Origin of the sequence: Sphingobacterium sp. GVS05A (assembly GCF_019969845.1) — a bacterium.
In the GTDB taxonomy this organism is placed as follows: domain Bacteria; phylum Bacteroidota; class Bacteroidia; order Sphingobacteriales; family Sphingobacteriaceae; genus Sphingobacterium.
The window spans coordinates 461,374-576,716 of record NZ_JAHXYR010000003.1 but is presented as its reverse complement, the minus strand read 5'-3'; the positions used below and the strand labels follow the sequence as shown (position 1 = coordinate 576,716).

General features: G+C 40.0%; 82 protein-coding genes and 5 tRNA genes (2 of these 87 only partly in view). 33 read left to right on the top strand and 54 right to left on the bottom strand.

Translation table 11 applies throughout. The annotated features are described in order from the left end of the window. The 18 genes from LC454_RS10000 to LC454_RS09915 all read right to left on the bottom strand — a co-directional run. Window positions 1–741 carry the beginning of a peptidase domain-containing ABC transporter gene (locus tag LC454_RS10000; protein ID WP_223581969.1) on the bottom strand. 1,446 nt of this gene lie to the left of the window's left edge, so the window shows 741 of its 2,187 coding nt (coding positions 1–741); the start codon lies at window positions 739–741; its stop codon lies off the left edge, out of view. 340 nt (window positions 742–1,081) lie between these two features. Beyond that, window positions 1,082–2,077, bottom strand: a complete 996-nt coding sequence (locus LC454_RS09995; protein ID WP_223581967.1) for an energy transducer TonB — start codon at window positions 2,075–2,077, stop codon at window positions 1,082–1,084. Window positions 2,078–2,229: 152 nt separating this feature from the next. Beyond that, entirely contained in the window at window positions 2,230–2,661 is a 432-nt protein-coding gene (locus tag LC454_RS09990) for a nuclear transport factor 2 family protein (RefSeq protein ID WP_223581965.1), read from the bottom strand. Between the two features lie 780 nt (window positions 2,662–3,441). Continuing rightward, window positions 3,442–3,882 carry a PH domain-containing protein gene (locus LC454_RS09985; RefSeq protein WP_223581963.1) on the bottom strand — a complete coding sequence of 147 codons (441 nt, stop codon included), beginning with the start codon at window positions 3,880–3,882 and terminating at the stop codon, window positions 3,442–3,444. 18 nt (window positions 3,883–3,900) lie between these two features. Continuing rightward, entirely contained in the window at window positions 3,901–4,770 is an 870-nt protein-coding gene (locus LC454_RS09980) for a hypothetical protein (RefSeq protein ID WP_223581961.1), read from the bottom strand. Window positions 4,771–4,923: 153 nt separating this feature from the next. After that, window positions 4,924–6,252, bottom strand: coding sequence for a DUF4302 domain-containing protein (locus tag LC454_RS09975; RefSeq protein WP_223581959.1), 1,329 nt, complete (start codon window positions 6,250–6,252; stop codon window positions 4,924–4,926). A gap of 3 nt (window positions 6,253–6,255) precedes the next feature. After that, window positions 6,256–7,626, bottom strand: coding sequence for a substrate import-associated zinc metallohydrolase lipoprotein (locus tag LC454_RS09970; protein ID WP_223581957.1), 1,371 nt, complete (start codon window positions 7,624–7,626; stop codon window positions 6,256–6,258). Window positions 7,627–7,630: 4 nt separating this feature from the next. Beyond that, entirely contained in the window at window positions 7,631–9,103 is a 1,473-nt protein-coding gene (locus LC454_RS09965; protein ID WP_223581955.1) for a RagB/SusD family nutrient uptake outer membrane protein, read from the bottom strand. Window positions 9,104–9,114: 11 nt separating this feature from the next. Then, complete coding sequence (locus tag LC454_RS09960; protein ID WP_223581953.1) at window positions 9,115–12,741, bottom strand: SusC/RagA family TonB-linked outer membrane protein; 3,627 nt, start codon at window positions 12,739–12,741, stop codon at window positions 9,115–9,117. A 253-nt stretch (window positions 12,742–12,994) separates the two neighbouring features. Next, window positions 12,995–14,152, bottom strand: coding sequence for a FecR family protein (locus LC454_RS09955; protein WP_223581951.1), 1,158 nt, complete (start codon window positions 14,150–14,152; stop codon window positions 12,995–12,997). Window positions 14,153–14,198: 46 nt separating this feature from the next. Then, window positions 14,199–14,726: an RNA polymerase sigma factor gene (locus LC454_RS09950; protein WP_223581949.1), complete on the bottom strand. Its 528-nt coding sequence runs from the start codon at window positions 14,724–14,726 to the stop codon at window positions 14,199–14,201. Between the two features lie 919 nt (window positions 14,727–15,645). Next, entirely contained in the window at window positions 15,646–15,804 is a 159-nt protein-coding gene (locus tag LC454_RS09945) for a hypothetical protein (RefSeq protein WP_223581947.1), read from the bottom strand. A gap of 1,083 nt (window positions 15,805–16,887) precedes the next feature. Next, entirely contained in the window at window positions 16,888–18,177 is a 1,290-nt protein-coding gene (locus tag LC454_RS09940; RefSeq protein ID WP_223581945.1) for a DUF4302 domain-containing protein, read from the bottom strand. 8 nt (window positions 18,178–18,185) lie between these two features. Then, window positions 18,186–19,082: a putative zinc-binding metallopeptidase gene (locus LC454_RS09935; protein WP_223581943.1), complete on the bottom strand. Its 897-nt coding sequence runs from the start codon at window positions 19,080–19,082 to the stop codon at window positions 18,186–18,188. Between the two features lie 2 nt (window positions 19,083–19,084). After that, complete coding sequence (locus LC454_RS09930) at window positions 19,085–20,680, bottom strand: RagB/SusD family nutrient uptake outer membrane protein (protein ID WP_223581941.1); 1,596 nt, start codon at window positions 20,678–20,680, stop codon at window positions 19,085–19,087. 24 nt (window positions 20,681–20,704) lie between these two features. After that, entirely contained in the window at window positions 20,705–24,310 is a 3,606-nt protein-coding gene (locus LC454_RS09925) for a SusC/RagA family TonB-linked outer membrane protein (protein ID WP_223581940.1), read from the bottom strand. A gap of 233 nt (window positions 24,311–24,543) precedes the next feature. Next, on the bottom strand, window positions 24,544–25,695 hold the full coding sequence (locus tag LC454_RS09920; protein ID WP_223581938.1) for a FecR family protein: 1,152 nt from the start codon (window positions 25,693–25,695) through the stop codon (window positions 24,544–24,546). A gap of 52 nt (window positions 25,696–25,747) precedes the next feature. Beyond that, window positions 25,748–26,269, bottom strand: a complete 522-nt coding sequence (locus LC454_RS09915; protein WP_223581936.1) for an RNA polymerase sigma-70 factor — start codon at window positions 26,267–26,269, stop codon at window positions 25,748–25,750. 429 nt (window positions 26,270–26,698) lie between these two features. On the opposite strand from LC454_RS09915, the gene LC454_RS09910 reads away from it, so the two are divergent. The 7 genes from LC454_RS09910 to mnhG all read left to right on the top strand — a co-directional run bounded on the left by LC454_RS09910 (window position 26,699) and on the right by mnhG (window position 32,502). Beyond that, window positions 26,699–29,008: a putative monovalent cation/H+ antiporter subunit A gene (locus tag LC454_RS09910; protein ID WP_223581934.1), complete on the top strand. Its 2,310-nt coding sequence runs from the start codon at window positions 26,699–26,701 to the stop codon at window positions 29,006–29,008. Window positions 29,009–29,128: 120 nt separating this feature from the next. Continuing rightward, window positions 29,129–29,548 carry a Na+/H+ antiporter subunit B gene (locus LC454_RS09905; RefSeq protein ID WP_223581932.1) on the top strand — a complete coding sequence of 140 codons (420 nt, stop codon included), beginning with the start codon at window positions 29,129–29,131 and terminating at the stop codon, window positions 29,546–29,548. Further along, complete coding sequence (locus tag LC454_RS09900; protein ID WP_077438800.1) at window positions 29,548–29,904, top strand: Na+/H+ antiporter subunit C; 357 nt, start codon at window positions 29,548–29,550, stop codon at window positions 29,902–29,904. The genes LC454_RS09905 and LC454_RS09900 overlap by 1 nt, the downstream gene beginning before the upstream one ends. Then, window positions 29,901–31,409, top strand: a complete 1,509-nt coding sequence (locus tag LC454_RS09895) for a proton-conducting transporter membrane subunit (RefSeq protein WP_120260161.1) — start codon at window positions 29,901–29,903, stop codon at window positions 31,407–31,409. Before LC454_RS09900 ends, LC454_RS09895 begins: the two co-directional genes overlap by 4 nt. 19 nt (window positions 31,410–31,428) lie before the next feature. Then, on the top strand, window positions 31,429–31,887 hold the full coding sequence (locus tag LC454_RS09890) for a Na+/H+ antiporter subunit E (protein WP_223581930.1): 459 nt from the start codon (window positions 31,429–31,431) through the stop codon (window positions 31,885–31,887). Then, the gene (locus LC454_RS09885; RefSeq protein WP_120260163.1) at window positions 31,884–32,159 is read left to right on the top strand and encodes a monovalent cation/H+ antiporter complex subunit F; all 276 of its coding nucleotides are present in this window, start codon (window positions 31,884–31,886) and stop codon (window positions 32,157–32,159) included. The genes LC454_RS09890 and LC454_RS09885 overlap by 4 nt, the downstream gene beginning before the upstream one ends. Beyond that, window positions 32,149–32,502, top strand: coding sequence for a monovalent cation/H(+) antiporter subunit G (gene mnhG / locus LC454_RS09880; protein ID WP_223581928.1), 354 nt, complete (start codon window positions 32,149–32,151; stop codon window positions 32,500–32,502). The genes LC454_RS09885 and mnhG overlap by 11 nt, the downstream gene beginning before the upstream one ends. A gap of 141 nt (window positions 32,503–32,643) precedes the next feature. On the opposite strand, the gene LC454_RS09875 is transcribed toward mnhG, so the two are convergent. Then, entirely contained in the window at window positions 32,644–33,735 is a 1,092-nt protein-coding gene (locus tag LC454_RS09875) for a lactonase family protein (protein ID WP_223581925.1), read from the bottom strand. 412 nt (window positions 33,736–34,147) lie between these two features. On the opposite strand from LC454_RS09875, the gene LC454_RS09870 reads away from it, so the two are divergent. After that, entirely contained in the window at window positions 34,148–35,497 is a 1,350-nt protein-coding gene (locus LC454_RS09870) for a peptidylprolyl isomerase (RefSeq protein WP_223581923.1), read from the top strand. 82 nt (window positions 35,498–35,579) lie between these two features. Here LC454_RS09870 and LC454_RS09865 read toward each other — a convergent pair whose 3' ends face one another. The 12 genes from LC454_RS09865 to LC454_RS09810 form a co-directional block, all read right to left on the bottom strand. Then, on the bottom strand, window positions 35,580–36,464 hold the full coding sequence (locus LC454_RS09865; RefSeq protein ID WP_120260166.1) for a DUF4440 domain-containing protein: 885 nt from the start codon (window positions 36,462–36,464) through the stop codon (window positions 35,580–35,582). 172 nt (window positions 36,465–36,636) lie between these two features. Further along, entirely contained in the window at window positions 36,637–38,103 is a 1,467-nt protein-coding gene (gene cysS / locus LC454_RS09860) for a cysteine--tRNA ligase (protein WP_223581921.1), read from the bottom strand. A 21-nt stretch (window positions 38,104–38,124) separates the two neighbouring features. After that, window positions 38,125–39,426 carry a ribosome biogenesis GTPase Der gene (gene der, locus LC454_RS09855; protein WP_120260532.1) on the bottom strand — a complete coding sequence of 434 codons (1,302 nt, stop codon included), beginning with the start codon at window positions 39,424–39,426 and terminating at the stop codon, window positions 38,125–38,127. 169 nt (window positions 39,427–39,595) lie between these two features. After that, entirely contained in the window at window positions 39,596–41,317 is a 1,722-nt protein-coding gene (locus LC454_RS09850) for a RagB/SusD family nutrient uptake outer membrane protein (RefSeq protein WP_223581919.1), read from the bottom strand. 23 nt (window positions 41,318–41,340) lie between these two features. Further along, entirely contained in the window at window positions 41,341–44,430 is a 3,090-nt protein-coding gene (locus LC454_RS09845; RefSeq protein ID WP_223581917.1) for a SusC/RagA family TonB-linked outer membrane protein, read from the bottom strand. Between the two features lie 442 nt (window positions 44,431–44,872). Next, a complete protein-coding gene (locus LC454_RS09840) occupies window positions 44,873–46,510 on the bottom strand; it encodes a RagB/SusD family nutrient uptake outer membrane protein (RefSeq protein ID WP_223581915.1) in 1,638 nt (545 codons plus the stop codon). Between the two features lie 19 nt (window positions 46,511–46,529). Then, window positions 46,530–49,694 carry a SusC/RagA family TonB-linked outer membrane protein gene (locus LC454_RS09835; protein WP_223581913.1) on the bottom strand — a complete coding sequence of 1,055 codons (3,165 nt, stop codon included), beginning with the start codon at window positions 49,692–49,694 and terminating at the stop codon, window positions 46,530–46,532. A gap of 320 nt (window positions 49,695–50,014) precedes the next feature. Then, a tRNA-Met gene (locus tag LC454_RS09830) sits at window positions 50,015–50,087 on the bottom strand. A gap of 58 nt (window positions 50,088–50,145) precedes the next feature. Further along, window positions 50,146–50,218, bottom strand: a tRNA-Met gene (locus LC454_RS09825). A 57-nt stretch (window positions 50,219–50,275) separates the two neighbouring features. Continuing rightward, a tRNA-Met gene (locus tag LC454_RS09820) sits at window positions 50,276–50,348 on the bottom strand. 58 nt (window positions 50,349–50,406) lie between these two features. Next, a tRNA-Met gene (locus LC454_RS09815) sits at window positions 50,407–50,479 on the bottom strand. Between the two features lie 58 nt (window positions 50,480–50,537). Then, window positions 50,538–50,610: transfer RNA gene (locus LC454_RS09810), tRNA-Met, on the bottom strand. 115 nt (window positions 50,611–50,725) lie between these two features. On the opposite strand from LC454_RS09810, the gene era reads away from it, so the two are divergent. After that, the gene (era, locus tag LC454_RS09805; protein WP_223581911.1) at window positions 50,726–51,604 is read left to right on the top strand and encodes a GTPase Era; all 879 of its coding nucleotides are present in this window, start codon (window positions 50,726–50,728) and stop codon (window positions 51,602–51,604) included. Between the two features lie 43 nt (window positions 51,605–51,647). On the opposite strand, the gene uvrC is transcribed toward era, so the two are convergent. The 4 genes from uvrC to LC454_RS09785 form a co-directional block, all read right to left on the bottom strand. Further along, window positions 51,648–53,459, bottom strand: coding sequence for an excinuclease ABC subunit UvrC (gene uvrC / locus LC454_RS09800; protein ID WP_223581909.1), 1,812 nt, complete (start codon window positions 53,457–53,459; stop codon window positions 51,648–51,650). Between the two features lie 199 nt (window positions 53,460–53,658). Then, complete coding sequence (locus LC454_RS09795; RefSeq protein WP_223581908.1) at window positions 53,659–55,929, bottom strand: transglycosylase domain-containing protein; 2,271 nt, start codon at window positions 55,927–55,929, stop codon at window positions 53,659–53,661. Window positions 55,930–56,215: 286 nt separating this feature from the next. Then, entirely contained in the window at window positions 56,216–56,695 is a 480-nt protein-coding gene (ispF, locus tag LC454_RS09790; RefSeq protein ID WP_223581907.1) for a 2-C-methyl-D-erythritol 2,4-cyclodiphosphate synthase, read from the bottom strand. Between the two features lie 451 nt (window positions 56,696–57,146). Next, on the bottom strand, window positions 57,147–57,965 hold the full coding sequence (locus LC454_RS09785; RefSeq protein ID WP_120260175.1) for a glycogen/starch synthase: 819 nt from the start codon (window positions 57,963–57,965) through the stop codon (window positions 57,147–57,149). Between the two features lie 148 nt (window positions 57,966–58,113). Between LC454_RS09785 and panC the strand changes: the two genes are divergently transcribed. The 7 genes from panC (at window position 58,114) to LC454_RS09750 (ending at window position 64,418) form a co-directional block, all read left to right on the top strand. Then, window positions 58,114–58,962, top strand: a complete 849-nt coding sequence (panC, locus tag LC454_RS09780; protein ID WP_223581906.1) for a pantoate--beta-alanine ligase — start codon at window positions 58,114–58,116, stop codon at window positions 58,960–58,962. Between the two features lie 24 nt (window positions 58,963–58,986). After that, window positions 58,987–59,337 (top strand): aspartate 1-decarboxylase, encoded by a 351-nt coding sequence (gene panD, locus LC454_RS09775; RefSeq protein ID WP_104383850.1) that lies wholly within the window; start codon window positions 58,987–58,989, stop codon window positions 59,335–59,337. A gap of 109 nt (window positions 59,338–59,446) precedes the next feature. Continuing rightward, window positions 59,447–59,809: a hypothetical protein gene (locus tag LC454_RS09770; protein WP_223581905.1), complete on the top strand. Its 363-nt coding sequence runs from the start codon at window positions 59,447–59,449 to the stop codon at window positions 59,807–59,809. A gap of 361 nt (window positions 59,810–60,170) precedes the next feature. After that, window positions 60,171–62,507: a TonB-dependent receptor plug domain-containing protein gene (locus LC454_RS09765; RefSeq protein ID WP_223581904.1), complete on the top strand. Its 2,337-nt coding sequence runs from the start codon at window positions 60,171–60,173 to the stop codon at window positions 62,505–62,507. Window positions 62,508–62,551: 44 nt separating this feature from the next. Then, window positions 62,552–63,019, top strand: a complete 468-nt coding sequence (locus tag LC454_RS09760) for a thioredoxin family protein (RefSeq protein ID WP_223581903.1) — start codon at window positions 62,552–62,554, stop codon at window positions 63,017–63,019. 75 nt (window positions 63,020–63,094) lie between these two features. Then, window positions 63,095–63,745, top strand: coding sequence for an FKBP-type peptidyl-prolyl cis-trans isomerase (locus LC454_RS09755; protein ID WP_223581902.1), 651 nt, complete (start codon window positions 63,095–63,097; stop codon window positions 63,743–63,745). A gap of 73 nt (window positions 63,746–63,818) precedes the next feature. Next, window positions 63,819–64,418 (top strand): FKBP-type peptidyl-prolyl cis-trans isomerase, encoded by a 600-nt coding sequence (locus tag LC454_RS09750; protein WP_223581900.1) that lies wholly within the window; start codon window positions 63,819–63,821, stop codon window positions 64,416–64,418. Window positions 64,419–64,545: 127 nt separating this feature from the next. On the opposite strand, the gene LC454_RS09745 is transcribed toward LC454_RS09750, so the two are convergent. The 3 genes from LC454_RS09745 to LC454_RS09735 all read right to left on the bottom strand — a co-directional run bounded on the left by LC454_RS09745 (window position 64,546) and on the right by LC454_RS09735 (window position 68,361). Then, window positions 64,546–65,211 (bottom strand): hypothetical protein, encoded by a 666-nt coding sequence (locus LC454_RS09745; RefSeq protein WP_223581898.1) that lies wholly within the window; start codon window positions 65,209–65,211, stop codon window positions 64,546–64,548. Window positions 65,212–65,250: 39 nt separating this feature from the next. Beyond that, entirely contained in the window at window positions 65,251–67,596 is a 2,346-nt protein-coding gene (locus LC454_RS09740) for an outer membrane beta-barrel family protein (protein WP_223581896.1), read from the bottom strand. Between the two features lie 63 nt (window positions 67,597–67,659). Next, complete coding sequence (locus LC454_RS09735) at window positions 67,660–68,361, bottom strand: hypothetical protein (protein WP_223581894.1); 702 nt, start codon at window positions 68,359–68,361, stop codon at window positions 67,660–67,662. Between the two features lie 397 nt (window positions 68,362–68,758). Between LC454_RS09735 and LC454_RS09730 the strand changes: the two genes are divergently transcribed. From LC454_RS09730 to LC454_RS09720, 3 genes are all read left to right on the top strand, one after another. Then, entirely contained in the window at window positions 68,759–68,914 is a 156-nt protein-coding gene (locus LC454_RS09730) for an FKBP-type peptidyl-prolyl cis-trans isomerase (RefSeq protein ID WP_223581892.1), read from the top strand. An 836-nt stretch (window positions 68,915–69,750) separates the two neighbouring features. After that, a complete protein-coding gene (locus LC454_RS09725; protein WP_223581891.1) occupies window positions 69,751–71,394 on the top strand; it encodes an NAD+ synthase in 1,644 nt (547 codons plus the stop codon). 261 nt (window positions 71,395–71,655) lie between these two features. Further along, on the top strand, window positions 71,656–72,228 hold the full coding sequence (locus LC454_RS09720) for a DUF4136 domain-containing protein (protein WP_120260184.1): 573 nt from the start codon (window positions 71,656–71,658) through the stop codon (window positions 72,226–72,228). A gap of 79 nt (window positions 72,229–72,307) precedes the next feature. Here LC454_RS09720 and LC454_RS09715 read toward each other — a convergent pair whose 3' ends face one another. After that, complete coding sequence (locus LC454_RS09715) at window positions 72,308–73,351, bottom strand: GntR family transcriptional regulator (protein WP_317196254.1); 1,044 nt, start codon at window positions 73,349–73,351, stop codon at window positions 72,308–72,310. A 270-nt stretch (window positions 73,352–73,621) separates the two neighbouring features. Here LC454_RS09715 and rbsK point away from each other — a divergent pair, with 270 nt between their 5' ends. Genes rbsK through LC454_RS09695 form a run of 4 tightly spaced genes read left to right on the top strand, consistent with a single transcriptional unit; the run spans window position 73,622 to window position 78,797 of the window. Continuing rightward, entirely contained in the window at window positions 73,622–74,539 is a 918-nt protein-coding gene (rbsK, locus tag LC454_RS09710; protein WP_223581889.1) for a ribokinase, read from the top strand. 39 nt (window positions 74,540–74,578) lie between these two features. Next, window positions 74,579–76,438 (top strand): beta-L-arabinofuranosidase domain-containing protein, encoded by a 1,860-nt coding sequence (locus LC454_RS09705; RefSeq protein WP_223581887.1) that lies wholly within the window; start codon window positions 74,579–74,581, stop codon window positions 76,436–76,438. 38 nt (window positions 76,439–76,476) lie between these two features. Continuing rightward, window positions 76,477–77,478: a GRP family sugar transporter gene (locus LC454_RS09700; protein WP_223581885.1), complete on the top strand. Its 1,002-nt coding sequence runs from the start codon at window positions 76,477–76,479 to the stop codon at window positions 77,476–77,478. A gap of 20 nt (window positions 77,479–77,498) precedes the next feature. Further along, window positions 77,499–78,797, top strand: a complete 1,299-nt coding sequence (locus LC454_RS09695; protein ID WP_223581873.1) for an acetylxylan esterase — start codon at window positions 77,499–77,501, stop codon at window positions 78,795–78,797. A gap of 277 nt (window positions 78,798–79,074) precedes the next feature. On the opposite strand, the gene LC454_RS09690 is transcribed toward LC454_RS09695, so the two are convergent. From LC454_RS09690 to rhaT, 15 genes are all read right to left on the bottom strand, one after another. Beyond that, complete coding sequence (locus tag LC454_RS09690) at window positions 79,075–81,192, bottom strand: right-handed parallel beta-helix repeat-containing protein (RefSeq protein ID WP_223581872.1); 2,118 nt, start codon at window positions 81,190–81,192, stop codon at window positions 79,075–79,077. A gap of 50 nt (window positions 81,193–81,242) precedes the next feature. Then, a complete protein-coding gene (locus LC454_RS09685; protein WP_223581871.1) occupies window positions 81,243–82,517 on the bottom strand; it encodes a M28 family metallopeptidase in 1,275 nt (424 codons plus the stop codon). Continuing rightward, window positions 82,507–84,318: a CocE/NonD family hydrolase gene (locus tag LC454_RS09680; RefSeq protein ID WP_223581870.1), complete on the bottom strand. Its 1,812-nt coding sequence runs from the start codon at window positions 84,316–84,318 to the stop codon at window positions 82,507–82,509. Before LC454_RS09680 ends, LC454_RS09685 begins: the two co-directional genes overlap by 11 nt. 47 nt (window positions 84,319–84,365) lie before the next feature. Next, a complete protein-coding gene (locus tag LC454_RS09675; protein ID WP_223581869.1) occupies window positions 84,366–85,856 on the bottom strand; it encodes a glycoside hydrolase family 28 protein in 1,491 nt (496 codons plus the stop codon). Between the two features lie 13 nt (window positions 85,857–85,869). After that, window positions 85,870–86,595 (bottom strand): glycosyl hydrolase family 28 protein, encoded by a 726-nt coding sequence (locus tag LC454_RS09670; protein ID WP_223581868.1) that lies wholly within the window; start codon window positions 86,593–86,595, stop codon window positions 85,870–85,872. 10 nt (window positions 86,596–86,605) lie between these two features. Further along, complete coding sequence (locus tag LC454_RS09665; protein WP_223581867.1) at window positions 86,606–88,090, bottom strand: glycoside hydrolase family 28 protein; 1,485 nt, start codon at window positions 88,088–88,090, stop codon at window positions 86,606–86,608. Between the two features lie 3 nt (window positions 88,091–88,093). Next, complete coding sequence (locus LC454_RS09660) at window positions 88,094–90,958, bottom strand: glycosyl hydrolase (RefSeq protein ID WP_223581866.1); 2,865 nt, start codon at window positions 90,956–90,958, stop codon at window positions 88,094–88,096. A gap of 10 nt (window positions 90,959–90,968) precedes the next feature. Continuing rightward, window positions 90,969–91,799: a sugar phosphate isomerase/epimerase family protein gene (locus tag LC454_RS09655; protein ID WP_223581865.1), complete on the bottom strand. Its 831-nt coding sequence runs from the start codon at window positions 91,797–91,799 to the stop codon at window positions 90,969–90,971. Then, a complete protein-coding gene (locus tag LC454_RS09650; protein WP_223581863.1) occupies window positions 91,793–92,614 on the bottom strand; it encodes a phytanoyl-CoA dioxygenase family protein in 822 nt (273 codons plus the stop codon). Before LC454_RS09650 ends, LC454_RS09655 begins: the two co-directional genes overlap by 7 nt. A gap of 173 nt (window positions 92,615–92,787) precedes the next feature. Further along, entirely contained in the window at window positions 92,788–94,374 is a 1,587-nt protein-coding gene (locus LC454_RS09645) for a RagB/SusD family nutrient uptake outer membrane protein (RefSeq protein WP_223581861.1), read from the bottom strand. Window positions 94,375–94,509: 135 nt separating this feature from the next. Next, window positions 94,510–97,986: a SusC/RagA family TonB-linked outer membrane protein gene (locus LC454_RS09640; protein WP_223581859.1), complete on the bottom strand. Its 3,477-nt coding sequence runs from the start codon at window positions 97,984–97,986 to the stop codon at window positions 94,510–94,512. Window positions 97,987–98,094: 108 nt separating this feature from the next. After that, window positions 98,095–99,459 (bottom strand): FGGY-family carbohydrate kinase, encoded by a 1,365-nt coding sequence (locus tag LC454_RS09635; RefSeq protein ID WP_223581857.1) that lies wholly within the window; start codon window positions 99,457–99,459, stop codon window positions 98,095–98,097. A 12-nt stretch (window positions 99,460–99,471) separates the two neighbouring features. Continuing rightward, the gene (locus LC454_RS09630; RefSeq protein WP_223581855.1) at window positions 99,472–100,746 is read right to left on the bottom strand and encodes a TIM barrel protein; all 1,275 of its coding nucleotides are present in this window, start codon (window positions 100,744–100,746) and stop codon (window positions 99,472–99,474) included. A gap of 80 nt (window positions 100,747–100,826) precedes the next feature. Beyond that, window positions 100,827–102,944, bottom strand: coding sequence for a bifunctional aldolase/short-chain dehydrogenase (locus LC454_RS09625; protein WP_223581853.1), 2,118 nt, complete (start codon window positions 102,942–102,944; stop codon window positions 100,827–100,829). 15 nt (window positions 102,945–102,959) lie between these two features. After that, on the bottom strand, window positions 102,960–104,036 hold the full coding sequence (gene rhaT, locus LC454_RS09620; RefSeq protein WP_223581851.1) for an L-rhamnose/proton symporter RhaT: 1,077 nt from the start codon (window positions 104,034–104,036) through the stop codon (window positions 102,960–102,962). Between the two features lie 151 nt (window positions 104,037–104,187). Here rhaT and LC454_RS09615 point away from each other — a divergent pair, with 151 nt between their 5' ends. From LC454_RS09615 to LC454_RS09570, 10 genes are all read left to right on the top strand, one after another. After that, a complete protein-coding gene (locus LC454_RS09615) occupies window positions 104,188–104,811 on the top strand; it encodes a 3'-5' exonuclease (protein ID WP_223581849.1) in 624 nt (207 codons plus the stop codon). Continuing rightward, window positions 104,808–106,733, top strand: coding sequence for a DUF294 nucleotidyltransferase-like domain-containing protein (locus tag LC454_RS09610; RefSeq protein WP_223581848.1), 1,926 nt, complete (start codon window positions 104,808–104,810; stop codon window positions 106,731–106,733). Before LC454_RS09615 ends, LC454_RS09610 begins: the two co-directional genes overlap by 4 nt. A gap of 189 nt (window positions 106,734–106,922) precedes the next feature. After that, the gene (locus LC454_RS09605) at window positions 106,923–107,573 is read left to right on the top strand and encodes a hypothetical protein (RefSeq protein WP_223581846.1); all 651 of its coding nucleotides are present in this window, start codon (window positions 106,923–106,925) and stop codon (window positions 107,571–107,573) included. Window positions 107,574–107,939: 366 nt separating this feature from the next. Continuing rightward, on the top strand, window positions 107,940–109,442 hold the full coding sequence (gene atpD, locus LC454_RS09600) for a F0F1 ATP synthase subunit beta (protein WP_223581844.1): 1,503 nt from the start codon (window positions 107,940–107,942) through the stop codon (window positions 109,440–109,442). A 109-nt stretch (window positions 109,443–109,551) separates the two neighbouring features. Continuing rightward, window positions 109,552–109,800 carry an ATP synthase F1 subunit epsilon gene (atpC, locus tag LC454_RS09595; RefSeq protein ID WP_028071934.1) on the top strand — a complete coding sequence of 83 codons (249 nt, stop codon included), beginning with the start codon at window positions 109,552–109,554 and terminating at the stop codon, window positions 109,798–109,800. Between the two features lie 396 nt (window positions 109,801–110,196). Continuing rightward, window positions 110,197–111,087 carry a branched-chain amino acid transaminase gene (locus LC454_RS09590; RefSeq protein ID WP_223581842.1) on the top strand — a complete coding sequence of 297 codons (891 nt, stop codon included), beginning with the start codon at window positions 110,197–110,199 and terminating at the stop codon, window positions 111,085–111,087. After that, on the top strand, window positions 111,071–112,771 hold the full coding sequence (gene ilvD, locus LC454_RS09585; protein ID WP_223581841.1) for a dihydroxy-acid dehydratase: 1,701 nt from the start codon (window positions 111,071–111,073) through the stop codon (window positions 112,769–112,771). The genes LC454_RS09590 and ilvD overlap by 17 nt, the downstream gene beginning before the upstream one ends. 101 nt (window positions 112,772–112,872) lie before the next feature. Further along, window positions 112,873–114,615 carry a biosynthetic-type acetolactate synthase large subunit gene (ilvB, locus tag LC454_RS09580; protein ID WP_223581840.1) on the top strand — a complete coding sequence of 581 codons (1,743 nt, stop codon included), beginning with the start codon at window positions 112,873–112,875 and terminating at the stop codon, window positions 114,613–114,615. 8 nt (window positions 114,616–114,623) lie between these two features. Further along, on the top strand, window positions 114,624–115,214 hold the full coding sequence (gene ilvN, locus LC454_RS09575) for an acetolactate synthase small subunit (protein ID WP_077437042.1): 591 nt from the start codon (window positions 114,624–114,626) through the stop codon (window positions 115,212–115,214). 4 nt (window positions 115,215–115,218) lie between these two features. Continuing rightward, window positions 115,219–115,343 carry the start of a DinB family protein gene (locus tag LC454_RS09570; protein WP_223581839.1) on the top strand. 340 nt of this gene lie beyond the right edge of the window, so only the first 125 of its 465 coding nucleotides appear in the window; it begins with the start codon at window positions 115,219–115,221; its stop codon lies beyond the right edge, outside the window.

Here is a 115,343-nt window from a genome sequence, read left to right as displayed (position 1 = left end):
TAGATCCGTCAGAATCGAGATATTTACTCGTGTACTGATATGCAGCAAAATCCAGGATCGAATAAATGATACGGCAGTACTACCGACAAACAGCATTAATTGAGCGATCAGTATCAGGTTGATAAAGCTGATATTTTTGGTATTAATTCCTATATCAACGACAGACTGTGTCAGGAATGGGGTGACCAATTGCAAAATGGTACCTAACACCATACCTAATATCAGTTGGGTAAAAAGACGTTTATACTTATAAAAATATCTAAACATCTTCCCCCATTTTAAGGATAGGTCGGGCTCCTCCTCATCAAGTTGGTAAAACTCAGGACCTGGGCTCAAGACCAATGAAAGACCAGAATGCAGTTCTTTTGCCGAATACCAGTTTTGCACAAATTCCTTACTGTCATAAGTAACAAGTCCAAGTGCAGGATCCGAAATGTAATATTTATCCCGTTTTACTTTATATAGTACAACAAAATGGTTCTGGTTCCAATGCAAAATACAAGGAAGTTCAATTTCCTGAAGCTGTTCTAGTGTCAATCGAACGCCATAGGTTCGAAAACCAAGTTTTTCAGCAGCTTCACTTATTCCCAACAAGTTAACTCCGGTATTTTTTGTTTGACAGAGTTTACGAATTTTATGGATAGATACAGACTGGCCGTAGTATTTAAAGATCATACGAAGGCAAGTGGCACCACAGTCCATCACATCCATTTGTTTATAATTGGGAAATTTAGAAATCACGGTTAAGTTATTATTGATATAAAACAAAACAGCACTTAAGAATTAGCAAAATATATGTTTAGATAAAAACAATATATTGATACTAAAAAGCATCATAAGCACTACGATAAATATAAACTTTTTTTCATAATTATCGTTTAGCAAAATACTTTTTAGGATAAATTGGAAAGAGAACAGAGATATCAATAATTTAAGTGACATATCTACTTTGGCTAGATCCGACAGTAGTCGAAAGTATTATACAGGAGGCTGAAGGCCTGAAAAAATAGTTCTGCGAGAACCTTTAACAAAGAAAGCCTCCCAATGGGAGGCTTTTTAGCTTTAAATGAATTTCTGATTTTTATCTCATTAGATTCAATCGTATTGGCAGCGTATAGGCAATACGCACAGGCTTCCCTCGTCGCATTCCCGGTTTCCATTTCCCTAGTTTTTTTACGACACGTATACCTGCTTCTCCGGTACCAAAACCCAAATCCCGCTTGACCTTAATATCCTCGACCTCGCCAACTTTATTAATGACAAAATCTATCTCCAAAATACCGCTTACACCATTCTTCATGGCCTCCTTTGGGTAGTCAAAATTATTTGCAACAAAAGTCATCATCTTGTATGTTCCTCCCGGATACTCTGGATTGACTTTATATATTGTTGAATCATATTGGATAATAGCGCCATCCTCCTTTGTTAAAGTACCTGATAGTAACCGATCCTGATTATAGTTTTCTACAAAGGACTCTTGCCCGGCCCTTCCTTTCCACTCTCCCTCGCGTAAATTATTAACAATTTCACCTTCTTCATACTCCTCTTTTCCATCTACATTAAAGCGAATACGTCCATTTCCATTTTCCAATGTCTTGTTCTGAAGAGAATCATAATATACAATATAGATCGGTTTTTTAACCTGCAACTTCTTTTTGTAAAGTTCACTAGGATAAAAAACCATCATTTTCAACTTATTATTGGGATATAAGTAAAATGCAGAATCCACGAGCTCTCCTTCATCGGTAAAATTCTCTAAGCTCTTCAGTGTACCATTTTCATAGAATTCATATTTCTTACCTTGAAATTGGAATGGGCTACGTGCATTCTTACTGACACCGTTGAGTTTGACAGAGTCGTTGCGCAGATAATACTCCTCAATTCGATAGATTTTATCTTTGCCCTTGGCATCCACATGGACTGTCCTTAAAAAATAGGCCGAATCTTTTTCTTCTGTTTCATCACCATCTTTTTTATGATATGTGGTAAAGGCGATTTGTGCTGAAAGACTCAATCCACAAAGGTTGAATAGAAGAAAACAAATAAGTTTCACCGGAAAATGTAAATAATACTTCATAATGAGTGTTAATAATCAAGACAAGTATAATAAATCCGAATAGTATATAAATAATATGGGGGCAATATTTTTATATTATTTCAGCAGCAAAAAAATAGCCACATCATCACGACGTGGCCAAAAATAAACATATGAATTTAATTAAACAGTTGCTATTTGTATGAGTTTACTGAACTCGCGACTTTCCAGCTTCCGGCTTCATTTACCAAGGTAACCAGATCGGTTTTCGTAAATGTTTCGAATTTCATAGTAAGCCGTGCCACCATATAATTTTCGGATTCCTCTAGGATCTCCGTATTGGTGCTACAGTTCAGTTTTTCACCTTTTTGTTTTTTCAAAAAAGAAATTACTTCTGAACGTGTATTGGTACGTCCGGTTTCGCCTTGAACCTTTTGACTAAAATCGGAAGCGAATAATTGTTCAACACCCCCCGATACACCTTCCGTCATCACAGATAGATAGCTATCAATAGCCAAGTCTGCGGTGGATAGGTTCAATGTTTTACCAGGATTACCGGCAGCCATGGTACATGTTGATACTGCGATCAAAGCAGCTGCTACAAATGTCTTTACTAAAGTTTTCATCGTTATAATTGTTTTTAGTTGTGATGAAGCTATCAGATTTATTCATTTCTTATTTACTGAATAAATCATGATGGTTTCATAATCGTTTCTACTTTATATTGTTAGTTTTTATTGTCTCTTTCCTAGTAGTCGTAGGGATGTGGATTTTGTTGCAACATTTCCTTCAACTTTCATTCTTTAATTTTTCTCTTATTGGCAACGAAGCTATCATGAACAAGAAATCCGAACTTTTATTTGTAAGTTGGTATAGCTCATGATGGTTTCTGATTCAAAATTAAGACAACTCAGCCTGCGATTTTATTACATTTAGACTAACCTTCGGAAAAAGTCGGTGAATGAGGTGGATGGGGCGGTAAAAATACAATAAGCATTATGGCTGATTATTAAGAAAGCAAATGGCAATGACAAATATTGCAATTTTCCAACCACTATCTTGTAAATAAGTTATGGGCAAATTCACCAATAAGAAAAACTTATTTTCTATCGCTGGCACAAATATATTTATAGCTCGATAACGTTCTGTGCTAGAAAAGCGGTATCCATATCGTTATTAACAACTTGTGGATAACTCAAAACATCTTTTAATCGCTCTCCAATAACCATCTTTTAAACTCGTCGATCTTATCTTTAGTGATTACAAGCTGTTGTTCTATTGGATAGCTCAACTCCAATTTAAAGTTCTTTTTCGGCATTAACATCATACCCTTTATAATACTACGACGTACTAGATCCCATCTCGATATCTGATAATACACTTTGCGAATCTTTATAGAAAACCTACTATTTCCCTTCGATAACATCGATGTTTGGTGCAATTTGTTTTAATTTATCAATGAATTGGGTTGGATTTTCTGGGTCAACGAATATATCATCAATCTCATTATAATGCAGGATCATTCCCCTCCTATAGGGCCTTAAAACTGTGAATCGCATCGATCCAAACCAAAACGCCTTATCAGCTTCCACTTTACGAATAGAGTTGACGTCAACAGACTTTGTTCCCCAAATACTCTTTATAAACAGTTTATTATCTTCAATCCAATAACGTTTAAAGAAGAAGGTGAGATACCAGGTTAATACAAACACGGCAAACAACAATAGTGCACCCGAGTAAAGTCCCTTCTCCATACCACCATAGGATATCATGGCAATAAATATAATCATTCCTGCCCCCCAAATATAACTACCGAAGGGTATGTGGGTATTAAATATTTCTTTCATAACCAATAGTTTGATAGCTCAATTATTTTTTTTCCAACATGCCAAAGCTTGCCTAATGGTGGGTGGGAACAGATGATACACTTCACGATATTCCTTAAAATCTTCTTTAGTATTTGCTTGAATTTGATAGATATCGACAATCACCTCATTCTCTATATTATTTTTCATAAAATCTATTTCTGCCTTTAGCAGCTCTGCCTTAACATTTGTCAACCAGTTTCTTGTTAAAAGTGTCTGCAATCGATCTGCCTCTTGCAATAATTTAAGATCATTATAATGTATTGCTACTTGCTGAAGACTGTCTTTTTGATATCGATTTTTAGCCTTATAACGATCCACCAATGCTAAGTATTCATTATAGATCTTGTTGTTTTTCCCATCGGAAACAACTGCTATTTTAATTGATTCACCACCATCCTTAGCTAACAATAGTTCTTCTAGTTCCGCTTGTTGATAGGTATTGTCCAGTAACAGTTTATAATTATTTGACTCTTTAGTATCCAACCAAAATGTGGTAGACATATAATATCTTGGTGTACCGAGTTCAGGTTGACGAGCAAATCGTTCAATCTCCTGCGGCTTCACAATATCTCTATCCCACGAAACAATAAGTTGATAAATTCCCTTGGGTAATGTTCCGATCTGGTGATTGATATTTTCGGAACAAATTGTATCAGAAAAGGTCTTAATACCCGTATGCATATTATATACATCGATATAAAAAGTATCTTTTAATGGAATATTTCCGCGAAGGTATACTTGATCTGGTGTACCACATCCAACTAAAAAATATAAGATAAAACCTAATAGCAATTTGATTTTATTGTTCTCTAAAATGGAAGTATTTTTCTGCTGTAAATACACATATTCATTGATATAATGGATCATAATACAATAATATAAAACGATTTTTCTCTTAACAGACATCAAAGCAGTAACATATCAGTAAGAAACAATAGGACAATTTAATATAATACCCCACGATACTTTTTATTAAAATACCGCAGGGCTTATTATATTAAAAAAACTGTCATCTTAACTTTAGTAGACGAAAGAAAAATAATAATTAGGATCTTCTACACTTGTAAACTGTATTCCTGACCCAAAATCTTTATCCGTTATAAATGAGAGTTTAAAGTCATGATTTATCATTTTTTTAAAGAATGTAGCATTCATGTAGGGCACCATAATTCCCCCATTGTTTGTTGTGTTCTTAATAGATAGAAAACGTATCGTGCCTTTTTCGAGGTCAATGGAGTAATTCATTAAATAACCACCAATATATCTGGTATTACCCTGATAAATATAGCCATCCATTGTAATGATTTTCTTTGCATCATTAAAATTATAGAAAGAATCTCCAACTGTGAGATTATATCCACTAGTTTTCGATAAGCGCACATACTCATTCCAATCTACCACATAACTTGTGGACCAAGTTTTTAAAGGTAGGGAGCTAGCATAGCTGTAAACACCTGGTTGGAACATATCAGTAATTGCTGTTCCCAATTTATACTGCGGCGGTAATAAATAATCATTCGATTTTTTGATAACAAACGTTTTACCCGATACAGCATGTAGCGTATAAACTCCGCTTTTTTCCGTAATCTTTGAAAACTTCTCACCATCAAAGGTTGAATCACTAAGCAGTGTCATATTTTTATCCAGATTATAAAAATATGGAATCTGTATACTCTCCACTTTGCCATCGATCATTGCCATTAGATTAATTTGTTTTGCAGAAGTATTCAGTGTAAACTCACAGTTTGCTTTATTCAGCATAACAATGTTTATTCCATCTTCAAAATAGGCATTCACATCATTGATACTAGCCAAAAGTTTTTTGTTTAGATAGGCAGTCTGTTCTTCCGCTGTGGCCTTTACCAATACAAGCGGTTTTACAAACTTACGTCCTTGGAAAAACAAAGTATCGCCGTGTGTTTTAACATAATCGTACTCATTATCACTTCCATGCCCCTTCCCGGCCACTCCTCCATAAACACTAGGGTCAGGATCCTGTAACATCGTAATGTAGTTATACGTGTCAAAAGACAAGGTCGCATACATAATCTGACGTATGCGATAAGTAGATTCTTTTGCTTCGGAAGCGGTCGTTTCGTTTAGATCTGCGATCATTTTTAACCGATCATTTTTATCAAACTGAATATAAAAGCCATATCCACCTTTAGATATTTCTGTGGTTGTATAAGCTTTCCAACCGTAAGGAGCGTCTACCAAGGTCTTTTTTACATACAACAGCGTATCGGATATCCGTTCATCGGGATTACCGAATATAAGATCCATTTCTTTTGGTTTGCTACAACCGAAAGCCAATAGGACCAAAAACATTAAATAAAATATCTTTTTCATAATTTAATACTTCCTCAAATTTACTTTGCCCATGAATGTTGCATTCGGATCTTTCGTATCCTTCAAAATCAAAAGTTGCAGATATTCGCTCGGATTAACCGCTAAATCAACTTTTTTCCAGTCGGTGGAAAAACTGGTGCTGCCCAAATAATCAATCAGGGGTTGAGTATCTTCCAATACCCAACCTATGTTTCCGTTATTATAAATCGTTCCGGTCCCCTGTGTAGCGGATTTAGCAATTTTAAATGTATTATCTGGATTCTTTACAACATCAAAGTCATAAGCCGCAGTATAGGTTACACTATTATCACCAAATCCGATGCTTAATGTCGCTTTTGTTGCGGATACAAATTGGAATGTCATGGATTTTGTAGTCCACCCACCAAGCTCGTCCAAAATCGCCATAAATAAAGATCTTTGTTTGCTGGAAATCGTATTTTCCAATCCCCAGGTATTCCGGATATCCCAATCTAAAGAACCAACGTAATCGTTGCTCAGTGCTGTTGTAGCAGAATAACGGGTTGACTTATACTTTTCAGTCATGACACGTTGAAATTCAATTTGTAACTGGGTCACATCGATATTAAAATTTTGCATCATGTAATCTCGTACAATCGCTTCCTTCTGCTTAAACTTGGGATAAGCGTCCTTTCCACTATCATATGCAAAATCATCATAATAAAGTTGACCTGCGACAATTAAGTGAGATAAGACTTCCGCAAAATCTTCCCCGATCGACTTTCTCGAATAAGGAGTGATAAAGCCCAATGATCTAGCCTTTGCTTGATCATTCTCCTGAGCGGTCCAATTTGAATAATAATCTCCCGCACAAACTTTCCCAAACTCAGCAGGGATAAATCTCATTTGGTTAAGGATATGTGTAAATTCGTGATGGATGACCTGAAGATTTCCGCTTATAGCGTTGGGATTTGCCGCATCAAAATTATTGATTCCATACAAAGTAATACGTCGTCCACCATCCGCAGTTCCTCCTTTGACAGAGCCATCCACATCGTAGTCACCGGATCCAAATAAAGCAAACTGTTTAGGCGTATACGTTTTTATAAAAGGCACCCCCCCTATTTTTTTATAAACATCCAAAAATCCATTAATAACCACATCCATTTGTGGAATAACCTTGGATTCGTCTGCTGGTGCTATATTTTTATTGATATCATGCATATTTCGCTGATACCGATAAACTACTTCAATATTATATGGATCGGTCAGATTCTTTGTTATCCATTCGTCAATCGCACCGGGAACAAAGGTGTCATAATTTTCAATTTTTGAATTAAGCTTTTCCTCTTTTACGCAGGAATATAAACTGGCGATCAGACCGACTATTATACATGTTTTTGTTATCGTTTTCATAAAATTACCTTGTATTTTGTTCAACACCTGACAATATTGCTTCTTGTGGGATCTGGAAAACACGTCGTGGATCATCTGGTTTCAATTCGATATAAGATTCACTTTCATCATTGGCAATAACAAGATGTTTTACTGTTATGCCTTTACGAATAATATCGAACCAACGTAATCCCATCGACATGAAACCAACCTGCTTAAATTGCAGCACGGTTTGAATAAGCGCTTCCTTATCGTCTTGAACTCCAAAAAACAGCTTGGACTTTGCAGCTGTTACAGCATGATTTGTAGGGTTATAATTTTCAATTCGGTTGCTCGCCATCAAATTCATATCGGCAATACCAGCTGCATTATTTCCCAGTTCCAAATAAGCCTCAGCTCGATTCATCAGCGCCTCATCTGTAATTAATACCGGGACCATAAGCATAGGATATCCCGTATTTGCAGTTGCATTTGTTACGTACCAAAACTCCTTCCAGATATAAGTAGTATAGTGTGGAGCACCATAGGAGACACCGAAATTATAGAACCTGGCTCCAGCAGCAGTTGTACCATTATAAATATTCTGGAACACATTTATACCCATGGCATAGCGGTTATCCCACCAACGTTGATAACCACTGTAAGTTTCATTGATCAAGAGGCTATAGGGCTGATCTGCTTTGGAAAAGACAGTATGCACCTCTTCGAAGGTCATTTTTTTGAAAGTGGAATTATAGGGGATTAATTTCCCTGCAAAGTTTCCGCCCGCAAAAATTTTGTTGGCATTGTCAACTACTTTTTGCCATTCGCCCGTAAACAAATAGAATCGTGTTGCAAAGGCATGGGCTGCAGCTGGTGTAAAATGGTATTTGGGTACATTCCATTCTGCAGGATTTCCATCCAACAGCGCTAAGCCCTCTTCCAAGTCCTTGCGAATATTATCATAGACAGACTTAACGGTTCCGCGGTCATATTTTTTGATTACCACAGTCTCTGGTTCGGTCACATAAGGAATTCCTGGAGAGGTATTTTCCTCTGGTTTTTTATAATCATAAACTTTCGCAAAGAAATTGACCAGCATAAAATGCGCATATGCCCTTGCCACCAAAGCTTCGCCTTTGAACGCAGCAATCTCTTTTCCGAAATTATTAGTTTCAATCGCTGCCAAAGCATGGTTAGCAGCAGCGATAGCTTCATAACAATTATTCCAGTAACTATTTGGACTATCTGTATCACTGTTGTTGATATCTTGCCAACGGTATAATGAAGGAACTGGCTGATATAGTCCGCCTACACCTTTATCTTCCACATTATCTGAATAGGTTTCGGCCATAGCAAGATAATTACCAAAAGGGTAAGCTGAGGTAATCAGTCTTTTGACTTTATCAACGGTATTAATCTCCGCCCGCATATCCGGTTGCTGATCCAGATACTTGTTACAACTGCTGAGTAGCACGGCAGAAGAAATGAATAGATATTTAAGATTTGTAAGTTTCATAATTTAATCGTTTAGAATCCCAATTTTACAGATAGAGTTACTTGCTTTGGAACTGGTAAGGCTACCCCTCCATTGTTATAGAACTCAGGATCGACTCCATTTAGCTTTTTATCCGCATAAATCAACCAGAGGTTATTTCCCACCAAATTTACTTGGGCAGTCCTAAATTTAATTTTGTTGACGACCGATTTGGGAATATTATATCCGACAGAAATTTGCGATAGACGGAGGTAATCTCCTTTTGCAATACGCTCCGATGAATAGTTGTAGGCATTGTATGAGTAAACCGATGCCGTACGGTTACCGGCTGCATTTATAACGTCAAATTCGGACGTTAATCCATCGAGTGCCGACGGAATTACGGTTAAATACTCGTCGCCTTTATAAATAAAACGATTGATCAATTCCCTCGACACATTATACATATCCAAATAAATCGGTGAATAATTAGGCTGTAAACGGACCATATTGCCCAAACCAAATTTCAGCAAAAAGGAAAGGCTAAAGTTTTTGTATTCCAATCGGTTGTAGTAACCTCCCGCAAGCGTAGGATCCACTGGTCCCTCGTACTTCAAGAATTCCGTTTGAGTGTCCTGAAACCAAAAATAGGTTTCTCCTGGGCTACCATCCGTACCTATATAAGTTGGATAACCTCCATTAGCCGCCAATTTATCAAAATCCAACGAGTACAGACCTCTATGCGGTTTGCCGACCATTGCCCCACCTTCACCAGAAATCAGATCCCAAATATTACGGGTTACATTTAGCTTGGTAATCTTGGTTTTGTTAAAACCAAGCGTAAGTTGTGTCCTCCAGGTAAATCCATTTGGATCTCTAAATGGGAATCCCCCGAGCTGAATATCAACCCCATGGCCTTTCATATCGGCATAATTGGCTAATTTTTCAAATTGCCCACCTATCCCTGAAGTGCGAATTGGCCCAATTAAATCAAATATATTACGCCTATAATAGTCAAAATTCAGATCAATACGATCATTCAAGAAACCTAAATCTGTACCAATATTAAGTTCGTACATCTTTTCCCAGGTCAGCTCTGAGTTTTCCAAACCATCGATATTGATCTTGCCTTCTTTTTCTCCATCATAAGGTCTATAAGTAATAGCATTATAGAAAACGGCCGAAGAATTAGATGCATTTCCCATATTTGCAACTAGGCCATAAGTTCCCCGTAATCTAACACGTGACAAGATTTTATTTTCTCTATTAAAGAAGTTTTCTTGATCGATATCCCATGCTCCGGAAACATTCCAGGTAGGTAGCCACCTCGCCACATTGGTACGCCCCATTTTATTGGATCCATCATAACGGGTGGTGAAGTTAAATGAATACTTATCCTTATAATTGTAAGCACCGCGCAAAGCATAAGCCAATTTACGATCATAAGTATAATCCATTGCAAATGGTGCATCGCCAGATTCAATCTGTTTCTTATAATACCGATATGCTGGTAGCACCAGATTGCCATTGCCATACTCTATTCCCGGCCCATTAAAATCATGACTCTGTTTATCTGCATACTGCAGTTCGTAGGTCCCAAATAAGTTCATGGTATGGTCATTCCACTTTTTGTTGAATTCCAAATTGTGTCGCATATAATAACTGATCATATTGTTATTGGCCACATTAAAGAATCCTCCATTGGGCAAAATCACATATTTATCGGTATTAGGGAAATCTGGATCTGCATACAAAAATCTATTTCCTGCATTTACGGTTTGATCTTGATTTGCACGATAGGCTTTAGAAAGGTTGGCATTCTCCGTGATCATATGTTGCCTTTCGGAATTATAATACCGATACATTCCATTGGCAGAGTAGGTCAAAGAGGGTAAAATTTTATACGTTACACCTGCCTGAACTTTAATATCCATCAATTTAAGTTTGATATAATTATTATCAAGTTCATTGAAGATATTAAATGGAGCATAATCTCTCGTAAAATATTCGCGGTCACCATTTTCATCGTATGGTGTAATAATACGGCTGGTATTTAATGCATAGGAGTAAGGATTGATATCAAAATCCCGGGAATAGCTACCATAAACCGCATCAGAATTTCGATTTAAAGTCCCCGGAGTACGTTGATCGCGGATATTTCCCTGAAAAATAAATTCCGTACTCAACTTATCATTGATTTTATAGTTATTACGAATGTTAGCCGTAAAACGCTTTGCTTGGTTACCGAGCGTATAACCAGGATCATTCATAAAACTCGTTGAAGCGTAGGTCTGAGCCTTTTCTGTTCCTGTGCTCATACTTAACGAATGATCATGCACAAAGCTGTTTTTGAACAATAAATCAAACCAATCTGTATTTACATTCGCATAACGTTGTAAGAAATTATAACGAGAGGGAGCATCATTTCTGAGTTTGAAAGAATCGCTGCTTGGGTCATACTCATACATTAGATTGTACATTTTGGTAAATACCCCCCCTGTTCCAGCTCTCGAAACCTGAGAGTGATTGAGATACCCCTTGTTTTCCATATCAATGACCAACTGCATCTGCTCAGCAGAATTCATGATATCGAATTGATTATAATTGGGTTTAATATAGGTTGTAAAGTTTCCAGAATAATTAAAATGTACCTGTCCTTCTGTATTTTTACCTTTTTTAGTATTCACAACGACTACACCATTCATCGCAGCAGCACCGTACATCGCAGTTGCGGCGGCATCTTTCAAGACAGTGATCGACTCAATATCATCGGGATTTAAACCCGCAACAGAAGATCCTAGTAAGGTATTTGCATCACCTGTTGATAAGGCTTCATTGGAGATATTGACAGCCTCATCCAAGATAACGCCGTCTATTACCCATAATGGTTTATTATCTCCGGTTAGAGAAGTGGCTCCACGAACTCGGATTTTTGGAGCGGCACCAAATGTACCAGACACGTTCTGAACGGAAACACCCGCTGCTTGTCCTTCCAACATCCGAGAAACATCAGGAACTCCGGCGCGTTCGGCTTCTTTCGCATTTATTTTCGTGGAAGCTCCCGTAAAAAACTTACGATCAAGATTTTGGTATCCCGTTGCAACGACATTCACCTCCTCCAGTGTACGATCTGCTGGTTCTAATGTGATATTGATATCTTTTTTTCCTCCAACGGCTACTTCTGTACTCACAAAACCAACATACCGAATCACTAAGGTAGCAGTAGATGAAGCGTTAATTTTAAAATGACCAGCTTCGTCCGCTTGAGTAGAAATTGATGTTCCTTTTACAGTCACTGTAGCTCCACTTAACCCCTTCCCATTCTTATCTTTAATAGTACCTGTGACAGACTGTTGTTGAAGCTCTGTAAAGCTGCTGTTATTAATTTTTGAGTTGCTATTGACAGAAATCGTATTGGCAATGATCTTATATTCAATATTATTATTTTTTAATACTGCATTTAATGCTTCTTCTACAGAAGCATTCTTGACATTGACAGAAATCCGCGCTTTAGCATTTAAGTTCTCACTGTACAGCACACGTAGGTGAGACTGTTTGGAAATAGCAGACAGCGCTTCTTCAATTCGTGCATTTTTCATGTTTAAAGTGACTTTCTGAGCTGTACCTTTCGCGTGTACGCCTGTCACAAATGCAAATAAAAGACATGTACTAATTTTCATAATACGTAGGGGTTTGCAAAATCGCGGATCTTGAGGGATCAAGAACCACTTTTTGCCAAATGGTAAGTTATTCATACATTTACATGTTTGTGGTTAATTGGGGTTTTTAATTGTTACTTCTAATTTAGACCTGGTTATCACATCTTTTCTGAACAGGGATGCGCCAACATTCCTGTTCTCTTTTATTAGGTCATTTGGTTTAGTTATTAATTTATCATAAGCATTTGGTATTGGTGAAAACTCTGTATAATTTTTAGTTTTTTGTTTCGATAGTCAATTTTTTACCATCCACTTCAAACTTTAGGTCACTGACATAGGACAACATCTCCAGGACCTGCGATAGTTTAACATCTCGCTCAATACTTCCGGTATATTCTTTATCCATCTGTACATTTCCTCTAAATTTCACATCCAAATCGTACCATCTTGATAATTGATGTGCAATATTCACAATTGTTTCTTTTCTAAAATAGAACTCATTGTTGTGCCAGGATAGATCTTGCTGTAAATTCGCTTTCCCCTTTATCAGACGCCCCTTAGACACGGCCGCATATTCTCCCGGAGACAGGGCCACGTACTGATTATCTTGCCATACTTCTACCCGCCCCTCCGTTAATGTTGTGCGCACTAGATCCGTATAGGAATTCACATTAAAATGTGTCCCCAATACCTTAATTTCATTTCCTTTAGATTCTACTATAAATGGATGATCAGGATCGTGTGCTACTTCAAAAAAGGCTTCTCCATCTAAAAAAACTCTCCGTTCAGTAGTCGAAAACTGGGAAGGAAACTTCAATTGGGACAACGCATTTACCCATACTTTCGTTCCATCACCTAAAGTCATTTTATAAAAACTAGCCTTTGGCACAATTAGCAAATTGTACTGGGAGGGGATCGGTTTATCAATATCTTTCACAATTAATTCGCTACCGTTACCGATCAAATTATTGTTTTTACTCAAGGTTTTTGTTGAATCTCCATTTAGCGGTACGTTCGTTCCATCCGCCAATACTAAAACCGCTCCACTTGTCGCTGGTGCAATATCTTGTTTTTTATTAATAGCGACGTGTATTCTTTCAGAATGACCTTGCGAAAACATGGCTTTCCATAATAGGAAAGTACCCATTAGAAAAATAATTGATGCAGCTATTCCTAACGACCATTTCCCAAATGGCTTTATGGTTTTGCGATTTTTATTATTCAACTTATCCCATGCCTTATTGGAATCCAATTGCCGAACAATGGATAAATCTTCTTCTATGTTTCTCGCATCACGAAATGATTCCAAAATTTGTCTATTCCGTGCATTAGCATTCAGCCATTCGTCAAGTTCAAGTTGCTCTTCTATAGTCAATTGGTCACTAAGGAACTTTCGGATAATGCTCGCAATATGTCCTGTGTTTTCTTTCATATATTACACTAAAGAAACGCAAGACGAAAAAAGGGGTGACAAGAATTTAAATATTTTTTAACAAAAAAATAACAAGAGGGAGAAACTCAGGGTTTAGGCGCTTTAGCAACATTTTCATGCCGCGTTGTTTTTGTGTTTTTACAGTATTAATGCTAATCTGTAATTCTTTGGTAATCTCCAGATTGGATAAACCTTCGAGATATCCCAATCGAAAAACTTGCTGGCAGGAGGCGGGCATTTGTTCAATGATTTTGTATATCTCTTGAATAACTTCACTATGAATCATGTTTAATTCAAGTGCTGTATTATCTTCTTCGGTAAAACCAACTACATTCCAATACTTTTGTCTTACTTTTTCGTGCCGAATATGATTATAACAAGCAAAACGGACAGAACTATAGAGATAATTCTTTATTGCAATATCGTTGGTGCTAATTTGGTCTGTATTCTTAAAATAAGCAATAAATGAATCCTGTACGAGATCCTCTGCGGTGGTGAGGTCTCCCAATATCTTCCAAGCAAAATGACAAAGCCCGTTATAATGTGTCTTGAATAATATTTCTTCCTTTTGCATAGTTTAGATTGCGTCGATATCCACTGTTCTACCGCATTTCATAAACACGATAGTTTAGGATGTTAGGTACAAGTGATCACAAATTCCTAATAATTGTGTCATAAAAATGATTATTATTTTTTATTATTCACAAAAAATATATTACAAAAGGTGATTTTCATCTATTTTAAGTGCCAATAATTGATTTATACCAGAAATAAAAACAAAAAGAAATCGCATTAAGGTTATTAAAAACAAAATATTTACAAAAAGCCGAGGAATAAATTATTAATGAAAAAATATCAATCATTTGGGATTTGATTGTCACAAAATATTAGCGAGATATGTCACTTGCGCAGTCTCGCTAGTCGTAAGATATCCTATTTTAGGAAATCCGAAATAAATATCTTATCTATAATTTGGCTGCAAAGGTCTATTTTTTCTATTATCGACCAATTCCCCATACTAGCTGTACATAGAAACTTCCTAATCTATCTGAAAGTATATTTGTGGCTTTCGCGCCGATAATCTTCCATTCATTTTTTTTTATGGAGGATTTATAGCCAACTCTACATTCGGGGTAAAATACTGTTCTGTTTTTATTCATTGACTTCAATGTAATATTGAAATCTACAATCGCTGTATTATGCTCCATTTGAGTCTGATTAGATTCGGAAGTTAGGAAGTCAAATGAACCAGACTGGTTGTGTTTTTGAATTGTAAAAGTGGACCATTGGCTCCCAATACCAAGTTGTGGACTTAATATTAGATTACCAGCATGAACAGCATTGGTTGCAACGTATACGATAATATCTCCAGTGTTCAGGGTATTATCTTTTTTACTATTTGTGGATAAACTAAGACTGCCCCCGATTAGCGTTTGTTTGATACGGTAAGCTGCACCAGCATTCCATCCAAATCCTGGAAATTTTCCTGCTCCTTATTGCTTTAAGATTCTATTCAGATTACTTGCGTTGTTAAATTGAATTCCGCCGAAATAGGTCACTTCAACTGGTAAATGCTTGGTTTTATTCTCTTTTTCCTGCGCAACTAGGTTTGCAGCATATAGGGATAATAGTGCACTTACAATATGTTTCATAAAATTTCAAAAAATGTTAATTTAAATTGTCTAGAATGTTCGACAACGTTCATTAACGAAGACAATTCATAGCACTCTTTTATTACATTTTTCGGAAAGAAATTTTATAATTAACAACAAAAGACATACGACAAAGATTAAAAATTGGTCTCTAGGTACATGTCATATTTATAAACTGAAGCTATTTATTTGATTTAGTTTGTCTAATCCTCCCCTCAATAAATGTTAAGGTCAAACCACCAAGGATGATCCATACAAATGCTACCGCGATCCAACCTAAAGTATATTCTCTCACTTCATCTCGAAAATAATGGTCCGTGCATTCCTGACCAATAATGATAACAAGCATTGTTAGACAGTACCATAAAAATAGCTTGTAACGACTTTTCATAATTAACTCCTTCTTAGTTTTAAACACGATGTTTTCATACTCTTTTGAGCTAGCAAAGTCATTGTATCCATGTAAAGAAATTTTCACCAAAACATAACAACAAAACGCTAATCAAATTGCAAAATAAGCTTACAAAAAATATAGGTTGATATTGCCTTTTCACAAAAATTTGGTAAAAAGAGGTCCCAATACAAATCATTATTAAAATTAATATAGGAATTGTAAACAACTCAACAATAACTCCTATGACAGTTTCTATATTTTCAGGTATTGTAGCAATTAAGTAAAAATGAACTATTGAAAGTAACACATAAACCAAGCTACTTATCGAACCTATAAATACTATTTTTAAGTTTGAATCATTCATACTTTAAGAATAAATATAGCTCTTCCATACAACGATGGAAGAGCCATTAAATAAACATAACCCCATTGGAATATCTTTCACAGTCTTTTCTGGATTTTCAAAATATCCATTTGGGTAAGCATTCGAGACTAGAGCGATTTACATCTTATTCTCAACTGTCTAACCAAAAACTGTCCTGATGAACCTTCTGCGACTTTTTTACTAGATACACAATCGGTTCGTTTCTACCCACTGATATGGATAATGTATAATCTGTTCTTGCTATTAGATTACATTTTTTGGGGTTTAAGCCTTCCAAAAATTAGGAAGGCTTATTTACCTTTTTCTAATTGTTTAATGGATCACTAATATCATCCAATGTCAACTTGATTACATTTCTTGGATCAGCCATATCCGTTAAAGTAATAACCGAAGGCTTTGCCGTACCGTCAGAAGTAATCTTGAAAGTATTTCCGTCAAACGGAGCGGAGAGGTAATTTAGTCCACCCTGCCAATGAGCAAGAACAAAGTTACCGACCCCATATCCTTCAAGTTCTATATATACCTGGTCTTCGGTTCCTGCTTTGGGCTGAATTATATGTGTTAATCCACCCACTACGGATCCGCCTTGTAATACCCAAATTATAACTCCGTCTGACCCGTTTTTACCAATATAAAAATTATTCACTACAATACCTCTTTCCTTTAACATAGGCCTACCAGCATTCCAATATAACTTCCCTAGCGCACCCATATTCTTATAAGACACAGACCATAAGTTATTCTTAAACCAGCGATTAAGCGGTGTAGGAACTGGAATTATCTTTAAACTGTTATCTTTATCGGTATAGTAACCAGATGGATATGTAGTTGTTGGCGCAATAAAATCCACGCGAGCTACAGTCTTCCCTGCTATCGTGTACGGCTCATAAAATTCCAAACCACCAGGAACTACTCGAAACGATATATCTTTCGCCGATGGATCATTTGGATTGCTGAATACACGTATTTTAGGATCGTAACCTAACTCGACAACTTTGTTTCCAGCAGTTTCTAATTGGTAAACCTCAAACTCATTAAATTTATTTGCGGCTTCTTGATACGATGCAGACATACTCTCAAACTCAGTCCCTTTTAAAGGCAACATCACGAGGTGGCTCCCACTTTTCTTTCCTTTCAACACCACTGAATCCGCTGTAGCCTTAAGTACGATAAATTCAAAATCACCCTGCATACCACTGTCATCAGGTCCGATCCCCCCATTATCCTTACCAGGTTCCGAAAACCAATGTATACTTTTGTTAAAACCATCAAAGCTAAGTACAGGACCCGATTCAGGGTTGATAGTATATGAACTTGTTTCAATACCCTTAATTGGATCAGATGCTACAGAAACCTTAGCATTCGATATAAATTTGGTAAAGATAGTATACCCGCCAAATTCTTGGTTTTTACTCGGATAATAATTCATCATCCACCCAGCTTTGTTCGCCTGTAAGACAGTATATGCATTTTGCACCGCTTCAGTCATGCGTACTGTTGCATTTGTCTCAAATATTCTATCATCCTCTCGCTTACATGAAGTAATCAACAAAGCTGGAAGTAAGAATAAGACCAATAAATATTTCAATTTCATGATTTCTTCTATTTTAAAGATGTTTGATCAAATTTGGCTAAATCTGCCTGTCTAGCGACAATTTCGTCACGTAGCACATCTATATCTATATTCCAAATATTTTGGAAATATGTTCGTATAATATCAAGCTTGGCGGTAATTAGGGCTATACCTTTATCGTCGCCATTGCTTATACGCTCTTCCCATTGTTCAGGAGACAATGTGATATAATAAGAATAAGTTTCGACGAAGTCTTCATTCGGCTCTTTAGCCGCATAAGGTGATATAAATCCGTCTGAGATAACGGTTTCCAAATCATCATCACTATAAATATTACTCCAAGCATCCGAAACATATTTTGATCCTGTAATCTGTTCAAAAGCGGCTGGATATCCCTTTGTCTGATGTAAGATATGTGCAAATTCATGATGCATGGTATGGAAATAGAAATAATTTAAGAATTCTATATCTTTACCTGTTTGTTCGTTTAATCTGTTCAATAAATAAAGTGTAATCTTAACTCCTCCTTCGGCTGTACCGAGCACAAATGTTCCATTATTGCGATAGGCAGGCGAACCAATATAATTTAACAGTTTTGGAAAGTACTTTCGAATGAAGTCTTTACTTCCAGTCACTTTATTATAGGGATCAATACCCAAGTGATATAACAACTTGGTCATGCGAACGGAGCTTTCATAGCTCGCAGGGCTCAAATTATAGTCCAGATCAGACTCTTTTTCTACAAACTTATACAATATTGATATGTTATAATCTTTTGTATATGTTTTATCGATATAGTTATCTAATTCATTTCGTTCGACCTTTCGATCGACGAATATACTTTCTGAATTTATTTTTTCTTTGGAGCATGAAAATAAAAGTGCCGAAGAAAACAATAGTATGCCAATCTTTTTAAATGCTTTCATAATTATCTAGGATTTGGAGTTAAACCAGCAGCAATAACTTCTGAAGGAATTTGCAATGCCTGTCTTTTATCGCGAGCGACTAATTTTGTAGCTGTCTCTACAGATGCTACTGTAGTTCCAGAACTGATTACACGTCTCTCAATTTCAATACCATAACGCTTGATATCAAACCAACGTAAGCCCATATGGAGTGTCTCAATTCGACGAATATAAAGCAGTGCCTGAAGCATGTTTTCTTGTGTACCAACTTCAAAAGAAATCATCTTGGGATCTAATTTTTTCTTTGTTGTTGGTTCTTTTGCGGAAGAATAGGCTGTATTGTTCGCCCATTGATTAATACTCTCCACTGTAAATGCCGCTGGTGGACGTACTAAGGTATTATCTACCCATCTTTTCAAATCTACAATTGCTTCATTATAGCGCTTTAGATGGATAAGTGCCTCTGCACGAACGAGCATCGTCTCCTCTGTGGTAAACGGCGCATATGCGCCTCTTGAGTAGCCTGTCCCAGCTACAGGATCTTTGACTTCAAACATATAAGATACACGCGGAAATAACACTTTATCTAAATTTGTTCCAGAATATACTGAGACGTCAAGTATATATCCATTTGAGGCTATTTTTCCGTAAGGACCGCTAGCGAGAGATGTTTCGTTATTAGCCAAAAATGCACCATGCGCATATCGAGATCCATAACTATAGGGCCCAAATATTACTCCATGCATTGTTGCTGCGGTAGCCAGCATCAGATTTGCCTTAATATTACTCCTATTAAAAGCAATAGCTCCATTTGGGAACCCTCTAGTTCCAACAGCTGCTGCGGCTATTGTTTCATAATCCCGCAGCAATGTTGTTGGGTTTGAACTTATTGCTGCATTTGCATAGCTGATCGCTTTCTCCCAATCTTGCATATATAGGGCAACTCGCGCTCTCAACGCATTAGCAGCTTGAGAATTCATGTGATATTTTGGTGTCGATCCGTAAGAAGAGTCATCAATTAACGGAATAGCCTCGTCCAGATCACGAATAATATGATTATAAACCTCCTGTACAGTATTGCGATCATACTTAGGGTCAAGCGTAACCTCGGGTTTATCAGCATAGGTAACACCAAGGTCTGTTGATGCATTTGCCTTGGAATAATGCTGGGCAAACAGGTTTACTAATATAAAATGATTATAAGCCCGGACTGCCAAAGCCTCTCCTTTTTGTGGATTCAAGCTTACTGGGCTACCCATATCTTCAATGGCTTTTAATGAAGCATTTGTGCTAGCTATTGCTTTGTAGCAGGCTTCCCAAACATCCTTAGGCCCATCATCCTTATTCTCAGTAATATCCTTCCAATGGAACAATTCTTCGAGATAACGTTCGCTATTTGGATTAGTAGATCCATAATCGTCCACATTGTCTGAAGATATCTCCGCACTGACCAAATACGCGACTTCGGGATATGCTGACACGAGTAATTTATCTATTTTTGCGGCATTATCAAGCTTTGACCTATTATCAGGCATTTCGTCCAAAAACTTATTGCAGGATGACAAACTTGCTCCGCAGATCAAGGCAATTACTATATATATTTTGCTATTTTTTTTCATTTCATTTACGATATAAAGTTTCGATTACAGTCCCAAACGCAATGTTAATGTGTATTGTCTTGCAATAGGCGCTGCGACCCCTCCAGCATTGATAAATTCTGGATCCTGACCATTCAATTTTTTATCCGCGTAAATCAAGAACAGGTTGGTTGCATTAAAGCGTAGTCCCAATGAATTTAGTTTCCATCTGTTTACGAGATCTTTCGGAAATTCATAACTCAATGAAACGTCTTTCATACGGATAAAATCTCCTTTAGCTGTCCGTATCGAAGAATAGTTATAAGCACTATAAGCATATTTCAACCGGTTTTCGTACGCGCGATTTTGTCCTGTCGTTGCAATAATTGGCACATTGGTCAAGTTTTCGTCTCCAGGTACCATCCAACGATCAGCAAATTCCTTCGTCGATGCTGTCAGGTCAGAGTATTTATCTGAAAACACAGGATTCAAACGAACTACATTACCAAATGAGTAGGTTACAAACACATCCAAACCAAAGTTTTTATAATTGAACATATTTCGAAAACTTCCGATATGAAGAGGATCAGTAGGACCCTCGTATTTTAAGAAACCAATATTATCTCGTTCCTGGAAATCGTGCTCCGTAACAGTTTCCTTATTGTCTTCATTTAAAAACACAGGCAATCCTTCATCATTTAAACGGACAAACGGTATGGAGTATAATCCACGCGCTGGCCCCCCCTGAAGAGCAAAGCCGGTCCCCGTGATCAAGTCCATAACCTGACTTCTAGTATCTAAACGTGTCACTTTTGTTTTCACATTTGAATAAATAAAGCTTGATGTCCATTTAAAAGCTTGATCACGTAAAATGTGACCGGTAATACTCAATTCAGCACCATGCGATTTCATATCAGCGACATTACCAAACTTTGAAATTTGACCTCCGAGTCCCTGTGTATTGATTACACCAATCAAATCAAAATTATTCCTTTTATACCAATCAAATTCTACATTGATCCGATTACTTAAAAAGCCTATTGATGTCCCAATATTCAATTCGTGTTTTTTCTCGTAAGTCAATTCATTATTTGCTAAATCAGCTATTTCCAAACCCGATTCCGCATCACCTGCTGTGGGTCTCCATGGCGTGTAGGAACGGTATACAGCATACGAGTTTGTCACATTTGAAGGACCTCTATCGCCTGTCAAGCTGTAAGATGCTTTTAGCGTAAGATGAGAAAAAGTAGGCTTCAGGCTTTCAAAAAAAGCTTCCTCATGCGCATTCCAAGCACCAGCAATATTCCAAGTTGGCATCCAACGGGCAGAGGTTGCTTCACCCAATTTATTAGCCCCTTCGTATCTAAATGTACCGTTTAAGGTATATTTACCTGCATATGAATAGGTCAGGTTCGCAAAGAAAGCAGCTTGTTTATAACGTGTCGTTGTCGGATCATTATCATTATTTCTATTCACGTGGAAATAAGGCGAATTTTCCTCTTGTCCACGTTTAAACACCCTATAGTCAGTAAAAGGACTTTCCCCCAGATCATATTGAATACCCCAGCCTCTGAACCAAGTATTATTTCGATCGGATGCCGTAAGTTCCGACCCAGCAAATACATTAACGATATGATTCAGATTGAAAGTCTTATTGTATTGTGCTGTAAAACGAAAGAGCTGTTCAAACATGGTATAGTCTGTTCGATTATAAATTCCTCCTTCTGGTAGCACTGAAATTGGTCTTGCATACGGATCATCTGGATCCTTGTACAGAAACGGATTATTATCTCGAATTGTGGTGTTGTCGGGTTCAACCAATCCAGCTCGATAAGCCATTGCTTGATTTGAACGATCTTTGATATAGTGATGTTGTGCTGTCGTCTGATAACGTACTGACCCAAAAGCGCCCAACTCCAATTCCGGAATTACTTTCCATTTCAGATCACCTTGAAAGCGTAAATCAGCGACCTCAACATCCATATAGTTGTTTTCTAATTCATGTAGGATATTAAAAGGTGCATAATTCCGGGTGTAAAATGTCCTAGGATCCAAGGTGCGTGAAGTATTCATTGCATAGGCATAGGGATTGATTTCAAAATCACGCTTTACTTCTCCGAATACTACATCTGAAGTCTGGCCTAATGTTCCTGGAGCCTGTTGTTTACGATAAGATCCATTTGTAATAATATTTAACCTAAGTTTATCAGAAATATTATAGTTCGCATTCAGGTTACCTGTATAGCGATTTACTTTACTTCTTTTTGTCCATCCTGGATCAACTAAAGCACTTAAAGAAGAATAATATTGGGATTTTTCGGTTCCCGAGGACATACTTACAGAATGATTATGCTGCAGACTAGGCTGAAATAGTTCGCTAAACCAGTCCGTATTACGGAATTCTGCTTCCCGCAAAAAATTATTCACATTATGTCGGTCTGTAAATAAATCGTTAGGAATTTCTCCTCTTTGAATTCGCTTATACAAATCCCCATATACGCCACTATTACTCGCAACAGGCAAATTCGCAAAGCCGATATAGCCTTTATTGTACATATCGTCGTAAACGGACATCTGCTCCTGGGAGTTCATAATATTAAACTCGGAATATCGCGGTGTTGCCCTAGACGTGTATTCACCTGTATAATTCAATGAGCTACGCCCCGCAGTACCTTTCTTCGTCGTAATTACAATTACACCTGCCATAGCACGAGCACCATAGATAGATGTTGCGGACCCGTCTTTCAGAATCTGAAATGATTCAATATCATGGGCATTCAAACCTGCAACAGCTGAACTGATCAATGTCAGTGCATCACCCGAAGACAGTTGATCTGCATTCACATCAGCAACGTCTTCAATAATAACCCCATCAACTACCCACAGCGGTTTTGAACTACCATAGATAGATGTCGCACCACGCACACGAATCTTAGGTGCCGTACCAAATGTTCCAGTTACGTTTTGAACAGAAACCCCAGCAACTCGCCCTTCTAAACCGCGACTGGGATCAATCTGTCCTCCGATCTGTGCAGTAGCACCAGAAACTTGTGAGGTAGCCCCTGTAAAAAGGCGCTTGTCAAGACGCTGCCCCATACCTGTCACAACGACCTCTTCGATCTGCCTCTCATCCGAAGCCAATGCAATAGAAATGACATTCCTTCCTTTAACGCCTACTTCTACAGCTCCATAGCCGACATAACGGACCACCAGTGTTGCATCTGCTCCAGCATTTATTCTAAAACTTCCATCACTAGCGGTCTGCGTAGTAATAGCAGTTCCTTTGACAGTCACTGTTGCTCCAGCCAACGCATTTCCCTCCTTATCCTTGACTGTACCGGAGACCCCTTGCTGCACAATATTAATTGATCTACTAGCTTCACTTTTTCCATTAATAGAAATCGTGTTGGCAATAATCTTATATTCAATATTATTGTTCTTCAGAACGGCATTTAATGCATCAGCTACAGAAGCATCTTTCAGGTTGACATTAACCCTTGCTTTGGAATCAATATTTTCTCCATAAAATAGCTGCAAATTGGACTGTTTTGAGATCGAATTCAATGCTTCTTCAATCCGTGCATTTTTCATTTTCAACGTAACTTTCTGCGCAACGCCATTGGCTTGGACTCCGGTCACAAAGGCGAAAAGAAGGCAAGTACTAATTTTCATAATACGTAAAGGTTTGCAAAACCGTGGGTCATGAGGTATCAGTCGCCACGTTTTGCCAAATGGTAAGTTATTCATACATTTACTCTTTGTGGTTAATTGGGTTTACTTAATTCGCTTTTTTAAATTTTTTAGCCTTTTTAATCATCTACGGACAGGGATGCTGCAACATTCCTGTTCTATTTTTTTGTCGGCTACTTGGTTAGGTATTGATCGATTACATAAGCACTCCTTTTTTATTTATTTTCTATTGTTAGTTCCTTTCCATTAAGTTCAAACTTCAGATTACATACATAGGTCAACATTTCTAGCACTTCCGAAAGTTTAACATCGCGCTTAAAATTCCCTGTATATACTTTATTTAATGCCACATCTTGCTTAAATTTAACCTGAATATCGTACCATTTGGAGAGTGTGGACGCGATCTCCACAATAGTCTCTTTCTTAAAATAAAACTGGTTATTATGCCAGGATAAATCGTGCTCCAAATCGGCTTTTCCTTTACTAAGTCTCCCACTAACAAAATTGGCATATTCACCGGGTTCCAAAAACAAGCTCTCCCCCGAATGACTTACTTGGACACGTCCAGAAGAAAGGGTGGTACGCACATCGGCGTTATACGCATTGATATTAAAATGTGTGCCCAATACTTTGACTTCATTCCCTTTTGACTCGACATAAAATGGTCGCTTTGTATCATGCGAGACCTCAAAATAAGCCTCGCCATCTAAAATTACACGGCGTTCATTTTTATCAAACTTGACAGGAAATTTGAGTTGTGAATTTGCATTGACCCAAACTTGTGTACCATCTTCCAGAGATAATTTATAGAAATGTCCTTTCGGTACGACTAATGTATTGTATTCGATTGAGGGTTCTGTTGTTAGTGCCTGTGCTGTAGCAACCTCTCCCTTAGTCTCCGCTACTACAATTTTTGGGTCTAATGTATTCACCGAATTCTCCAAAGGCACAACAGAGCCATCAGCCAGCAGTAACAAAGCACCAGACTGTGCAGGCAAAATATCTTTTCTGAGAGTTTTATTATTGGCTGTTTTACTCGATTCGTTTGTTTGCTTATGGCTTAAGTAGAATAACGCCGCACCGAATAGCATCACGAAAACTGCAGCAATACGAAGAAAAGGCCAATAATTTATCTTTCTGTTATATCTAACAGCATCTACTTTTCGCCAAGCTTCTCCCTCGTCGAGATCTGCAAAAAAATTCAGGTCTTGTTCAATATTTTTTGCTTCCCGAAATTCCTCAATCAGATTGTCATTTCTTTTATCAGATCTGCGCCAATGCTCAATTGAATCACGCTCAGCAACAGTTTCCTGTCCACGAAGTAACTTTTGAATTAATTTGGCTATGTAATTGGTGCTAGCTTTCATATCTATAGGTTAGAAACCCTATAGATCAGTATTGGGTGACAAGAATTTAAAATTATTTTAACAAAAAAATAATAATGGGCAAAAATTCAGGATGCAACTTTTCCAATAGCATCTTCATACCACGTTGTTTTTGGGTTTTAACGGTATTAATACTGATCTGAAGCCTATCGGTAATCTCTAAATTGGACAGACCTTCCAAATATCCCAGCGTGAAAATTTGCTGGCAGGAAGCGGGCATCTCTTGAATAATGCGATAAACTTCATTGATAACCTCCGTATGGATCATGGACAGTTCAACAGAGTGTTCATCCTCTTCTGTAAAACCAACTTGTGACCAGTATTTTTCTTTTACCTTCTCGTGTCGGATATATTTTAAACAGGAAAAACGGACAGCAGTATATAAATAATTGCGAACAAAATTCTCCGATTCATCCATGCGCTGCTTTTCCCTAAAAAATGTAATAAAAGCTTCCTGTACCAGATCTTCTGCAACAGACGATTCTCCTACAAATTTCCAGGCAAAGTGGCATAAGCTTTTATAATGCTGTCTAAATAACTTTTCTTCAGGTCCCATAGCGTAAAACGGGTATATAAAACAATGATTAGTCACAATTGGTGGAGTTCAGTAAACTAATCTAGCGTAAAGATAGAATTTTAATCTTATTTTAACAATTATTAACATGTTTATTACATATATTGCAAAAACAACACATAAAACTCTCATTATAAGTAATTTACCACAACCCATTTCCAAATACTATTTTTATCGCCGTCCCACTTTCATCCATAAATAAATCTCCCTTTCAACAAAACAAATCCCAAGTTTTTTGTATTTATACCAAGCAAAACATGCAAAAGCTCCCGTTTTTCGAGTTTTTTTACTATATTGTAGACTTTCAAAAAACCTTAACAGTCAGATATGCGTCTGCAACAACGGTAGTTTGAAGGTTCTTATTGACAAAATAAGACAAACACTCCAATAAAAATTTAAAACAAAGACTAAATGCTATTTACTGTTCTATCAGGATTAATAACATCGAGCCTTATTGTTCCATTTGGTAGATTCCTTAAAACCAAATGGGGTTTTATTCTCGCATTTTTACCGATACTTCTATTTCTGTATTATATAAAACTTGTGATACCCATTAGTCAGGGATCGTATTTTGTACAATCAACAACATGGGTTCCCTCGCTAGGCATTAATCTGGATTTCAAATTAGATGGTCTGTCATTGCTCTTTACATTATTGATTACCGGAATCGGAGCTTGCATCTTTTTCTATGCAAACGCCTATCTTAAGGGACATAAATACATCGACCGATTTTTCGGCTACCTCTGTTTGTTTATGTCAGCCATGTTGGGTCTAGTGCTTTCGGACAACATGCTATTGCTCTTTATATTTTGGGAATTAACATCTATCAGTTCCTTTTTTCTAATTGGATTCAACAACGATAACGCTGATTCCCGCAAGAGTGCGATGACCGCGCTATCCATCACAGGCCTCGGTGGTTTCTTTCTACTTGCTGGTTTTATATTAATGGGCAACATCGCCGGTACCTATAATATCACCGAACTTATGGGCAAGGTTGCTTTGATTCAACAACATCCACTCTTTCCGCTTATTTTTGGATTGGTAGCGCTTGGTGCCATCACAAAATCAGCACAATTTCCTTTCCATTTTTGGTTGCCTGGGGCAATGAAAGCCCCTACACCGGTATCTGCATACTTACACTCTGCCACCATGGTAAAAGCAGGCATATACCTGCTGGCTCGCTTTTCACCGATCTTGGGCGGAAACCCAATCTGGACATATTCGCTTATGATCATCGGTGGTATTACCATGCTATATGCTGCATTTCACTCACTTTTCAGAACGGATCTCAAGGGGGTACTCGCCTATTCTACGATATCCGCATTGGGGATCTTGGTTTTCTTACTCGGTCTTGGATCCAAGGAAGCAGTGATCGCCGCCAGTGTCTTTATCCTTGTGCATGCTTTATATAAAGCAGCGCTATTCCTGATTACGGGTATTATCGACCATGAAACCGGAACACGTGACTTAACTGTCTTGCGCGGATTACGCAAGGTTTTAGCCCCCGTTGCTATTGCTGGGTTTCTAGCAGCATTGTCAAGTGCGGGAATACCCTTGACCTTTGGATTTATCGGGAAGGATCTGATCTACGATGCCACTTTACAAAGTGACTCACAATTATTCTTTTATTTGACAGCAGCTGCAGTCCTCACTAACATATTCCTAGTATCTGCTGGATTTATGGCCGGAATAAAACCCTTTGCAGGCAAATTACCGGAACAGTTTGCCCATGTGCACCTACCCTACAAATCCATGTGGATTCCCCCCTTGCTGCTGGCTGTATTAGGTGTCATATTCGGCTGTATTCCGGGCCTTATTGGCGACTGGATTGCTGGACCAACCGCGAATAGTATCTTAGCTCAACAGGAAGTTTTTCATCTAAAGATATGGCATGGTTTTAATCTGATACTTTTACTAAGTGCCATAACAATTGTTGTCGGAACACTTGTATTTATTTCAAACAAACCAAGTGTGAAGAAATTGGCATGGATTGCTACTTTTGATAAAATTTCCCCAGAGCATATTATCAAGGTCTGTGTGCAGGAGATTGTCCTATTCTCCGCTTTTTTCACAAACAAGATGCACAACGGTTACCTACGTTCATATCTTTTGAAAATCATCTTATTTGCCGAATTATTGATTGGCTATCAATTATATCTAGGTGGGCCACTTCATATCAAATGGGAAACCTTGTCACCTGTCAGCTTTTATGAAGTGACAACAGTCTGTATTCTGATCGGCGCTATCGTATTAACAATCCGAACTTCATCTAGGTTAACTGCAGTCGTAGCAACTAGCGTTGTTGGCTATGCGATATGTCTCATCTTTGTTTTTTATAGTGCCCCAGATTTGGCAATGACTCAATTTACAATCGATACGCTTACAGTTGTTCTGTTTGTATTGGTCTTGTTCAAATTGCCTTCTTTTTTAAACTTGGCAAACCGTCGTACCATCATTCGGGACGCAGTGGTCGCGATTATATTTGGTAGTATGCTGTCTATGGTCGCTTTGCGGGTATTACATGAACCAACAACTACCAATATCAGTAAGTTCTATGGTGATTATGCATATGTACTCGCCAAGGGAAAGAATGTTGTCAACGTACTGCTTGTTGACTTTAGAGGCTTCGATACCATGTTTGAAATTGTGGTACTGAGCATCGCTGCACTCGGTGTGTACAGTTTATTAAAATTACGTCTAAAATCATCTGATAAAGAATAATATTTTATGATAAGTTAGCGAAGTAATGATGATTAGGGACTATGGACGATCTATGAAAATCCATGGGTTTGTATCACCGGAATCTCAATACTCAATACTAATATCTAAATACTAAAATAAATGAATAGTACCATATTACAAACCGCAACGCGGTATCTCCTACCGATACTTTTATTGTTTTCGGTATTTCTCTTGCTTCGGGGGCATTATTACCCCGGAGGAGGATTTGTAGGTGGTTTGGTTGCATCTATTGCCTTTGTGCTGCATAGTTTTGCTTTTGGTCCTCAAAACACCATGAAGCTCATTCAATACAAACCCTTATCCCTTATTCCCATCGGGTTGGGAATTGCTGCTGTGAACATGTTTCTACCTACCTTTTTTGGCTATCCAGTCATGACTGGACTTTGGTTGGAGGAAAAGATTCCAGTCATCGGCATGATTGGCACAGCTTTATTTTTCGATCTCGGTGTATACTTTGTGGTCATTGGGGTTGTATTGACTATTTTATTCACTATTGCTTTAAATACAGAGGAGGAATAATGGAGCTTATTCTCGTTTTATTGATCGGTATTCTATATGCCGCTGGGATATACCTCATCTTGCGTCGCAGCATGGTGAAACTGTTATTAGGAATCATGTTATTGGGAAATGGAACCAATATATTGATTTTTTTGCTGGGTAATATTGTCAAAGGCAAGCCCCCAATAATCGGCCCCGACTTAAAAGTATTTACGGATATATATGCGGACCCCATACCACAAGCCCTTATTTTAACCGCAATCGTAATCAGTTTTGGACTAACGTCGTTTGCTATTGTATTACTTAAACGCGTTTACGCTTTACTGGGCACAGATGATTTGGATAATTTGAACACGCCTGAGGAAGAAGATATATGATAGACAACCAGATTATTGCCACGGTTATCGTGCACCTTTTTATTGCTATTGTCCAGCTGATACTCTGGCGAAAATCTACTGCGCAACGTTTTCTGAGCGTTGGTGGAAGCCTCTTAGCACTTATTCTCGCATTTAAGCTATTTTTCAAAGTTTATGATGGTGAAATCCTGACCATGAATGCCGCCAATTGGAAAGCTCCATTTGGAATCGTCTTTGTCGCTGATCTTTTTAGTAGTACCCTGGTCGTCCTCACTTCAATTGCTGGACTTGCAGTTTCGATTTTTTCTTGTGTCGGCGTTGGAAGACAACGTATTTTATATGGCTATTTCCCTATTTTTCATTTCTTGATGATGGGATTAAATGGGGCATTTTTGACCGGAGATATTTTTAATCTTTATGTCTGGTTTGAGGTGATCATTATTTCTTCCTTTGTGCTGATGACGCTCGGCGGTCGTAAATCGCAATTGGAAGGTGCCGTAAAATATATGGCCATGAATATATTGGCCTCCACTTTTTTCTTGACAGGAATTGGTATTCTTTATGGCATCTCGGGTTCCCTCAATATGGCTGACCTAGCGCTGCGTATCCCCAAGATACAAAATCAGGCACTCGTAGAAATTACAGCTACTTTTTTCCTTATCGGCTTTGGAATCAAATCGGCTGTATTTCCGCTGTATTTTTGGCTTCCCTCCTCCTATCACACACCGCCTTCGGCTGTTGCCGCAACTTTCGGAGGTCTATTGACCAAAGTTGGGATTTATGCCTTATTCAGGGTATTTTCACTATTGTTTATTCCAAACCAATTCACCAAAGAACTGTTGGTCATATTGGCAATACTCACTATTTTGACAGGCGCCTTTGGTGCATTGATTAAAACCAATATCCGCCGGTTGTTTTCCTATTTGATTGTTTGCCATATCGGTTTTATGATTGGCGGTTTAGGTTTATACAGCAAATGGGCGCTGTTGGGTGCTATTTTTTATCTTATTCACGATATCATGGTAAAAACCAACTTATTCTTAATGGCAGGTGTTATTCGACAGCTTCGGGGGACCATGGATATGAATAAGCTGGGGGGACTATATGCACAATACCCCAAGATTTCATTACTTTTTGCAATCGTACTTTTCTCCTTGGTCGGTATCCCGCCCTTATCAGGTTTCTGGCCCAAGGTCTATCTTTTTAGAGATGCCTTTCAATTGGAAAAATATGCTTTCGCAGGAGCATTGATTATCGGTAGTTTTATTACACTCTATGTTATTGCCAAAATGTGGGCCCAGGTATTTTGGAAGGATGCTCCTGAGCCTGAGATCATCGAAGATAAATTTGCTGGAATGATAGGCTATAAAAGAACAATGCTACTCTTACCCGTCATAATATTGGCATCAGCATCCCTTTATATCGGATTTAATGCAGAAGCAATTATACATGTCGCAGATAAGATAGCCACACAATTACTGGATACTTCACCTTATATAAATGCTGTATTAGGAGGGCAGAATTGATATGATAAAACAGTTTCTAATGAACCTCATGCTATCTTTTATTTGGGTAGCACTGACAGGATCAATGTATTATACGAATTTCATGTTCGGTTTTTTACTTGGTTTCGCGATTCTTTGGATCATGAACAAAAACGAAGCCGATCAACGTTATTTCTATCGTGTTCCCAAAACAGTGAGTTTTATTCTATTTTTCTTATGGGAAATGATTGTCGCTAATGTGCAAGTTGCTTATGATGTGATCACCCCTAAGTTTTTTATTAAACCAGCGATCGTCAAGTATCCGATGGATGCCAAGACAGATCTGGAGATCAATTTGCTTTCAACTTTTATATCACTAACACCCGGTACGCTTATTTTGGATGTGAGTGAGGATAAGAAAACTCTTTTTATCCATGTTATGTACATGAAGAGCAAAGAACAATTTGTCTCGACCCTAAAAAACAATGTTGAACGAAGACTTTTAGAACTCTTACGATGACTTTAACTACTTACTTCGATTATGTTATCCTACCGATATTAACCTTATCGGTTATTCTGGCTTTTATCCGCTTATACAAAGGTCCGCAGATCTTTGATCGCGTCATTGCCCTGGATCTCATTATCACAATTGGAATTGGAATTATTACAGTCTATAGTATACGTACTTCACAAGAAGTATTTTTAGATATTGCCATGATTTTGGCACTGATCGCATTCCTAGGAACTATAGCCTTTTCATTTTATTTAGAAAAACAAAGCAATGATGACTGATATTACATTAGCAATTTTAAGCACCATCGGCGCACTGGCCATATTGTTTGCTTCAATTGGCATATTACGGATGCCTGATTTCTATTTGCGGCTTTCAGTGACTGTAAAAGCAGCAACCTTAGGCGTCGGTCTCTTATTGATCTGCGCCGCAATGACATTTCCGGATGTCTCCGTGACGACCAAAGCAATAGCGATTGGTTTCTTTTTAATCTTGACTGCACCTGTTGCCGCCCACATGATTGGACGAGCCGCTTACATACAGCGTGTAAAGACCTGGAAAGGGACAACCTTAAACGATTTGGAAAAAGAAGGCCAACTGGATTGTCGGAAAGAAGATTTTTAGACTCTTCCGCAGATATTCGTAAAAATATTACCATCAGCAAGAGTTCTTCACAAACAATTAAGGCATCAAAACCGGGTTTTGATGCCTTAATTGTATAAGACCTTTTCTTTGGGTGAGTCCTCGCACCCTTGAATCGAAAAATTAAAATATGATACAGACTGGAGCAGGAACTTTGATTTCTTTACCCGCATCTGTCAACAACCCTGTCTTTGTATCTCGACTAAACAGTACGATATTATTGGTATACTGATTGGCCACAAGCAAGTATTTTCCATCGGGAGAAAGATTAAAATTCCGTGGCCCTTTACCCTTTACGGATGTATTGGATAATTTATTTAACCCGCCGTCTTTTTCCACCGAGAAAGTTGCTATTGTATTTGCGTCACCGCGGTTAGTCGCATATAAAAATTTGCCGTCATCAGAAATTTTTATGTCTGCCCCACCATTTTGTCCCTTGAAGCCCTCAGGGTTGATTTCGTAAGTACTCTGATACATCCAGTCATTACCCTCCTTTTTATAACTAGCAACCTGTCCTGTCATTTCCAATACGACGTAAAGAAATTTTTCCTTTTTATCAAAAGCTATATGACGAGGTCCTCCACCTGCGGGTGTAAAGAAATCTTCAGATTCTTCAGCGAGACTATATGCAGTTCCTGATTTATTAACAGGAAATACAGAAATTTGATCTAACCCTAGATCCTGTACATATAAACGATCGCCCTTACTGGAAAAAAAAGTTGAATGCACATGTGGTTTCTCCTGACGGACTGGATCGACCCCTTTACCTTCATGTTGAATCAGTCGATTTCTTTTACTCAAAACACCATTTGTTTCGAGATCAAATAGTGCCGCCGATCCGCCGGTGTAATTTGCTACTGCCAATAGATTACCTTTAGGATGCACTTCAACAAAACAGGGTGATTCCCCGCCCGTAGGAAGTGAGTTCAGAAAAGTCAGCTGTCCTTCCTTAAAAGAAAAGGCAGACACTGTACCCTCCTGATTTGGAAGTTCATTGACAGCATAGATAAAATTATTATTTCGAGCCAGAAAAGAAGGGTCCTTACTTTCTTGGGTGCTGACCAAGGTGGTTTCACCTGTTTTTGTATCGAAATTATAGATATAGATACCTTTGCTTTCTGTTTTGTTTGTATAGGTCCCAACAAACATTGGGATCTGTTGCGCAAAACTCGCCAAAGGCAGGAATGTCATCAGATAAATAAAAGCTTTTTTCATGTGTATACAATTTATTAAGAATAATTGTTCGAATTTCCCTCGTTGCTCGCTATGTAGCACAAAAAATAAAGATACCTTCCTAAGTCATTACTATGGTAGATAAACTTGTTAAATTAGGTTAAAACCGCCCTTTCTAATAGGCAAATCCGTATTTTTAGCGAATCAATTTTAACAAGTCTAAAATCTCCTTTTGAAATATTGGGATTATAAAAATATTGTTAAATAAAAATACGAATAATTCATATAATCTGATAATTTTGTGCTGTTGTTCAAAATAGTCTATATTGAACGATAGAATTGAGAGATTATTAGTGATTTAGATGAATCCGCTGTGACATCAATCTGTACAATTGGTACGTGATTTAAAACGGTTCATAGTTGCTTCATCAACGTTTAGAAACATATTATTTAGATGAAAAAAAACATATATATATTGTTTTTGTTGCTGTTTGTATCAATTCAGGCCAGCCTTGCACAACGTCAGATTGTTGACCGTGTAGTGGCAACAGTTGGTTCAGGAATTATTCTGCAGTCCGATCTGGACATGCAATACTCACAATGGCTTGCCCAAGGGAATAAACCCGATGAGAAGTTTAAATGTGGTGTTCTTGAGCAATTGATCATTCAGAAATTACTTTCCCAACAGGCGGTAATTGACTCGATTGACGTCACGGAAACAGAGGTGGATGACAACTTAAATTCCCGTTTGCGCCATATGTCCCAGCAAGCTGGTGGCCAAGAACGCTTAGAGAAATTCTTGAACCGTTCTTTGTTACAATATAAGGAAGAAATGCGCGCAAGTGTTTTTGAACAGCTGAAGGCAAATAAAATGCAACAAAATATCGTGCAGAAAGTGGATGTAACACCATTGGAAGTAAAACGTTATTTTGAGGGATTGAATAAAGATAGTCTTCCCTATTTCAATACAGAAGTTGAAATTGGTGAAATTGTTATGATGCCGAAATTGACCGACGAAGAGAAAAAGGAACAACGGGAGAAAATCGAAGGTATTCGCAAACAGATTGTCGATGGTTCGGATTTCGGAACAATGGCGCGTCTGTACTCGCAAGATCCAGGTTCTGCGCCTTATGGTGGTGACCTAGGCTTCGGTACACGTGATAACTATGTAAAAGAGTTCTCCGCAATGGCATTTAAATTAAAACCAGGAGAACTATCACCTATTGTAGAGTCAAAATACGGATTTCACATCATCCAGGTATTGGAAAGACGTGGAGAAGAGGTGCATACCCGTCATATCTTGATGAAAATGAATCCGGGTGCTGATGCACTGGAGCGAACCAAAAATAAACTGGACAGTATCTACAAATTGGTGGTGGATAAGAAATTAGATTTTTACCATGCTGCGACCAACAATTCTGATGCTGAAGAAAGCAAATTTAATGGTGGTATGGTCTTAAATCCACAAGGATCTAGCCGTACAACTTTAATTCCTATGGATGGATTGGAAAAAGCCGTATTTACAACCATTGACCCATTAAAACCAGGGGAATATTCTAAACCGGAGCAATTCACAGACAAAACTGGAGATGTGGGTTACCGTTTCAACTATTTAAAAACCCGTATCGCACCACATAAAGCAAATTTGGATCAGGACTTCACAAAGATCAAAGATGCCGCGAAAGAAGATAAAGTACGTCGTAACCTGAGCAAATGGTTTGACGACAAGGCGAAGAACACATTCATTGATATCAGTAATGACTTTGACACCTGTGATGAACTCGCAAAATGGAGAAAGAAATAAAAGACTTTTTTCTATCATAAATAAATAAGGCCTGAATATAAATATTCAGGCCTTATTTATTTGGTAATCACGCGCGCATGATTTATTTCTCAAACATCATTTCTATCAGAATATTCCAGTTCGCTTTCTTCACATCATCCTTCGCTAATTCGCTTAACTGCCATACCCGAATATAATTATACTTGACAACTTTATCTTTTTGTCGTACTGTTGCAGTTCCCTTTGTATAGGCAAAATCTCCGCTATAAGAACGTTTGACCTCCTCCGGTACTGTTTCTATCGTCATACGTTGTTTCTTCAGATAAGCCATCATTTTGTCCTTTCCTTCCATTGGACTGGTCCAAGGAAACAAAAAGCGGACATCCTCACTCAAAAACTCTTTATATGCAGTAGGATTGTCTGCCTTAAGGACAGTAGACATCAACTTATCTGTTTCCAGTACAATATCCTCCCGTTGGTTCAGACGTACTTTAGAGCGATGCTTTAGGTACCAAGAATCAGTTGGTTCAATATATTCCAGGTCAAATTCACCATCCTTACCGTTATTTTCTACTTCGGCACGAATATCGACTAACCATTTGCCTTTTTTGTTACGTTTCCAAACTGTCAAGTACTCACCGTGACGCAGCCTCGCTCCCACTTTCTGAAAGTCCAGAGAACCAGATGTCACGCCAAACTCCAAGCTCTTCGCGACAAGCGCAAAAGTAGGCTGCCAATTTAATACATCTGGAATATTCGGTCTATTATTAAGATAATTGTATGCATTTACCGCTGAAGGAACATAAAATGTGGACTCCTTGTCGATAATAGATAAAAACGCTTGATGCGGTGTAGAAGCTTTCGCTAATGCGGCAGCATCTTTATCTGCCTGCAGTAAGCTTCCTACTTTTTCGGGTATCTGTGCGTACAATGTTGTCCCCACTGTACTCATTAACGCAACAATGGATAACCTATTCCAAAAATTCATATGCAAATGATTATTTATCAGGGTTCATCCTAATTATTTTAAATGAACTCATTACACTCGGGTTTTATTTTAAAGGCAACAGGAAATATTTTTTGGTTTCAAAAGTATCTAGACTTTCCAACGATAAATATTCCCTTCAATCCCCTCTTTTTTTAATTCGATCTTTTATCTATCAAATCTTATTCCAAAGTGTTCCTTCTTTACTATCTTTCAGTTGGATACCAATTGCATTAAGTTCATCACGGATACGATCCGAAGTGACAAAATCTTTATTTGCCTTCGCTTCGTTGCGTAATCTGATCACCAGATTCATCACATCATCAATATCATCTGTTCCAGATGCTTGATCATTTCTCAGCCCAAGGATATCCTCCACAAACTCTTTCAAGAAAACTTTTAGTTTTTCCAATCCCTCTTCAGATACCTTTGCTTTGCCATCATAGATGGAATTGATGATCCGCACAAGCTCAAACAGTTCGGCAATCAAAACCGGACTATTGAAATCATCATCCATTGCCGCATAACATTTATTCCGGATCTCAGCCAGATTGAATGAATCAGCTCCCTTTGAAACTTTTAGTTTATCCAATAGTCCAATAGCACTCATCAAGCGCTTATAACCCTTATCTGCTGCATCAAGTGCTTCATTGGAAAAATCCAATGTACTTCTATAGTGAGCCTGCAACATAAAGAAGCGAACGGCCATCGGCGAATATCCTCTATTTAACAAAGGGTGGTTACCCGTAAACAATTCACCTGGTAAGAATCCATTGCCTGCAGATTTGGACATCCGTGCACCATTGACTGTCAACATATTGGTATGCATCCAATATTTGGCAGGTGCAGTATGATTACAGGCTTCGGACTGCGCGATTTCGTTGGTATGGTGTGTAGCAGCCAGATCCATACCACCACCGTGGATATCAAACTGATCTCCTAAATACTTCCTGCTCATCGCCGAACATTCGATGTGCCATCCTGGAAATCCAACACTCCAAGGAGCTGGCCAGCGCATAATCGTTTCCGGCTTAGCCTTGATCCAAAGCGCAAAATCCAAACGCCCTTTTTTCTCATCCTGACCACTCAGCTCACGTGTATTGTTCAACATATCTTCCAATTTACGATTGGTCAATACGGTATAATCATACTGTTGTACATATTTCTCCACATCGAAATAGACAGTACCATTTGTCTCGTAAGCATAGCCGTTATTGATGATCTGTTCAATCATTTCGATCTGCTCCGAAATATGTCCTGTCGCAGTGGGTTCAATGCTAGGAGGCAATGTATTAAACAGACGCAAAACATCATGAAAACCAATGGTATATTTCTGTACGATTTCCATTGGTTCCAGCTGTTCCAATTTAGCCTTTTTCGCAAACTTGTCATCTCCTTCATCACGATCGCCCTCTAAATGCCCTGCATCTGTAATATTCCGTACATAACGTACTTTATACCCCAAATGACGTAGATATCTAAAAATCAAATCAAAAGAAACAAAAGTACGGCAGTTACCTAAGTGTACATCGCTGTAGACGGTAGGTCCACAGACATACATTCCAACGAGGTTGGGGTGAATTGGTTCGAATTTTTCTTTTGTTCGCGAAAGCGTATTGTATAAAAAGAGATTATGGTCCATGTTTGTTATCTGCTTGGAAATCTATTTTTGTCTGAAATATATTTGAATAGGCACGCCTGTAAAATCAAAGTGCTCACGCAATTTGTTTTCAACAAAGCGTTTATATGGATCTTTGATGTATTGTGGCAAATTACAGAAGAAGGCAAACATTGGCGTTCTTCCCGGCAATTGTGTCACATATTTAATTTTGATATATTTTCCTTTTAGGGATGGTGGAGGATAATTCTCGATAATATCCAACATCACTTCATTCAACTTCGATGTTGGGATCTTTTTTGTTTTGTTGGCATAGACCTTATCAGCTACTTCCAATACTTTTAGAACACGTTGTTTTTCAGTTACGGAAGTAAAGACAATAGGCACATCAGTAAATGGCGCAATTTTCTCCCGGATACGGTCTTCAAAAGCTTTCATGGTCTTGTTGTCTTTTTCGATCAAATCCCATTTATTGACGACAATCACAATACCTTTGCGGTTCTTTTCTGCCAAATTGAAGATGTTTACATCTTGAGCTTCTAGGCCATCCTGCGCATCCAACATCAAAATCGTCACATCAGAATCCTCTAGGGCTTTGATGGTACGCATGACTGAATAGAACTCGATATCTTCGTTTACTTTTGATTTACGACGAAGACCAGCGGTATCGATCAAAAGGAAATTATGTCCATATTGATTATAGTGAATACGGATAGAATCACGCGTTGTACCCGCCATTGGCGTTACAATATTACGGTCTTTACCGATCAAGGCATTTGTAAGCGAAGATTTACCCACATTTGGGCGGCCGACGATCGTATATTTCGGTAAAGCTTCATCTTCCTCTTGTTCCTCTTCAAAGTGAGAGACAACAGCATCCAGTAATTCTCCGGTACCAGAACCAGTAGCAGAAGAAATATTAAATACTTCACCTAAACCGAAAGCATAGAATTCGGCTGATTCATGATGCAATTTAGCATGGTCAACTTTGTTGGCAACCACATATACAGGTTTAGAACTTCTTCTGAGGATATCAGCTATTTCATCATCCAGGTCAGTAATACCAGTAGTAACATCTACCATGAATATAACGACCGACGCTTCTTCAATAGCGATATAAACCTGATCACGGATTGCTTCTTCAAAGACATCATCCGAACCATGTACAAAACCACCTGTATCGATTACTGTAAATTTCTTTCCGATCCACTCTGCCGTCTCATAATGACGGTCGCGCGTCACTCCGCTAAAGTCATCAACAATCGCTTTTCTACTTTCCGTAAGACGATTGAATAAGGTAGATTTACCAACATTTGGACGACCAACAATTGCAACAATATTTGCCATATTTATTTTATTTGATCCATCCACTATCACAGCAGATGGCACTTTTATGCTAAATTACACGTTAAGGGTACAAAGATACGGATTCAAAAGGGATTATGGAGACACAAAAACAAAAATGGCTTTACCGTGAAGTAAAGCCATTTATAAGGTTTAAATTATGAATATTCGTCTAGTTAGAAGTTGGATTCTGAGTCAATTTACCAGGATATGAATTGATCGCATCCTGTGGTATAAAGTAAGTTACTCTAAAATCTGACGGTGCAATATCTTCAAACTGTTTTTGAGGTCCTGGATATGTTCGATTTAAAGGTTCGCCATTACGGAATACATCATAGCTACGCTCAGCCTGATAAGCCAATTCCAGTTGACGCTCTTTGTCAATCAGCTTAAATGCAGTACTTGCATCAAGCGCTGTATAGCCTCCATTTATAATAGAACGATTTCTGATGGTATTCAAATCATTTAGGGCAGCGCCATAGTTACCTAATTTTGCATAAGCCTCAGCACGATTCAAATAAATCTCACCTAAACGACTGATGACAGGTGAGTGCAATTGAGACTCTTCACCCTCACGTGAACATTTCACAATATAAAATTGTGGATAAGCACGGTTTAGGGAAATATAGTAATCGATCATACCAGTGTATGTTTTTCCATCTGCATAGGTAATTGAATATGTCTGCTGTGCTGCATTAACCACTTTCAACGTATATTCTTTATCTCCATCCTTGCAAGTCACGGTATTGCCATTTATTGTAGCAGGTGCCTGAACATAGCTCAATGTCAGCGGATCGCCTGCTTTTTTGGGTGCATCTTGTTTAATAAACCGAAAAACAGTTGTATACTTACCTGCGTCATCTTTTGAATAAGTAGGTTCAATAAATGCTGCGCGTGCGTCGACAATCGTATAATGATCAGGTCTCCAGTCATTTCGTCCAGTTTCATTTAATAAATCAATGTATTTGGCACTAGAATACATCTCACCCCAGCCCATACCACCAATATTGGAATACATACCACCAATGCCATAATAATGATCATCGCCTGAAAATTCAGAAGCAACACGTTTTACCGCAAAGATGGTCTCCTTGTTATCTTCAGGTCTAAAGGTATTGTATTTCATAAATTGCTCACGGGCCAATAGCACATATTTACCTGAATTAATCACTTTATCCGCATATTCTACTGCAAGACGTGCATATTCCGAATTTGGATTTTTATACGTACCACTCATATACAAATAGATACGGGAAAGCATCGCTTGCGCAGCTTCCTTTGAGGCATATGCTGCGCCGTTATTGACCGTCATTAAGGCTTCGGCCTTTTTCAGATCGCTGATTGCCTGCGCATAAGTATCTTTGACAGAAGAACGGTCCGGTAAATTTAAATCATTGAAAACATCATCAGGCGTACCATTGACGATGGGAACACCTAGATTCGTCTCAGGACTTTGATAGTAAGGTTTTCCGAAAGCTCTACATAGGTAGAAGTACATCATCCCACGAATGTAATAACATTCGCCTAATTTGTTGTCCATTTCTGTACTCTGCCCTTCAGCAAACATTTTGATGACGTTCGAAGATTGAGCAATAGCTTTATAACCGCTGTCCCAAAAGTTCTGCAGACGGTAGTTATTCGGCGTTCTCGCATAAGAGATAAATTCGTAGAAGGCATCTGTCGACGAACCGCGGATCATCATATTATCACCGGCATATTCACCAAGACGATGCATTGGATCGGACCAGGCTTTTAACTGCGCATAAGTACCTGTTACCATCGCATCAGGATTATTTGCAATATTCTCTTCGTCCATTGAAGTATAAGGAAGACGATCTATATCGCAGGAGGACACTGCCGTTGCGATTAAAAGTCCAATTAATATCTTTTTCATTATTGATTTTCTAAACGTTAAAACTAAAATGTCACACTTGCTCCAAACATGTATTTACGAACCATAGGATATACGGAAACTCCAGCAGATCTGATCATTTGACCACCTCCACCTTTGCCATCCGGCTCAGTCAATGGAAGCTCTGGGTCAACACCCGAGTAGTTTGTGATTGTAAACAAATTCTCGCCCGCTAAGAATACACGCAGATTTTTGATATTATATTTTTTCAGATCAAAATTATACCCAAGAGTCAGCGATCTCATTTTCAAGAAATTGTTACTCTCTAAATAACGCGTGGAAGGTGAGTTACCTTTGTCCTGATTGTCATATCTAGCGATTGGATGAGTAGCGACATCACCCGGTTTTTCCCAGCGTGTCCATCCATCCTGGAGCTTCATTTGGTTACGGTCTGTATATGTACCATCAGAATCAAATTCTTGACGGGAATAATTATATAATTTACCTCCCAATGAGAAACCGAACACTGCATTCAGGTCAAACTGCTTATAACTTAAAGCCGTACTGAAACCTCCAAAAAGATCCGGATTTCCTTTTCCGACATTACGGAAAGTTGCATTGGAATAGTTTGATGTCGTTGTCCTTGTTTCATTTCCATTTGCATCTGTCTCGTATCGATACCACATCGGTAAACCATTCTCCGTATTAACACCAGCCCATTCTTTCAGGTAATAGGTATCTACAGGATAACCAGGCTGAAGCAAGCGTTGTGCCGACCCTGCTATACCTGATCCGTCCCCTGCGATAATCGGTTTTGAAACAAGATTACCATTGGCATCTTTGGTTGCAAATAACTCGGTCAATTTATTCACATTGTGACTTAAATTGACATCCAAGCTCCAATGTACATTGTCGTTTCGAACGATATCTCCACCGATGGTCAATTCAATCCCCCGGTTTTGCATCTTACCGATATTTTTCCAGATGGAAGTGACACCTGTCAGACCACTGATAGGCACTTGATAAAGTACATTATCAGTCTTCTTGTCGTAATAATCGACATTAAATCGTAATCTATTTTGGAATAAAGCCGCATCTAAACCAAAACCTGTTGTATAAGTTTTTTCCCAGGTCAGATCTTTATTACCGATTTGGCTAATTAATGCGCCCGGTATTCCATTATAACTTGATGATGCAGACACAGAATAAAGACTATATTGCGGATATAATGAACTTGGTCTATTACCTACCGATCCGTAAGCCGCTCTCAGTTTTAAATTATCTACCCAATCAGCCTTGAACCACTCTTCCTTATTGATATTCCAACCACCACTGACTGAAAAGAAGTTTCCATATTTAGCATTGGTTCCAAAATTAGACGCTCCATCACGACGGAACGACACCTGTGCCAAATATTTATTATCGTATGCATAGTTTGCATTAGACAAAAATGACTGCACTGCCCATTCGGAAATTCCACCTCTAGTCCGTTCTGGCTTTGCAACAACGTCCAATACTTCGAAACCATTTACAATACCTGTTCCATAGGCATCTAACGTTTTTGTCCAGTAGTCGTTAAATTCATATGCTGCTAATCCATTCAGGCTATGTTTATCCCAAGTCTTGTTGAAACGTAAAATCTGGTTGGTATATCGACGTGCAAACTCCATGCGATAATCTGTAACACGACCAATTACACTTTCACCACTGTTTGATCGCGGATCTTGATATCCATTGTCAGAATAACTATTGTAGCGATAATTGTTGACAGAAGAGAAAGTCAACCAATCTGTTAATTTGATGTCGAAATCTAAGTTACCCATAAATTCATAATTGGTATTGGCACTATGATTCCATTGCAGGTCGTACAAGTAATTCGTACTTGCATTATTGACCCATCCGCTATAACGATGTGGCACCAATTTGCCATTTGCATCGTAAGGGCTATCCCAAGGTAGGTTTCCATACATGGCATTGACATCATATTGTCTATCATCTACCGCACGTCTTGAACCGGCAATAGAAGGCTTAATGGTCAACCAGTCGAAAGGCTTGTAATTTGTACGGAATCTAAAGTTATAACGATCGTAATCATACCCCTTTACAGCTCCGGCTTCGTTGTAATAACCCAAAGATAAATAGGACTGTAATTTATCATTCCCCCCCTGAATAGACAAATTGTGGTTTTGGACAAATCCGGTTTTAGTAGCTAGCTTCCACCAATCAAAATTACTGTTGCGTAATTCAGAGTTCCAGCGTGGAAATTTAATTTTATCTTGATTGGAGAATGATGCAAAATAGTCATACAGTTCAGTACCATCCATCATTTCCATGTTTCCATTAGAAAGTTGGTTGATCCCCATTTTTGTAGAAAAACTAATGCTTGTTTTGGATGCAGATGGATTCTTAGTCGTCACAACAACAACACCATTTGCTCCTTGGGATCCATAAATGGATGTCGAAGCGGCATCTTTTAGGATCGTTAATGACTCAATGTCGTCCGGATTGATATCACCTGGGCTTGAACCAACTATAACACCGTCAATTACCCACAATGGGCTCGTCGTACCACTTAACGTTGCCTGACCACGAATCACAACCCCACCATTTGACCCTGGTTTACCTGCCCCAGGTGCAACATATACACCCGCAGCTTTACCATTCAACATATTTTCCACTGAAGGTGTCGTTACATCACGCAACTTATTTCCTTTAACAGCCTGAAGAGCGCCGGTCAAACTTTCTTTTTTCTGTTGTGTTCCATAACCAACAATAACAACCTCTTCAAGCGCCTCGCTATTGGACTCCATGTTGATATTGACCACCGCACCTGTTACAGTCACTTCCTGTGTCTTGTAACCGATGTTATTGATCACTAAAACATCCCCGTTCTTAGCTTCGATATTGAAACTACCATCTGCTCCAGCCGAAGTAGAACGTGAGGTACCTTTAACACGAATTGTTGCGCCCGCCAGCGGACCGTCTGTAGACTGTACCTTTCCGTTTACTTTCTGCTGAAAAACAGCATTTTTCAACAGAACATTACGGTCTGGAAATTTAAGACCATTAGCATTAGCTGGGTTATGTGTACTTGTTATGAGTAAAGCTAATGATAACAGACTCAACTTGTGATTGTCGAGAATCTTTGAAATCATAATATTTAATAGTTAGTTTAAAAATTGATTAGCGTACTAATCAAAATTTAGGTACATGAATGCTAAAACTAGAATAAGATATGGGGATATCAAAATTCTAAAACAACGAAATCGATTGCGCTATTTCAAACAAACGATTGCATAATCATCCAATTGTAGCGATATTTTTTTATGGTATTCCTAACCTCCACAACTGGGTTTATGAACCAGTAAATTCACGACATATTTAACATCATGAGATACAATAAATAATACTAGCATGTAACGCAAACGAGAAAACTCCTAATACCTGAGCGTATATACAAAAGTCAAGAGTGATCCAGAAAACTCTATCGCATAAAGCCATGAACAACGAATGGGAAAATCGAAAAAACAGGACATTAAAAACAATAGGGCCCTTCCAGTAAAGAAAGGGCCCTACGATTAAATCATTTGTCGGAGATTAATAACCTTTATTTTGAGTTAATACACCATAGGATAAATCCATCTCACTTTGAGGTACTGGCATTAAATACAATCGCTCTGTCCAAGCACGCTCCTGAGCTAGTCCGTTACTGATACTGTAGATATTTTTCATCACATCTGGTGCTGTCTTCCAACGGCGTATATCGTAATAACGTGACCCTTCAAGCACCAGTTCAATGGCTCTTTCATTGCGGATCAATTCTCTTAATTTAGCTTTTGTGGCATAGATCGTACGATCCACCTTAGCCATTCCTGCTCTGACACGGATTTGATCCAGGGCATCGTAAACAGTCGCATCTGGTCCAGATACCTCATTCTGTGCTTCGGCATAGGTCAATAGTATCTCTGCATAGCGCAGTAAAATAACATTGGCATAAGAATCCAGCTGTCGTCTATTTGAGGCAGGATCGACCAATTTACGGAAATTATACCCAGTCTGGGACATATTCGATTTCCCGCTCTGCCAAGCAAATTTATAACCACCTTCCGGTGTCAAAGCGTTCCAAGGTGCTGTTTCGAACAAAATGGAGGCATAAAAACGTGGATCCCGATTTCTGAATTCCTTCACGAAATCCGCTTTATCAGCTTTTGCATAATTTGCCGCTCGAGCTGCTGATGTGATCGTTTCTATAGGTTGCCCCGTCTTATAACTCGAATATAAATTTACCAGGTTTTGTGTCGGTGTCAAGGAGCTCCAGCCTCCTACCGAACCTTCCATTAAAAACGTATTATTAAGCTGGCTTTGTGTGATCTCAATATATTGACGATCCAGAATCACTTCAGAATTTCCTTCATTCTCTGATTCAAATATACCCTCATAACTCCGTAAACCCGACCTAAATTTACTTTCATCCGCGACATTATCAAAATCAACAAATGCACTATAGTTATCTTTTTTATCTAGTTCTGATTCCACACCCGCTTTGAACAAGGAATACCCTAATCCCATGACTTCTTTTGCTGTAGCGGCAGCTTTTTCCCAGTTATTTTCATATAAATAAAGACGTGCTTTTAACGCCAAAGCGGCCCCTTTTGTTATCCGTCCTTTATCATCAGAACTGTACGAAACAGGTAATTTTGTAGAGATATCCTGCAATTCGCTATATAAGAATTCCAGTACTTCACTTTTTGCATTACGTGGCACATTGGACTCTTCTCTGGTCAAAACTTTTGTTACTAAAGGAATATCACCAAATCTCTCCACCATAGGGATATATAAATAAGCCCGGATAAAGCGCACCTCCGCTTTATAACGTTCTTTCAATGTGGCATCCATCGTTGCCTTATCCACATTTTCCAAAAAATAGTTACAGGTACGGATCGGAATATAATCCCATCCAGCATTTAGCGCTGTTGTAACTGATCCGGATGAAATATCCGTTGAAGGGCTCTCCCAAGGATATTGCGCGTGTACCAGATCAGAAGCACCATCGCTATACATACCATCCGACAACTTACCATACACTGCATTGACAGCCAATTTCACATCATTTTCAGTCCGCCAAAATTCCTCTTCAGCGGTCTTATTTACTGGAATACGATCTAAAAAATCCTTCGAGCACGCACCAAATAAAAGCGTCGCTGCCATTAGTGGATATATTAAATTTCTTTTCATTTCTTTTTGTATTAAAAAATTAAAACTTGGCCGTTAAACCTACAGAGAATGTCTTTACCCCTGGATAACTAGCTCTTCCCGAACCTGTTTCGGGATCATAATCGCCCAAACGTTTGTCTGCCATAAAGGTAAATGGATTGGTAGAAGATGCAAAAAGACGCAATTGAGACATTTTCATAGAAGTCAGCAATTCTTTCGGGAAGCTATACCCAACAGTAATGGCGCGAATCCTAAAGTAGTTTCCACTAAACAGCCAGAAATCAGAGGTTCTGTAATTTTGTTGTGCATCTCCTGTTAATGTGACCCGTGGAAAAGGAGCGTCTGCTTTATTATTCTCTCCAGACCAACCGTCTACCCAGTTTCTCTTAATATTGGCTCCATTGAAGAATGGAAAAGATGCTTCATTATCTAGATAAGTTTTTACGCCTCCGACACCATAAGTCAAAACATCTAGGTCAAAATTCTTATAGGCGGCACGCAAATTGAAACCATAGTTGAACCAAGGCACGTCATTACCAAGAATGGTACGGTCTTTCGCATCAATTATTTTGTCACCGTTAATATCGACATATTTGATATCGCCAACCTTGGTCGGGCTACCAAGATCTTTTTGATCTGCATGCGCTTTAATTTCAGCTTCACTTGTAAACAGACCCGCTGATTTATAACCATAATAATCGCCAACTGATCCGCCTACGCGATTGATATAGTAACTGTCAACAATTTCGTTTACATCACCCAAGGAAAGAATCTTATTTTTGATTTTTGAGACATTTCCCGAAACCGAGTAAGTAAATTCATCGCCAATTTTACCGTTATACGTCAATGAAATCTCTATCCCCTTATTTTGGGTAACTCCCTGGTTATAATAAGGGGTATATTTTTTCTCAAATCCGTATGTTGATAAGCTTGCAGGTTGTAGCAAAATATCGTCCGATTTTTTAACAAAATAATCGGCTACTAAATTAAACTTCCCGCCCAAGAATGTTGCATCAATCCCCACGTTGCTCATTGTCACTTTCTCCCACAGTGCCAAACGATTAGAACCGTATAACTGTTCAAGTCCATCGACTGCATTTCCGTTAAAGTTATAGGCTGAAAGACGGTCAAGAAGATTAAAATAATTGCCAATAGCAACAGCATCCTGATTACCTAACGAGCCATAGGATCCACGCAATTTCAAAAGGTCAACCCATTTAACATTTTCCATAAACGACTCCTTATTGATATTCCAGCCGGCAGAAAAAGAAGGAAATGTTGCCCTTCTGATTTCTGGTGCAAATCGGGAAGAATAATCCATCCGAAGATTTGCCTCCAATAGGTACTTATCTTTATAGGCATAATTGAAACGGCCGAATACTGAGCGTAATGCCCATTCATCTTGCGTTGTACGGTTAGCTAAACCGGTATCATCCTTACTGATTTGACCTGAACTACCGTTAATAATTGTTGATGCATCATTACTGACAAAATTCTGTCTACCTAAAAAGGCTTCTCGATACACATTCGATTCCTGTGAAGCGCCGACGGTAACTTTACCGAAGTGATCATCAAACCTGCGCTCGTAGTTAACCGTTCCCTGCAAAAGCAATTCCTGGCGTTTGCCCCAATACTCTTTCAGCTCATTGATCGGATTGGCCGTAGAGTTCATCGGCTGTTTGGTAATAAAATTAATAACGGGGTCAGTACGGTTAATAAAATCGAAAGAATTTGTATTGGTATATTTTAGAGAGATCGCACCATCAATAGAAAGCCCTTCCAGTGGAGTCAATGACGCATTAGCCGCTAATTGCAAGTAATTATCTCTATTATTGCCTCGTCCTCCTTCCGTGAGTGCTCGCAATTGATTGTTTTTTGCAATGGTTGCATTTGCGGCACCATTGGAGATCGAACCCCAAGAACCATCGGAATGCTTGATTACCGTAAATGGTAAAGCTCTACCCATTTCCGTCCAACTAATTGGGCTTCCGGTTCGATCATAATCCTGTTTTAAAAAAGAGATATTGGTATTAAATGTTAGGAGATCTTTGACAATTGTCGTATTGGTATTGAGTTTCATATTGATACGATCCTGCTTACTTCCTGGTGTTAGCGACTGTTGATCGAAGTAATTTAAGCCCAAATAATAATTTGTTATTTTACCTGGTGCACTAACATTTAAGCCAAAATCCCGTTGTGGGGCCGTATGCCTTAACACCTGATCGTACCAGTCATTATTGGGATAATAATCTGGCTCAGATTGGTTTTTGAATTTCTCAATCACCTCTGGTTTGAAAGTGGGCGTTTTCCCGACATTAACCATTGCTCTGTTATACAACTCGGCATAGGTAACAGCATCGGCAAACTTCGGTAGGAAACTCGCCCGTTGAAATCCATAATTGGCATTAAAGCCGATAACTGCCCTTTCACCACCACCGCGTTTGGTCGTGATCAAGATAACACCATTCGCCGCTCTAGAACCATATAGTGAGGCTGAGGCAGCATCTTTCAAAACAGACATACTTGATATGTCGTTAGGGCTCAATGCTGAAAATTCGGCACTTGTCGCTGGGATCCCGTCGATAATGAACATGGGTGATGGTGAACTGAGATTCGTACGCCCCCTTACCGTAATGGATCCCGCATTTGATGAAGAACCAGAGCTACCTTTTCTTACCTCACCAGGTCGATTCAATACAGTTATCCCCGGAGAAATACCTTGCAATGCGTTTTGCAGGGAAGTCACGGGCCGATCGGCAAGCTGTTTTGGTGTAATCGTCGCCACAGATCCTGTCAAATTTGCTTTCTTTTGCGTTCCATAGGCAACAACTACAACTTCTTCCAATGCTTCATTCTCTGAGACTAGATCAATCGTTACAACAGAACCTGAAACAGTAATTTCCTGCGTTTTGTAACCAATACTCTTGACTACTAAAATATCACCAACCTTAGCTTCTAAATTAAATTGACCGTCTGCACTGGTTGATGTAGAGCGCGAGGTTCCTTTTACAGTGACTGTAACTCCAGCCAATGGACCTTCGGCCCCCTGCACTTTTCCGGTTACTTTTTGCTGGGAAATGGCTTTATCCAAAACCAAAGGATCTGAATGACGTAACATAGCTGCTTTGGAGGCATTTACGCCTGCTAGTAAAAGTGCTATCGACAACAGACTTAGTTTTTGATTACCGAGAATCTTTGAAATCATAATATCTAATAGTTAGTTTTTAAATTGATTAGCTTTCTAATCAGATTTAGGTACATCAATGCTAAAACTATAAAGAAGATAGGAAGATCTCACAATTCTTAGGAAACGAAATCGATTGCGCTAATTAGGCAAACGATTGCATAAGCATCCAATTGCAACAAAATGCCTCATTCTTATTTGAGATTATCTTCAAAAATAGGACAATGCTATCCATCGCTTATTCAACTGGATGAGAAAAAGAAAATAATAGCTGCATCAGCATGTGAGCGAGGTATAAAAACGAAAAAAGCCAAGGTTTTCACCTCGGCTTTTTCTTTTAGTAGCGGGGACCAGACTCGAACTAGTGACCTTCGGGTTATGAGCCCGACGAGCTACCAACTGCTCCACCCCGCAATGTATTTTTAGTTTCTTTTAAAAAGAACCGGTCATTGCAAACCGGCTCTCTCTTTAGTAGCGGGGACCAGACTCGAACTAGTGACCTTCGGGTTATGAGCCCGACGAGCTACCAACTGCTCCACCCCGCAATGTATTTTTGATTTCTTTAAAAAGAACCGGTCATTGCAACCGGCTCTTTTCTTTAGTAGCGGGGACCAGACTCGAACTAGTGACCTTCGGGTTATGAGCCCGACGAGCTACCAACTGCTCCACCCCGCAATGTATTTTTAGTTTCTCTAAAAAGAACCGATCATTGCAAACCGGCTCTTTCCTTTAGTAGCGGGGACCAGACTCGAACTAGTGACCTTCGGGTTATGAGCCCGACGAGCTACCAACTGCTCCACCCCGCAATGTATTTTTAGTTTCTTTAAAAAGAACCGATCATTGCAAACCGGCTCTTTCCTTTAGTAGCGGGGACCAGACTCGAACTAGTGACCTTCGGGTTATGAGCCCGACGAGCTACCAACTGCTCCACCCCGCAATATATTTTTGAACAAAATTGCTTTTTTCTTTTGAAAAAACAAGATTATGATCCTTCCGAATTGGAGTACAAAGATATATTTTGTTTCTTTGTAATCCTAATAAAATTTAGAAAAATGTCACATAAAGCAGGATTCGTAAGTATCATCGGAAAGCCAAATGCTGGTAAGTCCACCCTAATGAACGCTTTAGTAGGTGAAAAGATGTCTATCATCACACCTAAAGCGCAAACGACAAGACACCGCATTATCGGTATTGTAAACGATGAAGACCATCAAATTGTGTTTTCCGACACACCGGGCGTCATCAAACCAAACTATTCTCTACAGGAATCAATGATGAACTTTGTTCAAGGATCGCTTATTGATGCGGACATTATTTTATTTGTGACTGATATCCACGAGAAATACGATGAGAATGACGTATTGGAAAAACTGCGTAAGACAAACTCTCCAGTAGCTGTCCTGATCAATAAAATAGATAAATCTTCCGAAGAAGAAGTAAAAGCCAAAATCGAATTCTGGCAAGAAAAACTAAATCCAGATACGATCTTCGCTATTTCAGCCAAGTTGGATCATAATGTTGCGGCTGTCATGCAGTACATCAAAGATAAGTTGCCGATCCATGAAGCTTACTACGAAAAAGATGAATTGACAGACAAGTCCATGCGCTTCTTTGTTTCTGAGATGATCCGGGAGAAAGTATTCAAATTATATGACAAGGAAATTCCTTACAGTACCGAAGTCATTGTTACATCCTACAAAGAGGAAGCAAATATCACCCGCATTGCAGCAGAGATTATTGTTGAACGTGATTCACAAAAAAACATTATTATAGGCAAAGCTGGTGCTATGATTAAGAAAGTAGGCACCTATGCCCGTCAGGATATCGAAGAATTTATCGACGGAAAGGTTTTCTTGGAACTCTTCGTTAAAGTAATCCCTGATTGGAGAAGCAAAAAGAACTACCTCAAACGTTTTGGTTACGACGATTAATTAATACTGAGTAGATAGTATTGCGACTCTGCTTATGCAAGTCTTAGCTCGATAAGCTCGTTTCACTAAAATATATACGAAGTGCTTTAATCTGTTTCAGATTAAGCACTTTTTTTAGGTCCTCATCTGAAGCTTCTTTCACCCTTTTAACCGATTTAAATTCAGTCAATACTTTCTCCACCGTTGTCTTTCCGATCCCCGGAATATTTTCCAGTTCAGAGACAAAGGTCTTCCGGCTACGCTGATTCCGGTGAAAAGTGATGCCAAAGCGGTGAGCCTCATCACGCAGATGCTGAATGATCTTTAAGGTTTCCGATTTCTTATCTAAATACAGCGGATATTGGTCCCCGGGATAGAAAAGTTCTTCCAATCGCTTAGCGATACCGATGACCGTCACCTTACGTTCTATCCCCAATAAACGCAAACTCTTCAATGCTGCACCTAATTGCCCTTTACCGCCGTCGATAATAATTAATTGAGGCAATGGCTGATCTTCGTCCAATAATCTCCTATAACGCCTAAAAACTGCTTCCTCCATGGTTGCAAAATCATTTGGCCCCTCCACTGTTTTCACATTAAAATGTCTATAATCTTTTTTGGAAGGCTTTGCATCTTTAAATACCACGATAGCCGATACAGGGTAATTTCCCTGGATATTGGAGTTATCAAAACATTCGATATGTTGTGGCAACACATTCATACGAAGATCCTTCTGCATCTGTTTTAAAATACGTTCCGTACGAATATCTGGATTCAGCTTTTCATATTGCAACAGGCGTTCTTTTCTGAAAAAAGCCACATTTTTCTGGGACAGTTCCAACAACTTTTTCTTCTCGCCCAGTTTGGGAATCGTAAAACGTATCCGCTCATTCTCCTCGATATCCAATTCAAACGGAACAATAATCTCCCGCGACAGACTTTTGAACCGTTCACGTATTTCAGGTATAGCCAGTGACAGCAATTCCTGCTCGCTTTCGTCCAAACGGCGCTTCATTTCCAGCGTCTGTGTCTGAATAATAACACCATTCATTACCTTTAGATAATTTACAAAGGCATATCCGTCATCCGAGGCGATACTAAATACATCCACATTGGTAATCGAAGAATTAACTACGGTCGATTTACTCTGATAATTATCCAGTTTATCGAGTTTAGCTTTAATCAATTGTGCGCGTTCAAAATCCAGTGAAGCAGCAGCAGCTGCGATACCTTCCTTTAACCTATTGGTGACGACAGAAATCTTACCATTTAAAATATCCTTAATATCGCTCAAATTTTGATCATAATCTTCTTCGGACTGATAGCCTTCACAAGGCCCTTTACAATTCCCAATCTGATATTCTAGGCAAATCTTAAACTTTCCTTTTCTGATATTCTCTGGTGTGAGTGCAAGGTTACATGTCCGAAGAGGAAATAACTCACGGATCAGATCCAATACGATATGCATCATACTTACAGAGGGATACGGCCCATAATAACGGGAACCATCCTTAATGTATTGCCTGGTCCAAAAAACACGAGGAAAGGGTTCGTTCTTGATGACAATCCATGGATAGGTCTTGTCATCTTTGAGCATGACATTGTATTTTGGCTTATGCTTCTTGATTAATGAATTTTCAAGCAACCAAGCATCAATTTCGGTATCTACTATAGTAAAAGAAATACGGTTGATCTTATGGACCAAAACACGGGTCTTTCCATTCAATTGATTTTCATTGACAAAATAAGATCCCACCCGGTTACGAAGGTCTTTCGCCTTACCGATATAGATCAATTCATCATGTTTATCAAAATATTGATAGACTCCTGGTCGATGAGGTATCTTCTTTAATTCTTCCCTATAATCAAATGTCAAAACTTTAAAAATTAAAAAGTAAAAAACGGAGACAGCTTCCAAGGCATAGGCTTATCAAACTAGAGTCCTTATTCTTTAATCTTTGAAAAACAAGCTTGTGTAACCAAAATCTCCACACTCATATCTGAAAGTCAAAATAAGAATGTGGAGACAGCTTGTAAGCCGCAGGCTTGTCCAGCCAGAATCTCAATACCGAAAATTAAAATCCCAAACGATCATCCTTGAGTTTCGGATCCTCCTTGCTACTTGAGTCTGTAGATCCATCTTCGACATCAGAGCCACCACCGCCCCAATACTGGTTACAGTCAATGACACGGGTCAGTCCACCCTGAGGTTGTTCGAAATCACCTTTTGTATATTTTAAGTTTGAATCTTTGTAAACCTTTTGCATAAAGAAAGCAAACACCGGCATAGCTGCAGCAGCCCCCTGCCCATATTCCATTCGGTCAAAACTGATCCCTCGGTCTTCTGCCCCTGTCCACACACCGGTGACAAGTTCTGGTGTAATACCAATAAACCAGGCATCGGAGTTATCATTGGTTGTACCCGTTTTACCACCGATCGGATTGGTGAGGTTATATTTCCATTGAATACGTCGAGCAGTACCCTGAGACACCACTTTTTTCAGCATATCCACAATAATATAAGCAGATTCGCTATTCAGGGCTTTCACTACCTTCGGTGCCTTATCATAGATAGGTGTCCCGTTTTTATCTTCAATACGTAAAATCGCTGTTGGTTCGATCCAGGTTCCTTGGTTAACGAAAGCAGAATAAGCACCAACCATATCAAAGACAGACGCTTCGTAGGCCCCTAAGGAAATAGAAGGGTAGTTTGGCACGTCGCTCGTTATACCCATACGTTTAGTCAATGCAGCAACCTCTGCCGCCCCTACTTCATGTACCAGGTAAGCTGTTGCAAAATTTTGTGAATAAGCTAATGCCTTCGCTAAAGTAATCGGATTTCCTCCCTGTGCATTTCCTCTTGGTGTCCAACCATTGTATGTTTGTTGGTAATTCGGAATACTATAACAAGGTGAATAGCCGTTATCGATAGCGACTGCATAAGTAAACGGCTTAGCTGTGGATCCAACTTGTCGTGTCCCCATTTTAACCTGATCGTATTTGAAATGGTCAAAATCAATACCGCCAACCCAAGCTTTAATATGCCCTGTTTTTGGTTCCATGGACATCATTGCATTACGTAGCATCAACTTGTTGTACTTAATGGAATCCATTGGGGTCATCATCGTATCCTTACTGCCTTTCCAGGTAAAGATATTCATCGGAACCTTCACATTAAAGGCTTTTTTGATCTCATCATCGTTCAATCCCTCCTCGCGTAAAATGCGGTAACGATCAGAACGTTTCATTCCACTGATCAACAACTTCGCTTTATCACCTTTGAACGGATCCCTATTTTTCCACTGCGCCGAAAATTTCGATTGTAGCTGCTTCATCCATTCCTTTTGGGCATCCTCAGCATACTGCTGCATGGACATATTGATGGTCGTATAAATCTTTAATCCATCACGATCTAAGTCATAAGGTGTACCATCAGCTCTGACAATCTTAAGATTAGCAAATTCTTTCTTAATCTGGTCTTTTAATACCGCCCTGAAATAAGGGCCTAATCCCTCACCATAATTTGCGATCTTGAGTTCTAGTCCGAGTGGTTTCTCCTTCGCATTAGATGCTTCTTCTGCCGAAATAAAATTGGCGGCAACCATATTATTTAATACCGTATTACGACGTATTTTTGATTTCTCAGGAAATCTCACCGGCGAATAGGCACCTGGACCTTTCAGCATCCCGACCAAGAGTGCAGCCTGTTCAGCAGTCAGCTTATCTGGCGTCGTATTGAAATAGGTCCGCGCAGCAGATTTTATCCCAAACGTATTGTATGCCCCAAAATCCACTGTATTAAAATACATCGTAATGATTTCGTCCTTCGTATAATTTCTTTCCAGGCGAACAGCTGTCACCCACTCTTGAAATTTCTGAATGATACGTTTTAGAAAGTTTTTCTGACGGCCATCAGAAAAAAGATTAAGCGCCAACTGTTGAGTTATCGTACTTCCCCCTTGCTTATTGCCCGTCAGCGTATGGAAGATAACCGTAAACGTACGAGAATAATCTATTCCTGAATGGTCATAAAACCGCTTATCTTCTGTAGATACGAGCGCTTTAACCAGATACGGCGATAATTCACTGTATTTAACATTCGACCGATTCTGTACATAATAAGTCCCTAATACTTTATGATCATCCGTAATGACTTCAGAAGCTAAATTGCTTTTTGGATTTTCCAAATCGCTAAACGAAGGTAATTTTCCGAATAACCCAAAACGTATACTCAATATAAATAGGAATCCAAGGGCTACAATGCCAATGATGATCTTCCAAAAATTGAACGTATATCGTTTAATATCGCCTTCAGTAAGTTGATTTTTTTTTGATACTCGTTTCATCTATTTACTAAATTTCATGTGCAAATATTATTCATCTATGCTTGTTTTCATTGGCATTTATGAATGTGCTGCCTTTTGTTTTTAAAGGCTACATGGAATATCCAATCTTTTGATCCGTATGTACCTTTTTTAATTGGATATTTCGCTATTCCCTCTTACATAGACCTCAATATGATTTTAATGTCCACTCTATCAGATAGTGTGCCAAAGAATGCTTCATGGCAAAGGTATTACTAATTCATTCAAATGTGTGCATTAAACCATGAAAATGTTTGCCTATCCGACATTAAACCCGTTCAATTAAACAGACAGCGTAGGCGACAACCCCCTCTTGCCGGCCAATGAAACCCATTGTCTCGTTGGTCGTTGCCTTAATGGAAATATCATCTATATCTAGACCGGTCACTTCAGCTAATTTGATCTTCATTTGAGGAATATAAGGTTTGATCTTGGGTGCTTCAAGGCAAAGCATGGCATCAATATTACCGAGTTGATATCCTTTGGCCTGAATCAAACCCATACACTCTTTCAACAACAGCAAGCTACTAATCCCTTTCCAACGCATATCTGTATTGGGAAAATGGTACCCGATATCCTCTAAGTTTGCTGCGCCCAAAATGGCATCACAGATAGCATGCACCAAGACATCGGCATCTGAATGACCAAAAGCTCCAGCATGATGTTCCAACTGCACACCACCAACAATAAATGGGTGTCCTTCTTTTATCTGATGAACATCAAACCCAAATCCAACCTTAATCTTCATTATTATAATTATATTATGAGAATACGTTTTTCAACGTAATAAATAAACTCGTTCTACGCCATTTATCCTGTAATAGCATACTAGCATACTTTCCATCATAAGCTGGTTATTTGCCTCAAGGGCCTGTCTACGCTTATGACGTTTCGTTGCTACGAAGATACCATTTTAGTGCCGATATTTAGAAACGGAGTTTAGCATCTAGTACCGTGCTCCTGTAAGAATACGAAGTGTTAAGAAATGTATTAAAATCACCAACGACCATGAAAATCGACTGAAGATTCTTTTTAGCCAACAAACTAATCGTAACAAACTCATTGATAACCCAATAAAAAAAAATACGAATCAATAAAAACAGGCTATGCAGAAAAAACAAAAGGGCTATTTCATCGGAAATAGCCCTTTTTAATAATTTATTGTCTGTTTGTTTTACGCAGAGCCTCAAGAAAAGGGTCTATGCTTCCACTTCTTCAGGCGCGAACTGATCATACACCTCTCCGAAAGCATCATAGTCCTGATCACCGTTAGGCTCAAAAACCTGAATATCTTTGGATCTCGCGAAATCAACAATCTCAGTATTGACATTTTCATCAGCTACGACAACCATATCCGTAAAGTGCAATGCACCTTTATAGATTGCTTCATAACTACCATCGCCGTACACTTGTGCATCTGCAGCTTTAAAAGCACCCTCTGGTGCCATTTCAGCATACTTTGAACCCAATGTGCCTTTAAATTCTTCGTTAAACAAAGAATACATCACTTTTGCATCCTTAAATGTAGGATCATCTTTATACGTTGTTTTCACGTAAGCAGGTACCAAAGCAGAGAACCAGCCATGACAGTGTACTACATCGGGCGACCAGCCTAATTTCTTAACAGTTTCCAACGCTCCTTTACAGAAGAACACCGAACGCTCATTATTGTCTGCAAAGAATTCGCCATGCTCATCACTAAAAACTTTTTTACGCTGAAAGTAGTCCTCGTTATCCAAGAAATACACCTGCATCCGAGCTGCAGGCAGTGAAGCTACTTTAATAATTAGCGGATTATCATTATTATCCACAACAATGTTCAAGCCTGAAAGACGAATCACCTCATGCAATCTATTTCTACGCTCATTGATATTCCCAAAACGAGGCATCAAGATACGGATTTCAAAACCCTTCTCTTGCATCGCTTGAGGCAGTTGACGTGTAATTTCAGAAATTTTGGTTAATTCGAGGAAAGGCGACATCTCGTGAGTAATAAACAATATCTTCGTTTTTGCCATCTCCAGTTATTTTTATTTATTATTTTCGAACAGTAAAATCGGTCTACAAAGGTACAAAAAAAATACTTACCATGCAATTTACTATCAATCATCGTTTTATATTCCCAAAATAATATGCAACTTTGCGAACAAAAAACTATTCAGCAAAGTGGAAATTTTCAAAACGAAAGCATCCCTCCAAGCACATCTCCAAAAAGCACGCTCGGCAGGTAAAAAGATAGCCTTGATCCCCACCATGGGAGCACTTCATGAAGGACATTTATCGTTATTAGATTATGCGAAACCCATTAGTGATATTCGTGTTTGTAGCATTTTTGTTAACCCTACACAGTTTAATGACCCCAAAGACCTAGAAAAATATCCGCGTCCAATTGAAAATGACATCAAGCTATTGGAATCCATCGATTGTGACATTTTATTTATGCCAAGTGTAGAAGAAATGTATCCCGACAAAGATGAAAATTGGCATATTGATCTTGGTGAATTGGATCAAATCTGGGAAGGTGAAAAACGTCCGGGTCATTTTCAGGGTGTAACACAGGTGGTCTATAAATTGTTCATCTTAGTACAACCCGATATCGCCTGTTTTGGACAGAAAGACTTTCAGCAAGTGATGGTCATCAAACGCATGATCGAGATCAAAGATCTTCCAATCCAATTGGCAATCTGTCCCATCATCAGGGATCAACATGGCTTAGCGCTAAGTTCAAGGAATATGCGCTTGAGCGAAGATGGAAAAACAAAAGCCCTGGCACTTTCCCGTTCATTACAATATGTGAAAGATCATATTTCGGACAATGCCAGATTACAAGAAATTAAGAATAATGCTTTAGCGATTTTGACAGATACTGCAGGAGTAACCGTCGAATATTTTTCAATCTGCGAAAGCAGCTCCTTACAAGAAGTCCAACAGATTGATCCAAGCAAGCAACATGTTGCGCTTGTCACAGCATGGGTAGAAGGTGTCCGTCTTATTGATAATATGATATTAGCTTAATAAAAAAAACTCTACCTTTGCGCCATGGTAATAGAAGTAATGAAATCCAAGATTCACCGCGTGAAAGTCACACAGGCGGAATTGAATTACGTGGGTAGTATCACGATAGATGAAGATTTGATGGACGCTGCAAATATCATCGCTAACGAGAAAGTTCAAATCGTAAATAATAACAATGGGGCCCGTCTGGAAACCTATGTCATTCCAGGACAACGCGGATCGGGCACGATCTGTCTAAACGGAGCTGCGGCTCGTCTAGTGCAGGTTGGCGATATTGTTATTATTATTTCATATGCTACAATGGATTTTGAGGAAGCGAAGCAGTTTAAACCGTCTTTAGTATTCCCGGATGACAACAATCATTTGATCAGATAGTATTGAGCCACATGCGCAATACTTAATAATAATTTTATCAGGAATACTTATATACTGCTAAATAAAAATCGTATTTTTGAAGCGTTACTCTAACAAGTAGCGCTTTTTTATGCAATCGAAAATAACAAGAAATCTGCGTCAGCTTATCGCATCATTCCAATTGGCTTTGATGTCGCTGATTATTCTTTCGGGTGTTATTTTTATGCACAAAGAGGTAAAATCAAATGGGGAAATCGTGATGCACACGCACCCTTATGATTTTACAAAGAAAGAAAAACCTCAAGAGACCGACGATCAGATCGATTATCTGAATGTCATTTATCAAAACAATTACGTACAGACCGATTTCATTATTCTCGAACTTCCAGTACCAAAGGAAATTCAGCTAACGGATTATTGTTCGATCTGCCCAGAAGTTACCAACACCACAAGCAGTCCTTATTACCTCCGGGGGCCCCCTTGCTTAGCATAACACAATTCATTTTATTCTGACGTACATCCAGTGAAACAGGTTAAGACAACGCTTTTAGCACTTGTCGTTGTATTTATTTTCAGGCTCGCCGGAACAGAGTTAAAGGCTTTGGTTTCAATAGACCATAAGTACAAAAATCGATGTCTTCATTTTAAAAAAGAAAGTGGACGAATTCCGCTCATATACTTATATCATAGCATCTTAGCACGTTTCAAGACGAAGGTATGCCCTAGCTATACAATAAACCCAATGGACGAGATACGAAAGACGAGTATCAAACCTAAGGCAAAAAAGTATACCCTATGGGAGCTATAAGCTTGTGCAGCCAAGATCTCAATACGAAATACTCAATACGATAAAAATGCTAAAGCAATACACGTTACTGGCTACACTATTGGCCGGAACATCCTCAATATATGCACAGTCACCATTGGAGGGATATTTATTCAATAAAAACCGGGAAGCCATTGCTTCGGGGACATTGACTATAAAAAACAGCAAATCAGCCACCACATCGGATGCTGATGGACACTTTAAATTCAACACCATCGTTACCCCAAAAGTAACGTTAAACATCTCCGCCGTGGGCTATCGTTCGCTGACGAAGGTAATCGCTTTGGATACCTTAAAATCACCATTACAGATCCAGCTCGAAGAAGACAACCTTAATCTCGATGAGGTGGTGGTCTCCGCAACCCGTTATGGTGTAAAACGCAAGGATGCACCTGTTGTAGTCAATGTCATCGGCCCCAAACTATTTAATGCTACACAGTCTGTAGCGATGTCTGAGACACTGAATTACCAGCCCGGCGTCCGTGTGGAAAACAATTGTCAAAACTGTGGCTTTTCACAAGTTAGGCTCAATGGTCTGGAAGGCCCATATTCACAGATATTGATTAACAGCAGAGCTGTATTTTCGGCGTTAAACAGTGTCTATGGATTGGATCAGATCCCCACCAGTATGATCGACAGGATCGAGGTCGTGCGCAGTGGCGGCTCAGCACTATTTGGAGCCAATGCCATTGCCGGAACCATCAATATCATTACAAAAGATCCCGTCGAAAGTGATTGGCAGGTAAAGTCCACCAATTCACTGATTGGTGGCAAAAGCTGGGATAATACCGTAGACTTCAATACATCCCTTGTTGCTGAGGACCTAAATACCGGTGCAACATTTTATGGTATGCACCGCAATAGAGAATCCTATGATGCCAATGGGGATGGGTTTTCGGAGATCACCAAGCTTCGAAACACCACCTTTGGTACCAAATTATTTTACAAACCAAGCGACCTCGATAAAATTACGGTAGATTTTAGCACAGTCAATGAATTTCGTCGTGGCGGAGACCAACTCGATAAGGCCCCGCATCTGACCCAGATTACCGAACAGTTGCAAACCAGTTCTATCGTTGGTGGAATTACTTATGACCGTTATTCCGAAGACTTTAAACACAAGATTTCGGCTTATGGTTCCGTCCAGAAAACCGTTCGTGATAGTTATTATGGCGGACTTGGTGGCGGGACAACACTAGCAGACAGTACGCTAGCATCCAATTCGTATGGAAAGACAAACGATATTGCACTGGTTGTGGGAAGTCAGTATACCTACAATTTTGAAAAAGATGTGTTTACTGCAGGGGTGGAGTTCTCCTACAATGACACACAGGATGAAATCCCCGGCTATAAGCGGACAATTGATCAGCAGAATAAAGGATTGGGAACCTATGCTCAATACGAATGGAAGCCCTTTGAGACATTTAAAACTCTGATCGGTGCCCGATACGATTATACCTATGTCGATGGCAAATACAGCTTGGCTGGGATAAACCGTAGTTCGGATCAACGTTTCGGAACATTCAGCCCACGGTTAACGATCCTATATGATCTGACAAAAGATCTACAGTTTAGAGGTGGTTACGCACGTGGCTTCAGGGCGCCACAGGCATTTAATGAAGACATGCACGTGACTTCCATTGGTGGCAACCAGGTATTTGTCCTGATCGGTGAAAACTTGAAAACAGAATATTCCAATGCCTATACTGGATCGTTTAGTTACAATAAGAATTTTGGAAATGTACAAACGAGTTTTCTAGTTGAAGGCTTCTACACCGACCTCAATAATCAGTTTGTCAATATAATGGCATCACAGAAGGATGGTTTGATCATTCAGGAGATGCAAAATGGCGAAGGTGCTCGTGTATATGGTTCCAACATTGAAATCAATATTGCTCCGTCATCGTGGTTATCGTTTCAAGCTGGCGGAACAATCCAACGCTCGCGTTATAAAAAAGACCAGCTGATCTACGAAGGTAAAGACGATTCGCACGATATCTGGACAAAGCAATATGTGCGTACTCCTAATGTTTATGGCTATATGAATACAAATCTGAAAGCGACGAAGCGGTTCGCTGTCGACCTGACAGGAGTATATACAGGCAAAATGATTGTACCACATATCCAGCAAGATATCATGACGCTCAAAAACGCACGTGATTTTGTTGAATTGAATCTTCGTCTGGGCTATACAGTACCTGTGCACAAGGATTTTAGTATCGAATTTTTTGGTGGCGTACAGAATATGTTCAACGCCTTTCAAAAGGATTTTGACAAAGGTGCATTACGGGATTCGGACTATATCTATGGTCCTACACGTCCACGAACATATACCTTCGGTCTTCGGGTAGGACATTTTCATTAGGACATGCGTACTGGGATAAATTTCCCATAAACAAAAGGAGAACAATGAAATATTTTAGGAAAATAAGCATCCTGATGATCAGCTTACTTTATCCGCTCTTCCATTTTGGGCAAGAGCGGATAAATTGGGTCAGCTTTGAACAGCTCGACTCCCTGCTGGCTGTAGCACCACGGGAGACCCTAATTTTTATCCATACCGATTGGTGCAGCTATTGCCGAAAAATGGAACGGGAAATATTTACAAAGCCGGATCTTGTTGCAGTAATCAATAAAAGTTACTACGCGGCCCAACTGGATGCAGAATCTGTGCAGAAAATTACCTTTGATCAGAGCATCTGGAAAGCAAAATCCGGCAAAAAAAGAACTGGACAGTATCATGCGCTGGCCTTACAGCTATTAAGTGGAAAACGGATGATTTTCCCGAGTATTCTTCGATTTGACAACGAATTCCGCTTAAAAAATATACAACAAAAATACCTGAACTCAAAAGAGTTAAATGATTTTTTAGAATAATTTAACATATTTGTGTAGCGAAACCAAGCGATAGTGCGTTTTGAGTTTTATAATTAATACACACTTTAAGAAATTATGAAAAATATCACGAAATTTTTGATGGGGCTTTTATGCCTTGGAATGATCTTCACTTCCTGTAGTAAAGATGACACGGATTATAATGCTATAGAGGAGAAAATGAGGCAAGAACTGATCAGACAATACAAAACCAAGAAACAGCAAGCACAAGCAATAAAAGATTATGCAGCTACAAAGTTTACTAACCCTAAATTCTCTTCTGACTCAACAGGGATATGGTATGAAGTCATCAGTGAAGGTACAGGTGATCCATTTGACTATACTACAAGCATTCCTAAAATCAGTGTAAACTATAAAGGTGAACTGATCGATGGAACTGTTTTTGCAGCGACAAAAGAAGGAACACCAGCTAACTACTCTAATTTAGTATACACATACAGGGAATCAACACAGGGACAGTATCTAGGCGGATGTTGGTATTTTGCATTCGTTCCTGAATCTGTAAATAATAATGGTACTGACCAAAAAGTATATGGCTTACTTCCAAAAGGATTGAAAAAAGGATCTAAAATTAGACTGATTACACCATCCGTATGGGGTTTTGATAACAGAGCCTACAAAATTGGTGATGGTCCATCAATTCCTGCTGATTCTCCATTGGTATACACCATTGAAGTAGTAAATATGGAGAAAGCTACTTCAAATTAAAGCACACATTTTATTCTAGAAAGCCATTTTTATTATAAAAATGGCTTTTGTGTGAAAAATCATCAATAACACTATGAAAAAATTATTATCGCCATTATTCTTGGGAATTGCAGCCTTTACTCTCCTAGTTGCAAGCTGTAGCAAAAGTGAAGATGCTCCTATTTATGACGCAGAGGGGCAATTTAAGACGGATTCTACACTGCTTAAAAATTATGTCGACAGCAAATATCCTAATGCACAATACGATTCTGAAAAGGGAATCTGGTATGAAATTTTAGCCGAAGGTGCAGGAAATTACCAATATAAAATCGTGGACACTTTAAATGCCAAACTCTTTAAAGTTCAGCCAACTGTAAAATATACTGGTAGACTATTAAATGGTAGTATTTTCGACCAAACCGAAACTGATAAAACAGCGAGCTTTGAGATCCTCACCAATACCGGTTATTATTATCCTTTTGAGAGCACGATTATACCTGCTTGGACATTCGCCTTTGCACCAAAGAAAATTGGCGACTTGAAACTAGGGGGACTGACCGAAAAAGGACTTCAAAAGGGTTCCAAGATTCATATTATGGTTCCTTCTAAATGGGGTTATGCAAACCGTGCAATGGGAAAAATTCCAGCTAATTCTCCTTTAGATTTTGTTATCGAAGTTGTAGATATAAAGTAATTTATTCACTAATAACTACAGAGTCCAATTATCAATGGCCTCTGTAGTTTCTTATTCATTTCGATATAAACGATAACCTATTTTTTTATTACACCTAGCAGATAATAAAAAACTTTTCGTATTTCTACTAAATAGGCTTTCTTATCTTCAAATTGACTTTTAGCCCTTGACCTACATAACTGTTACCTCCACCTTTAAAAGCCCCCCATTTTACGTAGTAAAAATCTAATTTTCCTCCCTTCGTATATACTATTGGGTAAATGAAGTCAAAGCTATTACCAGCATTTGTTACAGGCCCATTGAAATATGGACCAACTCCAACTTCAGTACTACTCTCGTAATTTGCTTTTATCCAAATAAAATTACCATCTTCCCCTGTTGGAATATACCTAATAAAAGCTTTAAACTCTATTAAAGCATTTCTACTAGGATCATTAGGATCATAATAATAACCAGTCTGTGTATTTGAATACAAATCCGCAGGAGCAAAGCCCCCGCCTTGAAGTTCATTACTGCTACGGAACAAGTTAATGTTACCTGGAAGAACATTTGACATTCCAGAAAAAGGCTTTCTACTTGAATCGAAAGATAATATATCAAATTTAACAAGACAATACCAATTACCATCTGCTCCCTTTCGCGCTTCCATGATCTTTGAAGCCACAACCCGATCTGAACTATTTGCTAAATATAAAGGCTTGTTAGTTGGGGTTCCTTCGAGCGGTAATTGGTTTTGTTGAGAGAAGCTCTTAAATGAGATCAAAACAAACAAAAAAAATACAAAATTTTTCATTAATTAAAATTTAAATTGTTATTAATACTGTTTTATAAACTAGGATTTCAAATTTTGAAACTTATAAATGATGTTTAATAGAAAATATCTTCCAATAAGATTTGTTCTCGACTCCCTCCTAAGCAAGAAATCATTTTTCAAATTCTTACTCTGTTTCATCTGGTTAAACAGATCAAAAACATTTAAACTGGCCTCCAGCCGGCCTTTTAAGTACTTCTGGGATAGTGTCATATCTGTACGACTATTTTCAAATGAGATCCCTGAAGAGTTAGTTACATTGTATAGGTTACTAATCTCAAAATTAAATAGAGCAAAATAATTCAACTTACCAGTAGTTGAAATACTATGACTCAGTGTCCGAAAAACACTAGACATTTGAGATTCTTCGGCACTCGTAAATCTGTTATTATTTAAAGAAATATTATACAAAACATTAGCCGAAAAGGTATTGCTATAATAAAATGTATTTATATTAGCCGCATATGTAGCAGATTTATCCATAAAATTCTCATTATTTATATACCGATCTGTAGCACTAGTCGAATAAGATAATCCGTTCTGCAAACTCAAATTCGATATAAAAAGATTATTTTTGACGTAGGTTAATACAAGATTGGAATTTGGACTATTTGTATTTCTAGAGTTAGCATAAGATAACAGTCTAATCCCTTTAATAAAACTTACCCCGGAAATAATAGTATCATTATTCAAGAGGGATAAGTTCTCTATAATTTTATCTTTATTTAATGATGTTGAAAAACTTAGATTTAAATTATCCGCGTTTTTAAGTTGATAGTTAGAACTCCAGTTAAAATTAAATACAGATTGATTTTTCAGATCAGGATTGCCAATACTTGAATAATTGTCAGACAATATTACATTTGTTGGATTTTTTTGGAAAAGTGTAGGATATATAATTACTTTTCCAAAAGTAAACGTGTTATTTAAACGAGACTTTAAACCTCTAATTATCAAAGAAGAATTATATAATAGGCCTTTGTTTCGCATTGTTGATTTGTCTTCCAAATCATTTTCAAATCTATTGTTCGACCTCTCATAATAAATATTTGTATGAAAATCAAAGTTAGATTTTGACCACCTAAATGTTGTCCCAATATTTTGAATTTGATTCTTTAGTTTGACCTCTACCGATTCTGCCGAATTTATTTGATTTACTGATAAAGCATTTGAACGATTAAGATTATAATACAAGTCTCCCAGAAAGACCTTGCTAAAATTAAACTTCAAAGACATTTTAGTTTGAATATAATCACTTTTGTTACTGCTGGATAAACTATTGAAAATACTGTCATTTTGATAATTATTCCCATTGACGGATTTGTTTTGTCCGAACGAAACACTTGTAATCAAAAAAAGATTATTCTTATAAAGCTTATAACCAACATTTATTCCACCGTTGTATCCCTCTACTTCAGACGAATCATTCGAAAGAAAATCGTTAGTTGTGTTATTTAAATTACTATTTCTATTCTTGAAGGCATCTTTTTGAGCACCCAATGTTACATCAAAATATAACTTATCGAACACCCGATTTAACGTAGAATTAACATTAAAGCTTCGATTGAAACTTTTTTGAACTCTCTCAATACCTCCGTCATTTATCGACGCCTGCAATACCGCTAAACTATCAATATAGTAATCTTTGGAAAGGATATTATTATGAGTATAGCCAGCCTTTATAGAAAGGTCTCCATTTTTAAACTTAGTTGTATTTTGAACCGAAATCTTGCTATTGACCACTTTATTCAAATTTTCCCCAACATCCGCTCCCCAATCCCAAGAATTGTTATTCAAGTTCAAATCAAACAACGTGGTTGTATTATTTTTGAAATAAATTGTATTTCCAATAAAATCGTATTTCCGCCGGAAATTATATTTCATCCCCATATTTCCTAACACACCAGATATTTTTCCATTAGGCGTACGAAGATCAATTGAATTGATAACAATATTCTCATTCCCCCAAAACTTATTCAATGGATCTGTATATGGATCTAAACGAAAAGAAGACAAAATACTCGAAGGAAACATTTTCAACAATTCAATTGGTGAAGTGAAATTAAAAACCTGGCCATTAACCTTTATCGTTGTTAACAATTTTCCTTGATAATAAACACCATCATCTTCAAATCTAAAGTTAGAATCGTTTTTTAATAGATCATAAGCTGTCGAAAAGTGTTTTCTTTTTAAGCTATCTACAATTATTGTTTTATATTTCCTAGTAATATCAACAGTATCTAAAATATTTTCCTTTATCGTATCTTTTTTACTCAAACGGCCACTGTTGAAGGAATTATTAGTAACCTGACTTAAAGACAAGGTAGAAAAGAAAATAAAGAAAAAAATAACAAAAACAATTCTCATGAAAAGCACAGAAATTCAAAATAAATTAAAAGCCGCTTGATATCTTCAAAGCAGCTTTTTAATTTAATTAGAAGGTTTAGCTGTCACTAAATCAACTTGTAAATATTCGCCATGTGGACCATTCATGCCTAAAGGAAAAGCCTGCATTCTCACGAGCCAGCCTCCAAAGAAAATATTCTTGATAATAAATCCTTTTTTATAACTATAGCCTATATTGTACATTATATCAAACGTATTGCCTCCGGAAACACCAGGTGTAGGTATACTATTGCCCCCAGGATTAGGAACTATGCCAACTTGAGTAGCTGTTGCATAATTAGCTTTTAGCCAAATAAAAAAGCCTTTTTCGCCAGTTGGCATATATTGGTTGTAACTCTTATATTTCGAAACTTCATTTTTACCTGGCACATTAGGATCGTATCCGATAAACTTATGATCTGACCTATAGTATTGTTGACTCTTTTCATTAAAATAAATAGCTTCATTCAAAATATAAACGCCGTTAATGAATGAAGGTTGCTCGTAATAATTAAATCCTGGTCTTGTATTTTTAATATTCAAAGCCTCCAATTTCACTAAGCAATACCAATTACCATCATTGCCTTTTCTTGCTTCAACAATTTTTGTCGCCTGAAAATTATCAGGAGATGAATAGTTATATATTGGAATATCTGCAGGTGCATAAACGAGGGGCATACTGCTCTGAGCAAGTAATGACGACATAACAAACATCATCAAGAAAAATAATACAATGTTTTTTTTCATAATTATAAAATAAAGTGAATAATACGATGGTTCAAATATATAAAATAAAAATTTAAAAGAAACATATTTTCAATAAAAAAATTAAAAAATATAACATAAAAAAATTACAAAAGAAAAATTTTAAAAAAATAACACCAAAATAAGTTTCTAAAATAAAATTGTTAACATAATAATATTTAAAATAAATAAATAACAATCATAAAGAATATAATCAAAACAATTATCATTTATTAAAATATTTAACACGATAAGCCTAAAATCAAAAAAATAAATCCAAACCGAAACCGATAAAACAGCGAGCTTTGAGATCCTCACCAATACCGGTTATTATTATCCTTTTGAGAGCACGATTATACCTGCTTGGACATTCGCCTTTGCACCAAAGAAAATTGGCGACTTGAAACTAGGTGGACTGACCGAAAAAGGACTTCAAAAGGGTTCCAAGATTCATATTATGGTTCCTTCGAAATGGGGGTATGCAAACCGTGCAATGGGAAAAATACCAGCTAATTCTCCTTTAGATTTTGTTATCGAAATTGTAGATATCAAATAGTATTCGCAAATACAAGGATCTCACAATATTCATAAAACACAAGCTAAAAAACGCCTAAAGCAAATTCTAACTTTAGGCGTTTTTTATTTCTTCACTAATCAACAATATATTTTGTCGAATAAAACAGTATTATACATCCCCTTGGTTACTGGAAAATAGGAACTCGCAGTCTATTTTTTGTTGCGTCAGTCTTTTCAAACACCAGCCATATCCCTCCATTTTCATAAAGTATCACTATGGTATCTATGTGATGATAGGACGGCAATACTATAACACTAGTTCTAACCCGTAATAAACCTAAATGATGATTGAAATAAGTGAATGAGAAAGGTTTTTAAATAACAAAAGCTCGAAGTGGGGAACTCCGAGCTTTACCTAACCAATTATTAACCTAAATTATGAAAAGTTCTTTATATATTATTTTGTATATATCTTTCTGTTTTGATATATCAAAGGTAAGACACATTTCCGTTCATGTCAAGAAATTTAACAGCATTTAACGTTGTTAAAATTATGTTAAAACAATTTAGCACTTAATAATAAACAAACAAGACCTTTTCCAACTGCAATATTTTTAATCATTATGCAAGAGAATCGACAGATTAGCATCATCCGCGCGGATCTGATGCAAAAGAGATAAATAAACGCGCTGATGGCATGCATGGATTCTTTAAAAAACAGTGATCAATAAAAGAAACACTTTCAATAAAAAGGAATAAATTTGTAGGTAGACACTGCAATGTATTAGGATCTACTATCCCGATAACGAGAACAGGAAACCATCCTGTTTTTTCAAACAACCTTGCGGATCTAATAAAAAGAAAAAATAAATACGGATGAAAATAGCTTTAGCACAATTGAATTACCATATCGGTAATTTTGAAGCAAATACAGCAGAAATAATTCAAGCAATCAACCAAGCCAAAGAAGCATCGGCAGACCTTATCATCTTTTCGGAGCTCGCCATTGGCGGCTATCCCGCCAAAGATTTATTGCGAAGTAAAGTATTTAAGCAACAGTGCAATGAGGCTATTCACCAAATTGCCGCTCACTGTAAGGAAATCGCCTGTATTATTGGAGCTCCGGTCACAAACAGTGATCCCGAAGGAAAGGAACTTTACAATACCGCAGTATTTATCGAACAGGGTGCTGTTCGAAATATCGTAAAAAAAGGCCTGCTACCCGATTATGATGTATTTGATGAATACCGCTACTTTGAACCCAACAAGCGTTTCGACTGCATCACATTGAATGGTGTAAAAATTGCCCTGACAGTTTGCGAGGATCTCTGGGACGACGATGAAGGAGGCAACTCCTATGTGGGAGATCCTATGGCTGAACTCCAAAAAGAGGACCCGGACCTTTTGATCAATATTGCTGCCTCACCATTTTCCTACACGCACTTTGATGAACGTGTCAAAGTACTCTCCCGGCAGGTCAAAAAATCCAACCGTCCACTAATCTATGTGAACCAGGTGGGGGCACATATGGATATTATCTTTGACGGCAGATCACTTGCACTTAGTAGTGACGGAACAAAGGTTGCCGAATTAAAACGATTTGATAATGATCTGCAGTATGTCACCTATCATCAAAAAAATATTACCTCAACCACGGCATCCATCAAAGATCCTGAAGCTGAAATTGCACTGATCCATGATGCATTGGTCCTAGGCTTGCGTGATTATTTCCGAAAATCAGGTTTCAAAAGAGCAATCCTTGGTTTATCTGGTGGATTGGACTCCGCCTTAGTCGCTGCCCTGGCCTGTGAAGCTCTAGGCGCTGACAATGTGCTCTCCATTTTAATGCCTTCCGTTTACTCCTCAGACCATTCGATCAAAGATGCCTTAGATCTGGTGACCAATACGGGTTGCAAACACCATATTGTCCCCATAAAAGATATCGCTTCGGCTTACGAGAGCACTCTTGCTCCTATTTTTGAGGGCTTAAAGCCTGATACCGCTGAGGAAAACATACAAGCGCGTGCGCGTGCGGTTATCTTGATGGCCATATCCAATAAGTTTGGTCATATCCTATTAAATACTTCAAATAAAAGCGAAGCTGCCGTTGGCTATGGCACCTTATATGGCGACATGGCAGGCTCCATTTCGGTTATTGGTGATGTCTATAAATCGAAAGCCTACGAACTGGCACGTTATATCAATCGCGAGCGCGAGATTATCCCCATCAATACCATCGAAAAAGCGCCTTCTGCTGAATTACGACCTGATCAGAAAGACTCGGATTCTCTACCAGAGTACGACCTGCTGGACAAGATCTTATTTGAGTTGATTGAAAATGAAAAGAGCGGTTCCGAAGTTGTAGCAATGGGATTCGAAAAAGCGTTAGTAGAGAGAGTAAGTAAATTGGTTAATAATGCTGAATTTAAACGCTTTCAGGCACCGCCAATCCTACGGATCAGCCCAAAAGCTTTTGGCTCAGGAAGACAGATTCCATTGGTGGCAAAATATCCATATTAATTTTACAATTAGGATTAAACCATATTTATAGTTTTTTGTCTAACATTATAGAACAAATCCAGTGCATATAGCGCAGATAACAAATTGCCATAACGCTTTGGGCCATCGAAAGGTGGTACAAGCAGATAGATGAGAAATTAAAACAAGTTAAATAAATATAAAAGTTCCATATAGGCCATGAAACCATCATGAGTATAATGCTTAAAAGCAAAACAGTATATTCATGGTAGATTCATCACAGTTAATAAACAAATTACTACGATGAAAAAGATTCTATTATTTTTGGTGCTCTGCATCGCGCTTGCATCATGTTCGTCTTATCAATATAATACCACTCGGGTAGAAAAGATGGATTTCACTCCTTTCAAAACGTATGCCTGGCTACCGCCGGTAGACTCGCTTTCGAAATCTTATTTTGACAATGATATTGCCAAAACTAATATTTTGGATGCTGCAAATACGGCTTTAGAGGCAAAGGGACTCCAATATTCAAAAGATAATCCAGATTTATTATTCCGTTATATTACCATCGTCAACAACAAAAGCCGTTTGGTCTATGGCGGTGGCGGATATTATGGCTGGGGTGGTCCTTGGGGCTGGTACAGACCATGGTTCTCCCCTTACTTTTATGGTGGTGGATATTACCCTGTTGCAAAAGAACGTTATCGTTATGGTCACCTGATCATCGAGGCTATCGACCGCAAAACAAATGCGGTGATCTGGCAAGCACGCGGTTCGGGTGATGTGGATAATCCTGAAAAGGCGATCAACAACATCAGTAAAGTAGCAAAAGGTGTGATTGATTTGTTCCCCGTAAAAACATTAAAAAAATAAAACAGCACGCCAGCAAAATGGGTGCTAGCTGGCAATAAAAGCCTGGTTTCATCAGAAATCAGGCTTTTGCTTTTATTCACTAGATCGATGGTCGAAGTTTCAAATAAAATGGAACTTCCACACGGTCCTTTGATTTATTTTTGATCAATTCCGCAGCCAACCGTCCCATCATCTCAAAATCGGTCGATATTGTGGTAATACCGTTAAGGATAAACTTCTTTAATGGCGTTTCATTATAAGAGATCACGCCGACATCAGTACCTATGACTAATTTCTTTTGGATAATCTTGTTCAATAACTTGACGAGATCGTCTTCAATGATATTAATGTAGCAGGTCTCTTTGATCACCTTCTCCCGATGCAGATTGGCAACCAATTCATGCTCAAAGGCGTATTGCTGACAAAACTTATAAAAGCCCTTGATAATGGCTTTTGGAAAATCACTATGATCTGGGAAGACAAGCTTAAGCATTTGGTATTTACTCAAGGATTCATTTGCTTCCTCTAACGCATTATAGATATCCTGTTCATAATTTTCATAGACCGCAGGAAACTCCCCCGGAACATCTTCAATAAACTTACCCAACAACATCAATTTCTCCGTGGGGATCTTACGGATAACATCTGGCGCTTTATCCCGTCCTTCTTTAAAATGTGGGAATAGTACATAATGATCATATGTTTTGGTCAGACTTCCCAACAAGGTATTCAAATAGGACAGGTCGGAGTTGTAGACAAAGAGATCCAAATTGGCATAATCCCCCAGCTCGCGTGCAAAGGAGTCATAAACAATCTTTTTATGTGTGCTGAGCTTATTTAAAAAAAGGGCAATTTTGAGTTTAGACTGCACATCAATTTTATTGATGTAATATCCCTTTCCAGGATTGGAGGCAATAATCTCCTGATGTTTAAGATAACGGTAGGCTTTCTCGACCGTATCCCGGGATATGTCTAGATAGGTGCTCAGTTCATTGATCGATGGTAACATATCATCTTTCGACAAGATTTCATTTTTAACCGCATCGACAATCGTATTCGCTAATTGTAAGTATTTGGGTGTGGCCGAAAAATCACTAATTTCCAGTGTTTTTAAAAACTGAGCTATTGCATTGGTCATATTCATGGCTTGGATATCTACATTATAAGCACGATAAGAAACTTTTAGGTTTCAATTGGTATATCCTCCGATTGAAATTATACACAAAGGAGCCCCTCGTCTCCTCAGTCAGAAGAATACACTAAGATACCTTATATACATCAAAAAATAGGAAATATCTTCCCTCAACTATCCTGCCCTTACCTGAACGAAAAAAATGGCAATAATAATTAACCAAGACATGAATTCTGTACTTTTGACTAGTAATCAAGTAATAACGTGTAAACCTGATATTTTATGAGCAGAACAAATATTGTCGTGCTAGGCAGTTCCAATACGGATATGGTTATCAAAGCCTCCCATCTTCCTGTACCGGGGGAGACGGTGCTAGGTGGGCAGTTTTTCATGGTCCCTGGTGGAAAAGGAGCCAATCAGGCTGTCGCCGCAGCCAGAGCTGGTGCACAGGTATCTTTTATTGCCAAAGTTGGAAACGACATCTTTGGTCAACAAGCCATTAGCCATTACCAGCAGGAAGGCATTCAGGTTGACACAATCTTTCAGGATCTGGAAAACCCCTCCGGTGTTGCACTTATATCTGTAGACGCACAAGGTGAAAACTGTATTCTTGTTGCACCTGGATCAAATGCAGCGCTGCTACCACAAGAAGTGTTAGCTGTTCAGAACGTCATTCGCGAAGCAGCGGTACTGCTCATACAGCTGGAAATCCCCATAACAACAATAGAAGAAGCCAGTACTATTGCAACGCAGCACGATACCAGAATTATCTTAAATACCGCTCCTGCACAGCCACTTCCAGACAGTATTTTAAACCGAATTGATATCCTGATATTAAACACATCTGAAGCGCAATATTACACCCAAGTCATGGTTGAAAATTGGGAGACAGCTCGTCTGGCTGCCGATGCGATCAGTCAGAAATGTCCAGGCACTATTATCATTACTATGGGCGCAAAAGGGTCACTCATCAAGGAAGAAAACAACTATTTCCAAGTCCCCGCCGAAAAAGTCAATGCAGTTGACAGTACAGCCGCCGGCGACACCTTCTGTGGCGTTTTGGCCAGTGCCATCGCTAGGAATATGCCTGTCATAGATGCCGTTAGACTGGCTTCAAAAGCTGCTGGAATCTCCGTTACACGCCTAGGAGCACAGACCTCTATTCCCTACTGGCAGGAATACAGTACAGCATCCAATTAAAACCTTCTATAATCAATTATTCATCCTATTTAAATCAACATGTCTATTCGTATTTTTTTATCAACAACCGTCTTGCTTCTGACGACCATCCAACTGAGTATAGCACAGCTGATCACAACAGCGGCGATACCAAAAGTAGATTACGTTGTGCCTTCCCAATATGATCTCGCGATTCCTCAAACTGATATACTGAGCGGTTACCTAGGCAATCGTTACCAGCTCAACCTGGAAAAGAGGCTCCTTCAAGTCGATGAAGAGGGCTTATTGGAAGGTTTTCACACCCGACCAGGAAAGCAACGCTGGATCGGTGAACATATTGGCAAATACCTCGAAGCAGCGGCCAATACCTGGCTTGTCACCAAAGATAGCCGGCTGAAACAACAGATGGACCGGATGTTTCATCGCTTGCTTGAAACACAAGGTGAAGATGGCTATCTCGGCACCTACCTACCCGAAAACCGCTGGACGTCATGGGATGTTTGGGTGCACAAATACGACCTCTTCGGGTTGCTTGCTTACTATGGCGCTGTAGGTGATCCAAAAGCATTGAAGGCCGCAACACAAATCGGAGATTTGCTCTACAACACCTTCGGCGATACCCCCGGCAAAAAAAACATCCTCAAATCTGGATCACACGTGGGTATGGCAGCCACCTCTGTCATCGATCCCATGTTGGATTTATACCGATGGACTGGAGACAAAAAATACCTTGATTTTTGCCGTTATATCATCCGTGCTTACGACTTCGAAGGCGGCCCAGCCATCGTCACCTCCATTTTAAAACATAAACGTGTGGACAAAGTCGCCAATGCCAAAGCCTACGAGATGCTTTCCAATATCGTCGGACTGGTGAAAATGTATCGGTTAACCGGCGATAAAGATCTTTTGAATGTAATCAATTACACTTTCGATGATATCAGTGCCAACCGTTTATTCGTAACCGGTACGTCAAGCGACCATGAACGTTTTCAGGACAATCATTATTTACGGGCAGATACTTCAGCACACATGGGTGAAGGCTGCGTCACGACAACCTGGTTACAGTTCAATACACAGCTATTCTCCATTACCGGCGATTTAAAATATTACAATGAAATCGAGAAGACAATCTACAACCATCTACTGGGTGCCGAAAACCCGCAAACAGGTTGTGTGAGCTATTATACGCCACTGATTGGCGAAAAACCTTACCGCTGTAATATCACCTGTTGTTTGAGCAGTGTCCCCCGGGGGATCGCACTTATTCCTTACCTGAATTTTGGTCAATTAAACCATATTCCAACCATATTGCTCTACGAGCCGGCACAGATCAAGGAAAAGATTAAAACTTCATCACAACAGACAATTCCGCTGGAGTTGACCCTGACGAGTGAGTTTCCACGAAAAGGTACTGCGACTTTGCAGGTAAACCTCCCACAATCAGCACAGTTCCCACTACAATTACGGGTTCCGGAATGGGCGACAAACTATACTGCAACAATAAATGGAAAAACCTACAAATCTGAACCCAACCAGCTGCTAAAAATAGTACGTCATTGGAAGGACAACGATAAAATCAGCATATCTTTTGATATTCGAATAGAAATCGTCAACGGTGGGAAGACCTATCCCGGAAGCTTTACCTTAAAAAGAGGACCACAGATCTTTGCCCTAGATCAGTCATTAAATCCACAAGTAGATTTCGAAACCGCCAAATTGGTTTACCCCGAAAAGGCGGCGATCAAACTGACCGAAGCGCAAGATAAGTTGCCTAAAAATTGGGTGGGTACTTTGGCTTATTCAACCGACATCAGTACGAGTGACAATAAGAAACAATCTATTCTCCTGGTACCCTATGCGGACGCAAGTCAGACTGGTGGTTTTTCTAAGGTATGGATACCAACAACAGGACGACAGTAAACGATAACTTAATAAATTAACGGATCAAATATTACCCTATGTTTATTGTAAGCAGCTATGCACAGGCCATATTTTTCTGCGTCATCACGATGCTTTGCTGGGGTTCCTGGGCAAACACTCAAAAATTAGCGAACAAAAACTGGCGCTACGAACTTTTCTATTGGGATTACGTATTAGGCATTTTTCTGCTTTCGCTCATTTTTGCCTTTACACTGGGTAGCCATGGCGAGCTTGGCAGACCTTTTGTCGCGGATCTGAAACAGGCTGAATTCCAGCATATTTTCAATGCCCTATTGGGAGGAATTATTTTTAATGCCGCCAATATCCTTCTTTCTTCGGCCATCGCGCTAGCGGGGATGGCTGTGGCATTCCCAGTTGGTATCGGGACTGCATTGATTTTAGGTGTACTGATCAACTATATTGCTGCAACCAAAGGAAACCCTACTCTCCTATTCATAGGGGTCATCTGTATCGCTATTGCCATTATCATCAATGCCATTGCATACAAAAAAGTAACAAAAACACAGAACAACCGCTCTTCCAAAGGGCTATTATTAAGCCTCCTGGCGGGGCTTCTGATGTCGCTTTTTTATCGCTTTATTGCTTCCGCCATGGACCTTGATAATTTTGAGGCACCTGCAAGCGGAAAGATGACCCCATATACCGCCGTATTTATCTTTTCGACGGGTATTTTATTGAGCAATTTTATTCTTAACACTTTGCTGATGAAAAAACCATTAAATGGTCCGCCTTTGAGCTATAAAGAATATTTCAACGGAAATTTTAGCGTACATACTGTCGGTCTCCTGGGGGGTATCATCTGGGGGATTGGCAACTCGCTCAACCTTATTGCAGCTGGTAAAGCGGGGCCAGCCATTTCCTATGGACTGGGACAGGGTGCAACATTGGTCGCTGCACTCTGGGGTGTATTTATCTGGCGAGAATTTAAAGGTGCCTCCAAGCAGGTCGTTTTATTACTAACGTTCATGTTTATCTTATTTATTATCGGACTTCTGCTTCTTATTGAAGCGGGTAAATAATCTCTTTAGAATCGCTTATCATGCAACAGATCAACAAATTTTTCCTCTCAATACTATTCTTGCTTTGTGTCTTTAGTAGCAGAGGCCAGTCCGAGAAACTAGCTATTGAAATTAAGACTGCCTATGCTGACTGGCTTGCGAAACCAGGAGATAAAGTCGTTTTTGATATCAGTATCCAGGCTAACGGGCAACCCTTCAAAGGCGATAGCGTTTCCTATGAGATTGGGCCCGAAATGGTAAATCCCTTTGTCAAAGAACAGATTCGAGATTTTTCAGGACATTTTAAAAGTGACGCTTTTACCTTAAAAAAGCCGGGATTTTTACGCTGTACAGTCGTCGTAACACAAAATGGAAAGCAGACAAAAAAACTCTGCACCATCGGTTTCTCACCCGAAAAGATTGTGGCAACACAGCATACACCTAATGACTTTGATTCTTTTTGGGATAAGGCTATTTCGGAACTCAAATCTGTTCCCATGCTGGCAACGAAGACCTTATTGCCAGACAAAAGCACAGTGGAAGTTGATGTCTTCCGAGTATCTTTCAACAACATCGGAAACAGTAAAATCTATGGAATACTTAGTGTCCCTTCCGATCCGGGCAAATATCCCGCCGTCTTACGTGTACCTGGAGCTGGGGTCCGTCCCTATGGTCCGGAGATTGAACTGGCCTCCAAAGGGATGATTGTGTTGAGCATCGGAATACATGGCATTCCGGTGGATTTAGATTCCGTCGTTTACAAAGATCTCGCCGCCGGAGCCCTGCGTGCATATTATAACAATAACCTCCAGGATAAAGATCAATTTTACTATAAACGGGTTTATTTAGGTTGTATACGGGCCAATGACTATCTATCCTCCCTGCCAGAATGGGATGGAAAAAACCTGATCGTCATGGGGGGAAGTCAAGGCGGTGCCCTAAGCATCGTAACCACCGCATTGGATAAACGTGTTACAGCGGTAGCTGCACTTTATCCTGCACTATCAGATGTCACAGGTTATCTGCATCATCGTGCGGGTGGATGGCCTCATTATTTTGCCCCCAACAACTACAGCGTTTTGAAGAAGATCAATGGTCTTGAAAATACACTCTCCTATTACGATGTGGTCAACTTTGCCAAAGGTATCCGTGTACCGGGTTTCTATTCCTGGGGATTCAATGATGTCGTATGTCCGCCAACTTCCATGTATGCCAGCTACAATGGGATCAGTGCACCAAAAGTATTACGTATCTATAAGGAAACCGGACATTGGACGCATCCCGATCAAAAAAATGAATGGTTCGACTGGATAAGAAAGCAAACCGAAAAAATGAAATAATAACAAAAAACGGAATCTAGTATCATTAGCTTCCGTTTTTCCTTAAAGTACCCCCCAGCAGATATCGATAGTTCTTTTCGATCTTTTTCTAAGTATCAATACATTGGTTTCAATCCCATTTGTCCTTTAACACATCCGTTTTTACCGCTAGAAATACACTCATCTTGCGCAATTTTTAAGCCTCTCCGGCAAGATCTATTCCTCTTGACGGCCAAGTGCAATCCCAACTGTCCTGATAAGGAATTCGTTTATTTCACAAACAGTTAGCGCGCTATCGCTATTGTGGCCCAATATGATCCATTGGAATATGCTGCTGCATCGCTTGACTTCCCAAAGCTTTCTTTAAATCACTTAAATTCATCCTCTGGTAATCTTGCTCTAGACTAGGCAGATATTTCGCCGCATTACTTTGATCCCAGGCCAACCATTTCCTTTTTCCTTTTAAGGTCCGTTTGCAATTATAAAAGCGGTTATCCTGAAAAACATTTCCACTTGGTCTCCCACTACGATCGAATTGTAAGGCCAGTTCTGGATAGGCACTACGATAGGGATCCATCAGATAACGTACACCGACCAAGCGATCATAAAACAGATTGCCCGATCCGTATAGGTTGAGCTTCTTCAACCAGTTTTCCAAACGATTATCCACACGGACGGCCCACCTTCCCGCAGCAACAAATAAGTTATTGACATACCAGTTATCCGATCCGCCCCCGATAAATACAGATCGCTCACCCGCATTCACAAAAATATTCCCAACGACTTTTGTTCCACTGGAAGCATCGTCGTGATATATTCCTGAAGTTCTTAGTTTTTTCGGGATGTTTGCCAGCAAATTATACTGGATGAGATTATTTCGCTCCGAAGGATCCCGTCCAATATAAATCGCTCCTTGATCGTCAACTTCCTGTGCCACATGATGGATGTAATTGTATTCAATTGTGTGTGCATTGCCGTGGATAAGAATGGCCATACTTGGCAAATCTGCGATCTCACAATTTTTGACCACATTCCCTACTCCGTAGAGCGCAATTGCTGGGCGATAGGATTTTTCCAGACGATTCAAATCCGAGAAAACGCAATGTTCAATGCGATTGTTACCTTTGCTGAGTTCCAAACGATTTCCACCTGATAAGGAAACACCACCTGCGCCCAAGCGATAAAAATGACACCGACGGATCACATTGGACTCTCCACCCTGATGATCAAATGTGGGATGACTATAGATATGTTGATGAAGGTCACCAATACTGTTATCTTGTGGTTCTCCTGAACCCTCATGCTGCATCTGTTCAAAGGGCTTGATTCCAAATCCGACAGCAATACCCAAACTGCCTAAATTACGGAATGTACAGTCTTCGATGAGCACCTGTTTCGTATCGCGCATATAAATCCCCATTCCCCTGGATTCTTCAAATTGAATACCTTTGATTTGTACAAATTTAGCTCCGGTCAGACTAAAAAAAGGTTCATCCAACACGGAATAACTCAATTTTGTAATTGGCTTATCCTGCGCAAATGAGAGTCTGCCCAGTTTTCTATCTACATAAAATTCACCCACAGTATCCAGTTCGGCCAATAGGTTGACACCATACCATTGTCTATATTTTTTCTTGTAATCAAAGCCATATAGGGTCGGTTCACGCGTTGTAATGGTCCGTTTCTCCCGGTCAATACTTTTCACACGAACCATATCATCAGCATATCCCCATTTGAAATAACCGGCAACCCAAGGGTCCTCCTCTTGTGCCCACCGATCAATGCGCGGATCCTTATACCGAAAAATTCCACCCCGATGATTCAGATCTTTATTTCGTGGAATAGAACCCGCATCGATAACCTTACCCATGGCAACCATCCCATGATTGGGCCAACGCGCTAGATGGAAGGCTGTGCCATTGACAAACAACTCACCCGTGGCATTGCCACTTGCACGGGAGAAACCAACGTTACGCAATTTACCCAGATCCCTTACTTCATGTTGCAGCAGATTTATCTCGTAATAACTGATACCATCGCTTTCACGTAGCTTGTTCAAAGCTGTCGGAGCCAAATCCACTGAACCTTTAAAAGTGACGGATTCTTTACCATAGGCCTGAATCAGGGTGTTATTATCCTTGCTGTCCAGTGAAATTCCATGTACAAAAGCGTATGTTCCCTCCCGTACCTGTATAATTGCCATCCCCTCATGATCCATAGTTCTCCACTCTCGAAGCAACGCGATTGCGCGCTCCAGGCTTGCTACCGGACGATCCATACCGCCTGTGGATTTATCATCACCGTTCATGGCGACAAACACCTCCAATTGCGCATAGGCAGCCACAGTAATCAAACTCAGCAAACAATAGACAAATGCGATACGGATGGATCTAAAATAATTAGGGTATTGTGTCATAACAGGGCATTTAGTTACCGGGCAAAAGGATCATTGCGGTCCATAACGGACTATATGGTTTTGATAAAGTCAATCATCAACCGCACATACTCATCAAATCGCGTAAAAGGTAATGTTTCATAGCGATCATAAATATCATGATAGGCAGCGATGCCCCCTAGTGTATAGATAAAAAATGATGGAACTCCTTTCGCATAAAAAGGATAGTGGTCACTTCGGTTCATTGGACCACGCACTTTGACTTCAGGTAGATACTTTTTCTCCTTATTAATGGCGACCAAGCGTTCAAATTGGTCTTTAAAGATCGTACCATTGACGACCTGAATTCCATCGTCCCCTGTTCCGGCCATATCAAAATTGAGTAAAAACTTAATTTTCCGCAGATCGACGAGTGGATTATTCGCAAAAAAAGTGGAACCAAGCAAACCGCTTTCTTCGCCTGAAAAAGCTAGGAATACGGTATTATATTTTGGTGGATGCTGCCGATAGTAGGTCGCCAGATATAAAAGTAGGGCCGTACCACTGGCATTATCATTGGCGCCTGTAAATACCACACGTTTACCGATGGCACCAACATGATCATAATGTGCTGTGATCACAATCAAAGAATCGGATTTACTCGTACCCTTTATCATCCCACAGACATTATTGGTCAGGTAATTTTCTTGAAAAACCGCATGTACCTTGAGCTGTATAACCTTTCCCTTCATTGGGATAACACTGTTGTTTTTCACATAGACAATTGGTCGATTAAGTTGGTTTGTAGCACCGCGCCAAAGCAATTTCTGTTCGGTCTGCACCAAAATTCCTTTATAGTACCCCCCGGATGCAAGGCGCAGCAAGGTCATCCGTAACTGGTCGGCCTTCATCGTTGCTAAGGCGGCACGCTCATCTACGACCAGAAATTTATCCTTGAATAGCGGGTTTTGAATCAACTGATCCAAAGCGACGGGATCTGTAGGAACCGTAATTTCGGTCAGCATAAATTTACCATTGACGGAAGGACTTGCGGCCTCAATCAGTGCCTGCTCGCCCAGCTTGAGTTTTCGGCCATCCACCACTATTTTTACGTCTTTCGGAAAAACATTTGCGGGCATGGAAAAAGGTTGATAATAATCCGCCCCCAGAGGTAAAAGCCCATTTTTTCGATATTCAGTAGCAATAAAAGCTGCTGCCTTTCGGTCACCGTCAAATACATAACCCCTTCCAGCATAAGCCTTGGAGGCTAAAGTTTTTACAACGGACCGCGCATAGTCGACCTGTGCCCGGAGCGAGAAGATGCCACTGAGCAAAAGAATAAACAAATAAAAAATCTTAGTTTTCATGAGAATTAACAATCGGTAATAAAATAAAGGATGCATATTTACCCTGACAATAAATCCGTTGTTCCTGCTTTTTGAAGTCGGCATCCGATGTTTCATAAATATTCATAAACTGCTGTGGATTTCGATCCACCAACGGAAACCAGGAGCTCTGCACCTGCACCATAATCTTGTGCCCTTTTTTGAACACATGTGCTGCATCCTGCATATCAAAGCGAATTTCGTGAATCCGGTTGGGTTTCATCGGCTCCGGACGGGAAAAACTTTCTCTATACTTGGCCCGCATCACCTCGGCACGAATCAGACATTGACAATCGGAAAGCTTATCGCCTTTTGCATGCGGATGCACATCAATTAATTTAACAACAAAATCAGCGTCCGTACCGCTGCTACTGACAAACAAGTTTGCCTGTATATTACCCATTAATTTAAGGTCTTCGGCCAAAACATCGCTTTCGAAAACCAGTACATCCGGTCGCTGTCCAGCGAAATATTGATCTTCATACATATATTTATATCCCCTTAAAACCGTTTTCTCTCGTGTATAGGGAACAGGTTTATTGGGATCTGAATCATAGGATACGTAAGACGAAGGTGTCTTCGCAGCTTGCTGAAAACTCAATTTCATCTCCGGCGTAAAAAATAGCGGTTGTAACTTGGTACTGACAGTAGGCCAAGTCTCGTGCGTGGACCATTTGTTCTCACCAGTCACAAATATGGTAGCTGCAGCGAGCGTATCTTTTCCTTTTGCTTTAAGGTGGTTGACAAAAAAGGGTAGTTCGATTTCCCTGCGGTAATAAACGGCCGTATTCTGGCCAAAGTCCAGGCTATCCAAATTCCGACCCGTACCCTTGGTCCAGGAGCCGTGATACCAGGGGCCCATCACCAGTTTGACACGATCTGGTGCTATTTTCCGTAAAGCCGCATATGTTTTCAGTGGACCATATAAATCCTCCTGATCAAACCAACCTCCGACCACAAGGACCTGTGGTTTTACTTCACGGATATGAGGCAAATAAGCCCGGTCTTGCCAATAGTCGTTGTAATCGGCATTGGTCATCATGTCATTCCACAATATACTCTCGCCCTTCAAAAAACGCGTATTCAGATTTTTGAGCGCTCCAGCTTTGAGAAAAAATGAATAGGCATTGTCTGTTCCATAACCCGAAAAACCTGCTGGTCCTCTGATCCCGATGGAATCTCGTTTCTTTCCGAAAGAGGAAAGGAAGGAAAAACTCCCCATCAACATAAAAGCACCATTGTGATGCCGATCATCTCCAAGAAACCAATCGGTCACGGGCGCTTGCGGAGAGACGGCCGCCAATGCGGGATGCGAATCAATCAATGACATGGAAGCATACATTCCTGGAGAAGAAATGCCCCAAACACCCACTTTCCCATTGGACTTCAACTGTCTGACGAGCCAGTCAATGCTATCGTACGTATCCGTGGATTCATTGGTCTGTGCTGGACTACCTTTGACGGTATAGGGCCCATTTGCAACAAAATCTCCCTCAGATTTATATTTACCCCGCACATCTTGGTATACAAAGATGAATTTTTCTTTTGCAAACTCCATACTGGGACCAATTGGGATGCGAAAGGACTGCTCACCATAGGGCGCGATGCTATATGGCGTACGTGTCATCAAAATCGGATAGCTTATCGAGGTATCCTTTGGCATATAAATGGCCGTATAGAGCTTGACCCCGTCCCGCATTGGGATGTAGACCTCCTTTTTGGTATAATGTGCATAGACATATACGGAATCTTGCGCTGTATTCTGCGCGGAGACTCTTTTCATTGACAATAAAAAAATCAGTACCCAATAGCATCGCATCATATTTCTTTTTAGCGGATTATAGAATCAGCTCGGGGTTTTATCTTTTTGGAATCCACTGCAACGAGCTCCTTCTTACCCTTTGCCCCTGACTGCTTCACCTGTGACAGTGAATAACCATTTACATCATCAAAGACCAGCATAGGTCTATACTCCTTCTCTTTTAATTTCAACACCACCCGGTCAAAATGTATATTTTCCGCATGCCGCACATAGAATCCCCATGCTGGAAGTTCTTTAAATTGCGAAAACTCCGGATAAGCTGCCTCCATCTCCGGAATACTGTCCAGTTCAGCTTTACTTGTCCCCCGATAGGCATAATTTGGATTTGCTCCCCCCGGATAAGTGATTTCTATATTACGGAATGTCACATTGCGAATGGGTGCATCTTTTAGCCCGACAATACTTGATGGGGAGGTATTTCTCGGATTATCCTCAATAGGCCCCTCATAAGGATAGCCGCTATCCGGTTTATCTTTTGCGACTTCCACCTTTACATTCTGAATCAGAATATTATTGATAGCCCCTGTTCTTCCCTTATTCCAACGTGCGCCAATACGCAGGTAAAAGGGATTTCCGGTATTAAATGCAGAAAGGCTGTCGACAAAAATATCTTCCACAAGTCCTCCATCGGGCGTGGCAATTGTCAATGCCGAACGAAAGGTGTCATATACCTTGTTATTAATGATCTTTATATTCTTATAGCCCCCAGCAGATACAGTTCCAAATTTGATTCCATTAGCACTAGAACGTGCCGTACAGTTTCGGATTTCTACGTCTTCACAGATCTTGGCAGCATCGTGAGATTTTAGGCAGATGGCATCATCCGATGCATCGATAAATGAATTCAACAACTTAAAATTTCGGCAGTCTACAATATCGATACCGTCATTATTCCAAAAAGCTTTGCTGTCAACTGTAATGCTGTCAACAACCGTATTGACACATTGATCATAAACCTGCACCCAATCGGCTGAATTTCGGATCGTGATACCATGAATACGCACATTTTCACAAGACCGCATATAAATCGCTTTTGGTCTTCTATTCCGTGGACGATCATAATCCAGCGGGTCTTTCAGCACACCACTCTGAATCTGTGCCAACAGAGTATAGGCGACCTCCCGGCCTTGCCCATCGATGACACCTTTGCCTTTTATCGTCACATTATTCGCTCCATTGGCATAGATCAATGCACAATTGGGCACATCAATATTATAATCGTAAATATTGGTTGAGCCCACCAATATAGCTCCTTCTTCCAATTGGATATGTACATTTTCTTTCATGACAAGTGTACCGGTAAGATAGCGTCCCACATAAAACCGTAAGGTTCCACCACCTTGCTCGTGAATAAAATCGATCGCCCGTTGAATGGACGTTGTATTGAGTGTTGTTCCATTCGATTTGATGCCAAACAGAGAGGCATTATATTCTTTGGCATTTAAGGTCAACATCCCCCCACATAGGAAGATCATGACCATGATGATATTGATTTTCATATTCTTTCCCATTTTAGATAGATTTTCCATTAGCCAGGCGGCTGTTTTCTTTCGTCAGCCCCTGGTTTCCTTCGCTTTCGACCAACGCTCTCTCGATGGCCCTAAAAAAGATATTGGACAGGATTACTTTATTGGAATTTCTAACGTATACGCCAATACCGCCTGGACAATTAATATCCAGACCCTGGAATGTCACATCTTCACATCGATCGACAAACTGCGCTGCCCCCGGCAGATTCAGTTGCATGATACCTTTTACCTGAATCTGTTTGGAGTCTTGCAAATAAATCAGACTGATATCTTCAGGTTGATCTGATAATGTGATGTATCCTTTTTGACGCAATGCCGTTAAGTGGGTTTGCAACAAATGTTGCTGCCCGTCAATAACGCCTTTTCCTTTGATCTGAATATTGGATTGGCCAACAGCGGTGATCAGCGCTCTTTTTCCATTCAGGCTACTGTAGTCGAAAACATTGCTGCTCCCCAACAATACAGCCCCTTCATGCAATTCAATGGAAACGTTGGATTTTAAGCTAAAAGAGCCAGTTAGGTAACGCCCCACATAAAAATGTAATGTTCCGCCGCCTTTTTTGGCGATATAGTCTATGGCATATTGAATGGAGCCCGTGTTATTGGTTATTCCATCGGACTTACATCCAAAAAGAGATGCATTGTAATCCTGAGCGAATAACCTAAAACAGCTCGCCCATAAAAAAACTAAAAATAGATACTTTTTCATGATGCGCGATCTAATTGGTTTTGATTTCTTTTGACTGATGTAAATGGAAATTATCCTTCAATACTTGTCCATTTAGATAGGATTTAAAATCCCAGACTCCCCCCTCCAGATCATCGGCGACAATGGTCGGGCGATAGTCGGTATTCTTTATGCGAAAGGATACGTTTTTCAGATTGATCTGTTTTGCATGACGTATGTATAGTCCCCAGGCCGGTAGTTCCTTGAATTGTGAAAACTCAGGATAAGCATTGGCCATCTCTGGGATCCCATCCAAGGATTTCGGATCCGTACCACGATAAGCGTAAAGGGCATTTCCACCTCCGGGATAGACCATTTCAATATTTTCAAGGGTAACGTTTTCAATCTTATGATCGGGCAGCCCTATAATGCTTGCCGGCGAAATGTTCCGTGGCATATCTTCGACAGGACCTTCATAGCTATAGCCCAGGTCAGGTTTATTTGCCGGCACCTCGGCATATACATTCCGGATGGTGATATTCTTCATAAAAGGCTTCTTGCCTTTGCTCCAGCGGTCACCGATACGCAGGAAAATAACGTTCCCGGTATTGATGCTGCGTACGCCATCCACCAGAATGTTTTCGACGAAACCGCCGTCCACCGCAGCAAAGGTAATAGCGGATCGATAGGTATCATAAACCACCAGATTTTTGACAACAAAATTTCGAAAGCCCCCACGGGACACTGTCCCAAATTTTAAAGCACTGGCACTTGAGCGGGCGGTGCAGTTTTCGACAAGTACATTTTCACAGACAGCATTCGCATCATGAGATTTAAAACAGATGGCGTCATCTGCCGCATCAAAAAAGCAGTTCCTGATGACGACATTCTTACAGTCCACCACATCGATACCATCATTGTTCCAATACGATTTACTATCTACGTAAATGCCTTCGACATGAAGATCTTCACATTGATCATAAGTCTGGTTCCAGCTTCCTGGATCCCGTAGCGTAATGTCCTTTATCACAACATGCTTACACTCTCGGAAGTAAATATTTTCCGGGCGGTTCCACTCGCGCAGACGATCGAGTTTCAGTTCATCCTGTACAATTCCTTTATGCACATTCTGAAGGGCATTCATTGCCGTTTGAAATCCACGTCCATTGATCGTTCCCTTCCCTACGATGCCAATATTGTGCTGCCGGATGGCATAGATCATCGACTGCCAGTTGACCACTGTATCTTTATGATAATCGAAGGGATTGTTTGACCCCAGTAGGTTTGCGCCCTGCTCGAGATGCAAAGTCACATTGGATTTTAAATAAAACGATCCGGTAACATAATTGCCGGGGGTAAAGCGCAATGTTCCCCCTCCTTTGTTCGTAATATAATCAATGGCAGCCTGAATAGAACGTGTATTAAGTGCCTGGCCGTCGCCATTGATACCAAAATCCATGGCTTTATAATCCTGGGCAACCGCCAATCGAAACGTCAGCGCCTGGATGATAATCAAAAAAATAGGTAATATCTTCATAAGTTAGCTTGTATATAAAGTAACTGGACCGATCAGGCCCATCGATTGCATTTCTTGTTCTCTCCCCTTGCGGTTGACCCAATACTGAGCATTTTCATTGTCCTTGAGTGTTTTCATATAATTCCCCATGGTTGTGGTAATGCGAATTTCGATTTGGTTATCGCCCTGTTTTAGGCTCCCTATGAGATTATGGATCCGTCTTCCATACCATTTTACCCCAAGTGATTTTCCATTGACAAAAACTTCAGAGACACCCGCTACACGACCTAAATTCAACAGAACATTGTCCCCCGCTGACCAGGAAAACGAACGCCGATAAATGGCCGTTCCCGAAAACCACATCAAACGCTCATCGTCTTTAAAATCAACTAGACGAGATAGGAGAATTTGTTTCGAACTGCCCTCCTGTTTATGCAGCAACTCAACATTCCACTGGCTACTCAAATCCAGGGTATTGTTTCCCGTAGTGGACAGCGGTTGCCAAATATCCCCCACACGATGCTGATCAAATACAAAAAGATAGGCATCTGTAGGGCCGAGATCTAACAACAAGCTATTGTCCTTGTCCAATTTTACCAGAAAACGTTTGCCACTATCCAAGTCCCACAACCAACAGGTTTGTTTTTTTATTTCAGGTGCTTGAAACGAAATATTTATGGCAGTACTGTTCAGTCGATGCGCATTCTGGATAAAATAACATTCACTTCCATCATCGCGGATATAACGCATCTGCATGACGTAACGATCTGGCTGATCCAGTGTTAAATAATGCGGAAGCTGATACCTCCGCATGAGGAGACGGTACCAGTCCATAAAATTATTGTCCTGCGGCTTTTTGACGGTTATAAAACGATCCGGATAAGATTGTAACCGCTTTAATAGTTGGCGCACTTCTTCATCCTTTTTTATGTAGTCCTGTAGACCTAAACTCTGCTGTGGGAGCGTTTCTATCGCGATAACACGTCCTCCTGCTATTACAAATTCCACCAACCGCGACATCGCAGCAGGTGACATCCGTTTGATCCCCGGTAGAAACAGCACGCTGTACCGTCTTTTACCATAACAAAGTTTTCCTTTTTCTACTGTGGAGTTCTGTAAAATGATTTCGGTGATATAGTCCGCATTCCCCCCATTTTTACTGATGGCCTCCCAAAGCAATGAGGTATAAGGAACATTCAGTTTCTCAGGGAAAGGATCGGTCTGTACACCGTTTTCCGTCCACAGGTCATAGTTTGCTGGTAAAATCGCCATGTCGGCATAATAATCTCCCTGCTGAAGCTGCGAAGAAAGACGGGCTTTATAATCATTCAAATATTTAAAATACGGCCACCAGTTGTTGCGTTCGTTGTAAAAGGAGCCATATTGAATCCAGCCTGGAAAAGGTGCCTCCAGTGGCGAATAATTGAATCCATGCCAGACGGAATGTGTAATACCCGACAAGGCACTCTGATCAGAACCCAATTTGAGCAACTCCAGTTGTGTATTAAAAACAAGGTAGGTATTGGTCATTTCCTCACAGCTGACAAGCCGTTTTCCTTTGAGATGTGCTGCCGAAGAAACATACTTATCGATCATCGTATAGCCACGCCCCCGACGGTAATCCTCGTCAGACATCTCCTCCCCCAGCTTGTGCCGCAAGTAGTTTGTCGTCCATGATTCTCCTTCTGGAATATCATACTCCAGGCTGCTCTCCAACGGAAAAAATCCCCTTCCATAGGCTTGCGCACGTGACTTAACCCCAAGTGAACGACACCAATTGACATAGGTATCGGTAAAACGTTCTTTTAATAAGCATGCTTTGGTAAATTCATAATCAAAACGTACACGGCTCAAGAGCTCGCTGAGCTCTTTGCTTTTCTTGGCACCATAGTTTTCATCCACCACAGCGCCCAACCTTCCTACTTTAAATAAGATAAAGGGTAAATAAGGCATCAGGTCATAGCCTCGCCGGCGTTCAAATTCGACAGCAAAATCATCACACCAATTACATCCCTCCAGCTCCATACTGTCAGTAAACAGCGCCCGCACATAATCTTTTAGTGGGCCGATCTGATCCTGCATACGGGTAGACATTCGATCCAAATAACGGGTTACAGTCTGCTTATCCATATGATTTAGGATGGATCCAGCTGCTCCTGGTGCACCATTGATAACTGATGCAAATGCTTTAAATTTCACCAGTACATACAGCACGTAATTACCTGGTGGAACATCAATCTCAATTTTATCAGCACTGATCCTGTCCGTATAATCGATCACTTCGGTCATCGATTCCATGGGATCTTTGACCAGTTTAACTGACAGGATCTCTGGGTTTCGCAACGGATTCTTATCCGTCACCGCGGGATCAATCATATTGAAAATATGGTAGGGTCTGACCGCATAACGTGTGGGCCCTTCAATGGACTCACAATGGACCAGCACAACTTGGGCAGTTTCCTCTTCTTTGAGATCTTCCGAGCCAAAAGGCCAACCGGAACCGACAATAAGATCGGCTGTGAGTCCGATTTTCTTGCTCTCGTTGGCTGCATACTGCACCATATCAATCCATTCTGGACTCAGCCATTTCAGCGAGGGAATCCCCAGGTCGTCTGTTCGCTTGGGAAAAGAAATGGGATTGATCTCCACCCCACCTATCCCCGCCTCTTTGAGTAACATCAGTTCACGACGCAGTTCACTCTTGTTGACCTTATTTCCATTCCACCACCAGCGTACAAAAGGCCTATTGCCTGTTGAGGGGGCCTGAAACATGTTAAAATAAGGGTCTGTATCCGCATGGCTATTGCTACCGAAGGCCCTTAAATTCTTGGCAAGAAAAAAGGAGGCTCCAAGTAGACTGCTCTGCTGTAAAAATAGTCTTCGCTTCATAATATAGAGTTTAGGTGATGAGATGCCTGGATAAGTATCTCTTCATCCAAAGGTTTTGCTGCCATTGCCGTTCATTGTCCCTTTCGCCATTTCCAGACGAAATAAGATAAGGTGGCGGACCGAATTCGGTCGTTATGGTCAAGCTGGATTTGCTTTTATTCAGGTTTATCCATTTTTGCCAAAGGGCCAGATGGAGAGCAACAATATCGCGGTATATCTTCTTTCTGACATCGGGGACCTGTGGTCCCTGTGTATACCCGACCCGTGCATGTATATGTCTCACCTGCGGCAAGATGCGGGCTAGCTCCTCCTGCCGATCTTCCAGCAAACTTTCCGAAACACAAAACCAATGGGAAATATCCAAGGTAAGCTTCAGATCCGGGTAGCTTTCCAGCATTGGTATCACGGTATGCAAGCCATAACTCCACTTATTACGGTGGGTTTCCTGAAAGATTTCGATTCCATACTGCTTTTCGATTCTTTCACATAAGCGCAAACCTTGTAGGACATCGACAGGAGAAAAGTATTCCCGCCCCATCTGTACCGAAATAAATTCAGGTGCAGCATATGCTTTCGCCAACTTCCCATAATAGGCAAGTTGTTCCTCCAATAGTTTAAAATAAGCCTCGGTTGTATCAAAGCTTTGCAGCACACAAGTGACGATGCTATATTTTAATTTATACTTGCTTAGCAATTGCAGCACCGATGTCGGGTCTATGTTTTCTCCGAAAGGAAACCACTCCACCCCAGCATAACCCGCTGCCCGAACACGTTCGAGGAAATCTGCCCAAGGAATATGTTCACTTCCCCATCTTGGATAAAAGAAATCCAGTTTTACCATGCTGTATGGTAGATTAGCGGATTTTGTTCATCATTGTTCAATAGGTCACCCACCTGTAATGTCCCCCGATAATCATCCGGTAGAATGTTTGCCTGTCCATTGTAGACATTCCCATCGGGCATATATGCACAGGTCATAGCCCGTCTAAATCCATTGGTCATATTAGGACCAGCACCATGGATTGTCAATCCATTGTGAAAGGTACAACTGCCCGCTTTAAGCGGTGTTGCCACCGGATTTACCGTTGCCATTTGCGGGTAATGTTCAAAAATTGTCCCCATATTTTTTCCGATACCCAAATTTTCAAATCCCGTATGTTTATACGACTGGGGAACGAAATACATACATCCATTTTCTAATGTCGAATCGTCCAAGGCAATCCATATCGAGAGCGCTTTACGATCTGAAAAAGACCAAAAAGGTGTATCAAGGTGCCAAGCTGTAGGATTCGCAAAGGGGCGCTTAAAGAGCGCTTGATCGTGCCAGATGCGAATACCATCAACGCCAGCAAGTTTCGCCGCCATCTCACCAATACGCTTATCCACCATCAGTTCCTTTACCTGATCGCTCGTCTGCCAGAGGTTCAATAACTGGTCAAATACTTTTCCGAAATAGTCGGCATCCTTATTAATACCATCATCTTCCCCTACTTTTGCTTCCTTTCCGGGCATCTTCTTTCCGGCACGTTGCTCCACCGCATCGAAAACAATTCTTTGCCATGTTGCCAACTCTTCCGCGTCCAGAAAATCTTCTATAACGATGTAACCATTCTCTTGGTAAAATGCAATCTGTTCTTCGGTCAATTGGTTCTTCATATCATTAAATTTTAGGTTTTATGGAATTATATTCAGCTACTTGAAAATACGCAAGATTGAACGAAATTGTATCCTGAACTATCCTGTAAATAATCAGTACAGCTTGCATGCCCCAATGATGAGATCATGCAAGTGTCTGATAATATAAGCTTCATTGTCCCATTTTGATATATTTAGTTTTGCACCATTTTATTGTTATACAACATTTCATCCAATGGAATCTGTAAGGTCATTTTATTAACAGGATAGCTAGATTTATCCACGTGTGTAGGTGATGCAGCACGGTTGATAGCGATATTCCAGCGTTTGTTGTTATAAAATTCGCGTCCCCCTTCACCCCAGAGTTCTAACCTTGTTTGAAACTGTACCATCTCCAAGGCCGAAAGACCTTGCATGGAAGTATAGTTGTCGCAAGTCAATGGCGTTGTCCCAGATTTTGTGCGTGCAGCCAACAATGTATTGAGTGTTTGTTTCGCTCCCTGATCATCCTTATTCTGCGCCTGGGCCTCCGCTTTCATCAGCAGGATTTCCGAACTGCGCATATAGTAACAGCTCACACGGCCGACATTCTTTTTGTCATCACTGCCCAGACCGTGAGTGGCGGCAAATTTGAGATTCGTATACAAGGGTATTGTCCTTTTATCGCCATTTGTTGGATAAGTGTAATCGCCCCAGTCTGAGGCCATAAAACAATTTACACGGTAGTCATGATTGTCTATTTGGGCATATAAACGGTTGTCTATACGTTGAAAACCTTGACCAATTCCACCATTGCCTTCAGCAAAACAGTTCATCCACCAGTTATGTACCGTTACTGCCTCGCCCAGTGCAAAACCAAAAAGCACTTCGGGATTGATGCTGATGTTGAGAAAACCATTTTGCTCCGGCCTCATTTCAGGAGCGGCCTGTGTCCCTTTGTTGGTAGCGCCATACATAGCCTGACTCATCAAGGTTGGGTACTTGCTCAGAATTTCATTGCTGGCACTGATGGTAGTATTCCAATCGCCAGTCCATAGCGACACCTTAGCCAACATAAAATTGGCTACACCAAGATCAAAGTCAGAGGGATCTGCTGTAAAACCAATTCCTGCCTCTTTAAACAGTCGAATAGCCTCATTGATGTCATTTTTAATGAAGGCATACGTTTCGTCCGCTGTGGATCGGGCCTTGCTTTCCTGAACGGGAGAATAAGTATCATAGAGTGGCATGCCCAACTTGTTCTTTCCTCCCTGTTGATAAGCATTCTGATAGTTTTCCATCAGATAGTTATAGGCATAGGCACGTAAGATCAACCCGCGGCCTTTATATTCCTGCAGTTTTTTATTGGTACCAACCGTTGTTGGATTAAGATAATTCAGCATTTTGTTGGCTGTATTAACCATATTCCAAGCATAGTTCCAGTAAGGTGTGTTTTTGTCGGAGGCATCAGAAATAAAATCCAGCAGGTTGTATTCATCCGAACCGAAAATATTTAATAACCTATTTCCAAGAACAATATCATTCCCTTCCAGATTACGCATCACATCAAACCCTTGGTTGCTGCCATAACGCGATTCGGAGGATAGTGCCCCAAAATTGATCAATTTAGGCATATTGTTGGCCATACCACCAAGCACCGCCTGGATCTTCTTTTCGTCACCACTTTCGAGCAGCTTCCGGATCTGTTCATCCGTTATACTATTTGGCGGAGCAATATCCAGATCCTTGCTACAAGAAAATAATAATGTCACAGCCAATGCACATAAAAATATCTTTTTCATCTGTATAATTTTTTTTCAGTTGTGATGAAGCTATCAGATTTATTCATCGAGTGTATGTTTTAAGCGGCATTCATGAGCTCGCTTTGCTCGGTTGGAATAAATAATGATGGTTTCATAATCGAATTCATTTTAACATTAAAACTCCAGACTGACACCACCTGAGAATGTCCGCATAGTAGGATAGGAATAGGCCGCCACTTCAAATCCACCCACCAGTGATTGACGTGGATCGATTCCCGAATGGGCCGTTTTCATAAAAAGATTATCCCCTGAAGCGAATATTCTGAGTTTCTTGATCTTCATTTTTGCCAGTACATTTTCCGGCAAGGTATACCCTATAGTGATATTCTTAAAATTAAGGTACGAAGCACTAAACAGGCCTAGATCGCTATATAACCAGCTCCCCGTGGTAGCTCCGTTACCATAAGTATTACCATACATCACCATGGGGAATTTTGCACCGGTATTATTTGGTGTCCATGTGTTACCAATAAGTTCTGAAGAGAGCGCTTTACCCGGATCCTCACTGACATACAGGTTGTTTCCATATTCTGTACTGAAAAACTTTCCTCCCAGCTGATAAGCCAAAGCAAGGTATAGGTCAAAGTTCTTATAGCGTAAAGAAGTACTAAATCCGCCGATCCATTTAGGAAGCGCACTCCCCATTTCATATCGGCTTGCTTTTGAATAGTCTGTAGTCGTCAGACTCTCCCCCTCTTTATATCCGGGATAAGTACCCGCATCGACATCGGCTTTGGTGACCTGATGGTAAAATAACGGTAAACCTGTAGTCTGGTCAACGCCACCATATTTTAGCATATAGAGGTTAAAGAAATCTTTATTCACCCCACGTAAGTAAGTGATATTTGCGACCGCACTGGTTCCCGCAGCTGCCCAGGCATCGGTTCCAGCTGTCCAGTTACCTCCCAGGGCATCTGACCCAACACCACTGGGTACTGCTTTTAATTTTGTTGTATAATGTGTTCCGTTGGTGGACACAGTCCAATTGAAATCCGGTTTCTTAATGATATCAACAGAGAGATCAATTTCAAATCCCTTGTTACCTATTTTTGCCGAATTCGTTGCGATCGAAGACTGTCCCTTAGAAATAGCGATCGGCTGGTTCCAGATAGCATTTACCGTAACACGATTATAATAATCAAGCGATCCACGTACCCGTCCAAGGAAGCTAAAATCAATACCTGCATCCATCGTATGGATGTTTTCCCAAGTCAATTGATCGTTGACATAAGCATTTTGGTTTAACGTAATATTAGCAGGTATGCCAGTTCCGTTGGTGGTCTGGGTGTAAGTGGCCGAATAACTCCAGGTCTGATACCCCGAATAATTGGAGATACCATTTTGGTTTCCGATCACCCCATAGCTGCCCCGTATTTTCAGGAGATCAATCCAGTTTTTGGCATTTTGCATAAAAGGTTCGCTATCCATACGCCAACCTCCACCAACGGACCAGAAGGTGCCCCAACGTTTGTCTTTCAGTTTGAACTTCGACGATCCATCCCGACGTACAGATCCCTGGAAAAAGTACCTGTCATTGTAGTTATAGTTGATTCTAGAAAAATAACTTTCCATAGTCCGTTTATCCTCGCCGCCTCCGGGATTAGGGAAGGTACCACCATCATAACGCCCTACAAAATTGATATACGATGGAAATTCATCGATCAAGGCATAAGATGAGCGATAATTTAGTTGCTCGTTTTTGAATGAATCATATTCATGGCCCAGGAGTCCCTCCAGATTATGCAAGCCAATTGTTTTTGAATAATTAAGCAATTGTTGAAGATTCAGGATCGTTGTATTGGATGCTGTTTTACCAAAAGCACCTATACCAGCAGCCTGCCCTGATTCACTATTCCAATAGCGAGTACGCATTTCGTTGAATTTGTCCATCGAAACATTCGCTGTAAATGTAAAATCATTGAGAAATTTAGCCTGTCCATAAACCCGTGTTGTCCAGTCATCAGATACGCGTCGATCCAGATCATTGTCTAATACTGTCAACACATTCGTCGATGAAAGCGCTGCCGAGGTCAGACCAAGTGGAGAATAGGTATCTCCCGCAAGTACATGCACTTTATTTTCTCCATTTTCATTAATCAATGCACCATTCTGATCACGCGCATATAGCTGAACCAAGGGGTTTTGCCCGTTTATAAAACGAAATACATTTGCTGTTGAGCTACCTGGATTCCGTCCAAAGCGCGTCGCTGGCGATTGGGTGGTCCGATTGGAATAACCAATGTTAGCGCCTAGTTTCAACCAGGTATTAACCTGCGCATCGAAATTGGCCCGACCGTTATAGCGCTTAAAAGAAGAACCCCGGATGTAGGAAGGATCCTCAAGGTATCCGCCGGAAAGAAAGTAACTTACTTTCTCATTACCACCAGAAGCTGACAGGTCGTAATCCTGCCGCAATCTATTCTCTAGCAAGTAATCGTCATAACGATCGCTAAAAAGCAGACGCGCATTGGGATTTAATTTACCATCCGTATTCACGAGATAAGAACCACTCATGGTTGAACTCGCATCAGCACCGGTGCCAGATGGCGTATAAACGGCACCAGGAACATCATATAACATCCAATTTCCTAAGCTGTTTCGCTGAAATTTAGTAGTTGAACCGATATAATCAAACAGGTGGGCACTCGCAAATTCGGCAGCCTGTTCATGTGACATATTGGGGTTCTGCACATTGGTGGTATATCTTTTTGAGATTCCCGTGCCATCCACTCCGTAGCGTGCTGAATTATAAATCGAAAGCCAGGCAAATTCATAAATATCTTTTGGATCAGAGATTTTGTCAAACTGATAGGGACCTACCTGATTGACGCCTAATTTACCTTCAAATGAAATCCGTGTTTTACCGGACATCCCTTTCTTTGTTGTCACCAAAACCACACCGTTTGCTCCACGTGCACCATATAGCGCTGTGGATGCAGCATCTTTCAAGACAGATATACTTTGGATATCCTTTGGATTTAGTGTTGCTAGTGGATTATCATTTTGCGCGGGCACACCGTCGATCACAACGAGTGCATTTGACGTATTCTGACTAGCAGAACCGATACCGCGCACCCGAATCCCCATGTCTATCCCCGGTTGACCATCTACCGCTGAGACCTGTATACCCGGAGCGGCCCCTTCCAGCGCCCTGCTGACGGTAGAATTGGATTGCATGTTTAATGCCCTATTATCGATCGTTGATACAGATCCCGTCAGGTCTTTCTTTTTAGCTTCCCCATAAGCTACCACCACAACTTCATCCAGTATCGTATTATCCTCCTGTAGTTCGACACGAAGCGGGGTACCGACAATACCTTCAACACTTTTGGTCATGTACCCCACATATTGGACTGAAAGCACAACCTTGTTGTTACTTACGGACAGGGTAAAATCACCATTTTCATTGGTTGAACTGGCATTTTTACCACCGACTTCTTTAACCGAGACACCGGCAATGGGTTGACCGCTCTTGCTATTGACCACATGACCTTGAATAGTTTTCGCGATCTGGGCAATTAACGTAAACGGCATCCCCATCAGCATTGTCACGCAAAGAACTAATGAGTAATGTTTTAATTTACTTTCCATTCTGATTAGAGGTTTAATTAATTTTGGTTTAATTTGTTCGTAATTCTATATCGAAGTAATAGAAAACAAACTGAATAGCCATACCGTACTATCCTGTTCTAAAATGATTTACGAAATATTGTGCGACGTAAATAATTTCAATTCCAATAAATTGGCTGGTATGGTAGATGTATTCCAATGTTGATGCATAAGTAGTGCGGCACCCAAGGCTGTCGCCTGGGGCATCGTTGCCGCAAACACCTCAATATCCAGAAACTCGCGGGCCATTAGGCTCATATATATGGGGTTTTTACTAAATCCACCATCAACGAATATCCGGGATACAGCTGTGTCCTGCAATACTAATCTGGTCGCTGCAACTTGTGCTTTCACCAAATGAAATAACAGGCTGTGATAGGCTATTTCGTAATTGTCATAACGCTGTAAGTCTATTTTTTCAAAAGACTTTAATTCTGTGAGATGATCTTCAGCTTCCAAACAGGCAATAATGCCCCAGTCAATTTCCATTAATCTGAATTTGGCTATTGTCACCTGATAGAAATCCGCAATACGTTTTGATTGTATTTCATGTTCATATCCGGCAAATAAGCGCGATGCCTTTACCGGTTTACCCAAATACGACAAATAGAATAAGCAGTCCTGTTGAAGTTCGCTCATCGTCAATCTGGTTTCATTGAAGGGATTCAGAGAAATACACCAAGTCCCGGTAGAAATTAAGACAAAGGGTTCCTGGAAGAACAGAAGATAAGGGATCAATGCCGCCGAGCTGTCATGAAGGCCCACACCTACCAGATAAGATTTCCCTAAGAACGTACTTTCAAATGCCGTATCGCCAGGAAATATCTTCGGGAAAACATGGACCAGTCCTTCATCCTCCACCCATTGGTGGTAGCTATTTTTATTGAAGTCCCAAAGTGCAGTATGACAACCTATACTGGTCAAGTCCGCACAAAGTTGGCCCGAAACCAAGAAGCTTAAATACTGGGGCAGGTGCATCGCATGGGCAATATGCCGAAACAAATCAGGTCGTTCGCGCTTAAGGCGCAAAAGCTGTAAACCGGAATTAAGACTTCCTAATGGCGGGGATGCAGTCTCTAAGGCAAAAACGGCCTCTCCGCCATAGGTATTGTAGAGTTGTTGTTGAATAGCAAATGGAAATTCCTTAAGGTAATTATACAGGGGAGTTAAAGGTTTCCCATCGACATCAACATACACCAGGCTGGCGCCATACGACGCAAAATTAATTGCACGGATATCAAATTCATGCTTACGCAGCACCTCATGTAGGGCATCAAATATAGATAGACGCAGGCTCTCCAAATTTTCGCAGGGATCTCCATCTTCGTCTACAGTTTCCATAAATCGAGCAGAACGCTCCCAGACTACTTGATAATTTTGATCAAATAAGAGCAGTTTTTTATTTGTTTTTCCAACATCAAATACGGCAACGACAGGTATAGGTTTATTTTCCATGTCGGTTGTCATTTAAAGGCCTGTCGCTACACTATTACGTCCTCTTTCTTCTACCAGTTTTTCCCGTATACCCAACGTTCTAAATAAACTTATCGGATCGAGTGCAGCACCAGTGCGCAAGCGGGCTTCGGCTAGCAGCGGCCTCACATCTGTACGAAAAGCTTGTTGTAAAATCTCTTGGGCGGCAACAACATCATTTTGGCTTTGAGCCTCCCGGAGGTACTTCCGATCAATCAATAAGGCCTGTGCATAGGCAATTTTAATGGCTTCCACAGATTGTAATAGATCCACCAAAGGATCCTTCAGGTTATGAGAAGCATCAATCATCCATCCCAACCCCGAATCATGGGCCATCCCTTTTTCATCCATACCATCAATCAGTTCACTGAAAATCAAAAACAGCTGGTAAGGTTTCATACATCCCGCAGTGAGGTCATCATCGCCATACTTGCTATCATTGAAATGAAAGCCGCCCAATTTACCTTCCATCAACAAGAGGGAGACAATCTGTTCAATATTTGCATTGGGAAGATGATGTCCCAGATCAACCAGGGTGAATGCTTTGGGTCCGAGCTTATTTGTCAACAAGAGGGATTGTCCCCAGTCGCCAATGGTTGTCGAATAAAAGTAAGGTTCGAAAGCCTTGTATTCAACAAATAACTTCCAGTCCGCTGGCAGATGACGATAGATTTCCTGCAGACTGGAAAGTGTATGTTGAAATGCCTGACGAAAATTCAACTGTCCGGGAAATGATGAACCATCAGCTAGCCATACCGATAAACATTTGGATCCAAGCTCCTCACCATAACGTATCACTTCAATATTATGGTCAATAGCCTGCTGGCGAACAGCCGGATCAACATGATGCAATGATCCAAACTTATAGCTGTGTTGTTGCCCCTGTTGATCTTGAAATGTGTTTGAATTCATCGCATCAAAGTGAATACCTAAACCACTCGCGAATTGTTTTAATCTGTTTGCATCCTTGGGGATATCCCAGGGGATGTGCAAAGAAATTGCATCACTCGATCTATTCAATGCGTGGATCAAGCCCACGTCTTCAATTTTTTGTTCTAAAGTGGCGGGCTCGCCAGCGCCAGAGAAACGTCCAAAACGCGTACCTCCGGTACCCAGTGCCCAACTGGGAATCGCGATCTGAAATTTTTGCAGTTTTTCTAAGATGTCATCGATGTGAGGAATTTCATGAGAAACAAAGTCAAAGGCACGCCGATGTTTCTCCCGGAGCTGGTCATTATGTACTTCAATAGCACATGGGTCTAAAATCATAATAATTGCGTTTTCGGTTTATTTAAAATAGGGTATTGAGTTTCCTTTAGTACAGAAACTCAATACCGAAGATAGCTAAATTAGCGGACAAATGCCATGGCAACACCACCATCCACATTGAGAACATTCCCCGTGGATTTTGATAGTAGACCGCCTACAAAAGAGAAGCAAGCATTTGCGATATCCTCCGGTAAAATAACTTCATTCAACAATGTCCGCTTGGCATAATAAGCTGGCAGCTCTTCTACCCGGATACCATAAGCCTTCGCTCGACCTTCTGCCCAGCCCCCGGCCCAGATATTACTATCCGAGATGACCGCATCTGGATTCACAACATTCACACGAATCTTAAAAGGTCCTAACTCCGCTGCACAGAGCCTACTCAGGTGCAATTGTGCTCCTTTAGCACTCCCATAGCCGACATTGTTTGGTCCACTGACCAGTGCATTTTTACTGACAATATTAATAATATCACCACCAACCCCCTGTTGTTTCAAAATCGGAACCGTGGCCTGTGTCACCAAAAATTGCCCCTTGACCAATACATCGAATAGGAGATCCCAATCTGCCTGACTATGCTCTTCTATAGATTTTGAAATGGACAGTCCGGCGTTATTGACGATAATATCAATTCCGCCGAAAGCCAGCAATGTACGCTGTAGTGCTTTCAAAATCTGTTGTTCATCCTTCACGTCCATCGCTACCGAAACAACTGAATCTCTTCCAAACTCGCCGACAAACTCCTGCTCACAGCCCGCAAGACGCTCCGTATTGACATCGGTCAGGACAATGACTGCCCCTTCTTGTACCATTTTTCGCGCAATGGCTTTACCTATCCCGCCACCACTACCGGTCACGAAGGCAATTTTACCCGAAAGCGCCTTGGGTTTAGGCATGCGTTGTAGTTTTGCTTCTTCCAATAGCCAGTACTCGATGTCAAATGCTTCCTGCCTTGGCAAGGCGGTGTACGCGCTTATAGCCTCGGCTCCTTTCATCACGTTTATGGCATTCATATAGAATTCGGCAGCTACCCTGGCCGTCTGCTTGTCTTTCGCAAACGAAAACAAACCAACACCGGGGTACAGCACAATCACGGGATTTTGATCTCTGATAGCAGGACTATCGACGTGTTTACACTGCTCATAATAGGCCGTGTACATGGCGCGATAAGCGGTAAACAAGGGTTCAAGTTTCGCAGTGAGCGCTGCGCTATCGTCCAGATTCTCGGATCTATCCAGATTTAACACCAGTGGTTGAATTTTCGTTCGTAAGAAATGGTCCGGACAGCTTGTCCCCAAAGGTGCCAATCGTTCTAAGTCATTTGAATTGATAAACTCCAATACGCGTGCATCATCTGTAAAATGACCGATCATATGACGTTCACTAGAACAGAACCCACGCAATACTGGCATCAATTTCACAGCTTGAGACTCTCGTTCGGCCTGATCCAGACTGTCGTTCTTTTGACCACCAAAAACGGGACCTTTCTTTCCATAATTTTGTTCGAGATAAGCGGCGCAACGTTCGATCACATCCAACGAATTCATATAACAGGCATAGGCTGTATCACCCCAGGTAAATAAACCGTGCGATCCGAGCATGATACCCCGTATCCCTGGGTTTTCTTCGAGACAGGCACGTAATTGCAGCCCTAGATCGAAACCGGGCCGTTGCCAATCGACCCAGCCGATGGTCCCTTCAAATAACTGCTGGGTAATTTTCTTCCCATCTTTAGCTGCGGCAATTGCAATCGCAGCATCCGGATGCAAATGGTCAATATGTTTGAACGGCAAAAAAGCATGTAGAGGCGTATCTATTGAAGGCGCCTTGGAGGCAAGGTCGAAAATACAATGATTGAACAGCTCTACCATTTCATCTTCCTGCTGTATACCTTTATATACTCTTTCAAGATTATGCAGGCGCTCCAGATACAAAGCGGCAAGTCCCGATTTTTTCAGGGTTCCAATATCACCACCGGAACCTTTTATCCACATCACCTCGACATCTTCACCTGACAGTGGATCCAACATATTGACTTTACAGGAAGTATTTCCACCACCATAGTTGGTAATGCGAAGATCTGCTCCCAAAATATTGGAGCGATACAACAGCAATGCGATCTCATCCTCGCCAAGCGATTTTGCTTTTTGTTCATCCCATAAATTGTTTACGTATTTGTATGTTTTCACTTCTTCCATATTTATATTTTTACACTAATTTTCCAATGTTTTTGCAAAGCCCACGACACAGATGGACAGGATGATGGTGATTATACCAGCGATAATAGATCGGTGGGTAGCCTGGTCGACCCCCTTCCACTCCTTCAATAAAATGCCCCAGGCATTTGAAATAAGAATGATAAAGGCCATATGTAAAATCCACGAGCTTGCGCCATTTCCAAGGCGGCTTTCACCCATGCCATAGAAAAAGAACTGTAGATACCAAGTTGTACCGGCCAGGGCGCAGAGCAGGAGATTCTGCATTTTCGGAACTTCCTTTTTTGTATACTCCGAAAAGGTTTTATTTTTAAGTAAGAGGTAAAGGCACCAGAGAAAGTTGGTTGTAAAACCTCCCCAAAGAATGACGATGTAGGTTACGTTATTTTGATATAAAAATTCTCCTTGTTCCGGATGGTTAGCTTTCCATAGCACATTGGCAACGTCAGCCATCGGCTTGCCCGCCTCAATGCCAAAATTAAAACAGGCGCTCAGAATGCCCGATATAATCGCCACGGTAATACCCAAGCCGAAATTGTAATCGGAGCTCCCTGCTTTCGAAAAGGAGGCAAGATGTCTTTCTTTCGATACCCCTGCCTTTCCACAGAGATAGACACCCAGCACACATAAAGCGAGCCCCAGAAGAATACATAACCCAGCGTTACTGGTGAAAAAGTAGTCTATTCCGTGCTTACCCGTTGTTGGATAAATGAAATAATAAATGCTTGGCATCAATGAGCCGAAAACCATACTTAACCCCAAAATAATGCTGCTTCCCAACGAGACACCCAGATAGCGTACGCCCAGTCCATAGGTCAACCCACCTATCCCCCAGAGGAGACCAAAAAGAAATGTATAGCCAAGAATGCTGTTGCTGCTTCCCTTTATAATGTCCATAAAATTGGGTATGGTCAGCATCGCCGCTACAGGAGGAATAATAATCCAAGAAAAAAGACCACCAAGAATCCACATGGTTTCCCAGGACCAACCTTTAACCTTCTTATAGGGTACATAAAAGCTTCCTGAGGCAAAACCGCCTATAAAATGAAATAAAACTCCAAAAACAGCATTCATAATAATCGTTTAGGTATTACGAAAACTAAAATATACCTTTCCATCGGCTCAACTGTTATGAACTGTTATGGGCTTTTGAGAATACCTTTCTTGTCATTGCATATAAAAAGGATTTTAACTAAGTTTAGCTAGAATTAATACACTGAAATTTTTGAAAAAATATCTTTTATTCCTAGATACCGAAACCTCTGGCTTGCCAAAAAAATGGGATCGAAAATATACGGATAGTGAAAACTGGCCGCATGTACTCCAATTGGCCTGGATTATTTTTGATGAAGAACAGCAAGAGGTCAAACGTAGCAATAAATATATCTATGAGCCATTGATTCCGATCAGTCCGGCTTCTGAACAGATTCATGGTCTTACACCGTCCTTTTTGATGAAACATGGTGAAAAGAAGAAGGATGTACTCCGCAAGCTCGCTCATGATATCAAAAAATACCAGCCTCAGCTGATTGGTCATTTTCTTTCTTTCGACCTCCAGGTGCTCTGCGCGGAATATCATCGGGTGAACTTACCTATTCCGTTTTATGGGCTGAATTATTTTTGCACCTTGTTGCACAGCAAAAGATATGTACGCAACCCCAACATGGTACACCTTCCATTGGCCTTGCTACACGAAGCTCTGTTCTCCGAAGCCCCTACAGCATTACACAATGCCGAAAAAGATGCTGCGATTACAGCAAAATGCTATTTTGAGATGGTTCGGCGGACAGAGCTCAGTGAAGGGGATGTCTGCAAACAGCAAAGAGAATTCAATAACATCTTATCATGATATCTACTATGAAAAATGCGGAAGACATCCTAGCCGTGCTAAAGTCAACCCACCCCTTTCAAGTACTGCCCGAAACTGTTCAGATCAGTCTGATTGAACTGATGTATCCCTACCGTTTCACAAAAGACACTTTGGTCTATCGACAGAATATTACCGACATGGAGGGTGTCGATTTAATACAGAAAGGTGAATATGAAACTTTTTTCTTGGATAGTTCGGACAACAAAAGGCTGATTGAAATCCATCATAATCCCTATTGCTTTGGTGGAATCTCCGTATTATTGAATCGAACAAAAGCACTAAAATCTGTTCTTGCAAAAAAAGGAACGGTCATCTATCGGTTGCCACGAAAGAATTTTATTGAACTCTGCAATGCCAATGAAGAATTCTTTCAGTTCTTTACCAATTCCTTCGGAAAACGGATGTTAGATGAAGAGTTCGCCCATTTTGTCAAATCACCAGCCACCTTTGAGGAAAGCTATTTTGCAGCGGATCAGCTCTATTCCCGTAAAATCGAACATATTGTATATAAGGATATTGTTGCTTGTACATCCGATACGCCTATTTATGAGGTTGCACGAACCATGGCTCAGCATAAAGTGAGCTGTGCGTTCATCAAAGATGAGGAGCATATCATTGGCTATGTCACCGACATGACCTTGAGAGACCGTGTTATAGCACAACAGGTAACTGCCACAGCAGCTATCGTTTCGGTTATGGACAACCCCATAGTCAGCATTTCCAATCAGGCCTACCTGTATGAAGCTGTACTCAAAATGTTCCATACAAAGTCCAGGTACCTGCTTGTTGAAAAAGAAGGTAAATACGTCGGCTTTCTAAGTCGCAATCGGCTCCTGAGCGAACAAGGACAATCTCCACTGGTTTTTATCCAATCGGTAAAACTTGCTGAAACACGCGAAGAGCTACGTGACAAATGGAACAATGTCCCCGAAATCATTCATCAGTTATTGGCTAGAGGGGTTAATGCTGAAATTGCCAATCAAGTCATCACCACCGTCGCAGACAGCATCGCCTTAAAGGTGATCGAGAAAGTTATCAAAGCAATGGGCGAACCACCGGCCAAGTTTGTATTTATGGTCACAGGAAGTGAAGGACGCAAAGAGCAGACACTGATGACTGACCAGGACAACGCTATTATATATGAAGACAAGGCCAACGAACAGCGGGAATATGTAAGGGATTATTTTCTAAAATTTGCACGTGAGGTTTCGGATCATCTAAATACCATTGGTTTCAGCTATTGTACCGGGGGCTATATGGCTAGCAATCCAGAGTGGACACATTCCATTTCCCATTGGAAAAATAATTATAAGATGTGGATTGAAGAAAGCATTCCGGAAAATGCGATTAAGTTCTCCACCTTTTTCGATTGTCGGAGGTTATATGGTGATCAGCACATCATCGACCAACTGAAAGACTTTCTGACAGTCGAGTTGCAAAAACCCAATGAGCGATTTTTTGCGTTCATCGCGAAAAATGCGCTGCAATACGAACCTCCCCTGACTTTTTTCAAAACAATAAAAACACAAACTATTGGGTCAACAGAAGTATTTAATATTAAGAAAGCAATGACACCCATCGTCGACCTCGTGCGTGTCTATGCGCTGAAAAATCAAATTTATGAAGAGAATACCGGCGGTAGGTTGAAGGCATTGTTGAATCTTGGAATATTTACTCAAGAACAATATGATGAACTCCATCAATCGTATTATTACCTGATGTCCATTCGGCTGAAAAACCAAACGAATCAGATTCGGATTGCGAAGTTGAATCCGGACAACTATATTGCGATGGAGAACCTGACAAAAATTGAGAAAGCTACATTAAAGGAAATATTTAAAACAATAGGCAATTTCCAATTGGGCATCAAGTTGAAGTTTACAAACAATATTTTCGGGTAATAGTAGGATAAACAAGAGGCATGTCGAACATCGAATCTATTTTAGTTCTATTGTCCTTTAATGTTTTACTGAAATATATTTCACTTTCAATTTTCGTTTTTTCAATAATTCCTTATATTTATCACAGGCATATGCTAGCTTTGTAGCTGGAATATCCGGATTAAATTTATTATAATAACGATAAACAACATGAGCAAATTGAGATTAGCATTTGTATTCTTTACGATTTTATTTATTTCATCGTACACTTTATTACAGGCTCAAACTCCTGCAGCAGCGCCAGTTACTGCCACTCAGCAGGCCAATGACGCTTACAAATACAGCCCGGATGGACTAAGAAAAGGGAGCTTGGCAAATCAGTTTGATCACTTAAATTATATATCAAAAAACAATTATGATTTCAAGATGGTCCGCAAAACCAACCTTGATATTGTAAAAAAGAACGTTGTTGATACTGTAGCCAAGTTACGCAAGGAAATCAATACACTCAAATCTTCATCCAGCAACTATACCTCCAATACCAAAAACTTACAGGATTCTATTCAGATATTAAAAGATCAGCTTGCGCAGGAACAGCAAAAAACAGATAGTTTTTCATTCTTGGGCATCAATACATCCAAAGGTTTATATAGTACAGTGGTCTGGACCATCATTGGAGTCTTAGCTGTCGCTACCTTTATTTTCCTATTCTCTTATCGGAAAGCCAAGGTTGACACCGTAGAGTTTCAGAAAACAGCAGAACAATCGCAAGAAGAATTTGCGACATTCCGTAAAAAGGCGATGGAAAAAGAGCAATTGCTGAAACGTCAATTGCAAGATGAATTAAATAAAAAGATATAGTCACAGTCTTTAAAAGACTATACTCGGCTGTTCTTATCGACCTGAAGCGACGCTTAATCGTAACCTCGCTTCAGGTCGATCACATTTAGATACCATGCGAATCTAATTGCATGTCCATTCGAAAAAGGAAGGGCTGATGTTAAAAAATAGATGACCAATATGTCGGAAAAAGTATATTTGTGGCTTCAAGAATCGAAACTAACAGAATTACAAGAGATAACATTTTGACCTCCATTAATAAAATTGTAATTTAATTGCAAATTCTATTTGTTTTTAAAAACGAATAACCTTATTTTTGCTGACCAAAAAAGAGGCCTTTTATGTCTCTTATATAAAATTGATTAATAAATATTTAGTCCCTATAATATGCCCAAGATTGGTAAAATAGCGCAGATTATCGGCCCAGTTGTTGACGTCAACTTCGCCGACAGTGAAAATCTACCTAAAATTTACGATGCATTGTACATTCAAAAAGAAAATGGACAACGTGTTGTATTGGAAGTTCAACAACACTTAGGTCAGGATCGTGTACGTACAATTGCCATGGACGCAACTGAAGGTTTGGTTCGTGGAATGGAAGTTGTTGATACTGGTGCTCCTATCAAAATGCCTGTTGGTGAAGAAATCAAAGGTCGTGTATTCAATGTAGTAGGTGATGCCATTGATGGTATCCAAAATTTGAGTAAAGAGAATGGTCGTCCTATCCACAACGTCCCTCCTAAATTCGAAGATCTATCTACTGAATCAGAAGTACTTTTTACTGGTATCAAAGTTATTGACCTTTTAGAGCCATATGCTAAAGGTGGTAAAATTGGTTTATTCGGTGGTGCCGGTGTAGGTAAAACTGTATTAATCCAAGAGTTGATCAACAACATCGCTAAAGGTCACGGTGGTCTTTCTGTATTTGCTGGTGTAGGTGAACGTACACGTGAAGGTAATGACTTATTGCGTGAGATGTTGGAATCAGGTATCATCAAATATGGTGAGCATTTTATGGAAGGCATGGAAAAAGGTGAATGGCCTTTGGACACTGTTGACCACGAATTAATGAAAGAATCTAAATGTACTTTCGTATTCGGTCAAATGAATGAGCCTCCAGGTGCACGTGCACGTGTTGCTTTGTCAGGTTTGACTGTTGCGGAATATTTCCGTGATGGTGATGGCGAAGGTCAAGGTCGTGACGTCCTATTCTTTATCGATAACATCTTCCGTTTTACACAAGCAGGTTCTGAAGTATCCGCACTATTAGGCCGTATGCCTTCAGCAGTAGGTTACCAACCAACCTTAGCTACAGAGATGGGTTTGATGCAAGAACGTATTACTTCTACTAAAAACGGATCGATCACTTCAGTACAAGCGGTATATGTACCTGCCGATGACTTAACTGACCCTGCTCCAGCGACAACATTTGCTCACTTGGATGCAACAACAGTATTGTCTCGTAAAATTGCTGAGTTAGGTATCTACCCTGCTGTGGATCCTTTGGATTCTACATCTCGTATCCTTTCTCCTGCTGTTTTAGGTGCTGAACATTATGATACTGCACAACGTGTAAAAGAAATTCTTCAACGCTATAAAGAACTACAAGATATCATCGCCATCTTAGGTATGGACGAGTTATCTGAAGAAGATAAATTAACTGTTCACCGCGCTCGTCGTGTACAACGTTTCTTATCACAACCTTTCCACGTAGCAGAGCAATTTACAGGCTTAAAAGGTGTATTGGTAGACATCAAAGATACCATCAAAGGCTTCAATATGATTATTGAAGGTGAAGTCGATGAATATCCAGAGGCTGCCTTCAACTTAGTAGGTAACATTGATGATGCTATCGAAAAAGGTAAGAAATTATTAGCAGAAGCAGTTTAATTTAGATATTAGACCCTAGGTATGAGATAATAGACTTTCGATTATCTCATATCTATTTGAAAACCTAAAGTTCTCAAATCTCATATCTCAAATCTTATATCTAAGAATAATGAAATTAACAATTATCACTCCCGACAAACTAGTATACGAAGGCGAAGTAACATCTGTTACTGTCCCTGGTTCTGCGGGTTCTTTTCAAATTTTGAAAGACCACGCGGCAATTGTTTCTACTTTGGAAGATGGAAAAGTAATTATTCAACAAGGTAAAGGTGGACAAGAAGTGTTCATTAAAGGTGGCGTCGTGGAAGCAAAAGACAATGTCATTACCGTGCTTGCTGAAGGAATTATCGGAGATTAAATCAATTGATTTTAAAATATTGAAAAGCTTCCGATAGAAATATCGGAAGCTTTTTTTTTAAAGTTTTTTTGACAATTTCTTCATTTTAGGAAGAAATTTGCCCTTTGTAACAAAAAATAATTTTTTGACCATGTAGACCAATTTTAAATACGGTATACGACTAACAAAATTTAAAACCGAATAAACCGAATAATAATAGTTTAAAATTTTTTAAAACGTAAAAATTTAAAATTTTATTCTAAATAGAAAATTAGCACTTTAGCTATTGCCAATTATTGTAATTCCTGCTACCTTGAGGAAATGAAAATCGAAGGTTTTTACCGAGGCCCGAGATAGCATGATTTACCAGCAAAAAACCAAAAGAGGGAATTATTTAAATAAGGTAAATTTTGGGTTATGAAATATTACGACAAGAACACATTGATTTATTTAGACGGGGCTTTTGTAAAAGCTTCTGAGGCTGCATTGAATCCCTTTGCACAATCGCTTCATTATGGCTATGCTGTGTTCGATGGTCTACGCGCGTACAATACCCACAATGGCCCGCGCATCTTTAAAGCGGACAAGCATTTTGACCGATTAAAGAAATCTTGTGAAGCGGTTGGAATTTCTTATCAATGGAACAACCGTGATCTAATTGACAAATGCTATGAACTTTTGGCCGTCAACAACTTACGCGAGGCTTATATCCGCCCCTTGGTGCTCACAGGCTCCAATATGCACCTGACCTCCTCTACTGAAGCCAATCTGATGATTGCCGCCTGGGAATGGGGACCTTATCTTGGTCAGAACCTACTTCGAGTATGCATCTCTGATATCAAAAGACCTAATCCAAAATCTTTTAAAACTGACTCGAAGATATCAGGGCAGTACGTGAACTCAATTCTGGCAACAACGGAAGCCATTAACAGAGGTTTCGACGAGGCACTTATGCTAGATCATGAAGGTTTCGTCGCTCAAGCTTCCAGTGAGAATATTTTTATTGAGAAAGATTTCAAAATTTATACACCGCCAGCGAAAAACATTTTTCCCGGCATTACAAGGCAGACTGTTAAAAACATCTGTAAAAAGTTGAATTTCGAAGTCATTGAAAAACAATTGACGGTAGAAGATATCTATACTGCAGATAGCGCATTCCTATGTGGTACTGCAGCAGAAATTATCGGAATCAAACAAGTCGACGATGTGATCTATCAAGAAGAGTGGGAACACAGTATAGGTGCGTCGATCCAAAGAAGATATAAAAATTTAGTATTAGAGAACGAAAATTATGAAGTCATTATCTAACGGCGAAAATGCAATGAACAAATACAGCCGTACATTTACACAAGACGAAACGCAACCTGCTGCTAAAGCGATGCTTTATGGTATCGGTTTGACAGATGCCGATATGGACAAGGCGCAGGTCGGTATTGCCAGCATGGGATATGATGGTAATACGTGTAATATGCACCTCAATGATTTGGCACAAATCGTCAAAAAAGGTGTTTGGAACAATGACTTAGTGGGTTTGACCTTTGGCACTATCGGTGTTAGTGACGGTATGAGCAATGGTACAGATGGTATGCGTTACTCATTGGTCAGTCGTGATGTAATCGCTGATAGTATCGAAACGATCTGTGGTGGTCAATATTACGATGGTCTGATCTCTATCCCTGGATGTGATAAAAACATGCCGGGTGCTATTATCGCAATGGCCCGTTTGGACCGCCCGTCTTTAATGGTCTATGGTGGTACAATTGCACCTGGACATTATAAAGGGGAGGAATTAAATATCGTCTCTGCTTTTGAAGCCTTGGGACAACGTATATGTGGTAATCTTTCCGACGAAGATTATGAGGGGATCATCAAACATACCTGTCCTGGAGCTGGTGCTTGTGGTGGTATGTATACTGCAAATACAATGGCTTCTGCAATTGAAGCATTGGGAATGAGTTTACCTTATTCTTCTTCTAATCCGGCAATCTCTGAAGCAAAGAAAAATGAATGTTTGGATGCGGGTAAATACATCCGTACCTTACTGGAAAAAGATATTAAACCTTCGGATATCATGACACGCAAGGCATTCGAAAATGCATTACGTGCCATCGTTATCTTAGGAGGAAGCACAAATGCGGTACTTCACTTTATTGCAATCGGCAAAGCTGTAGGCGTTGACATTTCTCAGGATGATTTCCAACGTATGAGTGATGAAACACCTGTACTGGCAGACTTTAAACCTTCCGGTAAATACTTGATGCAGGATCTTCAACAATATGGCGGAACTCCTGCCGTAATGAGATATCTCTTGGATGAAGGTTTATTACATGGCGATTGTATTACTGTAACCGGCAAAACTGTTGCTGAAAATTTAGCTGACGTAAAATCCATTATGGCGTATGATCAGCCTATTATCAAACCTTTGAGCGACCCAATCAAAGCAACAGGACATTTACAGATTCTTTACGGAAATCTAGCTGAGAAAGGTTCGGTAGCAAAAATATCGGGCAAAGAAGGTGAAAAATTCACTGGCCCTGCACGTGTATTCGACGGTGAACATGACTTAGTCACTGGTATTGCCTCGGGTAGAATTAAACAGGGAGATGTGGTCGTTATTAAAAACGAAGGCCCAATAGGAGCTCCAGGTATGCCTGAGATGCTTAAACCAACTTCATTAATTATCGGTGCTGGTTTAGGTAAATCTGTTGCATTGATTACAGACGGTCGTTTCTCCGGCGGAACGCACGGCTTCGTCGTAGGTCATATTACACCTGAATCCTACAAAGGTGGATTAATCGGCTTGGTACATGATGACGATATCATCGAGATTGACGCTGTTAATAATACAATCAATGTGAAACTTTCTGATGAGGAGATTGCAAAACGTCGTGCGGCTTGGGTACAACCTGCGCTAAAAGTGAGCAAAGGTGTGTTATATAAATACGCTAAAACCGTTGCTGATGCATCAGAAGGCTGTGTAACGGATCTGTAGAAAACAAATAGTTTAAATTAAAAAATGGAAAGACTGTCAAGCGTTTGGCTTGCACAAGAAGAATCTCAATACTCAATACTAATATCTCAATACTAATCAATATGAGTACACTGGAAATAACAGAAAATAAGGCCGCTAAAGAGCAGCAAACTCCGACACAGATTTCGGGATCGAAAGCTGTTATGGAGGCCTTATTGAGCGAAGGAGTTGATACCGTATTCGGCTATCCAGGTGGTGCAATTATGCCCATTTATGATGCCCTTTATGATTATACGGATCGTCTGAAGCATATTTTAGTGCGCCATGAACAAGGTGGAATCCACGCGGCGCAAGGTTATGCAAGAACTTCAGGTCGTACAGGTGTCGTCTTCGCGACGAGTGGTCCTGGAGCAACAAACCTAGTTACTGGATTGGCAGATGCCATGATTGACAGTAACCCGATCGTCTGTATTACAGGCCAAGTCTTTGCTTCACTATTGGGAACAGATGCATTTCAGGAAACGGATGTCATGAATATTACCGCACCGGTCACCAAGTGGAACTACCAAGTCACTGACGCAACTGAAATTCCAGCCGCACTCGCAAAAGCATTTTATATTGCTAGCACCGGTCGTCCAGGCCCGGTACTAATCGATATCACCAAGAATGCGCAAATACAATTGTTCGATTACTTCGGTTACGAAAAATGTAATCACGTACGCAGTTATAGACCTGCACCACATGTCCGCAAAGAGTATGTGGAGCAAGCTGCTGAATTAATCAACAACGCAAAAAAACCATTTATACTTTTCGGTCAGGGAATTATTTTAGGTAAAGCCGAGGCGGAATTCAAAGCTTTTATCGAAAAAACTGGCATTCCGTCGGCAGCAACTGTCATGGGATTGAGCGCCCTTCCAACGGACCACAAACTTCATGTTGGTATGCTGGGTATGCATGGCAATTATGCACCAAATGTCATGACCAATGAGTGTGATGTTTTAATCGCAATCGGAATGCGCTTCGATGACCGTGTTACAGGCCGATTGGACAAATATGCTAAACAGGCGAAAGTGATCCATTTGGATATTGACCCCGCTGAGATTGACAAAAACGTACAAACTACAGTACCAGTATGGGGTGACTGTAAAGAATCACTCCCAATGCTTACCGAATTGGTAAATGCGGTGGATCATTCTGCATGGTTAGCACAATTCCGTCAGCTTGAACAGGAAGAAATCAAAGAAGTCATCCAAAATGAACTTCATCCGCAAACGGATATCATGACCATGGGTGAGGTAATCAATGTGTTGAATGAATTGACTGGTGGTGATGCCATTATCACAACAGACGTAGGTCAGCATCAGATGGTGTCCTGTCGTTATGCTAAATTTAACAACAGTAAATCAAATGTAACATCAGGTGGACTGGGAACCATGGGTTTTGGTCTTCCGGCAGCGATCGGCGCCTGGTATGGCGCGCCAGAGAAAACTGTCGTAGCAATCATCGGTGACGGTGGTATCCAAATGACCATTCAGGAATTGGGAACTATCATGCAGTTTGGCGCGAAGGTGAAAATCATGATCTTGAACAACGAGTTCTTAGGTATGGTACGTCAATGGCAACAACTGTTTCATGACAAGCGCTATTCATTCGTGAATATCACCAGTCCTGACTTTGTTGCAGTTGCCAAAGGATATTATATCGATGGACAGAAAATTTCAGAACGGAAGGATCTTCGCAATGCCCTTCAAACCATGCTTGAACACGATGGTGCTTATCTATTGGAAGTTATGGTAGGAAAGGAAAACAACGTATTCCCGATGGTTGCACAAGGAACATCCGTATCAGAGATCCGCTTAAAGTAAAGTTTAAAATGGAAAAACAAGAATATACCATTACCCTATATACAGAGAATTCTATCGGTCTTATCGGCAGGATCTCAACGATTTTTTCAAGAAGAAAAATCAATATTGAAAGCTTGAATACCTCCCCTTCCGAAGTAGAAGGCATACATCGATTTACCATTGTCATTACAGAGGCTGAAGAAGTTCTACGTAAGCTTTGTCGTCAGTTGGAAAAACAGATTGATATTCTTAAAGCCTACTACAACACCAATGATGAGGTGATCTGGCAAGAACAGGCTTTATATAAAGTCCCTGCTGACGTTGTCAATGAGAAGGTATATGTTGAACGTTTACTACGTCAATATGGTGCCAATGTGGTTGTGATCCGTAACGATTATATCGTTTTTGAAACCGCAGGTCACCGCGAGGAAATCGATAAGTTGACGGAAGAATTAACGAAGTATGGTTTGATCGAATTTGTACGGGGTGCACGTATCGCTATCATTAAAGATAGCGCCGGTTTCCACTCCAAATTGGTTCAGTTTGAAGCAAAGGAACCGTCAATTGAAATCGTTGAAAATGAATATCTCGACAAACGGGATGATGTATTTACTATGTAATCAGATGCAAGAAACATTTAAATTTATCTTACAGGCACGCCAAAAATTCATTGAATTGGTGGATAGCCTTTCCATAGAGCAACTCAACAAAATCCCTACTGGATTTAATAATAATATTATCTGGAATTT

Excerpts from the sequence above, each read along its gene's own strand:
- LC454_RS09795 (WP_223581908.1), bottom strand. The coding sequence starts at position 55,929 with ATGAAACGAGTATCAAAAAAAAATCAACTTACTGAAGGCGATATTAAA.
- LC454_RS09715 (WP_317196254.1), bottom strand. The coding sequence starts at position 73,351 with ATGAATATGACCAATGCAATAGCTCAGTTTTTAAAAACACTGGAAATT.
- LC454_RS09635 (WP_223581857.1), bottom strand. The coding sequence starts at position 99,459 with ATGGAAAATAAACCTATACCTGTCGTTGCCGTATTTGATGTTGGAAAA.
- LC454_RS09980 (WP_223581961.1), bottom strand. The coding sequence starts at position 4,770 with ATGATCCATTATATCAATGAATATGTGTATTTACAGCAGAAAAATACT.
- LC454_RS09905 (WP_223581932.1), top strand. The coding sequence starts at position 29,129 with ATGAATAGTACCATATTACAAACCGCAACGCGGTATCTCCTACCGATA.
- LC454_RS09665 (WP_223581867.1), bottom strand. The coding sequence starts at position 88,090 with ATGAAGATATTACCTATTTTTTTGATTATCATCCAGGCGCTGACGTTT.
- LC454_RS09630 (WP_223581855.1), bottom strand. The coding sequence starts at position 100,746 with ATGATTTTAGACCCATGTGCTATTGAAGTACATAATGACCAGCTCCGG.
- LC454_RS09590 (WP_223581842.1), top strand. The coding sequence starts at position 110,197 with ATGAAATATTACGACAAGAACACATTGATTTATTTAGACGGGGCTTTT.
- LC454_RS09765 (WP_223581904.1), top strand. The coding sequence starts at position 60,171 with ATGCTAAAGCAATACACGTTACTGGCTACACTATTGGCCGGAACATCC.
- LC454_RS09955 (WP_223581951.1), bottom strand. The coding sequence starts at position 14,152 with ATGAAAGAAAACACAGGACATATTGCGAGCATTATCCGAAAGTTCCTT.
- LC454_RS09950 (WP_223581949.1), bottom strand. The coding sequence starts at position 14,726 with ATGCAAAAGGAAGAAATATTATTCAAGACACATTATAACGGGCTTTGT.
- LC454_RS09760 (WP_223581903.1), top strand. The coding sequence starts at position 62,552 with ATGAAATATTTTAGGAAAATAAGCATCCTGATGATCAGCTTACTTTAT.
- LC454_RS09770 (WP_223581905.1), top strand. The coding sequence starts at position 59,447 with ATGCAATCGAAAATAACAAGAAATCTGCGTCAGCTTATCGCATCATTC.
- LC454_RS09910 (WP_223581934.1), top strand. The coding sequence starts at position 26,699 with ATGCTATTTACTGTTCTATCAGGATTAATAACATCGAGCCTTATTGTT.
- LC454_RS09975 (WP_223581959.1), bottom strand. The coding sequence starts at position 6,252 with ATGAAAAAGATATTTTATTTAATGTTTTTGGTCCTATTGGCTTTCGGT.
- LC454_RS09660 (WP_223581866.1), bottom strand. The coding sequence starts at position 90,958 with ATGAAGCGAAGACTATTTTTACAGCAGAGCAGTCTACTTGGAGCCTCC.
- LC454_RS09935 (WP_223581943.1), bottom strand. The coding sequence starts at position 19,082 with ATGAAAGCATTTAAAAAGATTGGCATACTATTGTTTTCTTCGGCACTT.
- LC454_RS09720 (WP_120260184.1), top strand. The coding sequence starts at position 71,656 with ATGAAAAAGATTCTATTATTTTTGGTGCTCTGCATCGCGCTTGCATCA.
- LC454_RS09840 (WP_223581915.1), bottom strand. The coding sequence starts at position 46,510 with ATGAAAAGAAATTTAATATATCCACTAATGGCAGCGACGCTTTTATTT.
- LC454_RS09885 (WP_120260163.1), top strand. The coding sequence starts at position 31,884 with ATGACTTTAACTACTTACTTCGATTATGTTATCCTACCGATATTAACC.
- atpD (WP_223581844.1), top strand. The coding sequence starts at position 107,940 with ATGCCCAAGATTGGTAAAATAGCGCAGATTATCGGCCCAGTTGTTGAC.
- LC454_RS09740 (WP_223581896.1), bottom strand. The coding sequence starts at position 67,596 with ATGAGAATTGTTTTTGTTATTTTTTTCTTTATTTTCTTTTCTACCTTG.
- LC454_RS09700 (WP_223581885.1), top strand. The coding sequence starts at position 76,477 with ATGTTTATTGTAAGCAGCTATGCACAGGCCATATTTTTCTGCGTCATC.
- LC454_RS09945 (WP_223581947.1), bottom strand. The coding sequence starts at position 15,804 with ATGAAACATATTGTAAGTGCACTATTATCCCTATATGCTGCAAACCTA.
- LC454_RS09925 (WP_223581940.1), bottom strand. The coding sequence starts at position 24,310 with ATGAAAATTAGTACTTGCCTTCTTTTCGCCTTTGTGACCGGAGTCCAA.
- rhaT (WP_223581851.1), bottom strand. The coding sequence starts at position 104,036 with ATGAATGCTGTTTTTGGAGTTTTATTTCATTTTATAGGCGGTTTTGCC.
- ilvB (WP_223581840.1), top strand. The coding sequence starts at position 112,873 with ATGAGTACACTGGAAATAACAGAAAATAAGGCCGCTAAAGAGCAGCAA.
- LC454_RS09850 (WP_223581919.1), bottom strand. The coding sequence starts at position 41,317 with ATGAAAAAGATATTAATTGGACTTTTAATCGCAACGGCAGTGTCCTCC.
- LC454_RS09705 (WP_223581887.1), top strand. The coding sequence starts at position 74,579 with ATGTCTATTCGTATTTTTTTATCAACAACCGTCTTGCTTCTGACGACC.
- LC454_RS09755 (WP_223581902.1), top strand. The coding sequence starts at position 63,095 with ATGAAAAATATCACGAAATTTTTGATGGGGCTTTTATGCCTTGGAATG.
- atpC (WP_028071934.1), top strand. The coding sequence starts at position 109,552 with ATGAAATTAACAATTATCACTCCCGACAAACTAGTATACGAAGGCGAA.
- LC454_RS09735 (WP_223581894.1), bottom strand. The coding sequence starts at position 68,361 with ATGAAAAAAAACATTGTATTATTTTTCTTGATGATGTTTGTTATGTCG.
- LC454_RS09915 (WP_223581936.1), bottom strand. The coding sequence starts at position 26,269 with ATGGGACCTGAAGAAAAGTTATTTAGACAGCATTATAAAAGCTTATGC.
- ilvD (WP_223581841.1), top strand. The coding sequence starts at position 111,071 with ATGAAGTCATTATCTAACGGCGAAAATGCAATGAACAAATACAGCCGT.
- era (WP_223581911.1), top strand. The coding sequence starts at position 50,726 with ATGTCACATAAAGCAGGATTCGTAAGTATCATCGGAAAGCCAAATGCT.
- ilvN (WP_077437042.1), top strand. The coding sequence starts at position 114,624 with ATGGAAAAACAAGAATATACCATTACCCTATATACAGAGAATTCTATC.
- LC454_RS09965 (WP_223581955.1), bottom strand. The coding sequence starts at position 9,103 with ATGAAACTTACAAATCTTAAATATCTATTCATTTCTTCTGCCGTGCTA.
- LC454_RS09725 (WP_223581891.1), top strand. The coding sequence starts at position 69,751 with ATGAAAATAGCTTTAGCACAATTGAATTACCATATCGGTAATTTTGAA.
- LC454_RS09930 (WP_223581941.1), bottom strand. The coding sequence starts at position 20,680 with ATGAAAAAAAATAGCAAAATATATATAGTAATTGCCTTGATCTGCGGA.
- panD (WP_104383850.1), top strand. The coding sequence starts at position 58,987 with ATGGTAATAGAAGTAATGAAATCCAAGATTCACCGCGTGAAAGTCACA.
- LC454_RS09610 (WP_223581848.1), top strand. The coding sequence starts at position 104,808 with ATGATATCTACTATGAAAAATGCGGAAGACATCCTAGCCGTGCTAAAG.
- LC454_RS09605 (WP_223581846.1), top strand. The coding sequence starts at position 106,923 with ATGAGCAAATTGAGATTAGCATTTGTATTCTTTACGATTTTATTTATT.
- LC454_RS09985 (WP_223581963.1), bottom strand. The coding sequence starts at position 3,882 with ATGAAAGAAATATTTAATACCCACATACCCTTCGGTAGTTATATTTGG.
- LC454_RS09865 (WP_120260166.1), bottom strand. The coding sequence starts at position 36,464 with ATGAATTTTTGGAATAGGTTATCCATTGTTGCGTTAATGAGTACAGTG.
- LC454_RS09640 (WP_223581859.1), bottom strand. The coding sequence starts at position 97,986 with ATGGAAAGTAAATTAAAACATTACTCATTAGTTCTTTGCGTGACAATG.
- LC454_RS09960 (WP_223581953.1), bottom strand. The coding sequence starts at position 12,741 with ATGAAAATTAGTACATGTCTTTTATTTGCATTTGTGACAGGCGTACAC.
- cysS (WP_223581921.1), bottom strand. The coding sequence starts at position 38,103 with ATGGACCATAATCTCTTTTTATACAATACGCTTTCGCGAACAAAAGAA.
- LC454_RS09625 (WP_223581853.1), bottom strand. The coding sequence starts at position 102,944 with ATGGAAGAAGTGAAAACATACAAATACGTAAACAATTTATGGGATGAA.
- LC454_RS09655 (WP_223581865.1), bottom strand. The coding sequence starts at position 91,799 with ATGGTAAAACTGGATTTCTTTTATCCAAGATGGGGAAGTGAACATATT.
- LC454_RS09940 (WP_223581945.1), bottom strand. The coding sequence starts at position 18,177 with ATGAAATTGAAATATTTATTGGTCTTATTCTTACTTCCAGCTTTGTTG.
- LC454_RS09680 (WP_223581870.1), bottom strand. The coding sequence starts at position 84,318 with ATGAAAAGAGTCTCCGCGCAGAATACAGCGCAAGATTCCGTATATGTC.
- LC454_RS09835 (WP_223581913.1), bottom strand. The coding sequence starts at position 49,694 with ATGATTTCAAAGATTCTCGGTAATCAAAAACTAAGTCTGTTGTCGATA.
- LC454_RS09670 (WP_223581868.1), bottom strand. The coding sequence starts at position 86,595 with ATGAAAAAGTATCTATTTTTAGTTTTTTTATGGGCGAGCTGTTTTAGG.
- LC454_RS09990 (WP_223581965.1), bottom strand. The coding sequence starts at position 2,661 with ATGAAAACTTTAGTAAAGACATTTGTAGCAGCTGCTTTGATCGCAGTA.
- der (WP_120260532.1), bottom strand. The coding sequence starts at position 39,426 with ATGGCAAATATTGTTGCAATTGTTGGTCGTCCAAATGTTGGTAAATCT.
- rbsK (WP_223581889.1), top strand. The coding sequence starts at position 73,622 with ATGAGCAGAACAAATATTGTCGTGCTAGGCAGTTCCAATACGGATATG.
- LC454_RS09685 (WP_223581871.1), bottom strand. The coding sequence starts at position 82,517 with ATGAAAACTAAGATTTTTTATTTGTTTATTCTTTTGCTCAGTGGCATC.
- LC454_RS09895 (WP_120260161.1), top strand. The coding sequence starts at position 29,901 with ATGATAGACAACCAGATTATTGCCACGGTTATCGTGCACCTTTTTATT.
- LC454_RS09750 (WP_223581900.1), top strand. The coding sequence starts at position 63,819 with ATGAAAAAATTATTATCGCCATTATTCTTGGGAATTGCAGCCTTTACT.
- LC454_RS09745 (WP_223581898.1), bottom strand. The coding sequence starts at position 65,211 with ATGAAAAATTTTGTATTTTTTTTGTTTGTTTTGATCTCATTTAAGAGC.
- LC454_RS09785 (WP_120260175.1), bottom strand. The coding sequence starts at position 57,965 with ATGGCAAAAACGAAGATATTGTTTATTACTCACGAGATGTCGCCTTTC.
- LC454_RS09920 (WP_223581938.1), bottom strand. The coding sequence starts at position 25,695 with ATGAAAGCTAGCACCAATTACATAGCCAAATTAATTCAAAAGTTACTT.
- LC454_RS09650 (WP_223581863.1), bottom strand. The coding sequence starts at position 92,614 with ATGAAGAACCAATTGACCGAAGAACAGATTGCATTTTACCAAGAGAAT.
- LC454_RS09645 (WP_223581861.1), bottom strand. The coding sequence starts at position 94,374 with ATGAAAAAGATATTTTTATGTGCATTGGCTGTGACATTATTATTTTCT.
- LC454_RS09845 (WP_223581917.1), bottom strand. The coding sequence starts at position 44,430 with ATGATTTCAAAGATTCTCGACAATCACAAGTTGAGTCTGTTATCATTA.
- LC454_RS09870 (WP_223581923.1), top strand. The coding sequence starts at position 34,148 with ATGAAAAAAAACATATATATATTGTTTTTGTTGCTGTTTGTATCAATT.
- LC454_RS09890 (WP_223581930.1), top strand. The coding sequence starts at position 31,429 with ATGAACCTCATGCTATCTTTTATTTGGGTAGCACTGACAGGATCAATG.
- LC454_RS09675 (WP_223581869.1), bottom strand. The coding sequence starts at position 85,856 with ATGAAAATCAATATCATCATGGTCATGATCTTCCTATGTGGGGGGATG.
- LC454_RS09995 (WP_223581967.1), bottom strand. The coding sequence starts at position 2,077 with ATGAAGTATTATTTACATTTTCCGGTGAAACTTATTTGTTTTCTTCTA.
- LC454_RS09875 (WP_223581925.1), bottom strand. The coding sequence starts at position 33,735 with ATGAAAAAAGCTTTTATTTATCTGATGACATTCCTGCCTTTGGCGAGT.
- ispF (WP_223581907.1), bottom strand. The coding sequence starts at position 56,695 with ATGAAGATTAAGGTTGGATTTGGGTTTGATGTTCATCAGATAAAAGAA.
- mnhG (WP_223581928.1), top strand. The coding sequence starts at position 32,149 with ATGATGACTGATATTACATTAGCAATTTTAAGCACCATCGGCGCACTG.
- LC454_RS09900 (WP_077438800.1), top strand. The coding sequence starts at position 29,548 with ATGGAGCTTATTCTCGTTTTATTGATCGGTATTCTATATGCCGCTGGG.
- LC454_RS09690 (WP_223581872.1), bottom strand. The coding sequence starts at position 81,192 with ATGACACAATACCCTAATTATTTTAGATCCATCCGTATCGCATTTGTC.
- LC454_RS09970 (WP_223581957.1), bottom strand. The coding sequence starts at position 7,626 with ATGAAAACGATAACAAAAACATGTATAATAGTCGGTCTGATCGCCAGT.
- LC454_RS09695 (WP_223581873.1), top strand. The coding sequence starts at position 77,499 with ATGCAACAGATCAACAAATTTTTCCTCTCAATACTATTCTTGCTTTGT.